Below are 114,256 nucleotides of genomic sequence, written 5' to 3' on the forward strand. Positions count from 1 at the left end.
CCATCGCCCCGACCCGGGCCATCGTGCGGGCCCTGAAGGACAGGCATCCGGGGGTTCCCGTCATCGGCTTTCCGCGCGGGGCGGGGATCGGTATCCAGGCGTATGTGGAGCAGACGGGGGTGGACGCCGTCAGCCTGGACACGTCCGTCCCGCTGGACTGGGCCGCCAGCGCCCTGCAGAGCCGCGTGCCCGTCCAGGGCAACCTGGATCCCCTGGCCCTGGTGGCGGGGGGGCGGCGCTGCGCCGCGCCGCCACGGACATCCTGTCGACGCTGGGCAAGGGGCCCTTCATTTTCAACCTGGGCCACGGCATCGTGCAGCAGACCCCGCCCGAGCATGTCGCGGAGCTGGCCCGCTTGATCCAGGAATGGCCGTCCTCAAGTCAGGGGTAAGCTGACCCGCCCGTATGATCCATGGCGCGCGGGTGACCGTATCCGCCCGCGCCGACACGTCCCGCCGACCGCTACCGAGCCCCCATGAGCCCGCTGCCCCTTCCCGAGATCACGTCCGACACCCAGGCGGCGCCCAAGGCCGCCCGCGCCCGCCGCATCGCCGTCGTCCTGTTCAATCTCGGCGGACCGGACCGGTTGGAGGCCGTGCGGCCCTTCCTCTACAACCTGTTCCGGGATCCGGCCATCATTGGCCTGCCCGCCCCCTTCCGCCAGTTGGTGGCCCACCTGATATCCAGCCGGCGCGACAAGGTCGCCCAGGGCATCTACCAGACCCTGGGCGGCGGCTCCCCCTGCTGCCCAACACCCAGGCCCAGGCCCAGGCGCTGGAGCAGCAGCTGTGGGACGCGGGCACGGTGCGGGTGTTCGTCAGCATGCGCTATTGGCATCCCTTCAGCGACGCCGTGGCGCATGATGTGAAGGATTGGGAACCGGACGAGGTGGTGCTGCTGCCCCTCTACCCGCAGTTCTCCACCACCACCACCGCCTCCAGCCTCAAGGATTGGCAGCGGGCCGCCAGGGCGGCGGGCCTGACGGCGCCCTCGCGCTCCATCTGCTGCTATCCGGATGAGCCGGGTTTCGTCGCCGCCACGGCCAAGCTGATCCGCGCCGGCCTGGAAGAGGCCGCCCCCCACGGCAAGCCGCGCGTCCTGTTCTCCGCCCATGGCCTGCCGGAGAAGGTGGTGAAGGGCGGAGATCCCTATCAGTTCCAGTGCGAGCGTACGGCCCAGGCGGTGGTGAAATCCCTGCGCATCGAGAACCTCGACTGGGTGTCCTGCTATCAGAGCCGGGTCGGCCCCATGAAGTGGATCGGCCCCTCCACGGATGAGGAGATCCGCCGCGCCGGGCAGGACCGGGTGCCGGTGGTGGTGGTGCCCATCGCCTTCGTCTCCGAACACTCCGAAACCCTGGTGGAGATCGAGCACGAGTACCGCCACCTGGCCAAGGAGGTGGGCGTGCCCCACTTCGTGCGTGTGCCGGCGGTGGGCGTGGAACCGTCCTTCATCCTGGGCCTGGCCGGCCTGGTGCGCCAGGCGCTGATCCGCACCGCCGGCGGGCCGGTGATGTGCGGCACCGGCCTGCGCCTGTGCCCCGCCGGCAAAGCCGGTTGCCCGCAGCCCGTCTCGGGGGCATAAGGGGCGCCAAGACCTCAAAGCTAGGGCAGGGCGCATCCCCATGTACCTCTGGATCAAGGCCATCCACGTCATCGCCGTCATCTCCTGGATGGCGGGGCTGTTCTACCTGCCGCGGCTGTTCGTCTATCACTGCGACGCGCCCGCCGGATCCGCCCAATCCGAGACCTTCAAGGTCATGGAGCGGCGTCTGCTGCGCGTCATCATGAACCCGGCCATGATCCTGACCTGGGCCTGCGGCCTGGCCATGATCACCCTGGATCCGGGCCTGCTGAAGGGGGCCGGCTGGCTGCACGCCAAGCTGTCGCTGGTGGTGCTGATGACCGTCATGCACATGGCCATGGCCCGCTGGCGCCGCGCCTTCGCGGAGGACCGCAACACCAAGTCCCCGCGTTTCTTCCGCATGGCCAACGAGGTGCCGACCCTGCTGATGATCCTGATCGTCATCCTGGTCATCGTCCGGCCGTTCTGACCGTCCGTGACGGTCACGGGCCTGTTAGCGCCCCGTTCAAGTTCCAGCCCGGACATAGGATATTTAGTCCTAGATCGAATGAGCCCTGGGATCCGGGTCTTTTTGCTTTGACTTGGGCTCAGGTCCTGTACTAATCGTGGAACAGGTCAAGGCCCGTAACGTCGGGATGATTTCGAGTCGCCCCGTCATCCGGGCGCCTGACTCGTGAGGCATCCCCGCCCCCCTCCCCGGGATGGGCGCAGCGAGGCCAATTTCCCCGAACTTCCCCTCCCGGTGTCGCCGTCCTTTTTCCCCGGTGATGCCATCCTTCCACCCTATACACCCTATTCCATGAGTCCGGGCCGGCGGCCAAGCCGTCGTCATCGTTCCCGGGGCTCTCGACAGGACGAAGATGAATCTCCAAGAGTTAAAGGCCAAGTCGCCCGCCGAGCTGCTGGCGTTCGCGGAAGAGCTGCAGATCGAGAACGCGGGCACCCTGCGCAAGCAGGACATGATGTTCGCCATCCTGAAGCAGCTGGCCGAAAACGACGTCCCCATCTTCGGCGAAGGCGTGCTGGAGGTTCTGCAGGACGGCTTCGGCTTCCTGCGCTCGCCCGAGAGCAACTACCTGCCGGGTCCCGACGACATTTACGTCAGCCCCAGCCAGGTGCGCCGCTTCGGCCTGCGCACCGGTGACACGGTGGAAGGCCAGATCCGCTCGCCCAAGGATGGTGAGCGCTATTTCGCCTTGCTGAAGGTCGGCTCGATCAACTTCGACCATCCGGACAAGGTGCGTCACCGCATCAACTTCGACAACCTGACCCCGCTTTATCCGGAAGAGCGGCTGAAGCTGGAAATCGAGGATCCGGTCCGCAACAAGAAGGACATGACCACCCGGGTCATCGACCTGGTGGCCCCGCTGGGCAAAGGCCAGCGCGCCCTGATCGTGGCGCCGCCCCGCACCGGCAAGACGGTGATGTTGCAGAACATCGCCCACTCCATCGCCACCAACCACCCCGAGGTCTACCTCATCGTCCTGCTGATCGATGAGCGTCCGGAAGAAGTGACCGACATGGCCCGCTCCGTCCGGGGCGAGGTCATCAGCTCCACCTTCGACGAGCCGGCCACCCGCCATGTGCAGGTGACGGAGATGGTGCTGGAAAAGGCCAAGCGCCTGGTCGAGCACAAGCGCGATGTCGTCATCCTGCTGGACAGCATCACCCGTCTGGCGCGCGCCTACAACACGGTGGTGCCGTCCTCGGGCAAGGTGCTGACCGGCGGTGTGGACGCCAACGCCCTGCAGCGACCCAAGCGCTTTTTCGGTGCCGCCCGCAACATCGAGGAAGGCGGCAGCCTGACCATCATCGCCACCGCGCTGATCGACACCGGCTCGCGCATGGACGAGGTGATCTTCGAAGAGTTCAAGGGCACCGGTAACTCGGAAATCGTCCTGGACCGCAAACTGTCGGACAAGCGCGTCTTCCCGGCCATCGACATCCAGAAGTCGGGCACCCGCAAGGAAGAGCTGTTGGTGGAAAAGGGCACCATGGCCAAGATGTGGATCCTGACGCCGCATTTTGAACCCGATGGGTGCCACCGACGCGGTGGAATTCCTGATCGACAAGCTCAAGCAGAGCAAGCAGAACTCCGAATTCTTCGAGAGCATGAACCAGTAAGAAGAATTCGAGTATCGATATCAAGGGCGCCATTGCTATGCGGTGGCGCCCTTTTTATTGTCAGTAAAAACACTGTTTTGGAAATGAACCAGGCATTAACCAAGATCCACGGTTTTCCGTGGTTTCATCGGCTTAATTGAGAACTGGTCACATTCAATTACGTCACACCAGAAATTTCTGCTTGCGCAACCCTTGCCGACGCTGAAAAAAGGTTCAAATATCACGGGTTATTGGTCTATCCTTTTGGATAGAGCAACCGCCGGGGGTCGTCTCACATGCGCTTACTGATTGCCGATGACCATGGTCTGGTGCGCGACGCGTTGTCTTCCCACATCGAAAGACAGGCGCCGGGCGCGGTCGTCGTGGGGGCCGCCAGCGTGGATGAGGCCGTCGTCGCCCTGCGCCAGGACAAGGCCATCGACCTGCTGATCCTGGATCTGCGCATGCCGGGGATGAACGGGTTGGACGGGCTGCAGCGCGTGCGCACCGAATTCCCCCTGCTGAAGGTGGCGCTGATGTCGGGCTTGGCCCGGCCGGATGAGATCCGGGGCGCCTTCACCCGGGGTGCCGTCGGTTTCCTGCCCAAGACCCTGAGCGCCACGGAACTCCTGTCCGCCATCCAGACCATGCTGGCGGGTGAACGGTTCATCCCGGCCGACGTCAACACCGCCGACACCGCCGATGGCGCCAGCTTCACCCGGCGTGAGCGCGAGGTGCTGGACTATCTGCTGCAGGGCCGCTCCAACAAGGAGATCGCGCGCTCGCTGGAACTGGAAGAAGTGACGGTGAAGCTGCACGTCCGGGGCATCTGCCGCAAGCTGGGCGCCAAGAACCGCACCCAGGCGGTGATGCGCGCGGTGGAGATGGGTATTGCCAGCTGACGGCAAAGGGGATGCCGAGGGCCGGGTGGTTCCCGCCACCTTCCTGCATGACCTCAACAACCTGCTGACTGCCATCCACGGCTATTCCAGCCTGCTGGCGGCGGATCTGCCGGCTGGCGGGCAGGAACAAGACTTCGCCGCCCGCATCCTGGCCGCAGCGGAAGAGGCGCGGCAACTGGTGGCCAAGGTGCCCCGCACGCGCCCCGTCTCCACCCTCCGGGTTCTGCTGGTCGGCGGCGCGCTGGCCCGCCTGGCGGGCGCGCTGGAGACCCTGGGACTGGAGGTGACGCTCGCCGCCTCGGCACGCGAGGCGCAGGGCGCGCTGAAGGCCAGCACCAGCGACTGGGACGTGGTGGCCGGCTCGGCTGAATCCCTGTCCGGCCTGGGCGTCCTTGGCTTGCCCCTGGCGGCCGTGCCCGCCGGCGCCGACGCCGTGACGGTGGACGCCCTGATTCGCGCGGCGCGCGGCTGAAAGCCCAAAAGAAAACCGCCCGGGCATGGGCGCCGGGCGGCTTTTCCTGATCAAGGCTCGACCTTGGGATCAGGCCTGGGCCATGTCTTCCGGCTTCTCCGACGCCAGCACCTGGCGGCGATAGAGGTCCACGAAATCCAGGGGCTGCAGCATCAGCGGCGGGAAGCCGCCATCGCGCACGGCGTCCGACACGATGGACCGGGCGAAGGGGAACAGCAGGCGCGGCGCCTCGATCAGCAGCACGGCGCGGGTCTGGTCCAGCGGCATGGGCGGCATGGAGAAGATGCCGGCGTAGGACAGCTCGACGATGAAGGCGGTGCGGCCCTCGTGGCTGGCCTCGGCACGGATGTTCAGCGCCACCTCGTGCACGTTCTCCGCCACGTTGCGGGCCTGCACGTCGACCTGCAGGTCGACCTTCGGCTGCTGGGCGTTCATCAGGCTGGCCGGGGCGTTGGGGTTCTCGAACGACAGATCCCGAACGTACTGGGCATTGACCACCAGCGGCAGCATGCCGGCGCCCTCAGTGGCGGTGGCGCCATTGCCGCCATTAGCGGCGCCGTTCAGGCTGGTCTCATCGGACATAGGTCTGGGACTCCCGGTAAAAGCAAATCAGCTATTCCGCAGAAGCGGACTGACGCGCGCGGGACTAGCACGGAAGCGTCCGGCCGGCAACCAGCCATTACGGCCGCCGGCGTCGGGTGGGCGGCGGCCCTCGGTAAAACCAGCAGACCTTCCCACCGTTCCCCATCCCATCCCGCGTATTGTCGCGATGACAAGGTGACCGTTGACGCTGCCCGCCGGCCCGGCCTACAACCAAAGCCCGTGGTGATTTGCTGACCGGCTTGCAGACCACGTTAAACAAGCTGCTAAAAGGTCGGGCCGTACATAAGGTACACCGACCACATTGCACCGTGCCGGTCGCGGTTGCCTTATGATCGGAGTGACGGCCATGGGCCAGACGCCTGACAATTCCAATCCCCCGGCCACCCTGCGCCCCCGCACCCAACTGGTGCATGGCGGCACCCGCCGCAGCGGTTTCGAGGAAACCTCCGAAGCCTTGTTCCTGACCTCGGGCTTCATCTACGCCAGTGCCGAGGAGGCCGAGGCCGCGTTCGTCAACGACGGCTCGCGCTTCGTCTATTCCCGCTTCCGCAATCCCACCGTGGCCATGCTGGAGGAACGGCTGGCCGGCTACGAGGGGTTCGCCCGCTGTATCGCCACGGCCAGCGGCATGGCCGCCGTCAACCTGGCGGTCATGGGCCTGCTGAAGGCCGGCGACCGGGTGGTGGCGCCGCACGCGCTGTTCGGCTCCTGCCTCTACATCATCAAGGATTTGGCGCCGCGCTACGGCATCCAGTGCACCCTGGTTGAGGGGACTGACCTGAAGCAGTGGGAAGAGGCGCTGTCCACCCCGGCCACCGTCGTCTTCCTGGAAAGCCCCAGCAACCCCACCATGCAGGTGGTGGACGTGGCCGCCGTGGCCGACCTGGCCCACAAGGCCGGCGCCCGCGTGGTGGTCGACAACGTCTTCGCCACCCCGGTGCTGCAGCGGCCCAAGGACATGGGCGCCGACGTGGTCGTCTATTCGGCCACCAAGCATATCGATGGCCAGGGCCGCTGCCTGGGCGGCGCCGTGCTGTGCGATGACGAGGTGGCGGCCCTGATCTCCCCCGTCCTGCGCCATACCGGCCCGTCCATGAGCCCCTTCAACGCCTGGGTGCTGCTGAAGGGGCTGGAGACGCTGGAGCTGCGCGTGAATGCCCAGGCGGCCTCCGCCTTGGCGCTGGCCCAATTCCTGGAAAGCCACCCGGCGGTGGAGACGGTGCTGTACCCCGGCCTCCCCAGCCATCCGCAGCATGACCTGGCCATGCGGCAGATGAAGGCCGGCGGCACCCTGGTCACCTTCGACGTCAAGGGCGGGAAGGAGGCGGCGTTCCGCCTGCTGAACGCATTGAAGATCATCAAGATCTCCAACAACCTGGGCGACGCCAAGAGCCTGATCACGCACAACGCCACCACCACCCACCAGCGCCTGACCGATGAGGAAAAGGCCAAGGTGGGCATCAGCCCCGGCACCCTGCGCTTTTCCGTGGGGCTGGAGGACGCGGACGATCTGCGCGACGATTTGGCCGCCGGTCTGGCCGCCGCTGCCGGCTAAATCACCATCACTACAGGTGTGGGCGGCGGCGCGGACTTGACCCCGCGCCGCCGCGACATCGGCCGGGCTGTCCTCTACCCCGGTAGCGCCTTAGACTTTGGATCGAGGGCTGGCGCCCACTTCCTTTATGGACGCGACGAAGCGTTTCCCATAATGTTGCAGCGCACTATCGCGGCGCAACATAAGGGAGCGCTCACCATGCCGGATCGGCATATCCCTTACCCCACCGCCCCGCGTCCGGCCAAAAGGGCGGGCAAGGGGCGCATCGGCATGGTCATTCCCGGCACGCCGGAGGCCATGCACCTGAAGCGGGCCCAGGTGGAACTGGACCGGGTGGCGACCCGGGTGCACGAGACCGCCTTCGCCTCCGCCCATACCATCACCGCGCGCCTGGGCCTGCTGGCCCAGACCGGTGGCGATCCGGTGGCGCTGGGCACCAATCCCGAATTCGAACGCATGGGCCGCGAAAAGGTGGAGGCCTTCACGGACTCGGCCCTGGCCCTGGTGGGGGGCATGCGCGCTTTCCACGATGCTTGGTGGCGTTGGCGCGACCATCAGGTCGACGCGCTGGGCGAATTCGCCCGCGCCGCCTGGTCGTCCTGGCATCCCGGGGATTGGGTGACGGCGGAGCGCCGCCTGGTCACCTCCACCCTGCGCGCCGCCACAGGGGCCTTCACCCGCTTCAGCCACGCCACCAGCCGCCTGGGCGGCCTGGGCCTGGCGCCCATCCACCGTGCCGCCTCAGCCAACGCCCGCCGTTTGTCGCTGGTGCCGCGCCTGCTGCCGCGCCGGGGCATGGAGGGGGCGGGATAAACCGGCGTGAAGCGCGGGCCCGATGACAGGGAGGGGCGCGCGTCAGGATCAAGTCAGCGTGAAGCCTGAAAACGGAACAACAAAATCCGGAAGGCGGCCATGGGACATATGGGCAGGGATGGGTCCGCCGGCGCATCGGGAGCCGATGACGCCGCGGTGATGGACGACAAAGCGGGTACGCCGGGAAAAGAGTCCCCAGGAAAAGAGTCAGGGGGTAAACGGTTAGCGAGGGCGTCGGGCCGCGCATGGGGTGATGCGTGGGAAAAAGTTTGTGCCATACTCCCGGTCCGTCCCGGGACCCGCGGTGCTGGTGCCCCGACCCTGGATGGTGCCCGCCCGGCCGGCTCGAAACGCCGGGCCTTGCCAGAGATCCGCCGCGCCATGTCCCCTGCCGCCAAAACCACCCCGACCCCGCTGGATGAAACCGCCTTGCCGGAGGCGCTGCCCACGGCCGAGGTGCTGACCACCCGCATGGCCAACCTGGCGGATGGCGACCTGCGGCCGGACGCCCTGCGCGCCGGCATCCTGGCCCTGATGCGGCAGACCCTGGACCAGGGCCGCGCCCTCATCCGCCGCCGGCTGGAGAATGGCGGCCGGGGAGAGGTCTGCCTGCGCGAGGCCACGGCCTTGACCGACGCCATCGTCGTGTCGCTGGCCGACTTCGCCCTGCACCGCGTCTTCCCCACCGCCGGTCCGACGCGCGGTGAACACTTCGCCGTGGTGGCCACTGGCGGCTATGGCCGCAAGGAGATGGCGCCCTTCTCGGACGTCGACCTGCTGTTCCTGCTGCCCTACAAGCGCACGCCGCGTATCGAGCAGGTGGTGGAATACGTCCTCTACCTGCTGTGGGACATGGGGCTGAAGGTCGGCCACGCCGTGCGGTCGGTGGATGAATGCGTGCGCCAGGCCCTGGGCGACATCACCATCCGCACCAGCCTGCTGGAGGCCCGCTTCCTCTATGGCGACGACAAGCTGTTCGCGGAATTCCGTAAGCGCTTCACCAAGGAGGTGGTGGCCAACACCGGCCCCGCCTTCATCGAGGCCAAGCTGGCCGAGCGCGACAGTCGCCACCTGAAGTTCTGCGACAGCCGCTATGTGCTGGAGCCCAACGTGAAGGAGGGCAAGGGCGGCCTGCGCGACCTGCAGACCCTGTTCTGGATCGCCAAGTACGTCTATCAGGTCGACAAGGTGAAGGACCTGGTGGCCAACGGCGTGCTGCTGGCCGAGGAGGCGCAGCGCTTCGCCAAGGCGCAGAACTTCCTGTGGACCTGCCGCTGCCACCTGCACTACCTGACCGGCCGGGGCGAGGACCGCCTGACCTTCGACGTGCAGGGCGAGATGGCGCGGCGCCTGGGTTACACCGACCACGCCGGCACCAGCGACGTCGAACGCTTCATGAAGCACTACTTCCTGATGGCCAAGGACGTGGGCGACCTGACCCGCATCCTCTGCGCCACCCTGGAACAGGAAAGCCAGCGGCCGCCCCGCTTCGCCTTCCTGCGGCGCGTGAAGCCCAGCGAGCTGGAAGGCTTCGTCATCGACAACGGCCGCCTCAGCATCCGGGACGAGCGGCATTTCCGCGACAAGCCGGTGGACATGGTGCGCCTGTTCCGCGTGGCGCAGTGGCATAACCTGGACATACATCCCAAGGCGCTGCGCGCGCTGGCGCGCTCCATTTCCGCCCTGGGGCCCAAGGTGCGCAACGACCCGGAGGCCAACCGGCTGTTCCTGGAAATCCTGGGCTCGCGCAAGGATCCCGAGGTCACGCTGCGCCGCATGAACGAGGCCGGGGTGCTGGGCCGTTTCCTGCCGGATTTCGGCCGGGTGGTGGCGCAAATGCAGTACGACATGTACCACATGTTCACGGTGGACGAGCACACGCTGTTCGCCATGGGCATCCTGCACGATATCGAAAAGGGCAACCTGAAGGACGAGGTGCCGCTGGCCTGCGAGGTCATCCACACCCTCAGTTCCAAGCGCGCCCTCTCGGTGGCCCTGCTGCTGCACGACGTTGCCAAGGGCCGGGGCGGCGACCATTCCATCCTGGGCGCCAAGGTGGCGGAAAAGCTGTGCCCCCGCCTGGGCATGACGGAAGAGGAGACGGAAACGGTGGCCTGGCTGGTGCGCCAGCACCTGACCATGTCCATCGTCGCCTTCAAGCGCGACCTGGATGATGAGAAAACCATCCGGGACTTCGTCGACATCGTGAAATCGCCGGAACGGCTGAAGCTACTGCTGGTCCTGACCGTGGCCGACATCCGCGCCGTGGGTCCCGGCCGCTGGAACAACTGGAAGGCCACGCTGCTGCGCCAGCTGTACTGGCGGGCGGAGGAAATGATGTCCGGCGGCGTCGTGGGCTCCGACGGGCGCGAGGCGCGCATCGCCAACGCGCAGGCCGCCCTGCGCGCGCAGTTGCCCGACTGGGCCCCGGCCGACATCGACCATCACTTGGCCCTGGGCTATCCCAACTATTGGCTGGCCTTCGACCCGCCCACCTTGGCCCAGCACGCCCGCTTAATCCATGAGGCAGAGGCCAAGCAAGCGCCGCTTACCATCGAGACCCGGTATGATCCCGGCCGCTCGGTGACCGAGGTGACGATCTACACCGCCGACCATGCCGGCTTGTTCTCCCGCCTGGCGGGGGCCATGGCGCTGGCCGGCGGCGACATCGTCGACGCCCGCATCACCACCATGACCAACGGCATGGCGCTGGACGTGTTCTCCCTGCAGGGGGCGGGGCCCAGCGGCGCGCGCTTCGACAGCGGGGAAAAGCGCACGCGCCTGAAGTCCTCGGTGGAAAAGGCGCTGGCCGGCGACATCAAGCTGGCGCCGGAACTGGCCAAGCGCGCCTCGCCCCTGCCGTCGCGCACCCGCGTGTTCCGCGTGCCGCCGCGCGTGCTGGTCGATAACAAGGCCAGCGCCGGCTACACCGTCATCGAGGTTAACGGCCGCGACCGGCCGGGCCTGCTGTATGACCTGACCCGGGCGCTGACGGCGCTGAACCTGCAGATCGCCTCGGCCAAGATCTCGACCTACGGCAACGCGGCGGTCGACGTGTTCTATGTGAAGGACATCTTCGGCCTGAAGGTGGCGCACGAAGCCAAGCTGACCCAGATCCGCAAGGAGCTGCTGGCCGTGCTGGACGAGCCGGATCCGGCGGCGGAGCAGCCCAAGGCCAAGCCGGCGCGGCGTCGATCCACCGCGGCCGCGGCGGAGTGACGCCGCGTTGACACTTCTGGCCCTTTACCTGGGACGCGACTGCGCCCGGCGCCTGAGGACACCTGAAAACTGGCATCCCCGCCGGTTTTCATATACTCCGCGACCATGAGCTTCGCGCGCGCTACCGCCACCGTCGGCGGCCTCACCCTCATCTCCCGCGTCGGCGGGTTCATCCGTGACCTGCTGACCGCCTGGGTGCTGGGGGCGGGGGTGTCGGCCGACATCTTCATCGTGGCGCAGCGGCTGCCCAACTACTTCCGCTCCATGTTCGCGGAAGGGGCCTTCACCGTCAGCTTCGTGCCCATGTATTCGGCCGACCTGAAGGCGCGCGGGCGGGGGCCGGCGGACCAGTTCGCCGACCAGGCCCTGTCCTTCATGGTGCTGGTGCTGCTGCCCATCACCGCCCTGGTGATGATGGCCATGCCCTGGGTGATGCTGGGCTTGGCCAGCGGCTACGCCGACCAGCCGCAGCACTTTTCCCGCCTGGTGGAATTGGGGCGCATCACCTTCCCCTATCTCATGTTCATCTCCATCACCGCCCTGCAGACCGGCGTGCTGAACGCCCTGGGCCGGTTCGCGCCGGGCGCGGCGGCGCCCATCGCCTTCAACATCTGCATGATCGCCGCCCTGGGCTGCACCGTCTGGCTGCATCTTGAGGCCAATTTGGGCCAGGCCTGGGGCCTGACCATCTCGGGCATGGTGCAGTTGATCTGGCTGGCGGTGTCCTGCCATCGGGCGGGGGTGGCGTTGCGCCTGACCTGGCCGCGCCTGACGCCGGATTTACGGCGCCTGTTCCGCCAGATGGTGCCGGGCGCCATCAGCGCCAGCGTCATCCAGATCAACCTGATCATCGGCACCCACGTGGCGTCGCTGCTGCCCTCGGGGTCCATCTCCTATCTCTATTATGCCGACCGCCTGAACCAGTTGCCGCTGGGCGTCATCGGCATCGCCATCGGCACCGCCCTGCTGCCCACCCTGTCCCGCCATGTCCAGGGCGGGGAGCGGGAGGCCATCGACCACCACGTCAGCCGGGGCATCGAGTTCGGCCTGCTGCTGGCCCTGCCGGCCGCCTTCGCCCTGGGGCTGGTGCCCGAACCCATCTACAAGGCGCTGTTCCACGGCGGCCGTTTCGGCCTGGCGGAGGCGCACCAGACCGCCCTGGCCCTGGCCGTCTACGCCCCCGGCATCCCGGCCTATGTCGCGTCCAAGGTGCTGACCGCCATTTATTTCGCCCACCAGGACACGCGCACCCCCATGCGCATCGCCATCGCCACCCTGGTGGGCAACATGGTCCTGGCCACGGTGCTGGCGCTCTACACGCCGCTGGCCCATGTCGGCATCGCGCTCGCCAGCACCATCACCGCCTGGGGCAACATCAGCCTGCTGGCCCTGTCCCTGGCCCGTCGCGGGTGGCTGCGGCTGGACCGCCAGCTGCTGACCCGGGCGCCGCGCATCCTGGCGGCCAGCCTGATAATGGCGGGCTGCCTGATCCCCCTGGCGACGGTGCTGGATCCATATTTCGTGGACAGCGTCTGGGTGCGCGTGCCGGCGCTGGCGGCGTTGGTGACGGCGGGGCTGCTGACCTACGGCGTCGCGGTGGTGGCCTTGCGGGGCGTGGTGGTGACCGACTTCCTGGCGCGCCTGCGCCGTAGGCGGAAGTGATGGGGCGGACGTGAGGGAAACACCCGGCCCGGCTTGACCGCCAGGGGGCCGGGGCCCTACTTTCGCCATCCGGTTTTATCTTCCTGCCAAGGCCATATCCATGAACCGCATCTTCTCCGGCATGCAGCCGACCCGCCTGCTCCATCTCGGCAATTACCTGGGCGCGCTGCGGAACTGGGTTGCCTTGCAGGACCAATACGAGTGCATCTTCTGCGTCGTGGATCTGCACGCCCTGACGCTGCCGCAGGATGCGCCGACGCTGACCAAGAACATCCGCGCCGTGGCCGCGGCCTACATCGCCGCCGGCATCGATCCCGACCGCAACCTGATCTACAACCAGTCGGCCGTGTCGGGTCATTCGGAACTGGCCTGGATCTTCTCCTGCCACACCCCCATGGGCTGGCTGAACCGCATGACCCAGTTCAAGGAGAAGGCGGGCAAGCAGAAGGACATGGCGGCCCTGGGGCTCTACGCCTATCCCGTGCTGATGGCCGCCGACATCCTGCTGTACAAGGCGACCCACGTGCCGGTGGGCGAGGACCAGAAGCAGCACCTGGAACTGGCCCGCGACATCGCCGGCGCCTTCAACCGGTTCTATGAGAAGGACGTCTTCCCCCTGCCGGAACCCCAGATCCTGGGCGAGGCGACCCGGGTGATGAGCCTGCGCGACGGCACCAAGAAGATGAGCAAGTCGGACGAGTCCGATTACAGCCGCATCAACCTGACGGACGACGCCGACGCCATCGCGCTGAAGATCCGCAAGGCCAAGACCGATCCGGAGCCGCTGCCGGCCACGCTGGAGGAATTGGCCAAGCGGGCCGAGGCCGACAACCTGGTCACCATCTACGCGGCGCTGGAGAACATCTCCAAGCAGGACGCCCTGTCCCGCCACGCCGGCGCCACCTTCTCCGCCTTCAAGGCCGATTTGTGCGACCTGGCGGTGGCCAAGCTGTCGCCCATCACCGCCAAGATGAACCAGCTGTTGGCCGACCCGGCGGAACTGGACCGGATCCTGCGCAAGGGCGCCGACAAGGCCAATGAGATCGCGGCCCAGACCATGGCCGAGGTGAAGGACATCGTGGGTCTGCTGCGGCCCTGAGCCGCGCAGAGGTTTCGGTGCTTTGAGATCAACGGCATGGGGCCCGTCCCCCGTGCCGTTTTTCTTTGGGCGCGGCGGCAAGGGCCATGGCCCGCGTGCCGCCGCTCGGGTAGAGTTGAACCCATGGCCGGCACGCCTTAAGGGTCCCATGCAAATCTACCTGCCGATCGCCGAGATGTCGGTCAACGTCTTCTGGGTCCTGGGCCTGGGGGCCATGGTCGGCTTCCTGTCGGGCCTGTTCGGCGTGGGCGGCGGCTTCCTCATGACGCCGCTCTTGATCTTCATCGGCGTGCCGCCGGCGGTGGCGGTGGGCACCCAGGCCAACCAGCTGGTGGGGGCCGGCGTCTCCGGCGTCATGTACCATTGGCGCAAGCGCAACGTGGATGTGAAGCTGGGCCTGGTGATGCAGGCCGGCGGCATCGTCGGCACCGTGCTGGGCGTCCTGCTCTTCGGCATGCTGCAGCGCTTGGGCCATATCGACCTGGTCATCTCCCTGTCCTACGTCATCTTCCTGGGTGGCATCAGCGGCCTGATGCTGATGGAAAGCGTGCGCGCCCTGTTCCGCGGCCGGCGCAAGGGGGTGACGCGGGGCAAGCTGCACCACCACACCTGGCTGCACGGCCTGCCGTTCAAGATGCGCTTCCCCCGCTCGCGCCTGTACATCAGCGTGCTGCTGCCGGTGGGCATCGGCTTCATCGGCGGCGTGCTGGTGGCCATCATGGGCATTGGCGGCGGCTTCCTGCTGGTGCCGGCCATGATCTACATCCTGGGCATGCCCACCACCCTGGTGGCCGGCACCTCGCTGCTGCAGATCATCCTGACCACCGGCGTGGCCGCCGTCCTGCAGGCCGCCACCAACCACACGGTCGACATCCTGCTGGCCATGATGCTGCTGATCGGCGGGGTGCTGGGGGCCCAGCTGGGCTCACGCGCCAGCGGCTATCTCAAGGGCGAACAGGCCCGCGCCCTGCTGGCCCTGACCGTGCTGGGGGTGGCCGTGAAGCTGGCGGTTGACCTGGTGCTGACGCCCGACGACCTCTATTCCATCACCACCACGGCGGGCCCGAAATGAGGGCGTGGCGCTGGGGTGGGACGATGGCCATGCTGGCGTTGCTGGCAATTTTGACCCCTGCGCCGTGGATGCCGGCACGGGCCCAGACCCTGGTGGCCGACCTGTCCAGCCATTTGATCGCCATCACCACCGGCTTCACCGGCACCGACGTGGTGCTGTTCGGCGCCATCGACCAGCCGGGGGACGTCGCGGTGGTGATCGAGGGACCGGAAACCTCGCAAACCGTGCGGCGCAAGGACCGCATGGCCGGCATCTGGATCAACAATGAGACCCTGAAATTCTCCCACGTTCCCGGTTTCTATGGCGTCGCCAGCAACAAGCCGCTGGACGCGCTGCTGCCGCCGGCGGTTGCCCAGCGCCACGAGATCGGGCTTGATCATGTGCGCATGCTGCCGCGCGCCGATGTCGACGCCGCCACGGTGGCGGAATTCCGCGCGGCCCTGATCCGCAACAAGCAGCGCGAGGGACTGTACGGCACCGAGGTGGGGGAGGTGGTCTTCCTGGGGCAGCGCCTGTTCCGGACCTCCATCAGCTTTCCGGCCAACGTGCCCATTGGCCTGTACACCGTCAGCGTCTACCTCATCCGCGACCAGGACGTGGTGGGCGCGCAGACCACGCCGCTGGCCGTCAGCAAGATCGGCTTCTCCGCCGACATCTTCGACTTCGCCCAGCACAACGGCCTGGTCTATGGCCTGATGGGCGTGCTGCTGGCGGTGGGTGCCGGCTGGTTGGCCGGCAGCGTCTTCCGCAAGGGCTGAGGCCTGTTCGTTGCAACCGTTGAGCAGAGGGGTGCCGCGTCCCATGTCCACCGAAGATCCCACATCCACGCCGGGTGCCGCTCCCGCCGCCTGCCAGACCCGCATCTTCCTGGTGGTGGTGGATGAGACGGAAGAGATGACCGTTGCCCTGCACTACGCCGCCCGGCGCGCCCGCAGCACCGGCGGCCGCGTGGCCCTGATGCACTGCATCGAACCGGGCGACTTCCAGCACTGGGCGGCGGTGGAGGACCTGATGCGCCAGGAACGGCGGGAGGAGGCGGAGCAGTTGCTGCAGCGCCTGGCCCGCGACGTGGTGGACATCTGCGGCTCCCCCCGGCCATCTATCTGCGCGAGGGCGACACCCGCGACGAGCTGCTGGCCCTGATCGCGGAGGAACCCAGCATCTCCATCCTGGTGCTGGCCGCCGGCACCGGCACCGCCGGGCCCGGCCCCCTCATCACCTATATCGTCGGCAAGATGTCGGGCACGTTGCGCATCCCCATCACCATCGTTCCCGGTTCGCTGAACGACCTGCAGCTGGACTTGATAACTTAAGCGTGCCTCAGACGCCGGCGGGGCATCCGCCCCTGGGCTTGTCCTCGCTCCACCCTTCGGTGCTCGCTCTGGCGGCTCCGGTCGGGGCCTGCCGAGGCCGGCATAGGCGGTGGGGAAAGGATCGTTTTGCAGGCTGTTTTAAAACTGTGGCCGTGATTTTTAAAAGCGGTGACGGCGGTCATTCCGCTTTTGAAAACACGACTTTTTAAAATCTGCCGGCGCTCACAATCGCGGGCGCGGCATAGCGTCGCCAGGGGCACTAATTCCGGCCGTTTTCGAGGGTTTTCGCGGCTTGTTTTGCGGCCGTGCCAGTCGCGGCGCGGGGCCGCGCAGACCGGGTCTGTGACGGGACGCCTTGATATTGGCGGACAGTCGCCCCATTTTGGCTAAAATGCTGGTGCACATACGGCGCGCTGCCGTATTTTAAATCCGCATTTCCGTGTTGTCTTTCAAGGTTTTCCGAATGTTCATCCAGACCGAGGACACCCCCAATCCGGCCACCCTGAAGTTCATTCCGGGCCGGGAGGTGTTGGCGCGGGGAACGGCCGACTTCGCCGACCGGACGGCCGCCGACCGCTCTCCCCTGGCGCAGGCGCTGTTCGATGTCGACGGCGTGGAACGGGTCTTCCTGGGCGGTGATTTCGTCACCGTTACCAAGGGCGGGAGCCAGGATTGGTTCACGCTGAAGCCCCAGATCCTGGGCCGGATCATGGAGCATTTCGCCGCCGAACGTCCCGTCCTGTTGGACGAGGCGGAAGATGGCCACAGCGACGGTGAAGAAGAAGATTCCGAGATCATCACCCAGATCAAGGAATTGCTGGATACCCGCGTGCGTCCGGCCGTGGCGCAGGATGGTGGCGACATCACTTTCCACGGTTTCGACAAGGGCGTGGTCTACCTGACCATGAAGGGTTCGTGCGCCGGCTGCCCCAGCTCGACCGCGACATTGAAGGCCGGCATCGAAAACATGCTGCGTTACTACATTCCTGAGGTTGTCGAAGTGCGCGCTGCCCGCTAGTATGCGCGCCGCCCACCCCCCATCGGAACGGGGAGGATGTTTTGGTGGGCGGCACCTGATGGGGATTTGGGACCGACAGAGACGCGTCCCCCCGAGGGTGTAAGTTCCCGTGCAGCCGTGCCGGCCTGGAGAATGGCCCACATAGTGGCGGGCCCATTGGGCATGGCTGAACGGATTATCCCGGATTTGATTTCCGGCAGCAAAAACGTCCCATGGACGCGTACCCCGATCGCCCTATGTCCCTGAGCTGTGGACGCGATCGATGGGGCGGGCGTCTGGACGTTCCTCGGTAACTGTTCGGAGCATTCATTAATGGCGAAGGTCGACACTGCGGGGATTCCCGCGCAGCGCTGGCTGGCTATTGGTTCCGTGCTCGTGATGGTTTTCGCGGTATTCCCGTTGACCCTCGCTGAGCTGGCGTCCGGAAGCGGTCCGCTTCTGGCACCCACCGGTTTTATCATTCCCGTGACGCGCCCGGCCGCCCCGGCCGTGGCCCAGGTGCAACAGCCCGTGACCGTCCAGCCCAAGCTGGACGCGCAGAATCTGCTGGCCCTGTTCAAGGAAAAGAATTTCACGCTGGACGAGGTGCGCACCGGCGAGCGTCCCGTGCCCCGCATCGTGCTGGCGGGCCTGCCCCGCGACCTGGGCAAGATGGACAGCGTGGACGACCGCAAGCAGATCTTCGTGAACACCATGCTGCCCCTGGTGCTGCTGGTGAATGAGGAGATCGAGCGTGACCGCGCCCGCCTGATGGCGCTGCGCGACAGCATGAAGGGCGTGCCGGCCGATGCCGCCACCAGGGCCGCCCCGGCCCCGGCCACGCCCTCCAATGCCACTGGTTCCAATTCCGCGGGTTCCAATTCCAATACCCCCACCGGCGGCACGGTGGTCACCGCCGCCCTGCGCCCGGCGGCACCGGGCGTGGCGCCGCATGGCGCCACCGATCCCGTCCCGGCCACTGCCGCGCCGACCCCCGGTGCGGCCATGTCGCCGCTGGATCAGGTGTGGGTGGCGCGGCTGGCGGCCCGCTATGGCATGGACCCCACCCGCAAGATCGACCTGGACGCCCTGCTGCGCCGGGTGGACGTGGTGCCGGTGTCCATGGCGCTGGCCCAGGCGGCCGAGGAAAGCGGCTGGGGCACCTCCCGCTTCGCCCAGCACGGCAACGCCCTGTTCGGCCAACTGACCTGGTCGGAAGAGGAGAAGGAGGGCATCACCCCCCGCAACCGCCATCCGGGCGACACCTCGCGCTTCCGCAAGTTCGAGGATTTGCTGGAATGCGTGCGCGTCTACATGCAGAACCTGAACACGCACGACGCCTATGCCCAGTTCCGCGCCACCCGTGCCAGCCTGCGCCGACAGGGCAAGCCGCTGGACACCATGCTGCTGCTGAACACGCTGGATAAGTATTCCGAGCTGGGCCCGGTCTATGTGAAGGCGGTGCGCTCCCTCATCCGCACCAACAACCTGCGCGATTTCGACCAGGCGGTGCTGCACGACGAACCGCAACAGATCGTGGTGCAGGTGAAGCGGGCCAGCTGACGGGCCGCTTGCCCAGGGCCCACTTGCCCAGGGTCCACTTGCACGGACCCGCCCGCTCTCTTGACGGTTTCTTGATTTTCCGGGCGCCGCAACCCCGGCAGTCTTGCGGCGCCCCGGACCCCCCGGCATGCTCCGGGGTGCCCACCCGGACAATCACAGGCAGGAAACCGGATCCCATGAGCGAACCCTTGACCGAGGCAGGCAAGGACCTGCTGTTCCGCACCGCGCGCACCCAGAACGGCTGGATCGACAAGCCGGTGCCCGAGGCGCTGCTGCGCGAACTCTATGACCTGTTCAAGTTCGGCCCCACCAGCGCCAACTGCAGCCCGGCCCGCGTCGTCTTCGTGACCTCGGCCGAGGGCAAGGAACGGCTGAAGCCCGCCCTGTCCGGCAACAACACCGAAAAGACCATGAAGGCGCCGGTCACCGCCATCATCGGCCATGACCTGAAATTCTACGACGAGTTGCCCCGGCTGTTCCCCCATGCTGACGCCCGGTCCTGGTTCACCAGCAGCGAGGAGCTGGCCCGCACCACGGCCTTCCGCAACGGCACGCTGCAGGGCGCCTACCTCATGCTGGCCGCCCGCTCCCTGGGTCTGGACTGCGGCCCCATGTCCGGCTTCGACAACGCCAAGGTCGACGCCGCCTTCTTCCCCGACAGCACGGTGAAGTCCAACTTCCTGTGCAACCTGGGCTACGGCGACCCGTCCAAGGTGTTCCCCCGCCTGCCGCGGCTGGAGTTCGAGGAAGCGTGCAGGATCGTTTGAGTGTCGGCCGGCCTGGACCCACGGGGTTCAGGCCGTCAGCCGGGGCCCCAGCGCGCCATCGTCCACCAGCGGGTAGCGGTGGGCGTCGGGCAGCTGGTAGTGCCACCACTCCGACACGTAGTGCGTCCACCCCGCCACGGCCATGACGCCCAGCAGCAGGGCGCGGTTGCGCTGAACCTCCGCCGGCACCGTGTCGTCGGTGTGGTAGGCGCGGGGGCTCATGTCGTCGAAGCCGGTGCCCATGTCCAGCGGCGTGCCGTCGCCCTGGAGCAGGGTCAAATCCACCGCCACGCCGCGCGTATGGTTTGAGCCCTCGCGGGGGTCGGCGATGAACACCGGATCAGGCAAGGCGCGCCACAGCGCCCACTGCGCTTGCGGCGGGCGATAGGCGTCAAAGACGCGCAGCCGCAGGCCCAAAGCACCCGCGCGGGTGACAGCCCGGGCCAGGCAAGCGGCCGCGGCCGGATGCAGCAGGCAGATCGGACGGCCATACAGGGGGCTTCCCGTCAGGTTGTCGGCCGTGGCATAGCGAATGTCGAGGTCGACGTCGAACCCGGTTCCCGGGGCGATGGTCATGAAATGCGGCTGGCCGGTGGGCGCCATGGTCGCGTGCTGCCTTGTCGGGAATGTTTTAGGTTCGGGTACGTTCTAAGGAAACCGCCATATGGGCCAGACCAGCGCCAGCTCACCGGCCAATGCCATCCTGCCGGGGCCCACGATAGCACTGGGCGTCGACACCGCCACCAGCGTCTGCGCCGTGGCCCTGTGGCGGGTGGATCCGGCCACGGGCCAGTCAGGCCCCTTGGCGGCCAAGGCGGAGGCGCTGGCCCGGGGCCAGGCCGAGCGTCTGTTGCCCCTGGTGGAAGAGGTGCTGGCCGAGGCCGGGCTGGATTACGCCGCCATCGACCGCTATGGCGTCACCATCGGCCCCGGCGCCTTCACCGGCCTGCGCGTGGGCTTGGCGGCGGCGCGCGGCCTGGCGCTGGCCGCCGGCCGGCCGCTGATGGGCATCACCGGCCTGCAGGCCTTCGCCCACGCCGCCGTTCATGGCTTGGGGGGCACGGTGCCGGCCGGCCGGCCCTTGCTGGTCGCCATCGACAGCCGGCGCGACGACTTCTACCTGCAGGCGTTCGATGCCGCCGGCATGGCGCTGTCCGAGCCGGAGGCGGTGCTGCCCGCTGATGTGCCGGCCTTCGCCGCCCGCCTGCCCGGCATGCCGCTGCTGCTGGGCGACGCGGCGCTGGCGGTGGCGACGGTGTTGAGCGTCGCCGGCTGTGACCATTCCGTGGCCGCCCTGTCCGCCGAGGCGCCGGCGCTGGCGGTGGCGCGCATGACGGCGCTGGCCATACCGGCCGTGCTGGCCGCCCATCCGGCCAACCCCCTTTATATCCGGGTGCCGGATGTCACGATGGCGCCGGGGAAGCCGGCCTGATGGTGGCCGCCTGGCGGATCCGCCCCGCGCTGGCGGTCGAGGCCGAGGTGCTGGCGGCGGTGCACGCCCTGTGCTTCGCCGATCCCGACGTGGCCGGATCCGCCTGGTCGGCACAGGCCATCGCCGATCTCATGGGCCTGCCCGGCGTGGCTGCCCTGATCGCCCAAGATGAACAGGAACCCCTGGGCATGGCCCTGATCCGCACCGTGGTGGATGAGGCGGAAATCCTGACCATCGGGGTTACCCCTACCGCCCGGGGCCGGGGCCTCGGCACTGCCCTGACCCGGGCCTGCGCCGACATGGCCGCCGCCGCCGGCGCCGCCGCGCTATATTTGGAGGTGGCGGAGACCAATGCGCCGGCCCGCCGTCTTTACGCCGCCACGGGCTTTGAACCTGTGGGCCGCCGGGCGAATTACTACCACCTCGGCGGCCAGCCGGTGGCGGCCCTGCTGCTGCGCCGTGCGCTGGGTGCCAATGCCGCCGGGTAAAGCCGAGCGCCCCACGACGGAAACAAAATAAGCGGGTGGATTTTACTTTGTTACACGTATGCGGTGTATGCCTTCCGGCTGATCAATCCGCTCCGGCCCCCGCATCTCCACTGTATAACCATGCTCGGTCAATGACCTTGGGACGTTTTGAAGCGGCTCACCGCTGTTGAGCCGAATTTCCAGCGTTTCACCCGGCTTCAGCTTTTCCACCGCAAGCTTGGCTCTCACAAAGGTAATAGGGCAAACCTGCGTCGTTATATCCAAAAGACTGGGTATAGGCGTCTTGGTTATCAATCTGTCCTCACGCGATGGACTTGAACGTTATTGCCATGCCTATGGTTTAGACTTATACAAGTCAGGTACTGAATCCTTGGAGTAAGGAAAATGACCGGTCCGTCCGCGGCGAGTGAGTTGTTATCCCTGACCACGGAAATTGTTTCCGCCCACGTCTCCAATAATACAGTGCCCCCGGCCGACCTGACGGCGCTGATCGAACAGGTCTACAAGACCCTGACCAACATTGGCCAGGAACAGCCGGCGGCGGTGGAGAAGCCCCAGCCCGCCGTTCCGATCAAGCGGTCGGTCACGCCTGAATACATTGTGTGCCTTGAGGATGGAAAAAAGCTGAAAATGCTGAAGCGCCATCTGAAGACGGCCTACAACATGACGCCCGAGGAATACCGCGAGAAGTGGTCCCTACCGACGGATTACCCCATGGTGGCCCCGAACTACGCCAAGCAGCGCTCGCGCCTGGCCAAGGAAATCGGCCTGGGTACCCGGGCCCGCGGCGACGCCTGACCGGTCCCGCTCCGGGGATAGGCCCCGCCGGTGGGGGTGCCGCGCCCCGATTTGCCGGTCGCATGGGTGGGCTGCGTCCCCTCCGCCGACCCTGCGCGGCCGCTCCCGCAATGTCGCCCCGGCCGCTTGGCGGCTGGGCCCGGGTGGGGTGGGGCGCTTCCGCCCGGTCCGGCCGTCACGGGCGCTCTATTTCCCGAACGATTGCTGCCACTTGCCGCCGTCTCCGCAGCGGGCGGGGTGGGCATGGTTCCACCCCGCCCGCGCGGCTTTCCACAGCTTAGGCGAAACCACGCCGATTGTTTCTTCGCGCTAACAGACGCGTGAATGTTTCGTGACCCGGTGGGGCTCCCCCGCATGAGTCGGTTGACCGCCCCGCGTCGCTTTGTGGTATGCCAATGTCGGAAGCGTCCTCCCGGGGGGTCGTAAGCCCGGCTTCGAACAGGCCAGGACTTCGAACGGGAGCGCGTCACGCAAATCGCGACCGCCTCTGGCGCCGCTCAAGGACCGCGAACGAGAGCATGGCTGACATCACGATCGACGCTCTGACCTCTGGCGATCTTCGCATGGGGACCCTGGAGGTCCGCCTCGCCGAGACCAAGGCTGAGGTTGAGGCCGCCCAGGCCATCCGCTACCAGGTCTTCTACGAAGAAATGGAAGCGCGCCCCACGCCGGAAATGCTGCGCCTGCGCCGCGACTTCGACGATTTCGACCCGCTGTGCGACCATCTGCTGGTCATCGACCACGCCCGGGGCGCCGGCCCCGCCGGGGTGGTGGGGACCTACCGCCTGATCCGCCGCGCCGCCGCCGCCCGCGCCGGTTCCTTCTACTCCAGCGACGAATACGACATCTCGCGGCTGGAGGAATACCGGGGCGAGATCCTGGAGCTGGGCCGGTCGTGCGTGGACGCCGCCTATCGCAGCCGGCACGCCATGCAGCTGCTGTGGCGCGGCATCGCGGCCTATGTCGCCCTGCATGACATCCACCTGCTGTTCGGTTGCGCCAGCCTGCCCGGCACCGACCCCAAGGCGTTGGCCCTGCCGCTGTCCTACCTGCACTATCATCACTTGGCCCCGCCGGCGCTGCGCCCTGTGGCCCTGCCGCACCGCTACGTCGACATGCGCCTGATGGAAGAGCATGACGTGGATCCGCGACGCGGCCTGGCCATGGTGCCGCCGCTGATCAAGGGCTACCTGCGTCTGGGCGGTTTCGTGGGCGATGGCGCCGTGGTCGACCATCAGTTCAACACCACCGACGTCTCCATCGTGGTGAAGACCGACATGATCACCGACAAGTACCTGCGCCATTATGAGCGGCGCGGGTCGTCCATGATCTGATCCTGTCCGCTTCCCCAGCATCCATAACCGCGTCCGGAGGAGGGCATACCATGGCGATCGGCTCCACCCGTGCCGGTTTCCTGCGCCTAGCCCTTTACCTGGCGTGGACCTTCCTGTGCATTCCGGTACAGGCGACGCTGGTGTCGCTGAACCTGCCGGGGCAGGCGCGCTTCCCCCGGTTCTACCATCGGGTCTGCTGCCGGCTGATGCTGGCGCTGGACGTCGATGTGGTGGGTGAGCCGTCGGTGGGCCGGCCGACGCTGTTCGTCTCCAACCATTCCTCCTACCTGGACATCCCCGTCCTGGGTTCCCTCATCGACTGCTCCTTCGTGGCGAAGTCCGAGGTGGGCTTGTGGCCCCTGTTCGGCCTGCTGGCCAAGCTGCAGCGCACCGTCTTCGTCAACCGTGCCAACAAGCGCGAGGCGGGCAAGCAGCGCGACGACATGGCGGGCCGCCTGATCGGCGGGGACAGCCTGGTGCTGTTTCCCGAGGGCACCAGCAGCGACGGCAACCGCGTCCTGCCGTTCAAGACCGCCCTGTTCGCCGTGGCCAACACCCAGGTGGACGGCCATCCGGTGGCGGTGCAGCCGGTCAGCGTGACCTGCACCCATCTGGACGATCTGCCGCTGGGTCACGAGCTGCGCCCCTTGTACGCCTGGTATGGCGACATGGAGCTGCCGCCCCACCTGTGGCAGATGATCGGCGCCGGCCGCCTGCGCATCCGTGTGGAATTCCACCCCGTGGTGTCGCTGGAGGACTTCTCCTCCCGCAAGGCCTTGGCCGACCATTGCTGGCAGGTGGTGGCCGCCGGGGTGGACCGCGCCGTGTCCGGCCGCTGGTCGCGGGCCTTGGCGCCCACCCGCCCCACATCGTCCGCCCCGGCGGGCATAAAGCCGGAAGCGGCGGCCGGGGCGGCCTGACCCCCGTCATGACGCGCCCCGCCCCGCTTGCCGCCCGGACCAGCCCAGGCCGAACCCCACCTTGACTACGATCCCCGGCCGCCTAATGTTACGGCCAGCGCGCCAGCCCCGAGCCGGCGCGCTTTTTCCCGTTCGTGCGGTGCCCGCGCCCTGTGATCCGGCGTGGCAAGGAGTTCGGTGTGGCGACGTCGCGTAAGAAGCTGTTCATCAAGACCTACGGCTGCCAGATGAACGTCTATGACAGCGGCCGCATGGCCGACGTCCTGGCGCCGCTGGGCTATGAACCGGCGGAGGAGGCGGAGGGGGCCGACATGGTCATCCTCAACACCTGCCACATCCGCGAGAAGGCGTCGGAGAAGGTTTATTCCGAACTGGGCCGCCTGCGCCTGCAGCAGCAGGAAAAGGCGGCGTCGGGCGAGCGCATGATCATCGCCGTGGCCGGCTGCGTCGCCCAGGCCGAGGGTGCGGAGATCATGGCGCGCGCGCCCCATGTCGACATGGTGTTCGGTCCGCAGACCTATCACCAGCTGCCGGAGATGGTGACCCGCGCCGTGCGCGGCGCCGGCGGCGTCATCAACACCGATTTCCCGGTGGAGAGCAAATTCGACCTGCTGCCGGGCGAGGGCGCCACGCCCCAGGGCCCGTCGGCCTTCGTCTCCGTCCAGGAAGGCTGCGACAAGTTCTGTACCTTCTGCGTCGTGCCCTATACGCGGGGTGCGGAATATTCCCGCTCCGCCACGCAGATCCTGGAAGAGACGCGTCGCATGGTGGCCAGCGGCACGGTGGAGATCACCCTGCTGGGCCAGAACGTCAACGCCTACCACGGCGAAGGGCCGGACGGCCGCACCTGGGGCCTGGGCCGGCTGATCCGTGAGCTGGCGGAGATCGATGGGCTGCGGCGCATCCGCTACACCACCTCCCACCCCCGCGACATGGACGACGACCTGATCAGCGCCCACGGCCAGGTGCCGCAGCTGATGCCCTTCGTCCACCTGCCGGTGCAGAGCGGGTCGGATCGCATCCTGGCGGCCATGAACCGCAAGCACACGGCCGACGACTACCGCCGCATCGTCGACAAGCTGCGCGACGCCCGGCCCGGCCTGGCGCTCAGCAGCGACTTCATCGTCGGCTTCCCCGGCGAGACGGCGGAGGATTTCGCCGCCACCCTGCGCCTGATCACCGACGTGACCTACGCCAGCGCCTATTCCTTCAAGTACAGCGCCCGCCCCGGCACCCCCGCCGCCGCCATGGCGGAGGGCCGCTTGACCGAGGACGACAAGTCCGCGCGGCTGGAGGCGGTGCAGAACCTGCTGGCCGAACAGCAGCGCGCCTTCAACGCTGGCCTGCTGGGCACGGTGCAGGAGGTGCTGTTCGACCGCCGGGGCAAGCATGCTGGCCAGCTGCTGGGCCGCAGCCCCTACATGCAGGCCGTCCACGCCGCCGCCCCCGACCGCCTGCTGGGCCAGGTGGTGCCGGTGCGCGTCACGGCGGTGTCGGCCAGCAGCCTGGGCGGCGAGGTCGTCACCAGCGAAAGCGTTCACGGCGAGGCCAACCAGGGGGCGGGCGGCGCCCCGTCCTTCATCAGCCCCGATATCAAGGCCAATCATCAGGAGATGACGGCGTGACCCAAGCGTCCGGAACGGACCAGCGTATCGATCTGCAGTTCGATGACAATCGCCTGCTGCCCCTGCTGTTCGGGGAACATGAGCAGTATCTGAGCCGTGTCGAGCGCCAGCTGGGCGTCAACCTCATCAGCCGCGGCAACTGCCTGACGATCACCGGGCCGGAAGACGCCACGGGCGCCGCCCGTGCCGCCCTGGACGCCCTATGGGAACGGCTGAAGCGCGGCATGCCCGTGGGGCCGGCCGAGGTCGACGCCGCCATGCGCATCGCCACCGGCGTGGACGCCGAAAGCCGGGGCAGGGCTCTGGCGTCCATCACCCGGCCGGAAGCGGTGCTGAAGACCCGCCGCCGCGACATCACCCCCCGCTCCCCCACCCAGGCGGCCTATCTGAAGGCGTTGGCGGAGAACGAGCTGGTGTTCGGCCTGGGCCCCGCCGGCACGGGCAAGACCTATCTCGCCATGGCGCAGGCCGTGTCGCTGCTGATCACCGGCCGGGTCGACCGCATCGTCCTGTCACGCCCGGCGGTCGAGGCGGGGGAGAAGCTGGGCTTCCTGCCCGGCGACATGCGCGAGAAGGTCGACCCCTACCTGCGGCCCCTCTACGACGCGCTGCACGACATGCTGCCGGCGGAGCAGGTGGCCAAACGCCTGGTGTCGGGCGAGATCGAGGTGGCCCCCCTGGCCTTCATGCGCGGCCGCACCCTGGCCAACGCCTTCGTCGTGTTGGACGAGGCGCAGAACACCACGCCCATGCAGATGAAGATGTTCCTGACCCGCCTGGGTGAGGGTAGCCGTATGGCCATCACCGGCGACCTCAGCCAGGTGGATCTGCCCAGCGGCGTGAAGTCCGGCCTGCGCGAGGCGGTGGAGGTGCTGGAGGGTGTCGAGGGGGCGGCCTTCGTCCACTTCTCCGCCGCCGACGTGGTGCGCCACCCCCTGGTGGGCCGCATTGTAGACGCCTATGACCGCGCCGACGCCCGCAGGAAGCGCCTGGCGGACAAGGCCAAGGCGCCGGTGGAAACCGGGGAATGACCATGGACACGGCCCGGGCCGACGCCCTGGAGATCATCGTCGAGGTCGAGGCCGGCGACTGGCAGGCCACCATCCCCGGCGTGGAGGATCTCGGTGACCGCCGCCGCGCGCAAGGCCCTGCGCCAGGCGCTGGCGGTGGACGCCGGCGCCCTGCCGGACGGCGAGGGCGAGGTTTCCATCCTGCTGTCCGACAACGCCGCCGTGCGGGTGCTGAACCACCAGTACCGCGGCAAGGACAAGCCCACCAACGTCCTGTCCTTCCCCATGTTGGACCAGGACGAGGAGGAGGATGGATTTGAGCTCCCGGATGGCGTGGACCGCCCGCCCTACCTGCTGGGCGACATCATCCTGGCGTATGAAACCTTGATGACGGAGGCGGCGGAACAGAACAAACCCGTCGCCAACCACTTGACCCACCTTGTGATCCATGGCGTGCTTCATTTATTGGGCTATGATCACATTGAGGACGCCGAGGCCGAGACCATGGAACGGCTGGAGACGGCGATCCTTGCGGACATGGGCATTGCCGATCCCTACCGGGACGGTGCCGGCCCCACCCGCGAAGACCCCCAGAGCGAAGAGACCACGCGCTAACCGATGGCCGATCTTTCCGACAGTCGAACGCCCCGTGAAGACGGGGCCGAAGATCACGGGTCCCTGACCCAGCAATTCCGGGGCTGGCTGCGCGCCGCCCTGGGCGGGCGCGTGGATCCCACGCTGCGCGACACCATCGAGGAATTGATCGAGGACAGCAGCGCGGACGAAACGTCCGTGGGCGGCAATGAGCGCACGCTGCTGGCCAACATCCTGAAGCTCAGGGGCCGCACCGTGGTCGACATCATGGTGCCGAGGGCCGACATCCTGGGTATCGAGGCCTCGATCAGCCTGCCCGACCTGATCCGCCGCTTCTCCGAAGACGCGCACTCGCGCATGCCGGTCTATCGCGAGACCTTGGACGACGTCATCGGCATGGTCCACATCAAGGACATCCTGGCGGTGGTGGCGGACCAGCGGCCTTTCGACCTGGCGTCCATCGTGCGCGAGGTGCAGATCGTGGCGCCCAGCATGCCCGTCCTGGACCTGCTGCTGCACATGCGCCAGGCGCACCAGCACATGGCCCTGGTGGTGGATGAGTTCGGCGGCATCGACGGCCTGGTCACCATCGAGGACCTGGTGGAGGAGATCGTCGGCGAGATCGAGGACGAACATGACGACGCGGTGCAGCCGCGCATCATGGAACGGCCCGACGGCACCCTGATCGCCGACGCCCGCCTGCCGCTGGAGGATTTCGAGGCCCGCGTCGGCCCGGTCCTGGATGACGAGGACCGGGAAGAGGTCGACACCCTGGGCGGCCTGGTGTTCTCGCTGGCCGGCCGCATCCCCCGCCGGGGCGAGACGCTGGTCCACCCCTCGGGCATCGAGTTCGAGGTGGTGGACGCCGACCCCCGCCGCATCAAGCGGCTGCGCGTCCGTAACCTGCCCGTGGCCCCCGGCCAGGACCTGCCCGCCACGGGTTCCTGAGACCGCCAGCATCATCCCCGTGACCGGAGACCATCCCCATCGTGAGCCTGCCTGACCGTCTGGCCCGCCTCGCCACCCGTATGCGCGACGGCGGGCGCTGGCGCCGCCTGGGCTTGGCCGCCCTCCTGGGTGGCCTCGCCACTCTGGCCATGCCACCCGTCAACGCCGTGCCGGTGCTGTGGCTGGCCTTTCCCGGGCTGATTTGGCTGCTTGATGGGGTGGAGCGCCCGGCCGCCGCCTTTTGGACGGGCCTCGCCTTCGCCTTCGGCCATTTCGTGCTGAGCCTCTACTGGGTGGGCGAGGCGCTGCTGGTGTTTCCCCGTTTCTGGCCCATGCTGCCCTTCGCCGTGGCGGGCCTGCCCTTCCTGCTGGGCTTGTTCGTGGGCACAGGCACGCTGCTGTGGTGGGGCTTGGTGCGGCGTTTCCGTTTGGCGGGTGTCGCCCGCTGCCTGCTGTTCGCGGTGCTGTGGACGGTGGTGGAGTATGTGCGCGGCCATGCCTTCACCGGCTTTCCCTGGAACCTCATGGGTTATGTCTGGGTGGGGCTGCCGGGGCCGGCGCAGGTGGGCTCCCTCATCGGGGTCTACGGCCTGTCGCTGCTGACGGTGCTGCCCGCCAGCCTGCCGGCGGTCCTGGCCGACGGCGGGCGGCGGCCCTGGATGGCGCCGGTGGCGGGCCTGGGCCTGGTCATCCTCATGGCCATCTACGGCGTCGCGCGCGTGCCGGCGGGTGAGGCGCCCCTGGTGCCGGGCGTCATGCTGCGCCTGGTGCAGCCCAACATCGCCCAGACCGACAAGTGGAACGCGGATGCGGAGCTGGACCACGTCCGGCTGCTGCTGGCCCTGTCACGCCAGCCGCAGCCGCCGGGCCAGGCGCCCATCACCACCCTGGTCTGGCCGGAGACGGCCGTGCCCTACCTGCTGGAGGACGAGCCGGAGCTGCTGAAGGCCGTGGGCCAGGTGACGCCGCGTGGCGGCCTGACCCTGACGGGCAGCCTGCGCCTGACGCCCGCCGGCGCCCCCGGTGCGCAGGACGGCACCGACACCTACTGGAACAGCCTGGTGGTGGTGAACGACCAGGGCCAGGCACTGGGCCATTACGACAAGGCCCACCTGGTGCCGTTCGGCGAGTACACCCCCTTACGCCGCTGGCTGCCCCTGCGCGCGGTGGCGCTGGTGTCGCCGGGCAACTCCATCCTGGGGTCGGGGCCGGGGCCCAGCACCCTGGACCTGCCCGGCCTGCCGCCGGCCAGCCCGCTGATCTGCTACGAGGTCATCTTCCCCGGCATGGTGACGGCGCAAGAGGCGGGCACGGCGGATGCGGCGAAGGGTCGCTCCCGCTGGCTGCTGAACGTGACCAACGACGCCTGGTTCGGCCGGACGGCGGGGCCGCATCAGCACCTGGCCATCGCCACCATGCGCGCCATCGAGGAGGGGCTGCCCCTGGTGCGCGCCGCCAATACCGGTATTTCCGCGGTGGTAGATCCCTATGGACGCGAACTGGGTCATTTGGCATTGGGCTCCCGGGGAGTCCTGGACCTCCCACTACCGCAGTCTACGCCCCGGCCTACACCTTATGCCCGATGGGGCGATGGCCCCTTGGCCGCTTTACTCTTGGCTGTATTGGGCGTTATCTATTTTTTCACGCTTCGGATGTATCAGGGTAGGCAGTGCCCTTGAGATGTCCATGACCGGATGTCCGTGATCGGGCGCCGAAGGGACCCGTGGCGGAGCCGTCGGGGTCAATGACCCCGCGATTGTCACCAGGACCAGGCGCCGGCTTGTGGTGGTATGGATCACGTCCCCATATGAGGTTGGCGGACCGAACAAGGGCCGGGAAGCGGGACGGTGGGATGCAGGCGGCGTGCCTTGACCACCCCTGAACGCTTGGCTTAGGGTCGTAATCGATCCGTAACGTGAGGATTTGGATCATGGAGAGTGCAATTGGGGCCCGCCGTTCCACCGGTGGGCGGCCTCGGATCGGAAAGCCCAACCCGATCGACGTTCACGTCGGCAGCCGCGTGCGCCTGCGCCGCACCCTGCTGGGCATGAGCCAGGAAAAGCTGGGTGAGGCCATCGGCCTGACCTTCCAGCAGGTGCAGAAGTACGAGCGCGGGGCCAACCGCATCGGCGCCTCGCGCCTGTTCGACCTGTCGCGCGTGCTGGACGTGCCGGTGTCCTTCTTCTTCGACGACATGGCCGGCGACACGCCGAACGACGTCGTGGATGAGGCCCTGTCGCCCGACATGGGCTTCGACGCCGACCCGATGGCCAAGCGCGAGACCCTGGAACTGGTCCGCGCCTATTACCGCATCTCCGATCCCGCCGTGCGCAAGCGCCTGTTCGAACTGACCAAGGCCGTCGCCAATTCCGGTGTGGAATCTGTGTCCGACGTCGCGTGATAGGGCCTGCCCCTTGACCGTTCTGTAGAAGCCTGCGAAAAAACGCCGCCTGGCTGCGAAAGCCCGGGCGGCGTTTTTTGTCGATATCACACACACTCCGCCGTAAATAGCCGTCGTTACTTTAGCCGAGGCGTCCCGTGGCCCAATCCAATTACGTCTTCACCAGCGAGTCCGTTTCCGAAGGTCATCCGGATAAGGTCTGCGATCAAATCTCCGATGGCGTGGTCGACCTTTTCCTGGCCCAGGATCCCTACGCCCGCGTGGCGTGCGAGACCTTGGCCACGACCAACCGCATCGTCATCGCCGGTGAGGTGCGCGGGCCGGAAGGCCTGCTGAAGGAGATCGAGGGCGTCGCCCGCGACACGGTGAAGGCCATCGGCTATGAGCAGGACGGCTTCCATTGGAAGACGGCCGAGGTGCAGTGCTACCTGCACGCCCAGTCCGCCGACATCGCGGTCGGCGTCGACGCCGCCGGCAACAAGGACGAGGGGGCCGGCGACCAGGGCATCATGTTCGGTTACGCCTGCCGCGAGACCGATGACCTAATGCCGGCGCCTATCCACTATGCCCACCGCATCCTGAAGTCGCTGGCCGACGCGCGCCACGGCGGCGTCAAGGAACTGGGGCCCGACGCCAAGAGCCAGGTCAGCCTGCAGTACGTCGATGGCAAGCCCGTCCGCGCCACCTCGGTGGTCGTTTCCACCCAGCATGCCGAAGGCCTGGACCAGGACGCCGTGCGCGAGATCGTGCGTCCGCACGTGCTGAAGGTCCTGCCCGAGGGCTGGATGTGCGATGAAGCCCACTTCTACGTCAACCCGACCGGCCGTTTCGTCATCGGCGGCCCGGACGGCGATGCCGGCCTGACCGGCCGCAAGATCATCGTCGACACCTACGGCGGTGCCGCCCCGCACGGTGGCGGCGCCTTCTCCGGCAAGGACCCGACCAAGGTGGACCGTTCGGCCGCCTACGCCGCGCGCTACCTGGCCAAGAACGTGGTGGGCGCCGGCCTGGCCGACCGCTGCACCATCCAGCTCAGCTACGCCATCGGCGTCTCCCATCCGCTGTCGGTCTACATCGACACCGCCGGCACCGGCCGGGTGGATGAGGAAAAGCTGTCCGACGTGCTGCGCCAGCTCATGAACCTCAGCCCGCGCGGCATCCGCGAGCATCTGAAGCTGAACCGTCCCATCTATGCCCGCACGGCGGCCTACGGCCACTTCGGCCGCACGCCGGACGCCGACGGCGGCTTCTCGTGGGAAAAGCTGGACCTGGTGGACGAGCTGAAGCGCGCGTTCTAAGGTTCCCCCGTCCTGATGCCCGGGGCCTTGGCCGATCGATGGATCAGCCAGGGCCCTTGGCTTTTCTGACCCTTGCCTTGTTTTCGATCGCATCATGACGGACGACACCCCCGCCCAGCATCGCGCCCTGCTTTACGGCCGTCGTCGCGGCCGGCCGCTGCGCCAGCATCGCACCAGCCTGATCGAAGAGCTGCTGCCGCGCCTGCGATTGGATCCGCCGGCGGCGGGCGGGATCATCGATCCGGCGACCCTGTTCCCCACCCCCAAGCGCGACCTGTGGTTCGAGGTTGGCTTCGGCGGGGGCGAGCATCTGGCCGAACAGGCGGCGGCCAACCCCGACATCGGCTTCATCGGGTGCGAGCCCTTCATCAACGGCGTCGCCAACCTGCTGCAGCACGTCGAGGCCAAGGACCTGGGCGGCAACATCCGCATCTGCCCGGACGACGCCCGCCCCATCCTGGACGCCCTGCCCGAGGCCAGCGTGGGCCGCGTCTTCGTGCTGTTCGCCGATCCTTGGCCCAAGCTGCGCCATGCCGAGCGCCGCTTCATCGGCCCCGCCAACCTGCCGCGCCTGGCCCGGGTGCTGCGCGACGGTGCCGAGCTGCGCCTGGCCACCGACGACCAGCAGCTGTGCCGCTGGATGCTGGAACACACCTGGCGGTATCCGGACTTCGAATGGCTGGCGGACAAGGCGGACGACTGGCGCGTGCCGCCGGCCGACTGGGTCCAGACCCGCTACGAGCAGAAGGCCCTGGAGGCCGGCCGTGTGCCGGTGTACCTGCGGTTTCGCCGACGCCTTCGGTAGCCTCAAGCGCCGGCGTGGCCATTCGGCCACTTGGCTTGTCCTCAGTTTCCAGTCCGCTGACGCTCCCCGAAAACTTCCGGCGACCGCGGTCGCGGTCTACGGCGTGAGTTCCTCACGCCGCTGGATCTCTCCTCGATCAGGCGCGGGGTTCCGCCCCCAGCAGCGCGTCGGCGAACTGGTCCATGGTCTTCTGGGACAGGGCGGTGTTGTTCATCAGCACCACCGTGCGCCTGCCGTCCAGCCGGTGGCCCAGCACCAGGCGGTAGCCCGCCGTCCGCCCCGTTTCCCAGCCCGCCGGCACGGTACGCCCCTGGATGGTCAGGCGGCGCACCCGGCCGCCCAGGGCGTAGTCCTCGGTGGGCACCTCGACATGGGTCAGCTGGCGGCGGGAGTCCGCCGTCAGGAAATCGGTGTCGAACACCAGATGGGCGGCGCGCATCAGGTCGGGCGCCGTGCTGGCATAGCCGCCCGAGGCCGCCAGATAGGGGCGCCGGTCATTGCGCCAGCGTTCGGGCGGGGTGGCGGTGCGGTATGAGGGCGCCGCCCCCTCCAGCATGGCGTCCGTGGCACCGGTGGCGCGCAGGTCCAGCGGGTCCAGGGTGATGGACCGCACCGCCGCCTGGAAGGGCAGGCCGGTGACCCTCTCCACGGCGGCGATGATCACGATCCAGTTCACCGGGTGGTAGTCGAAGCGGGCGCCCGGCTCGAACACCAGGTCGCCCTGGCCGAAGCGGGCCTGGGCCTGGGCCGTGGTCAGGTCGGTCTGCAGCAGGGTGGGGTCGGCCTTGGCCTCGGCGATGAACAGGTTGGGCAGGCCGCTGGCGTTGCACAGCAGGCGGCGCAGGGTCAGCTTGGCGCCGGTATCGGCGCGATAGTCGGGCAGGGCCTGGGTCAGCGGCGCGTCCAAATCCAGCAGCCCGCGCTCCACCAGCTTCAACACCGTCACCGTCGTCAGCCACTTGCTGATTGAGGCGATGGCGTACGGGGTGTCGGCCTTGGCCGGCGCCTTGGCCTCGATATCGGCGTAGCCCACGGTGCGGACGTAATCGGCCTTGCCGGCCCGGCCCAACATGACCACGCCCTGGAATCCGGTGTCACGGACGAAGGCGTCCACCACCGCGTCGGGATGATCCGCGCCCGAAGCGGACGCGGGAAGGACGGAGAGCAAGGGCAAGGCCGCCCCCGCCCCCAACAGCAGGCGACGGTTCAGCATCTTGGGTCCCATTATTCCAGAAACTCCGCCACCGCGCGGGTAATCAGGTCCAGGTTTGGGGGGGTGGACAGGCGATGGTCGCCATCCTTCACCAGCGTGACGCGCACGTCGTCATGGGTGATGGCCCCGGCCAAATCCAGGCTGGTCCGCCACGGCACGTCGGGGTCGCGCTGGCCGTGGATCAGGCGCACGGGCACGGGCGGCAGCGCCAGGGGCCGGTCCAGCAGCAGGTGGCGCCGGCCATCCTCGATCAAGGCCCGGGTGATGGGATAGCCCGCGTCGTCATAGAGCGAGGGCTGGCGCCATTCGCCGTCACGCTCCAGCGTGGCGCGGGCCTTCGCGTCCATCCGGGCCCACATCAGCCGCTCGGTGAAGTCCGGCGCGGGGGCGATGCCCACCAGGGCGCGCACCCGGCCCGGCCTGGCCAGGGCCGTCAGCAGCATGATCCAGCCGCCCATGCTGGACCCCACCAGGATTTGCGGGCCTTCGGTCACCTGGTCCAGCACGGCGATGGCGTCGTCGGTCCAGGTGCCGATGGTGCCGTCGCGGAAATCGCCGCTGGACACCCCGTGACCTTGGTAGTCGAAACGGACGAAGGCGTGGCCGCGCTCTTGCGCGTAGGCTTCCAGCGCCGTGGCCTTGGCCCCCGTCATGTCGGACTTCAAACCGCCCAGGAAGACAATTCCGGGGCCACGGCCGGGGCTCCGTCGATAGGCTATGGTGGCGGCCCCCCGCTGTACGCTATGTATCGACGTCTCCGCCATGCTTGCCTTCCCCAGATGACCCTGACCCACACCCCTGGCACCGTAACGGCCTCGACAGACACCGGCAATCCCGCGCCGGCCCCCGATGGGGCCAGTTGGGATGGGACCGCCGATGGGACCAATACCGTCGCCGGTTGGTTCGGGGGCGGCCGTCCCGTGGTTTTGCAGGTGATCCCCAACCTGGTGACGGGCGGGGCGGAGCGCGGCTGCGTCGACATGGCGGCGGCCCTGATGCGCGCCGGCGGCACCGCCCTGGTGGCCTCCGCCGGCGGGCCCATGGCGCGCGAGCTGGAACGCTACAAGGCCGAGCACATCGCCCTGCCGCTGGCCTCCAAGAACCCCTTCACCATCTGGCGCAACGCCAGCCGGCTGGAAGCCCTCATCCGCGAGCGCGGGGTGGACATCATCCACGCCCGCTCCCGCGCCCCGGCGTGGAGCGCCTGGATCGCGGCGCGGCGCACCGGCATCCCCTTCGTCACCACCTTCCACGCCCCTTATAATTTCAAGGGCGAGATGAAGCGGCGCTACAACAGCGTCATGGCCAAGGGCGACCGGGTCATCGCCGTCTCCCGCTTCGTGGCGGAGCATGCGGCCGGCCAATACGGCGTGCCCGCCGAACGGCTGCGCACCATCCCGCGCGGCGTCGACACCTTCATCCTGGATCCCGAGCGGGTCAGCCAGGAACGGCTGATCAAACTGGCGCGCGACTGGCGTCTGCCGGAGGACCAGCGCATCGTCCTGATGCCCGGCCGCCTGACGCGCTGGAAGGGCCAGCTGGACCTGATCGAGGCCATCGCCCGGCTGGGGCGCGACGACGTGCGCGCCGTGCTGGTGGGATCCGACCAGGGGCGGACGGAGTACCGGGCTGAACTGGTGGCGCGCATCCGCGATCTGGGCCTGGAAGGGCAGGTCACCATCGCCGACCATTGCAGCGACATGGCGGCCGCCTACCTGCTGTCCGACGTGGTGGTCAGCGCCTCGTCCCGGCCGGAGGCTTTCGGCCGCGTGATCGTGGAGGCCCAGGCCATGGGCAAGCCCGTCATCGTCACCAACCATGGTGCCGTGGCGGAAACGGTGATCGATGGCGAGACGGGGCTGGTGGTGCCGCCGGAGGATCCGGCCACCATGGCCGCCGCCATCGCCGAGGCCCTGGCCCTGGATAGCCTGCAGCGCCGGGCGCTGGCGGCCGACGCCCGCCGCTTCGTGCTGCAGAACTACACCCGCGAACGCATGTGCGACGCCACGCTGGCCGTCTATGCCGAGCTGTTGCAGCTGCGGGCCACCGTCGGCATGGCCGCCTACCGCAAGGCGGGTTCGTGACCGTCGCGCCAGCCCCCGACGCCCAGCGGATCCTGGTCATCCGCCTGGGCGCCCTGGGTGACCTGGTGCAATGCTTCGATGCCTTCCAGGCCATCCGCCGCCATCACCCTGGGGCCCATGTCACCCTGCTGACCGGGCCGGCCTTCGTCGGGTTCGGCCGGGCCATGCCCTGGTTCGACGACGTGTGGGCCGATCCGCGCGGCCGCAGCCCGCTGGCCTATTGGCGCTTGCGCGCCCAGTTGCGCGCCGGCCGCTTCGACACCATCTATGATCTTCAGAACAAGCCGCGCACCGCCCGCTACTTCTGGCTGATGGGGCCGGGGCGCCGGCCGCTGTGGTCGGGCGCCGCTCGAGGGGCCGCTTTCCCGCTGCCCAGCCTCACCGGGCTGCACAACCACGACCGGTACCGCGTCCAGCTGCAGGCCGCCGGCGTGCCCGACACCGGACCCGCCGACCTCGGCTGGCTGGCGGGCGACGTGGACGGCTTGGCGCCAGAGGGGCCCTTCGTCCTGCTGGTGCCGGGCTGCTCGCCCCACCTGCCGCACAAGCGCTGGCCGGCCGAGCGCTATGCCATGCTGGGCCGGCGCCTGGCCGACCGGGGCCTGACCCCGGTGGTGGTGGGCACCGAGGCCGACCGTGACGCGGCCGGGGCCATCGTGCGCGGCTGCCCCTGGGCGGTCGACTTGGTGGGCCGCACCAGCCTGGGCCAGCTGGCCAGCCTGGCGCGGCGGGCCGAGGGCGCGGTGGGCAACGACACGGGACCGATCTTCCTGACGGCGGCCCTGGGCTGCTCGACGCTGATGATCATGTCGCACCACACCGATCCCGCCCGCTCCGCCCCGTGGGGGTCGGACGCGGCCTGGATCAAGGTGCTGGACCTGACCGACCTGGGCGTGGACGCGGTGGAAACGGCGCTGCGCCTGCGGCCCAAGCCGGATGTGGCCCCCGATGGTGACGCGGACGGGGAAATGGACGGTGAAAACGCCCCGGTTTAGGCCGGTTTTTGCACTTGTTGCCCGCGCCTGTGCCCTGGGGGACACAGCCATGCGGCGCTTATGCCCCGCCAGCCGGCTTACCCCCGGGCCCGACGCTTGACAGTTCCGCCCCCGCTACCCAAAGTCGCCTTTCTTCAATTTGGACAAACCCTGAACGCCATGACGACCGCTGAAAACCTTGACCAGCCCCAGATCGCGATCACGTTGCCCGACGGCAACGTGCGAACTTACGCGGTGGGCGTCACGGGCCTGGAGATCGCGCAGTCGATCTCCAAGAGCCTGGCCAAGGCGGCGCTGGCCGTCACGGTGGACGGGGAGGAGCGCGACCTGTCGCGCCCCATCGAGCATGACGCCAAGGTCGCCATCCTGACGCGCGACGCGCCCTACGCGCTGGAGCTGATCCGCCACGACTGCGCCCACATCCTGGCGGAGGCGGTGCAGCAGCTGTATCCCGGCACGCAGGTCACCATCGGCCCGGCCATCGCCACGGGCTTCTACTATGACTTCGCCCGGGCTGAGCCATTCACGCCCGACGACCTGGTGAAGATCGAGAAGCGCATGCACGAGATCGTGGATGCGGACAGCCCCTTCACGCGCGAGGTCTGGGACCGGGACGAGGCCATCGCCCACTTCAAGTCCATCGGCGAGCATTACAAGGCCGAGATCATCGGCGACATCCCGGCGGGCGAGAAGATCACCATCTACCGCCAGGGCGGCTGGTACGACCTCTGCCGCGGCCCGCACCTGCCCTCCACGTCCAAGGTCGGACACGCCTTCAAGCTGATGAAGGTGGCGGGCGCCTATTGGCGCGGCGACAGCCGCAACCCCATGCTCCAGCGCATCTACGGCACCGCCTGGCGCACGGAGAAGGAGCTGGCGGAGCACCTGCACCAGATCGAGGAAGCGGAGAAGCGCGACCATCGCAAGCTGGGCCGTGAGATGGACCTGTTCCATCTGCAGGAAGAGGCGGCGGGCAGCGTCTTCTGGCACCCCAAGGGCTGGACCCTGTGGCAGGCGCTGGAACGCTACATTCGCGCCAAGCTGAAGGACGCCGGCTATCTGGAGGTGCGCACGCCGCAGCTCTACGACAGCAGCCTGTTCAAGGCCTCGGGCCACTGGGACATGTATGGCGACAACATGTTCAAGATCCGGGAGTCGGTGGACGACCAGGGCCGCGAGAAGTTCTTGGGCCTGAAGCCCATGAACTGCCCGGCCCACGTCCAGATCTTCCGCCAGGGGCTGAAGAGCTACCGCGACCTGCCCATGCGCCTGGCGGAGTTCGGCGCCTGCCATCGCAACGAGCCCTCGGGCGCGCTGCACGGCATCCTGCGCGTCCGCGCTTTCACCCAGGACGACGCCCACATCTTCTGCACCGAGGACCAGGTGCCCGGCGAGGCGGCGGATTACTTCAAGCTGCAGCTGGGCGTGTACAAGGACCTGGGCTTCGACAAGATCGCCGTGAAACTGGCGCTGCGTCCCGACGTGCGCGCCGGCAGCGACGAGGTGTGGGACAAGGCTGAACAGGGCCTGCGCGACGCCCTGACCGCCAACGGCCTGGAGTTCGAGGAGCTGCCCGGCGAGGGCGCCTTCTACGGCCCCAAGGTGGAATTCCATCTGACCGACGCCATCGGCCGCACCTGGCAGTGCGGCACCCTGCAGCTGGACTTCGTGCTGCCGGAACGCCTGGACGCCAGCTACATCGGCGCCGACGGCGCCCGCCATCGGCCGGTGATGCTGCACCGGGCCATCCTGGGCTCGTTCGAACGCTTCATCGGCATGATGATCGAGCATTACGCCGGCAAGTTCCCGCTGTGGCTGTCGCCCGTCCAGGCCACGGTCTGCACCATCACGTCCGAGGCCGACGCCTATGCCGAGGACGTGGCCAAGGTGATGGCCAAGGCCGGCCTGCGGGTCGAGGTCGATACCCGCAACGAGAAGATCAACTTCAAGGTCCGCGAGCATTCGTTGGCCAAGGTGCCGGTCCTGGTGGTGGTCGGCGGCCGCGAGGCGGAGAACCGCACCGTGGCCCTGCGCCGCCTGGGCGGCAAGGACCAGGAGCTGCTGTCGCTTGACGAAGCGGTGGCGGCGCTTAAGCTTGAGGCACGTGCCCCTGTCCCTTCGGAGGGAGTGACGGAGGCCGCGTTCTGAGGATAATTATGGTCTGACCAGCGCCCAACGGGGCTGTGGAGAGAAATCCGCAGTTGCGCGGCGCTGGCTTTTCTTACAAGTACACATCCACGTCTTTTTATCCGGTGTCGCCGCCCGCCCCGTCCCGGGGCATCCACCCACCTCGCGGCCACCGTAAACCAGGGAGAAGGTTCCATAGCCAGGCCCAGCCAAGAGTCGGCCCCCACCCGTGAGGGGCCGCGCGTTAACCGGGAGATCAACGCTCGTTCCGTCCGCCTCATCGACGCCGCTGGCGAGATGGTTGGCGTCGTTAGTCTGCGCGATGCACTGATCGCCGCCGAAGAGGCCGGCCTCGACCTGGTCGAGGTCTCGCCCAACGCCGAGCCCCCCGTCTGCAAGATCCTCGACTACGGCAAGTTCAAGTACGAGGCGCAGAAGAAGGCCGCGGAAGCGCGCAAGAAGCAGAAGATCATCGAGGTCAAAGAGATCAAGCTGCGTCCCAACATCGACGACAACGACTACGACGTGAAGATGCGCAGCGCGCGCCGCTTCCTGGAGGAAGGCGACAAGGTGAAGGTCACCATGCGCTTCCGCGGTCGTGAAATGGCCCACCAGGATCTGGGCATGAACGTGCTGGTGCGCGTGAAGGACTTGCTGGAAGACCTGGCCAAGGTCGAACAGATGCCGAAGCTGGAAGGCAAGCAGATGATCATGATCCTCGCGCCCCGCTGAGCGCAGGACCGATCCTCTGATTGCGGCGACCGCAACGGACACCAAAGGCCCTCGGAATCATTGGTTCCGGGGGCTTTGGTTTTTGTTCTTCCCTCAAGCGCCGGGCGCCGGCATCCGCTGGCTTGGCTCGTCCTCGCTTTCCAGTCCACTGCGTTCCCCGGAAAGCTTCGGCGGGCGCGGTCGTGTCCTATAGAGGCACGAGGCAAAATCTAGTGCCGCTGGTATAACCGACGAAGCGAATAAGGCCGAAGCACGAGGGAACTCCATGAAGGTGGCGGGCGAGGCGATGCGGACCATCTGGGTGGAACCCGACGGCCGCACCGTCGGCATCATTGACCAGACGCGGCTGCCCTTCCGGTTCGAGACCGTGGTGCTGACCGACGTGGCGGCCATGGCCACGGCCATCACCACCATGCAGGTGCGGGGCGCCCCCCTGATCGGCGCGGCCGCCGCTTACGGCATGGCGCTGGCGATGAGGGTGGGGGTGGAGGATGGCGATGTGGAACGGGCGCATGCCCGCCTCATGGCCACGCGGCCCACGGCGGTGAACCTGCGCTGGGCCCTGGACCGCATACGCGAGGTGCTGTTGCTGACCCCGCCGGGGGACAGGCAGGACCGGGCCTATGCCGAGGCCGCCGCCATCGCGGACGAGGATGTGGAGATCTGCCGCGCCATCGGGCGCCACGGCCTGCACCTGATCCGCGCCGCCCACCAGCGCAATCCCGACCGGCCGGTGCGCATCCTGACCCACTGCAACGCCGGCTGGCTGGCCACGGTGGACTGGGGCACGGCCACCGCCCCGATCTACCTGGCGCACGAGGCCGGCATTCCCCTGCACGTCTGGGTGGATGAGACGCGGCCGCGCAACCAGGGCGCTTTCCTCACCGCATGGGAACTGGGCCAGCACGGGGTGCCCCACGCCGTCATCCCCGACAACACCGGCGGCCACCTGATGCAGCACGGCCTGGTGGACCTGGCCATCGTCGGCACCGACCGCACCACCGCCAAGGGCGACGTGGCCAACAAGATCGGCACCTACCTGAAGGCCCTGGCGGCCAAGGACAACGACGTGCCCTTCTATGTCGCCCTGCCGTCCAGCACCATAGACTGGACGCTGGACGACGGCGTCGCCGGCATCCCCATCGAGGAACGCCCGGGCGACGAGGTGGCGCGCATCACCGGCTTGGCCGGCCATGGCGATCTTGAAACCGTGCGCCTGGTGCCCGAGGGCAGCCCGGTGGTGAATTACGCCTTCGACGTCACCCCCGCCCGCCTCATCACCGGCCTCATCACCGAACGCGGCGTCTGCAGCCCCCCGGATCTGGCCCACCTGTTCCCCGACCACCAGCCGCCGGAGCGCATGGGCCAGGTGGCGGTGAATGATGAGTAGGGGGTCAGGCCGCCGTCCCATGACGGCCTGACCGTATGCACCGCGTCCGTTCTACAGCGCGTCCAGCCCCAGCCCGCGCTTGTCGACGGGCCCCACCGCGTTCACCGTCCGCCGCACATGTCGGGCGGCTTCGGTCACGGACTTGATGGTGGGATAGCGGCCCGTTTCCACCATCAGCGACCGGGCGAGCGCCAGACAGCGGGTCTCGCACAGGGCGCGCATGTCGGGGTCGGCGATTTTTTCCAGGTCGATGTTGTGGGCCAGGCCCAGGATGCGCCGGGTGATCTTGGCGCCGGCGTAGCCCAGCGCGTCCACGAACAGCCGGTCGAGATAGACGCGGCGCTCCGTCTCCAGGCAGGCGGTGCCGTCGGGGCCGGAGAACAGGGCGGCGGGATAGGCGTCGCCCTCGCCGCTGGTGCGCCACAGGTGCAGGAACTTGGCGCGGAACAGGGTCCACAGGTCCTCCACCGTTTCCAGCACCCAGTCCTGGTAGGCGTCGCGGGGATGGTCCTCCGTGGCGTGCCCATCCTGGGACAGGTAGTTCAGCAGCAGGTTGCCGATGATGGCGCCGACGTCGAAGCCCATGGGGCCGAAGAAGGCGAACTCCGGATCGATGACCCGCGTGTCCGTCTCCGTCACCATGATGGACCCGGTATGCAGGTCGCCGTGGATCAAGGCCTCGGGGCTGGCCATGAATTTCAGCTTCAGCCGGCTGGCGGCCAGCTTCCACGCCGTGTCCGACTGCACCGCCTTGGCCGTCGCGTCCAGTTGTGGGCTGGTCCAGCGGTTGTGCGGATGGGTCATGTAGGGCTGGGTGAAGATCACGTCCTCCGTCAGGCGGCAGAGGGCGTCGTTGGCGGTGAAGGCCGCCACCAGGGGCCGCTTCTTGGAGGCGGGCAGGGCCAGGTCGCTGGTGGCGTAGAGCGTGCCTGCTAGGTAGTCGCTGACATGCTCCGCCAACCGGGGATAGCGGATGCCTTGCACCAGGCCGCGGCGCAAGATGACGTGGGGGACAGCCGCTCCATCACGATGGCGTACAGCGCGGGGTCGTAATGCAGCAGGGCGGGCGCCCGGCCGGCGGCGCCGGCGGCGTGCAGGGCCATGGCGCGCTGCTCGAACCAGGCGCGGTTGAGATCCAGGGGCCAGCCTTCGCCCACCAGGCGCAGATAGGGCAGGGACTGCTTGACGCACAGGCCGGTGGCCTTGCCGTCTTGACCCGGCCCCTCCACCAGGAAGACCAGGTTGAGATTGCCGTCGCCCACCTCGGTCACCCGCCAGTCGGCGGCGGCACCGCCCAGGCGCGTGGCCAGGGCCGGCACGGCGGCCAGGAAATCGGGCAAGGTCGCATCGCTCAACGGGGCATAGCCCGGCGGCGTCTCCAGGGTCATGAGTGGCGCACTCCCAGCTGTTTCGTCGCCGCCTCACCGGGCGGCGCTGGGGGCTAGTGTGGGCCCGAACGGGCGCGCCCGTCCAGGCGCGCATCAGGCGAGCTTTTCGGGAAACTCCAGCGCCTGCGGCGTGCCGGGCGGCAGGTCCTTGGGCTGGCGGCCGTAGGTGGCGAAGCGGCGCAGCACTTCCGCCATCTCCTCCTCGCCCAGGATGACGGGCGCGCCCATCATGCGCGCATGCCAGTACTGGCGGGCCAGGCTTTCCACCTCCACCGCCAGATCCAGGGCGCGGCGCAGGTCGGCGCCGAAGGCGATCATGCCGTGGTTGGCCAGCAGGCAGGCGCGGCGGGGCCCCAGCGCCGCCATCATGGCGTCGGACAGCGCGGCCGTGCCGAAGGTGGCGTAGTCGGCCACCTCGATGCGGGTGCCGCCGGCCACGGCCACCATGTAATGGAAGGCTGGGATGGGTTCGCGCAGGCAGGCCAGGGCCGTGCAGAAGGTGGAATGGGTGTGCACCACCGCCCCGGCCAGGGGCCGTTCCTGATATATGGCCAGGTGCATGCGCCATTCGCTGGACGGTACCATGGTACCGCGATAGCGACCGGCCAAGTCCATGAAGACGATGTCCTGGGGCGTCAGCGCCTCATAGGGTACACCCGAGGGCGTGACCAGGAAGCCGCCGGCGCAGCGGGTGCTGACGTTACCGCTCTTGCCCTGGTTGATGCCCAGCGTGTTCATGGCCCGGGCGGTGTCGATCACCGCCTGGCGCAGCGCCTGGTCGTCCTCCGGCGGCAGGGGCGTGCCCATCACTCACCCACCTCTTCCTTGGGGTAGACGCCCCAGACCTCGTCGCGCTGCAGCCAGCCGCGGAAGCCGCCCACGTCCACTTGGCACCATGGGCCCTTGCACTTGCGCAGCTTGGCGATGACGCCGGGGTCCAGCTGGGCCACCGCTTCCGAGGCGGACGCGGCGTCGCGCCGCAGGGTGCGCGACTGTTGTCCGGTGACGATGATGCCGCGCCGGCCGGACAGGGTGCTCTGGTGCACCCAGCCTTGCGTGCCTTCCACATCGCGGATGCGGCGCCAGGTGTCGAACTCCGCCGTGATCTCCACCGGCATGCCGGCCTTCACGAACACCCACTCCACCGGATAGCGCACGCCGGGGCCGGTGCGGACATTGACCTCGTTGGACCGCAGGGTGACGAAGCGCGGCACGGGCAACCCGCTGCGCACCACCGCGTCGGGGTGGGCGGCGTCGCTTTGCGGCTCCCCCTCCTGCTGGTCGCTGGCGGCACCGGTGCCATCGGTGCCGGTATGGGTGGGCGGGGCGGCCGGGGCGGACGCGGCGGCGAAAGCCAGGACCATCGCGGCGAGGGGCGCGGCGAGGGGCAACGCGTGCCGGAAGAACCTGACCATGGGCGACCGTTTCAAGGCTGTCCCCGTTCCTGGGAAAAAGGCGGGTGGAAAAAACGCGGGCGGGGCGCGGCCCCGACGTTTCGGCCCCCAATAGAAATCGGCCGTCCGCCGGGGTCAAGCGTCGCCCCTGTTACGGGTATCATCGGACCACGGACCCGGCATGCGTCCCGGGGCCGCTGGACAGCGGCGGCCCTCGCTGCTATGGCAAGAACGCTATCTCGGGAGGAACCATGTCCGAGCGGAAAAAGCCCCTCGTCATCGTGACGCGCAAGCTGCCCGATGTCATCGAGACGCGGATGATGGAGCTGTTCGATACGCGGCTCTCCACCGACGACCATGCCATGACCCCCGCCGAACTGGCGGAGGCGGTCAAGGTCGCCACCGTCGTCGTCCCCACCGTGACCGACCGCCTGGACGCCACCGTCCTGGCCCACGCCGGCCCGCAGCTGAAGCTGATCGCCAACTTCGGCAACGGCGTCGACCACATCGACCTCAAGGCGGCGCGTGAGCGCGGCATCATGGTCACCAACACGCCCGGCGTCCTGACCGAGGACACGGCCGACATGACCATGGCCCTGATCCTGGCGACCGCCCGGCGCGTGGGCGAGGGCGAGCGGCTGATCCGCGCCGGCCAGTGGACGGGCTGGGGCCCCACCCTCATGCTGGGCACGCGCATCTGGGGCAAGCGCCTGGGCATCGTCGGCATGGGGCGCATCGGCCAGGCGCTGGCCCGCCGCGCGCGGGGCTTCGGCCTGTCGGTGCATTACCACAACCGGCACCGCGTCCATCCCGAGATCGAGCAGGAGCTGGAGGCGACCTACTGGGAAAGCCTGGACCAGATGCTGGCGCGGATGGACATCATCTCCATCAACTGCCCGCACACGCCGGCGACCTATCACCTGCTGTCCGCCCGCCGCCTGAACCTGCTGCGTCCCAACAGCATCATCGTCAACACCGCGCGCGGCGAGGTGATCGACGAGAACGAACTGACGCGCAAGCTGGCCAAGGGCGAGATCGGCGCCGCTGGCCTGGACGTGTTCGAGCAGGAACCGGCCATCAACCCCAAGCTGTTGGCGCTCAGCAACGTGGTGCTGCTGCCGCACATGGGCTCCGCCACCATCGAGGGGCGCCAGGACATGGGCGAGAAGGTCATCGTCAACATCAAGACCTTCGTCGACGGCCACAAGCCGCCCGACCGCGTCATCGAATCCATGTTCTAAACGCCTTGAAAAAAGATGTTCCGGCGGCCTCGACTGGGGCCGCCGGCGTCTTGACGAGCCCTCTTCTCCACACCATATGGGGCTCGCTGTTGCTTCACGGCACCAGGACTGGTTGGGGGCGCGACAACCGGCGGCGACGCTGGCCTGCATCCCTTCCGGCACATGGCGGATGGCGCATGAAAACCCTTTGCGCAAAACGCCGTGGCGACTATGATCCGCCGCAGCAATCCTCATAACGATCCGGCCATCGACAATCTGGTGGCTGGCTGGAACGCTTTGCGGGTGGGCCATTGGCCCACTTTTTTATTATCTGGGGTCGGCGATGTCAGGCGGGCAGGTTTCGCCCCATAACCGTCCCCAAGCGAAGGCGGGGACGGCCCGATCGGCCGTTCCCTGGATAGAGATCGATGGACGTACACGAACGCATCGCCGGTATCATCGCCCCCTCGGTCGAGGCCATGGGCTACGACCTGGTGCGCGTGTCGCTGACGGGCAACGCCCGTCCGACGCTGCAGATCATGGCCGAGCGCGTGGACGGCGCCGCCATGACGGTGGATGACTGCGCGGAGATCAGCCGCGCCGTGTCGGCCCTGCTGGACGTGGAAGACCCCATCGACGTCGCCTACACGCTGGAGGTCAGCAGCCCCGGCATCGACCGACCGCTGACCCGGCCCAAGGATTTCGAGCGCTTCGCGGGTTTCGAGGTGCGGGTGGAGACGTCGCAGCCGGTGGATGACCGGCGCCGCTTCATCGGCATGCTGAAGGGGATCGAGGACGGCAAGGTGCTGGTGGAGATGCCCACGGGTCCCGCCGCCGTGCCTTTCGACCTGATCCTGCGGGCCAAGCTGGTGATGAACGACGCGCTGCTGAAGGCGGCCGCCGAGGGCAAGCACCAGCACTGACCCTGTTTCCCCAAGTCTCTACGCATCATACCAACAGTCGTTCTTACTGACGTAACAGAAGGCAAGGTTCGCTTCGATGGAACTTCTTCAAGTCGCTGACGCCGTCGCCCGCGAAAAGAACATCGAGAAAGAGCATGTGCTCGAGGCGATGGAAGAGGCCATCAAGAAGGCTGGCCGGTCGAAGTACGGCCACGAGCACGACATCCGCGCCCGCATCGACCGCAAGACCGGCGACATCCACCTGATGCGCTATCTGGAAGTGGTCGAGACGGTCGAGGACGAGGCGACCCAGGTTTCCGTGGCCCAGGCCAAGCGCAAGCGCCCGGACGCCAAGGTCGGCGACTTCCTGATCGACCCGCTGCCGCCCATCGACTTCGGCCGCATCGCCGCGCAGACCGCCAAGCAGGTCATCGTGCAGAAGGTGCGCGAGGCCGAGCGCGACCGTCAGTACGACGAGTACAAGGACCGCATGGGCGACATCGTCAACGGCCTGGTCAAGCGCGTGGAATACGGCAACGTGACCGTGGACCTGGGCCGTGCCGAGGCGGTTCTGCGCCGCGACGAATGCCTGCCGCGCGAGCACTTCAAGAACGGCGACCGCGTGCGCGCCTACATCTACGACGTGCGGCGCGAGCCGCGCGGCCCGCAGATTTTCCTGTCGCGCACCCATCCCGCCTTCATGGCCGGCCTGTTCAAGCAGGAAGTGCCGGAAATCTACGACGGCATCATCGAGATCAAGGCCGTGGCCCGCGACCCGGGCAGCCGCGCCAAGATTGCCGTCATCAGCAATGACAGCGCCATCGATCCCGTGGGCGCCTGCGTCGGCATGCGCGGCAGCCGCGTCCAGGCCGTGGTCGGCGAGCTGCAGGGTGAGAAGATCGACATCATCCCCTGGAACCGCGACGCCGCCACCTTCGTGGTGAACGCGCTGGCCCCGGCCGAGGTCGCCAAGGTGGTGCTGGACGAGGAGACCAAGCGCATCGAGGTGGTGGTGCCCGACGACCAGCTGTCGCTGGCCATCGGCCGCCGCGGCCAGAACGTCCGCCTGGCGTCCATGCTGACCGGCTGGGACATCGACATCATGACGGAGCAGGAGGAATCCGACCGTCGCACCGAGGAATTCAAGACCCGGTCGCAGATGTTCATCGAAGCCCTGGACGTTGACGACGTGATCGCCCATCTGCTGGTGGCCGAAGGCTTCACCTCGGTGGAGGAGATCGCCTACGTCGATACCGAGGAACTGACCTCCATCGACGCCTTCGACGAGGACGTGGCCGAGGAACTGCGGGAACGCGCCCGCAATTTCCTGGAAGAGCAGAACAGCCGCCTGGAGAACCGCCGCAAGGAACTGGGTGTCACCGACGAGGTGGCGGCCATCGAGGCGCTGACCGCCCCCATGCTGGTCAAGCTGGGTGAGAAGGGCGTCAAGACGCTGGACGACTTCGCCGACCTGGCGGGCGACGAGCTGATCGAAATCCTGGGCAAGGACTCGATGAGCGAGGATGAGGCCAATGAGCTGATCATGGCCGCGCGCGCCCACTGGTTCGCGGACGAAGAGTCCGGCGCGGACGCCTGAGGGGGGCCTGGTTCATGGTCGCCCCGCAGGTCTCGGGACCGACGATGACACCGGACCCCGACGCGCCGCTGCTGCCGGAAGGCGAGGCGGAGGCGGTCGGGGGGGCCAAAAGCCCACTGCGCCGGTGCATCGCCAGCGGGGTGGTCGCGGAGAAGGACGGGATGATCCGTTTTGTCGTCGGACCCGACGGCGCGGTCGTCCCCGATGTGGAGGAAACCCTGCCCGGACGCGGGCTGTGGTTGACGGCGGACCCCGCCTTGGTTGAAAAGGCGGTCGCCAAAGGTTTGTTCGCCAAGGCGGCGCGCCGGTCGGTGCGCACCCCGGCGGACTTGGGGGCCCAAGTGTCGGGCCTTCTGCGTCGCCGTTGTCTGGACCTGGTCGGGCTCGCCCGGCGGGGCGGCCAGGCGGTGGCGGGGTTTGAGAAGGTGGCCGCGGCGCTACGCGCCAAGGCCATCGGTACGCGGTCGGGCATAGGGCTCAGGCTGGAGGCGTCCGATGGGGCTGCCGACGGCCGGTCCAAGCTGGACGCGCTGTCCCCCGGCATCCCGGTGGTCGATATCTTCGACCGGGGGGAGCTGGGCATGGCGCTGGGCCGCGATGACGCGGTGCATGCCGTGGTGGGTGCCGGACCCCTGGTCCAGCGCCTGCAGCGGGAGGCGGACAGGCTGCGCGCCCTCTCCAAGGGGCGCTAGGCCCAGCGCTGGGTAAGGGATGGCCCTGGGGCATCGGCCCCGGGGCGACAACGATGAAACAGTCGGAAAACGTATGACTGACACGAGCGACCAGGACCGCAAGAAGTTGAGCCTTACCGGTCGAGGCAAGCTGGAGCTGAAGAAGACGGTGGACGCGGGATCCGTGCGCCAGAGCTTCTCGCACGGCCGCACCAAGACCGTTGCGGTTGAGGTCAAGCGCAAGCGAACCTTTGAACAGGGCGCCCGTCCGGGCGTGGCCGATGGCGGTGCCGCCGCCCGCGCGGCCGCCGAGGGCCGTCCCGCGCAGGGCGGTGGCCGTGGCCAGCCGCCGCGTGGCGGCGCCCCCCGCCAGCTGACCGACAGCGAGCGTGAAGCCCGTCTGCGCGCCCTGCGCGCCATGGGCGAGAACCCCGCCCAGGAGGACGTGGCCGACGAGCTGCTGGACGAGGTGGCCGCCGACGACCTGCCGATGGCCGACGAGGCCCCGGCCGAGGCCGCGCCCGCGCCCGTGGCCGAGGAGCCGGTCAACGACGGTCCCCTGGACGACGAGACCCTGCGTCGCCGCGAGCTGGAAGAGCTGCGGATGATCCAGGAGGAGGAAAAGCGCGTCGCCGCCGAGGCGGAGAAGCGCCGCCAGGAGGAAGAGGCCAAGCGCAAGGAGGCCGAGGCCGCCCGCAAGGCCGAGGAAGCCCCGCGCGCCGCCCGTCCCGCCGCTGGCAACACCGCGTCGACCACGACCGCCGTCACGGACGCCGCGGCCCCGCGTGGCCCCCTGGCCCCGCGCGCCGCCGATGACGAGGATGACGAGGGTGGGCGCCGCCGCGCCGGCCCCGGCGGCCCCGCGAAGACCGCCAGCAAGGTCGCGGCCCCGGCCCCGGCCAAGGCCGCCAAGGGTGGCGAGCGTCGTCGCAACGCCGGCAAGCTTACCATTTCGCAGGCGTTGAGCGATGAGGGCGGCGCCCCGCGTGGCCGCAGCATGGCCGCGCTGCGCCGCGCCCGTGAACGTGAAAAGCAGCGCCTGACCGGGCGTCAGGATACGCAAAAAGTGACCCGTGACGTCATCATCCCCGAAGTCATCACCGTGCAGGAACTGGCCAACCGTATGGCCGAGCGCGGTGCCGACGTGATCAAGGCGTTGATGCGCATGGGCGTGATGGCCACCATCACCCAGAACATCGACACCGACACCGCCGAGCTGATCGTGACGGAATTCGGCCACCGCGCGCACCGCGTGTCGGAGGCCGACGTCGAGGTGGGCGTGAAGGGCGACCTGGACCGCAGCGAGGATCTGCAGGCGCGTCCGCCGGTCGTCACCGTCATGGGCCACGTCGACCACGGCAAGACCTCGCTGCTGGACGCCCTGCGCCACACCGACGTCGCCAGTCGCGAAGCCGGCGGCATCACCCAGCACATCGGCGCCTACCAGGTGCAGCTGGCGTCGGGTTCGCGCATCACCTTCATCGACACCCCGGGCCACGCCGCCTTCACCGAGATGCGCGCCCGTGGCGCCAACGTCACGGATGTGGTGGTGCTGGTGGTGGCCGCCGATGACGGCGTCATGCCGCAGACGGTCGAGGCCATCCAGCACGCCAAGGCGGCCGAGGTTCCGATCATCATCGCCATCAACAAGTGCGACCTGCCCGGCGCCAAGCCGGACCGGGTGCGGCAGGAACTGCTGCAGCACGGCCTGGTGGTCGAGGCCATGGGCGGCGACGTCCTGGACGTGGAAGTGTCGGCCAAGACGGGCAAGGGCCTGGACAAGCTGGAGGAGAACATCCTCCTGCAGGCTGAAATCCTGGAGCTGAAGGCCAACCCCAACCGCACCGCCGAAGGCGTGGTGGTGGAAGCCAAGCTGGAACGCGGCCGCGGCTCCGTGGCCACCATGCTGGTGCAGCGCGGCACGCTGAAGGTGGGCGACATCGTCGTCGCCGGCAGCGAATGGGGCCGTGTCCGCGCCCTGGTCAACGACCGTGGCCAGAACGTCGATAACGCCGGTCCCGCCACCCCGGTGGAGGTGCTGGGCCTGAACGCCACGCCGCTGGCCGGTGACGAGTTCTCGGTGGTCGAGAGCGAGGGCCGCGCCCGTGAGATCACCGAGTTCCGTCAGCGCAAGAAGCGGGAGGCCCAGGTCGCCCAGTCGGCGCGTGGTTCGCTGGAACAGATGTTCAAGCAGATCCAGGCGGGCGAGGTGAAGGAACTGCCCCTGGTCATCAAGGGCGACGTGCAGGGCTCCATCGAGGCGATCTCCGGCACGCTGGAAAAGCTGGCCGGCGACAATGCCGAGGTCAAGGTGCGCGTGCTGCACTCCGGTGTGGGCGCCATCAACGAGAGCGACGTCACGCTGGCCAACGCCTCGCGCGGCATCATCATCGGCTTCAACGTCCGCGCCAATCCGCAGGCCCGTGAAATGGCCAAGCGGGACAACGCGGAGATCCGCTACTACTCGGTCATCTACGACATCATCGACGATGTCCGGGCCCTGCTGACGGGCATGCTGAAGCCCGTGCTGCGCGAACGCTTCCTGGGCAACGCGCAGATCCTGGAGGTGTTCAACATCACCAAGGTCGGCAAGGTCGGCGGCTGCCGCGTGACGGAAGGTATCGTGAAGCGCGGCGCCGGCGTGCGCCTGCTGCGCGACAACGTCGTCATCCACGAGGGCACGCTCAAGACGCTCAAGCGCTTCAAGGACGAAGTCAAGGAAGTGCGCGAAGGGTACGAGTGCGGCATGGCCTTCGAGAACTACGACAACATCCAGGCGGGCGACGTCATCGAAGCCTACGAGATGGAAGAGGTGGCCCGCGCCCTGTAAGCGCGGCCCGCTTTCATCGCCTGGATCAGAGTGTTTGCGTGACAACCCGGCCGTCCGGTCCAATCCCGGACGGCCGTTTTGGCTCTTACCCGAGCCGTTTGGACCCGGCACCGTTCCCCTGATGGGACGGGCGGGCCGGCCCTCCCCCTAAATGAAATGGGGCGGGGCCCTTACTAGGATAGTGACCCATGAGCCGACATGGTGACGCCGGCCTGCGCGCCGGCAAGGCCCCCTCTCAACGTCAGCTGCGCGTGGGCGAGGAATTGCGCCACGCCCTGGCCGACATCCTGCGCCGGGCTGATTTCCGCGATCCCGACCTGCATGACCTCAACGTGACGGTCAGCGAGGTGCGCATCAGCCCCGACCTGAAGAACGCCACCGCCTTCGTCATGCCCCTGGGCGGCGGCCATGTCGAGCAGATCAAGGCGCTGAACCGCGTCGCCCCCTATCTGCGCAGCCAGGTGGCCAAGGCCATGAGGCTGCAGCACGTGCCGCGCCTCAGCTTCCAGGTCGACGTGTCCTTCGACTACGCCCAGCGCATCGACCAACTGCTGCACCGTCCCGACGTGCAGCGCGACCTGGATCACGAGGCCGACGCCGAGGGTGCCCCCGATGCCGAGGGCACGGAGCCTCACGATGGCCCGTAAGCGCAAGGGCCGGCCGTTGCACGGCTGGCTGGTGCTGGACAAGCCGCCGGGCATGACCAGCACCCAGGCCATGGCCAAGGTGCGCTGGCTGATGCAGGCGGAAAAGGCCGGCCACGCCGGCACGTTGGACCCCATCGCCACCGGCATCCTGCCCATCGCCTTCGGCGAAGCCACCAAGACGGTGTCCTACGCCATGGACTGCGGCAAGACCTACCGCTTCACCCTGCGCTTCGGTGAGTCCCGCACCACCGACGATTTGGCGGGGGAGGTGACGGCCACGCACGACCACCGTCCCAGCGACGAGGCCATCGAGGCGGCGCTGGAGGCCTTCCAGGGTGAGATCAGCCAGGTGCCGCCGCAGTTTTCCGCCATCAAGGTGGCGGGCGAGCGCGCCTACGACCTGGCGCGCGAGGGCGAACGGGTGGATCTGGCGCCCCGCATCGTGCGCGTGGACAGCTTCCTGCTGACCGGGCGCCCCGATGCCGACCACGCCGAGTTCGAGGTGGAGTGCGGCAAGGGCACCTACATGCGCTCGCTGGCGCGCGACCTGGCCCTGGCTTTGGGCACGGTGGGCCACGTGTCCGTCCTGCGCCGGCTGCGGGTCGGTCGTTTCACCATGGATCAGGCGATTTCGCTTGACGAATTGGAACGGGTGGCGCAGACACCCACGGTCGAAGGACTTCTGCAACCGATCGAGACCGCGCTGGACGACATCCCGGCGCTGGCCCTGGCGGAAGCGGAAGCGCACCGACTGAGACACGGACAAACGGTGGCGCTGCTGCGCCGTCATGATCTGGAACGGCTGGACGCCATCCACGATCAGTTGGCGGACAGGGAGCCCATCGCGCTTGCCATTTCAGGTGGCAAGCCGGTGGCGTTGGTCCATGTCGAGGGGGCGGAGGTCCGTCCGGTGCGCGTTTTGAACCTCTAAGTTACGGAGACGACGATGTCGATCACTGCCGAGCGCAAGCAGGCGCTCATTGCCGAGTACAAGACCGCCGAAGGCGACACCGGTTCGCCCGAGGTGCAGGTCGCGATCCTGACGGAACGCATCACCAACCTGACCGATCACATGAAGTCCCACAACAAGGACTTCCACTCCCGCCGTGGCCTGCTGGTCATGGTCAGCCAGCGCCGCAGCCTGCTGGACTACCTGAAGCGCAAGGACGCCGCCCGCTACACGTCGCTGATCCAGCGTCTGGGCCTGCGTCGCTAAGGGTATGGTCCGGACGACGCCCCTGGCGCAACCGACCGCAGTCACCGGTGGCACCGGCCGCCCGCCGTCCGGCGGGCCTGGCGCCCCGGCGCGGTCGCGCGGTGCCGGGGCCCGCGTCCGGATGCTCCGCAAGCGCATCGGTTCTGGGTATTGAGTAGTAAGGATGGCCAGCCGGGTGGACCCGGCTGGCCATCTGTCATTTAAAGGTTTCTAACGCGGGTGCTGCCGATAGGGCCCCGGCTCGGCCGTCCAATCCGGGACGTGATCCGAGTATCGGATGGAAGGAAGAAAGATATGTTCAAGGTTTTCCGTAAAGAGATGGAATGGGGCGGCCGCAAGCTGGTCCTCGAGACGGGCAAGGTCGCCCGTCAGGCTGATGGCGCTGTCATCGCCACCTACGGCGACACGGTCGTGCTCTGCACCGCCGTCGGCGCCAAGTCCGTGAAGCCGGGCCAGGACTTTTTCCCCTGACCGTCAACTACCAGGAAAAGGCGTTCGCCGCCGGCAAGATCCCGGGCGGCTTCTTCAAGCGCGAGGGCCGTCCGACCGAGAAGGAGGTGCTGACCTCCCGCCTCATCGACCGCCCCATCCGCCCGCTGTTCGTCGACGGCTTCCGCAACGAAGTGCAGGTCGTCTGCACCGTGCTGAGCCACGACCTGGAAAACGATCCTGACATCGTCGCGATGATCGGCGCCTCCGCCGCGCTGACGCTGTCCGGCCTGCCCTTCCTGGGCCCCATCGGCGGCGCCCGCGTCGGCTACAAGGATGGCGAGTTCATCCTGAACCCGACGCTGGAGCAGGTCGAGACCACCGACCTGGACCTGGTGGTCGCCGGCACCCAGGAAGGCGTGCTGATGGTCGAATCGGAAGCCAAGGAGCTGTCCGAGGAGATCATGCTGAAGGCCGTCATGTTCGGCCACACCGCCTTCCAGTCGGTGATCAACCTGATCATCGACCTGGCCGAACAGGCCGCCAAGGACCCGTGGGACCTGCCGCCGCCGGCCTATGACAAGGCCGCGCTGAAGGCCAAGCTGAACGAGCTGGTGGGCGCCGACATCCGCGCCGCCTACACCCTGACCGTGAAGCAGGAACGCTATGAGGCCATCTCCACCGCCAAGAAGAAGGCGGTCGAGGCCCTGACGGCGGACGCCGCCTACACGGTGGAAGCCGTCGGCAGCACCTTCAAGGACCTGGAGGCCGACGTGCTGCGCGGCACGGTCCTGGAGACCGGCAAGCGCATCGATGGCCGCAGCACCGTCGACATCCGTCCCATCGTGGCGGAAGTGGGCGTGCTGCCCCGGGCCCACGGCTCGTCCCTGTTCACCCGCGGCGAGACCCAGGCCCTGGTGGTCGCCACCCTGGGCACCGCCCAGGATGAACAGATCGTGGACGCGCTGGAAGGCGAGTACCGCGAAAACTTCATGCTGCACTACAACTTCCCCCCGTACTCCGTGGGTGAAGCCGGCCGCATGGGCAGCCCGGGCCGTCGCGAGATCGGCCACGGCAAGCTGGCGTGGCGCGCCGTGCACCCGCTGCTGCCGTCCAAGGAGACCTTCCCCTACACCCTGCGCCTGGTTTCCGAGATCACCGAGTCCAACGGCTCGTCCTCCATGGCCACCGTCTGCGGCACCTCGCTGGCGCTGATGGACGCCGGCGTGCCGCTGCCGCGCCCCGTCGCCGGCATCGCCATGGGCCTGATCAAGGAAGACACCGGCGTCGCCGTGCTGTCCGACATCCTGGGTGACGAGGATCACCTGGGCGACATGGACTTCAAGGTGGCCGGCACCGAGGCGGGCGTCACCGCCCTGCAGATGGACATCAAGATCACCTCGATCACCGAGGACATCATGAAGGTCGCCCTGGCGCAGGCCAAGGACGGCCGTCTGCACATCCTGGGCGAGATGGCCAAGGCCATCGGCGGCGCCCGCGACGCGGTGAACCAGAACGCCCCGCGCATCACCGTGATCAATATTCCGAAGGAGAAGATCCGCGACGTGATCGGCTCCGGCGGCAAGGTGATCCGCGAGATCGTGGAGCAGACCGGCGCCAAGATCGATATCGAGGACGACGGTACCGTGAAGGTGGCGGCCGTGGACAGCAAGGCGTCCGACGCCGCCATCAAGTGGATCAAGGGCATCGTCGCCGAACCCGAGGTGGGCGAGATCTACGTCGGCAAGGTCGTGAAGGTCATGGACTTCGGCGCCTTCGTGAACTTCCTGGGCGCCCGTGACGGTCTGGTCCACATCTCCGAACTGTCGCCGCAGCGCGTGGCCAAGGTGACCGACGTGGTCAACCAGGGCGACGAGGTGAAGGTGAAGGTCCTGGGCTTCGACGATCGCGGCAAGGTGAAGCTGTCGATGAAGGTCGTCGACCAGGCCACCGGCGAGGACCTGAGCAAGAAGGACAAGGCCGAGGAGGCCTGATCCACTTTAAGGCATAGGCATTCGGCCACGGCCAGTGCCTTTGGTCGAGGAACGAGCCGCCTGGGGTATCCCAGGCGGCTTTTTCTATGCCCTCAGCGCGTTGACAACGTTTCGTTTGTGGCAAAGTCGGGGCAGTAATCCGGTTTGGCCATGAATTAAGGTCTGAGTATTGATTTCCAGCCGTGCGCTCATGGCATGGAAAGTGTGACGTTCCTCACAGGTTATGACCGTCTCGAGGGCGTAATGAATCGGTCATCCATCAGTAGTTACTCGCAATAGTAGCGCGATGGACTTGAAGGTGGTGACGAAACATCGCCGAAACACGCCCAAGATTTATTGCTACCGGCAATGGAATTGTGGCGGATTAGGGACCTTAAAGGAGAGTTACCATGTCGCGTTTACGGACTATTGTCTTGGCTGCTTCGGCTCTGGTCGCGGTTGCCGCGACGCCGGCCCTGGCGCAGAGCACGTTCGATGGCGGCTATGTTGGTGCCAACGCCGGCTATGACTGGTTCAACGCGCGTCAGCGGGCCACCGTCGGCGGCCAGCAGAGCACGCCCGCTCGTGAGACCCAGGGTTTCAACGGCGGCCTCTTCGCCGGCTACGGCCAGACCGTTTACGACAACATCTATGTCGGCGCCGAAGGCGAAGCCAACTTCTACACCGGTGACCGGACCTACGGCGACGCCCTGGGCAGCTATCGCGTGCAGCCCAACTATAGCGCCGGCGTCAGCGCCCGCCTGGGCTACGTGGTCCAGCCCGACCTGCTGCTGTTCGGCCGCGTCGGTTATCAGCACACCTCCATCGACACGACCAACGCCCTGACCGGTGGCGCCTCCCGCCAGTACGCCCAGGACTATGACGGCGTGAAGTACGGCGTCGGCGCCGATTACGCCATCGATGAGCACCTGTTCACCCGCATCGAGTACGACTACACCGACTACTCGCACTCCTCGCGGGATCTGGCCGGCGGCCAGCTGCGCACGACCCCGGACGAAAGCCAGGTCCGTGTCGGCGTCGGCATCCGCTTCTGATAAAAGCGTGCCTTCCTGAGGAAAAGGCCCGGGCTCACCCCGGGCCTTTTTCATTTTCGCGACCGCCCCGCCAGCGCTTTGGGTGAGTTTTCCTAGGACGCGACCGCGTCCGCCGGAGCGTTTTGGGGAGCCGAAAGCGAACTGAAACGCGAGGATAGCCAAGGGGCGGATGCCCCGCCGGCGCTTGAGGAGAATTGAGACTCCGGCGAACCAGGGCTCCGGCGCCTGAGGCGAACGGCTCACCTCGTCGAATACGTCGCCCAGGTGCGCACCGGGCCCGTGTCCACGTGGGTGTGGCCGCTGCCGTCGTAGAAAGCGGCGCCGCCGCGCTGCATGGTCTTGGCGATCTCGGTGATGGCGTCGCCCTTCAGCGCCGGGATGCGGATGTCGGCGGCGCGGCCCTGCATGTGGAAGCTTTCGCGGGCGGCGTTGCGGTTGACCTTGACCAGCGCGGCGTTCGTCTCGGGTGAGCGGTAGCCCGACAGGATGTCCACCTGCGTGGTCGGCGGCAGGCTGGACCGCAGGATGACGCCGCTGATGAAGTCCATCAGCGCCGGGTCGATATCGTGGGTCTCGCCGGTATGGCGGTCGCGCATGATGTGCGCCACCTCGGCCATGGCATGGCCGTCGTAGGCGCCGTCATGCCAGTAGATGACGTCCACCTTCTCCTTGCTGGGTGGATGCACCAGCACGACCCGGCGGATGGCGGCGGTGTTCGCAGGCGGCAGGTCGGCCTCCGCCGGGGGCACGGGGAAGGGCTTGGGCGCGCCGCCGCCGCACGCCGCGACCATGGCCAGCATCAGGGAAAGGGATGCCGCCCGGGTGAACCGGGCCCGGGCGAACCGGAAAGGGGGTTTTATCATGGGGCCAGCCGATATCCGCCGGGTTCGGTCACCAGCAGGACGGCATTGGCCGGGTCCCGCTCCATCTTCTGCCGTAGGCGGTAGATATGGGTTTCCAGGGTGTGGGTCGTGACGCCTTCGTTATAGTTCCACACCTGGTCCAGCAATTGCTCCCGGCTGATGACCGCGCCCTTGGCGCGGTGCAGATAGGCCAGGATTTGCGCTTCCTTGTCGGTCAGGCGGGTCTCGGTGCCGGTGCCGTCCTCCCGCAAGGTGCGGGCGACCGCGCGGAACTCATAGGGACCGATGCGCAGGGCGGGGTCGTCGCCCGTGGGCCGGGCATGCTGGCGTAGCTTGGCCAGCAGGGTGCCGATGCGGAACGGCTTCACCAGCCGGTCGCTGCAGCCCGCGACGTCGGGTTCCCCCTCCACCGCCATCAGCAGGATGGGGCAGTCCACGCCAGCTTGGCGCAAGGCGGCGCAGACGGCGGCCCCATCCATGTCGGGCAGGCGGCTGGCCAGCAGAATGGCCTCGAACGATACCGCCTCAGCGGCGGCCAGGGCGGTGGCGCCATCGGCGGCCTGCCGCACGTCGAATTCCTCCAGGGCTGTCAGCTGCTCGGCCAACAGGTGGCGCAGGGTTTCGTCATCCTCAACCAGCAACAGCTTTTTGGCGCCTGGGGTCGTCATAGGCCTGGACTAGGGAAACGGGGATGAAGGCGGGCAGCCTTGTCGTCTTCTTACCATGGGTGCGGGTCGTTCGCACGGGGTCCATGGGCGCATGCCGCATGGGATGGCTTTCGCCCTACCGCCTGGCCAGGATGTCGGCGTGGCCCACGATCAGCTCCACCCGCATGACGGCGGCGCGGCGGCGCTCACGCCAGGCGCCGATACGGTCGGCCATGGCGGGGTCGCGCGCTTCCGCCTGGGCGGCCAGCATGTCCACCAGGTCCAGGTGCGCCTGACGGGCGCGCAGGCCTGACAGCCGCCAGTCCGAGCGGGCGCCGTCCAAACGATAGCCCGCCGCCTCCAACCTTTCCACCAGGACGGTGGCCGCCTGGTCGCCCAACGGGGGGCCAAAGCCGTAGTCGCGCCGGGCCGCGGCCGTCGCCAGTTCCACCACCATGCCGTCGTCCGGATCCTCCGGCCGCCAGAGCAGCCGGCCGTCCTGCACCCCGGTGGCCAGCACCGGCGGCAGGCCGCTAGCCGTCAGTTCGATAACGAAATGATCGAGCCATTCCGCCGATGCACGATCGAAGAAGGCGTTGCCGGTGACGCCATCATGGCGCTGGATGCCCAGATCGTGCAGGTCGGACGACATGTCCTGCTGGATCAGCGTCAGGCGGCTGCGCATATCGTCGCCGAACAGGATCAGCTCCCCCACCGCGCCCGGTGTCGCGGTATCCGGCGGATTGCGGGCCACGCCCCAGCCCAGTTCATGCGCCCAGCGCTGCATGCGCTCCGCCACGCCCCCCAGGACCGTCGCGTCGGTGTCCATCAGGGTCCAATCCTGGATCATGCGTCCCAGGCGGGGCAGCAGATGGCGGACGTTGGCGCCCAGCCCCGCACCCAGATCCAGGACATGCGGACGCGACGGCACCATGCGGGCGAATTCCCAAGCCAGCTCGATGGCCCGCGCCTTGTCATCCAACGGTTCGCGCAGGGCCTGCCAGGCGCTGTCGATGATCTGCGGCTGGATCATGCGCGGCCTCCGCGACCGCCGCCGGTGGGCGGGCCGAAAGGGGGGGCTGGGGCCGGAGCGTAGGCACGGAACATTCCCGTTCGGGTCCTGACGTGACGGGGCCGGCACGGTGGCCGGAAACAAACGGAAAGGGGCTGGGAAACACCGTTGCATCAGGGGGTTGCTGCGGTGTCGATCACACCGCCGGGCAACCGCTCAATGCCTGGATGCGCCACTTACTCTGGTGTTTCCCGCCGGGAAAAGCCATGGCGCGATCGGTCATATCGGCTGGCCGTCCGGCGCGGGGCTGGCGCCGTGGTCGTCGCCAGCGCGGGATTTATTCCCGCGCGGCGTCCCCCGGCGGGCTGGGGACCCATGCAACGCTAGCGCTTCGCCCGTCCCCCGGGGACCGATACCGTGTTAAATGGCTGTGGATGGTTGTGCCGGGCGGGCTAAATGACCATCTGCTGCCCATGCGCCGGCGCCGCTGTTTCGCGCCTTTTCACAGTTTGTCACCCTTTCCCGTGTCGCCTGGATATACCCGCATGTCGCTCGCCGCCGAACCGATCTCGCCCCTGCTGCGGACCGCCAGCCGCTCCGTCCAGCGCGCGGTGTCCGAGCTGCGCCGCGGCGACCTGGTGATGCTGCAGGGCGGTGACGGCCGTGCCCTGCTGCTGCGCGCGGCGGAGATGGCGGACGCCCCGGCCCTGGCCCTGGTGCGGCAGGCGGCGGCCCAGGGCGGTGCGGGCGAGCCCACCCTGGTGGTGACCGACAAGCGCGCCATCGCCGCCGGCCTGCTGGCCCAGGCGGTGGAACCGGCGCAGGCCGACCCCACGGGAGCGGGCACCGTGGTCATCGCCCCGGCGCCGGGCCTGACACCCGACCTGGTGCGCCTGCTGGCCGACCCAACCCGCCCGGGCCACGCCACCCTGGACATCACGCCCACCGTCCGTCCCTTCCCCTCGGCCGAGGGCGAGGCCCTGCTGCTGGTCAAGCTGGCGCGTCTGCTTCCGGCCGTCGTGGTGGCCGAGGTTCCGGCCACCCGCGCCGCCGAGGTGGCGGCGCGCAACGATCTGCTGACCGTGCGCGGTGCCGACGTCCAGGCCTACCAGGCCGCCGGTGAGTCCACCCTGCGCCAGGTGGTGGAGGCGTCCGTTCCCCTGCTGGATGCGGAGGACACGCGCCTGATCGCCTTCCGCGCGCCGGACGGCGGCGTGGAGCATCTGGCCATCCTGATCGGCAATCCCGACCCGGCGCAGCCCGTGCTGGCCCGCCTGCATTCCGAATGCTTCACCGGCGACCTGCTGGGCTCCCTGCGTTGCGACTGCGGCGCCCAGCTGCGGGGCGCCATCCGCGAGATCGCGGCCCAGGGCAGCGGCGTGGTGCTGTACCTGGCGCAGGAGGGTCGCAACATCGGCCTGATGAACAAGCTGCGCGCCTATCGCCTGCAGGATGCCGGCGTCGACACGGTGGACGCCAACCTGATGGTGGGCTTCGAGGCCGACGAGCGCACCTACCTGCCGGCCGCCACCATGCTGAAGGCCCTGGGCTTCCACGCCGTGCGCCTGATGACCAACAACCCGGACAAGCTGTCCCAGTTGGCCCGCTGGGGCGTGCAGGTGGTGGACCGCGTCCCCCACATCTTCCCCGCCAACGGCCACAACATCGCCTACCTGCGCACCAAGGCGGAAAAGGCCGGCCACCTGCTGTGACGGGCTGCTGGGACGGCCTGCTGGGACGGGCGGCCCGGCAAGTCCGGCTGTTGCCGCCCGGTTGAATTTGCCGATGGACGGTTCCGCAGGGTCGGTGTCGTTAGCTAGTACGTTGAAAACAATCAATATTTAGACTGGCATATCGTTTGCTTCGGGATGTGGGTGCAGGAGAAAGCCCCATGACCCCCAGCGTCCAGTCTGCCCTGTCGCCGTCCTACCCCGATCCCGCGCTGGCGGGTGGCAACGCCACGGCCGCGACCACCGGCCAGGCGGGGTTGACGGGCGATTTCCAGGACCAGCTGGGCCAGCAGGTGGCGCAGGACGCGACGCAGCAGGCCGGCGCCGTGCCTGGCCAGGTGGGCGCCGTCCCGGTGGGCACCGCGGCCGCGGTCCAGGCCCAGATGGACGCCCAGGCCGCCGCCCACAAGGACAACCACATGTCCTTCTGGGACGTGGTCGACATCATCAACCCCCTGCAGCACATCCCCGTCATCAGCACGATCTATCGTGAGATCACGGGCGACACCATCAAGGCCCCGGCCAAGATCCTGGGCGGCCTGCTCTATGGCGGCCCCATCGGCATGGCGCTGGCCACCGGCGACGCCATCATCGAGGAGGAAACGGGCGAGGACGTGGGCGCCCACGTCATGGACGCCCTGGGCCTGGGGCACCACAAGACCGGCACCGTCACGCTGGACCCCGATGAGGACCAGGGCGGTGGCAAGGGGCGCAAAGGCGGCCAAGGCGGTGGCCAGGGCGGGCAGGAGCAGCCGGACCACGCCCCCACCGCTGGCCGCGCGCCCGTGGCCAAGGTCGACTCCCTGGTGCTGGCGCCCCAGACGGACGGTGCGGCCCTGGCCGTGGCGCCGGCGGCGCCGGCTCAGCCCGTTCCGGGTCAAATGGTGCGCACCAGCTCGGTCCCCGCCGGCGCCGTGCCCGGCCTGGCCACGCCGGCCACCACGGTGAGGTCCCAGGGCCAGGCCTTTCCCAACCTGGCGGCCGTGCCCGCCATGGCCGTGAACGCGCCGGCCATGACCTCCTCGGGGGTCGTGCCCGGCGCCAACCCGTCCCAGGCCCTGGCGCAGCAGGCCAGCCAGATCACCAACGCCACCCAGTCGATGGCTCAGGCCGCCAATGCCGCCGCCAATATCGGTGTCGGCACTCAGTCCATGCCCATGGCGGCCGGCCCGCAGCTGATGCCGGCCCAGGCCGCCGCCATGGCCAATGCCGCCAATCCGGCCGCCGCCGCGTCCGAGGCGGGGTCCCACCTGGGGCAGAAGCAGGCCCACGGCCTGACCCTGGCCAACTACCGCGCCATGGCGGGCGCCGGCGCCGGCACCCCCACCGGCCGCACCCTGGTCGCCCCCAGCTATGTCCAGAACATCAAGTCGGCCACCGCCGGCCCCACGGTGCTGCAGACCGGCGCGGTACAGGCCAACGCCGCCCAATCCCAGGCGGTACAGTCGCAGGCCGCCCAGTCCCAGGCGGCCATGGCCGCCGCCTCCCACCCCGCCATGATCCAGGTGATGGACGGCGGCACGGCCGGCAACGCGCAGCCGCAGCGCACCCCGGTGCCCCAGGCCATCCAGGCCTACAACAACGCCATGGGCCAGGACACGGCCACCCTGCTGGCCCAGGCCACCGCCGCGTCGGCCAGCATCAACGGCACCGGCGCCCCATCGGGCGCGCAGCCGGCCCTGCCGCCGCGGCCGGTGCCCGGCGGCACCCTGTCCGCCAGCGCCATGCCCCCTGCCGGCGCCTCTCCCGCCATTGCCATGGACGGGCAGGGGGCACCCCAGGCCGGTGCCGCCCAGACGGGCGCCGCCGTCATCAGCAACGCCACCGGCGGCCCGCCGCCGCTGCCCAAGCAGTTCATCGCCGACATCATGATGGCCAACCTGGCCAAGTATCAGGCCATGAAGGACGCCCAAGGCGCCCCCCACTAAGTCCGGACGCATTGAGCCGGCCCAATTGATCAGGGCGCCCGTTGAGGTATAGAGGGGGGATGGACATCCATCTGATCCCCGATGCCGCCATTCCCGGCCCCCCTGGTTCCGGCGCCGGTTACCGGCTGCGCTGGCGCGACGGCCAGGGACGGCCGCAGGAGGCCGCCTGCGTCGTCGGCCGGGGTGGCGTCATCCAGGACAAGCGGGAAGGGGACGGGGGAACACCCGTGGGCTGTTTCCCGCTGCGCCGCGTGCTCTACCGCCCGGACCGCGTCCCCGCGCCCGTGACAGCCCTGCCGGTGGCGACGGTCGCGCCGGTGGACGGCTGGTGCGACGATCCCGGCCACCCCGACTACAACCGCCCGGTGACCCTGCCGTTTTCCGCCAGCCATGAGGTGATGTGGCGGGACGACCACGTCTACGACATCATCGTGGTGCTGGGGCATAACGACGACCCGCCCGTGCCGGGCCTGGGCAGCGCCATCTTCATGCACCTGACGCGGCCCGACCGCGCCGCCACGGCGGGCTGCACCGCCCTGGACCTGGACGATTTGCGCCGGCTGCTGTCTCACTGCCAGCCGGGGGACCGGCTGTGCGTGCCGGCCCCATCAAAGGACTGATCCCCATGAGCGATATCCTGCCGTTGGGGCCCTTGCCCCGCCTGATCGGCCACCGGGGTGCCGCCCGCCACGCGCCGGAGAACACGCTGTCCGGCATCCGCATGGCGGCGGCGCAGGGCGCCAAGTGGGTGGAGGTGGACGTCAAGCTGACGGCCGACCTGGTGCCGGTGCTGATGCACGACGACACGCTGGACCGCACCACCGACGGCACGGGCCCGGCCAAGGACATGACGCTGGACGCCCTGCGCCAGCTGGACGCCGGGTCCTGGTTCTCCCCCGCCTTCCGGGGGAGAAGGTGCCGACCCTGGTGGAGGTCATCCAGCTGGCGCTGGCCCTGAACCTGGGGCTGAACCTGGAGATCAAGCCCTGCCCGGGGCGGGAGGAGGAAACGGCCGGCGTCGCGCTGACCCTGGCCTATTCCCTGTGGCCGGACGACCGGCCGCCGCCCCTGGTCTCCTCCTTCGCCGACGCGTCGCTGGACATGGCGCGCCAGGTGGTGCCGCGCTGGCCCCTGGGCTATCTCATCGACCGGCGGCCGGCCAACTGGCGCCAGCGGGTGGAGCAGTTGGACGTCAGCACCATCAACGTCAACGCCCGCAGGGAGGACGCGGCCAGCATTCGGGAGTATAAGTCCTCCGGGCGGCCGGTCCTGGCCTACACGGTCAACACGGTGCCCATGGCGCGGGAGGTGCTGGGCTGGGGCGTTTCATCGGTATTCACCGATACACCCAGCGGGCTTATGGAAATCGCGGGCTGAAACGGCGGGGTGGGCGGGCAAAAACATCAGGCGCAGTCCACGTCAAGCGGATGAGGGGCCTTTCGCCCGCCCTGGTTTTCCTATATCCAGCCTGCGATATGTTAGCGGCCGCCCGCCGCCACCCTATATGTATTGGGGACCGAACCATTCCGGTGATCCCTCCGCATGGGGCACGGGTTGGCACGAGGTCCGGTTTTCGGGAGACGTGAGTTGAAGGCGCTGCGGCCATTGGTGATGTCCGGTAAGGAAGTGCTGCCCGTTGTCGAGGGCGGCAAAGGCATCTCCGTTTCCAACGGCGAAAGCTCCGGCGCATGGGCGTCGGCCGGCGGCGTTGGCACCTTCTCCGGCGTCAACGCCGACGCCTACGATGACAATGGCCAGCTGATCCCGCAGCTCTACCACGGCAAGACCCGCCGGGAACGGCATGAGGAACTGATCAAGCATTCCATCCGCGGCGGCATCTACCAGGCCCGCGTGGCGCATGAGACGGCCGGCGGCGAAGGCCGCGTGCACATGAACGTGCTGTGGGAAATGGCGGCGGCCGAGCAGATCCTGCACGGTGTGCTGGAAGGGGCCCAGGGCCTGATCCACGGCATCACCTGCGGCGCCGGCATGCCCTACCGCGTGGCCGAGATCGCCGTGAAGCACGGCGTATACTACTACCCCATCGTCTCCTCCGCCCGCGCCTTCCGCGCCCTGTGGCTGCGCGCCTACAACAAGTTCCGGGATTTCCTGGGCGGCGTCGTCTATGAGGATCCTTGGCTTGCCGGCGGCCACAACGGCCTGTCCAACAGCGAAGACCCGCTGAAGCCCGAGGATCCCTATCCGCGCGTGAAGGCCCTGCGCGAGATGATGAACAGCTTCGGCCTGAACGAGACGCCCATCATCATGGCGGGCGGCGTTTGGTGGCTGTCGGAATGGGACCACTGGCTGGACAATCCGGAGATCGGGCCCGTCGGCTTCCAGTTCGGCACCCGTCCGCTGCTGACCAAGGAAAGCCCCATTTCCGACGCGTGGAAGCAGCGGTTGCTGACCCTGAAGCAGGGCGACGTCTACCTGAACCACTTCTCCCCCACCGGCTTCTATTCCTCCGCCGTCAGCAACCCCTTCCTGGAAGAGCTGAAGGGTCGGGCCGAGCGCCAGGTGGCTTATTCGGTGGAGCCGGTCGGCGACCTGACCGCCGAGTTCATGGTGGGCCCGCGCGGCCGCCCGGTGTACCTCACCGAGCATGATCGCGAGCGGGCGCAGGGCTGGGTGGCCGGCGGCGACAGCGTGGCCCTGAAGACCCCGGACACCACGCTGATCTTCGTCGATCCCGCCCAGGCGGAGGTCATCCGCCAGGACCAGATCGACTGCATGGGCTGCCTGTCGGCCTGCAACTTCTCCAATTGGGCGCAGAACGAGGAAGGGACCACGGGCCGCAAGGCGGATCCGCGTTCCTTCTGCATCCAGAAGACCCTGCAGAACATCAGCCACTCCGAGGATGTGGAGCACCAGCTGATGTTCGCCGGCCACAACGCCTACCGCTTCGCCAGCGACCCCTGGTACCAGAACGGCTTCGTGCCGACGGTGAAGCAGTTGGTGGAGCGGATCGCGACCGGGTACTAAGCGCGGATCATCGCGGGGGAAGGGGGCCGGTTTCGGCCCTCTTTTCGTTTGTCCGGCCGAACCATGGCTGCCGCCAACCTTTTCCCCGGGCGCAGTCCAGGCCAGCGCCTTTAAATCTGGATTCATTCCAAATTTCATGGCTGAATAGCGGAAATCCTTGAGGATCGGGTCTTTTCCGGTCCGCGTTCTTGCCCATATGCAGATCATGACCGACCTCACACCCGCCCCCCTCACCGCTGAAGATTTCAGCAGCGAAGCGACAGCCATCCAGGCGATGGCCATCCAGGCCACGGATCGCCTGGCGCGCGCGGGCCTGCGTCCCACCCGCCAGCGCGTGGCCCTGGCCAAGCTGCTGTTCGACGGCCATGACCGCCACGTGACGGCGGAACAGCTGCATGGCGAGGCGTCGACCGCCGACATGCGGGTGTCCCTGGCCACCGTCTACAACACCCTGCACCAGTTCACCGAGGCGGGCCTGCTGCGCGAGGTGGTGGTGGAGGCCGGTCGGTCCTACTTCGACACCAACGTGTCGGACCATCACCACTTCTTCTTCGAGGGCAATGGCCACCTGATCGACATCCCGGGCGACGCCCTGGCCGTCAGTGGCCTGCCCGACGCGCCCGCCGGCACCCGGGTCGCCCGCGTGGACGTCATCATCCGCCTCAGCGATGGCGCCTGAACGGCGGACGTCATCCGTCCCCATCCGTCAACCCTCCCCTGGCGGGCGCGGCGATCGTTTAGAATTTGTCTAGACGAATTGCCCCGCCGGCGTGGGCGTGGCATGATCTTCGCCCGCATGAAAGGCCACCGCAGATGGCCGCTGAAGGTTGGCGTGAACCCTGTCGTGGAGGACTGTTGCCATGTCGCTCAAGGGTACCAAGACCGAAAGCAACCTGAAGGAAGCGTTCGCGGGCGAAAGCCAGGCCAATCGCCGCTATCTCTATTTCGCCCAGAAGGCCGACGTCGAAGGCTACAACGATGTCGCGGCCGTGTTCCGCTCCACCGCCGAAGGCGAAACCGGCCACGCCCATGGCCACCTGGAATTCCTGGAAGAGGTCGGCGACCCCGCGACGGGTGAGCCCATCGGCTCCACCGACCTGAACCTGAAGGCCGCCATCGCCGGCGAGACGCACGAATACACCGACATGTATCCCGGCATGGCCCGCACCGCCCGCGATGAAGGCTTTGACGAGATCGCCGACTGGTTCGAGACGCTGGCCAAGGCGGAGAAAAGCCATGCCGGCCGTTTCCAGAAGGCGCTGGACCAGCTGAACAGCTGACATCGCCTGGTACCGCCTGATCTTCCCAGCCCTATCCCGACGCCGTCTCTGGACTGGGGGCCCTGGACCGGGGGTCGGCGTCGGCGGAGGTGCGCCCATGCGCGAAGGCAGCCTGGAGGCCCCCGTCCGCCATCCGGTGGATTGGCGGAGCCCGGATTTCTATGACGAGGCGCTGCTGGACGCGGAGATGCGGCGCGTCTTCGACGTCTGCCACGGCTGCCGCCGCTGCTTCAACCTGTGTGACAGCTTCCCCCGCCTGTTCGACCTGATCGACCAGTCCCCGTCGGAAGAATTGGATTCGGTGGACAGCGGGGACTTCGCCAAGGTCGTGGACGCCTGCACGCTGTGCGACATGTGCTTCCTGACCAAGTGCCCCTATGTGCCGCCGCATCCCTTCAACCTGGATTTCCCCCACCTGATGCTGCGCTATCGCGCGGTGCGGGTGCGCAAATCAGGCGTGCCCGTCGCGGTGGACCAGATGACCCGCACCGACCGCAATGGCCGTGTCGCGGGCAAGGTGGCGTCCCTGGTGAATTGGGCCACATCCACCGGTAACCGGCTGACCCGCCGCGTGATGGAAAAGGTGGCGGACATCGATGCCGCCGCCAGCCTGCCCAGGTTCCACGGCCGCAGCTTCGTCGCGCGCGCGGCCGACGACCCGCCGGCGGTCAACCCGATGGGGCCGGCCGCGGGGCGCAAGGCCGTGTTCTACGCCACCTGCTTCGTCAACTTCAACAACCCCGGCATCGGCCAGGCGGCGCAGTCCATCCTGGCGCACAACGGGGTCGCGACCGACGTGGCCTATCCCGCCTGCTGCGGCATGCCCCAGTTGGAACAGGGGTGTATCGAACAGGTGGTGGAAAACGCCGGCCTGGTCGCGCGCCAGTTGGCATCCTGGATCGACCAGGGCTATGACGTCATCGCCCTGGTGCCGTCCTGCGCCCTGATGCTGAAATTCGAATGGCTGCACCTGGTGCCGGCGGACCATCCCGACCGCGCGGCGGTGGAGCGCTTGTCCAAGGCCACATTCGACATCGCGGAATACATCGTCGACATCGCCCAGAAGGAAGGATTGGCCCCCGGCCTGCGTCCGCTGGACGGCGGGGTGACCCTGCACATCGCCTGCCACGCCCGGGCGCAGAACATGGGGCAGAAGGCGGCGGAGATGCTGCGCCTGATCCCCAAGGACGCGGAGGGCGGACGGTTGGGACCGGCCGAGCTGAAGGTGGTGGAACGCTGCTCCGGCCATGGCGGCAGCTGGGGCATCATGAAGGGCAATTTCGAGACGGCGCTGAAGGTGGGCAAGCCGGTGGCCAGCCAGGCCGTGAAGAACGCCAAGCATTACCTGGCATCCGAATGCCCCCTGGCGGGGGAACATGTCCGCCAGGGGGTGGAGCGGCTGGATCCGGCGCAGGCCGCATCGATGGAGCAGCTGCATCCCGTCGAAATCTTCGCCCGGGCCTATGGGCTGTAAAGCCTTTGGGGCATAGTCCGGGCGCCTTCAGGAGACCCCGCCATGACCCAGGCCCCTTCTCCCATTTCCAGCCGGCGGCACGCCATCGGCCGCGACGACATCATGTCCATGGAAGAGTACGGCCAGGTACGGGCGGAGCGCCGCCGCGCCCTGGTGGCGGTGAAGCGTAACCGCCGCCTGGCGGTGGGCCCCTACGCCACCTTCTATTTCGAAAGCTATGAGACCATGTGGTCCCAGGTGCACGAGATGCTGTTCATCGAGCGCGGTGGCGAGGCCCAGGTCGAGGATGAGCTGCGCGCCTACAACCCGCTGATCCCCAAGGGGCGGGAACTGGTTGCCACCATCATGTTCGAGATCGACGACCCCCTGCGGCGCAAGGCCCTGCTGGGGCGGCTGGGCGGGGTGGAGAACACCCTGTGGCTGGAGTTCGCTGGCGAAAAGGTGCACGGCCTGCCCGAGGCCGACCTGGACCGCACCTCATCCGCCGGCAAGGCCTCCAGCGTGCAGTTCGTCCACTTCCCCTTCACCGACGGCCAGGTGGCCCTGTTCCGCCAGCCGAACACGCGGGTGGTGGTGGGCTTCGACCACGACCAGTATCCGCATATGACGGTGATGCCGGAGGCCGTGCGCGCCGCCCTGGCGGACGACTTAGATTGATCGGCATTAAAAAGGCCGGCGCCTGGCGGGCGTCCGGCCTTTTGTCCTGACGGGCCGCGGTCCTTACCGGACGATTTCCAGCGGCCTCGCCGGTGACACCTTGCCGCCCACGTGGGGATAGGGGCTTTCCGTATCGAACATGTCGATGCTGTCGGGATCGTAGGGGAACCAGTTGGTGGGCTTGTCGTCCGATCCCGGCGTGCCCGGTGGCACGGGCGCCAGGCTGTGACCGGAGGGTTTGCCCGGGCCACTCTTCGCCACCACCTGGTGCAGTCCGTAGATGGCGGCCAGGCCCAGGGTCGGCCCCAGGATCATCAGGCTGGCCCCCCAGGCCAGGATGGCGATGTCCATCTTCAGGCCCAGACCGGGCAGCAAGAGCTGGGCGGCGCCGTACACGGCCAGTTCGGACACGCCGAAAACCAAGCCAAGGCCGATCGCGTTGAAAGCAGGCACATCCTGAAGGATCTGAGCGTCCTTTTTCATAGCAGCCTCCCTATTTATTACAGGAATGATGCGCTCACTTTTTCGATTCCGCCACTACCCATTTGGACGTCTGGAAAAGACGGTCCCAGTCTTTCGCAATTGCGAAATAAACCCGGCCCAAACCGGCACCTCTTTCCTTAACGCCCAGGTCCCGTGTTAAGGTCCCGCGCTTTCACGGTTTTGGGTCATTCGGCTTTCAAGGGTAGGCGGGCATGGATCAGGCGGGTGGTTTACGGGTTTTGCTGGTGGGGGGCACGGGCCTGGTGGGGGCCCATGCCCTGACCATGCTGCTGGAGTCGCCCAAGGTGGCCCAGGTGGTCAGTCTGGTGCGCAAGCCCACTGGCCTCACGCCCACCGGCCAGCAGCATGCCAAGCTGCGTGAACTTGTGGTGGACTTCGCCACCCTGACCGACCTGCCGCCGGACGTGCGGGTGGACGCGGTGCTGTGCGCCCTGGGCACCACCCGCAAGGACGCCGGCAGCGACGCCGCCTTCCAGGATGTGGACCTGAAGTACGTGGTGACGGTGGCCAAGGCCGCGCGCCGCGCCGGCGCCACCTTCTTCGGCGGCGTTTCCTCCGTCGATGCCGACTCGACCTCCCACCGCCTGTATTTGAAGACCAAGGGCATGATGGAGGACTACGTGGCCACCCTGGGCTTCACCTCCCGCCATTTCCTGCGCCCCTCGCTGCTGCTGGGCCGGCGTAGGCAGGACCGGCCGCTGGAACGGTTCTTCCAGCTGCTGGCGCCCGTCATCGGCCCCTTCCTCAGCGGCCGCCTGGAAAAGTACCGCCCCATCCCGGCCAAAGTGGTGGCCGCCGCCCTGGTCACCACCGCCAGCCAGCCGGCCATCGGCGGCGTGCGCACGCACGAATACAGCGCCATCCGCTCGCTGGCGGGAATGTGACACGCGCGCCTGGCGGTACAGGCCCCTCGGCGCGGGGCGCGGGCCTGGATGTCACCCGGATGTCGTGAGATCCGCCGCGTTCAGCCAGTGGATGCGGCCGAAGCCCGCCACCAGGTGGGCCTGGGTGATCTCCATCCGCCAGAAGCGGAAATCGGGAAAATCGGCGTAAAGCGCGGCGGAGGGGTGGCGGTCAAGGTAGACGGCGCGCGCCGCCTCCGCCTCCTCGCCGGCCAGGGCTTCCGCCCGGCCCATGACAGACAGGCGCGGCCCGGTCAGGGGGTTTTCCCGGCCGGCGGTATCCTCGAACAGCAGGGCGGCGCGGCCGTCCTGCCGCAGGTTGCGGGTGTGCAGCGCCAGTTCCGACAGCAACAGCAGCGGGCGGCCCGCCCCGTTCCCCGTCCAGTCCATCGCCACCAGCACCAGCGACGGATAGGGCCAGCCGGCCACCGCCGCCGCGTCCTCCGCCGAAGGGGTGACCAGAGTGGTCAGCGTGGCCTGGGACCGGCCGCCCAGCAGGGCGCGCGCGGTGCCCACCGCTTCCGGCGGCGTGTTGGCGGGAGGTATATCGGGAGGCATTGTCACCGGCGTCACTCCACCCATTTCTTTGGAACCGTCCAGCCCCTTGCGGACTATTCCTCAAGTGGCAGGGGCGGCTGCATACTTCGCCGTAATCATGCCATAGTGCCGGGCAATCTGGTGAACTGGGGCTGCCCCCCGACAGTTGGTCGGACGGGCGGCCGGGGCAAGTGGGAAGAGGGGAAAACTCCGTGGTTCAGACCATCGCGCTGGTTGACGATGACCGTAACATCCTGACCTCCGTCTCCATCGCGTTGGAGGCAGAGGGGTACGAGGTGCGCACCTACACCGACGGGGATGAGGCCCATCGCGCGCTCAGCTCGCGGCCGGTGGACCTGGCCGTGCTGGACATCAAGATGCCGCGCATGGATGGGATGGAGCTGTTGCAGCGCATCCGCCAGAACTCGGCCATGCCCGTCATCTTCCTCACCTCCAAGGATGATGAGATCGATGAGTTGCAGGGCCTGCGCATGGGCGCCGACGACTACATCAAGAAGCCCTTCTCCCAGCGCCTGCTGATCGAGCGCATCAAGGCCCTGCTGCGGCGCGAGGTGCTGAACGCCGGCGGCGGCAAAGGAACGGTGGAGCCCGGCTCCGTCATGGTGCGCGGTGAGCTGGTGCTGGACAACGCCCGCCATTCCTGCACCTGGAAGGGGCAGGAGATCGACCTGACGGTGACGGAATTCCTGCTGGTGAAGGCGCTGGCCCAGCGCCCCGGCCACGTGAAAAGCCGCGACCAGCTGATGGACGCCGCCTATGGCGAGCACATCTATGTCGACGACCGCACCATCGACAGCCACGTGAAGCGCCTGCGCAAGAAGTTCAAGGTGGCCGACTCGGACTTCGCCCAGATCGAGACCCTGTACGGCGTCGGCTACAAATACCGCGACGCTTGAGCGGCTAGGGGCGCCCCCCGGGAAAAATGCCGGAAAGTCCTAGGACGCGACCGCGTCGCCGGAGCGTTCCGGGGAGCGCGGCGGACTGAAAGCGAGGATAGCCAAGGGGCGCATGCCCCGGCGGCGCCTGAGGAACCTGATATGCTCAAGGACATGCTGGCACGGCGCGCGGCCCCCGCCGGGGGGACCGCGGCAGCGCAGGGAATGGCGGCGGCCCCTCTGCGGCGCGGCCCCCAGGCGGAGGCTGATGGCGACGCCAAACCGGTGGTGCGTGCCCGCCGGCGCCGCTCCTATGGCGTCATCTCCCCGCTGACGCGCCACATCCTGACCGTCAACCTGCTGGCGCTGGCCTTGCTGTTGTCGGGCCTGCTGTATCTGGAGCGCTATCAGGACTGGCTGGTGCAACGCCAGCTGGACATCCTGACGACCGAGGCGCGCATCTTCTCCGGCGCCCTGGGCGAAGGCGCCATGGAGCCCAGCAGCGATGAATTCAACGAGCCCGCGGGCACGCTGTCCTGGACGCTGGCGGCCCAGATGGTGCGCCGCCTGGGCGACACCACCGACACCCGCTTCCGCCTGTACGATCCCAAAGGCAAGCTGCAGGCCGACAGCCGGGTGCTGAGCCTGGCCAAGGGGACGCGCGTGCAGATCGAGGAGCTGCCGCCGCTGCCCGACGGCAACCAGCTGACCCAGCTGGGCATCGATCTCTACAATGCCATCGTGCGGGCGCTGCCCACCCGTGACCATCTGCCGGTCTATGCGGAGAACCGGGCCGCCGACGGCAGCCATTTCCCCGACGTGCAGAAGGCCCTGAACGGCGAGGCGGCCACCCACGTCTGGCGCGTGGCTGGCGATGCCGGCAAGCAGGACATGGTGCTGACCGTGGCCGTGCCCATCCAGCGCTACAAGCAGGTGCTGGGCGCCGTGCTGATCAGCCGCAGCGGGTCGGAGATCGATACCGAGGTGCGCGAGTTCCGCGTGAACATCCTGAAGGTGTTCGGTGGCGTCATCGTGCTGACGGTCCTGATGTCCATCTATCTCGCCAGCACCATCGTGCGCCCCATCCGCCGGCTGGCGGCGGCGGCCGACGATGTGCGCTACGGCCACGGCCGCCAGGCGGTGCTGCCCGACTTCTCCGGCCGGCATGACGAGATCGGCGACCTGTCGCAATCGCTGCGCGCCATGACGTCGGCCCTGTGGGACCGCATGGACGCCATCGAGCGCTTCGCCGCCGACGTGGCGCATGAGATCAAGAACCCCCTGACCTCCATGCGCAGCGCGGTGGAGACGGTGCAGCTGGTGAAGGATGAGACGCGGCTGCGCAAGCTGCTGGCCATCATTGCCGACGACGTGGGCCGCCTGGACCGCCTGATCAGCGACATCTCCAACGCCAGCCGCCTGGATGCGGAGCTGAGCCGCGCGGAAGCCAATTCCGTCGACCTGCGCCGCATGCTGACCATGTTCAAGGACATCCATGAGAACACGCTGGGCGCCACCCCCGACGAGGGGGAGGAGGGTGGACCGCCGCCGGTGACGGTGGAGGTGGAACTGCCGCCGGCCAGCCGCAACCTGGTGGTCCCGGGCATCGAAGGCCGCCTGACCCAGGTTTTCCAGAACCTGATCTCCAACGCCCTGTCCTTCTCCCCACCCGGGGGCAAGGTGGTGCTGGCGGCCAAGGTGGTGGGCGACAGGGTGGAGATCACCTGCACCGACGACGGCCCCGGCATCCCGGCCGGCAAGACCGAGGCCATTTTCGACCGCTTCTATACCGAGCGGCCGGCGGGCGAGAAGTTCGGCACCCACTCCGGCCTGGGCCTCTCCATCTCCAAACAGATCGTGGAGGCCCACAACGGCCGCATCTTCGCCACCAATCGCACCGACGCGACCGGCAAGGTGCTGGGGGCGGTGTTCACGGTGCAGCTGCCCCGGACCTGAATTTTTTAATGCGCGCAATTAAATTGCTGGATCACGGGCCGCGGCGCATGGCGGACATTAAGGCGCGGCGGCGCGGGCGGTCTTGAAATCGCCGTCAGGGCCGGTATCGTCGGCGGCCTACCCGTCCCCTAGAGTTCGTATTGGGGGTCCAACCGGGACAGGCCCAGCCGACATGAGAGCGCCGCCCCATGAGCTTGAACACCTACCGCGCCGGTCCAGACGAGCACGGCCATTTCGGTATCTACGGGGGGCGCTTCGTCGCCGAAACCCTGATGCCCCTGATCCTCGACCTGGAAAAGGCGTACACCGCCGCCAAGGACGACCCGGCCTTCAAGGCCGAGATGGGCTATTACCTGAACCAGTATGTCGGCCGCCCCAGCAAGCTGTACTTCGCCGAGCGGCTGACCAATGAGCTGGGCGGCGCCAAGATTTATCTGAAGCGCGAGGAGCTGAACCACACCGGCGCGCACAAGATCAACAACTGCATCGGCCAGATCCTGCTGGCCAAGCGCATGGGCAAGACCCGCATCATCGCCGAGACCGGCGCCGGCCAGCACGGCGTGGCCACCGCCACCGTCTGCGCCCTGTTCGGCCTGCCCTGCACCATCTACATGGGCGAGGTCGACATCGCCCGCCAGCAACCCAACGTCTTCCGCATGAAGCTGCTGGGGGCGGAGGTGAAGCCCGTCACCTCCGGCTCGCGCACGCTGAAGGACGCGATGAACGAGGCGCTGCGCGATTGGGTCACCAACGTCGGCGACACCTTCTACATCATCGGCACCACCGCCGGCCCGCACCCCTATCCCGCCCTGGTGCGCGACTTCCAGTCCATCATCGGCCATGAGGTGCGCGAGCAGATGGTGGCCATGGAAGGCCGCCTGCCCGACACGCTGGTCGCCTGCATCGGCGGCGGGTCCAACGCCCTGGGCCTGTTCCATCCCTTCCTGGACGATGCCGAGGTGGCCATGGTGGCGGTCGAGGCCGCCGGCCATGGCATCGAGACGGGGGCGCACGCCGCCTCGCTCACCGGCGGGCGGCCCGGCGTGCTGCACGGCAACCGCACCTATCTGCTGCAGGACGGGGATGGGCAGATCCTGGAAGGCCACTCCATCTCCGCCGGCCTGGACTATCCCGGCATCGGGCCGGAGCATTCCTGGCTGCACGACGTCGGCCGCGTCACCTATGTCAGCGCCACCGACAAGGAGGCGCTGGACGCCTTCCAGCGCCTGTCGAAGGTGGAAGGCATCATCCCGGCGCTGGAATCCTCCCACGCGCTGGCCGAGGTCATCCGCCGCGCGCCGACCCTGCCCAAGGATCACCTGATGGTCGTGAACCTCAGCGGCCGGGGCGACAAGGACATCTTCACCGTCGCCCGCGAACTGGGGGTCAGCCTGTGAGCACCGCATCTTCCCGTATTGATCGCCGCTTCGCCGCGCTGAAGGCGGAGGGCCGTGCCGGCCTGGTCGCCTTCATCACCGCCGGCGATCCCGATCACGATACCTGCCTGGACCTGCTGAAGGGCCTGCCGGGCGCTGGCGCCGACCTGATCGAGCTGGGCATGCCCTTCACCGATCCCATGGCGGACGGCCCGGCCATCCAGGCCTCCACCCTGCGGGCGCTGGCCGCCGGCGCCCGCATGACGCGCACGCTGGATCTGGTGAAGGCCTTCCGCGAGGGCGACGCCGACACGCCCATCATCCTCATGGGCTATTACAACCCTGTCTACGCCTATGGCGTGGACCGCTTCTTGGCCGACGCCAAGGCGGCTGGGGTGGACGGCCTGATCGTCGTCGACCTGCCGCCGGAAGAGGATGAGGAGCTGTGCCTGCCGGCCCAGGCCGCAGGCGTCAACTTCATCCGCCTGGCGACGCCGACGACGGACAAGGCCCGCCTGCCGGCCGTGTTGGCCAACACCTCGGGCTTCATCTACTACGTCTCCATCGCTGGCATCACCGGCGCCGGCTCGGCCACCAGCGACGCCATCGCCGCCGCCGTGGCCCACCTGCGGACGGGGACCGACCTGCCCGTGGCGGTGGGGTTCGGCATCACCACGCCGGAGGGGGTGGCCGACGTGGCCCGGGTGGCGGATGCCGCCGTGGTGGGCAGCGCCATCGTCCGCCGGCTGGAGGCCAACCTGGACGCCGAGGGCAAGGCCAAGCCCGGCCTGGTGCCCGACGTGCTCGGTTTCGTGGCCGAGTTGGCGGCCGGGGTGCGCGGCGCGCGGAAATAGGCTACAAGATCGGCTTTCACCTGTCCGGGGGCGCGCCATCAGGCGCCGCCCCCGCTGGTGTTTGTCAGCGCCGGCCCCGGCCAGGCGAATGTCTTTAAGGTTAAGCACATGAACTGGCTCACTAATTTCGTCCGCCCCAAGCTTCAGGCCCTGGTGTCCAAGAAAGAGGTGCCGGACAACCTCTGGCACAAGTGCCCGTCCTGCGGCGCGATGATCTTCCACCGCGACCTGGAAGAGAACCTGCACGTCTGCCAGCACTGCGGTTTCCACATGCGCCTGGATCCCATGCAGCGCCTGAAGATGACGCTGGACGCCGGTTTCCAGACCATCGAGCTGCCCAAGCCGGTGGTGGACCCGCTGAAGTTCCGTGACCAGAAGCGCTATACCGACCGCCTGAAGGACGCGCAGTCCAAGACCGGCCGTCCCGACGCCATCGTCGTGGCCCATGGCCGCATCGACGGACGCCCGGCCGTGGTCGCCGCCTTCGACTTCACCTTCATGGGCGGTTCCATGGGCATGGCGGTGGGCGAGGGCCTGCTGGCCGCGGCCAAGCTGGCCGTGCTGCAGCAGGCGCCGCTGATCGTGGTCCCGGCCTCCGGTGGCGCCCGCATGCAGGAAGGCATCCTGTCGCTGATGCAGATGCCGCGCACCATCATCGCCGCCGAGATGGTGAAGGAGGCGGGCCTGCCCTACCTGGTCATCCTGACCGACCCGACCACCGGCGGTGTCACGGCCAGCTTCGCCATGCTGGGCGACATCCACATCGCCGAGCCGGGCGCGCAGATCGGCTTCGCCGGCGCCCGCGTCATCGAAAGCACCATCCGCGAGACCCTGCCGGAAGGCTTCCAGCGGTCGGAATACCTGCTGGAACACGGCATGGTGGACATGGTGGTGCACCGGCGCGAGATGAAGGGCATGCTGTCCCGCCTGATCGATCTGCTGCGCAGCCCCGGCCCCAGCGCCGACGTGGTGCGCATCCCCACCGAGCCGTCGCGCCCGCGCCCAGTGCCGGTGAACGGCCGCTAAAGCCAGGGTTTGAACGGAGGGGGGCATCCCGTGTCGGATCTGGACCAGGTGCTGGCCCGGCTGGGCCAGCTGCATCCCAAGGTCATCGACCTGTCGCTGGATCGGGTGACGCGCCTGCTGGACCGGCTGGGCCGGCCGCAGGATCACTTGCCCCCCGTCGTCCACGTCGCCGGCACCAACGGCAAGGGCAGCACCATCGCCTTCCTGCGCGCCATGCTGGAGGCGGCGGGCCACCGGGTGCACGTCTACACCAGTCCCCACCTGGTCCGCTTCAACGAGCGGGTGCGCCTGGCCGGCCGCCTGGTGGATGACGCCGCCCTGGTGACCCTGCTGGAACGGTGCGAGGCCGCCAACCAGGGCGACCCCATCACCATCTTCGAAATCATTACCTGCGCCGCCTTCCTGGCCTATTCCGAGGTGCCGGCCGACGTGCTGCTGCTGGAGACGGGCCTGGGCGGGCGGCTGGACGCCACCAACGTGGTGGACCGGCCGGCGGCCACCGTCGTCACCCGCATCTCCTTCGACCACACCCAGTTCCTGGGCGACACGCTGGACGCCATCGCGGGCGAGAAGGCCGGCATCTTCAAGGCCGGCTGCCCCGCCGTGGTGGGCCCGCAGGCGCCGGACGTGCCCCTGGCCGTCTTCCGTGACCGCGCCGCCGCGCTGGGCGCGCCGCTGGCCGTCGCCGGGGCGGACTGGTCGGCCCTGCCCACCACCGTCGGTTTTCGCTTCGAAGGCTACGGCCGGACGCTGGACCTGCCCATGCCGGGCCTGCTGGGCGCCCACCAGATCGGCAACGCCGGCACCGCCATCGCCGCCTTGCAGCACCTGCCCCTGACGGTGCAGGACGCCGACATCGTCACGGGCCTGGCGACCGTGGAATGGCCTGGCCGCCTGCAGCGCCTGACGCGGGGGCCCCTGGCCCAGTTGCTGCCCGGCAGCCAGCTGTGGCTGGACGGCGGTCACAACGACTCGGCGGGTGAGGTGCTGGGCGCCCAGGCTGAACGCTGGACCGGCACCGGTGAGGTGCTGGACCTGGTGGTGGGCATGATCACCAGCAAGGTGCCGGCGGACTTCCTGCGGCCCATCGCCCCCCACGTCCGCCGACTGGTGGCGATATCCATCCCGGGCGAGGACGCGACCCGCCCCGCCGCCGACATCGCCGCCGCCGCCCGCGCGGTCGGCATCGCCGACGTGACCGAGGCCGGCAGTGCCGCCGAGGCCGTCGCCGGGCTGGCGGCCCGGGGGGCGGCCCCGCGCACCCTGATCTGCGGGTCGCTTTACCTCGCGGGTTCCATCCTGGCCGACAACGGCTGAAAAAAGGTGGGCTGATGGGGAGCTGACGGGGGGCCCCGCCCTCACCAATGCACATCCAGCGTGCCGCCGATGGTGCGCGGCGCGCCCAGGATGGCGCGGTTCTGGGAGGTCAGGACGTACTGGGCGTAATGCTCATCCGTGAGGTTGCTCACGAACAGGTAGGCCCCCCACAGGCCCGTCTCATAGCCCACGCGGCTGTTGACGATGGTGCGGGCGCCCACGCGGTACTGGCCCTGCGTGGTGCCGATCGCGGTGAACACGGCGTCGCGCCAATTGGCGTTTAGGTTGGCGACGAAGCCATCGCCGAAATGCAGGTTCACCCCACCCGCCACCGTCCACTGGGGGGCATAGGGGAACTGCGACCCCGTCAGGTCCACGGTGGCGCTGCCGCCGTTGGGGATGCTCAGCTCATCGAACTTGGTGCGCAGATAGCCGACGGAGGCGTACCAGTCCACCACCGGGCTGATCTTATGCGTGGTTTCCAGCTCAACGCCGTAGAGGTGGGATTTGCCGGCGTTGACGGTGTTGTAGTCGTAGACGTTGTCACTGAAGCGGGCGGTGACCTGCTGGTCGCTCCAATCCGTGTAGAAGGCGTTGGCGTTCACGGCCAGCGACCCGTCCAGCCAGGTGGAGCGGACGGAGCCCTCATAGTTCCAGCTGTACTCCGGATCATAGGGCACCAGGGCGGCGTGCGCGGCGTTCTGGCTGGATCCGCCGGAACGATACCCGCGCTGCACCGTGAAGGCCGTCACCAGGTCCGGCGTCCAATCCATGGAAACGCCCGCCTTGGGCAGGAAGGCGTCGAAGGTGCGCTGGTTCGACGCGGTGGCCGAGGCCGCCTGGGCCACGATGCCGGCCACCCCCCGGTTGATGGTCTGCACCGCCAGGTTCAGCGGCGTGCCCGCGGCGCCGAAGGCGGCGGGGTCGGGATAGGTGCCGGTGAACTGCGTGGCGGTGCCGGCGCCATAGCGGTTCTGCTCATGGTCGTAGCGGAAGCCGGCCAGCAGCGACAGCCGGTCGGTCAGGCGATAGCGACCGTCGCCGAACAGGGCCGCCGTTTCCACCTGCTGCGGCTGGTGGGCCTGGTAGGACACCGGGATCACAGGCAGAACCTTGCCATAGGCGGCGCTGATGGCGCTGGCCGTGGCGGCGGGGAAGCCGCCGCTGCGCAACAGGTTGGTGATGGTCGTCAGCGGCGTGGTGACGGTGACGTGGCTGTCGGCGTCGATGGCCAGGTCGCGGTTGTAGTACCAGCCGCCCAGCAGGCCGCTGAACCGGTCGCCCTGGTAGTTCAGGCGCAGTTCCTCGGTGTAGGTGGTGGCCTTGGTCTTGTTGTCGACCACCTCGATGTCCGCCGGCGTGCCATCGCTGTCCTGGCTGGCATCCTGGCGCAGCCGGTTCCACGAGGCGACGTTGGTCAGGGTCAGCGTGTCGCTCAGCTTGTAGGACAGGTTCAGGGTGGCGATGTCGGTATCGACCTTGCCGATGTTGGGCCGGTTGGAGAACGAGGTGCGGTGGTCGTAATAGTCCGGCACGTCGGTGCGGACATATTGGTAGAGATAGCCGCCATCGCGCCGCGTGCGGTCATAGCTCAGCACCGCCGTCAGGTCGGGCAGGGCCTTGGGCGTCCATTTCAGCTTGCCGCGCAGGTTCAGGCTGCGCAGGGCGTCATCGCGGTCGCCCAGCACCTTGTTCTCGATGATGCCGTCGTTGACGCGCCGCTCCGCCGCCACCCGCAGGCCCAGCTCATCCGCCACCAGTGGGCCGCCGGCGGCGGCGGAGAAGGTGCGCTCCTGCTGGTCGGTCCATTGCACGCGGGCGTCGCCGGCCCAATGATCGGTGGCGGGATCGCGCGTGGTGATGACCACGGCGCCGGCCATGGCGTTCAGCCCCTGGATGGTGGACTGGGGGCCGCGCAGGATTTCCACCTGCGCCACGTCCCACATGTCCGTCGGCCCCCCGAACAGGGCGGCGCCGGGAATGGGCGCCCCGTCGATGTAGACGGTGGCGGCGTCGGCGTTGCCGGCGTTGGACACGCCAGTGTTGCCGATGCCGCGGATGGTGAAGCCGGCGGCGCCATAGGTCTGCGCGACGTTGGCCGTGCGGTCGTAGATGTCCTGGATGGTCTGGATGTTTTCCTGGGCGATGCGCGCCGGCGTGGTGACGGCCACGCTGGTCGTCGTCTCCTTCAGCGTGCGGTTGGCCTTCTCACCCGTGATGATGATGTCGTCCAGCGCCTCGCCCCCCGCCGGGGTGTCGCCCATGGCGTCCCCGGACGCGGCGGGCGGGGCATCGGCGGCCAGCGCCGGCGCCAGGGGCGGCCAGGACAACGCGGTCATGGCCAACAGCAGGAAGGAATAGTTTGTTTTCGCTCGCATTTTCGTCCCCGTCTTTTGTCGGGACCGTAAATGCTATGAAACTAAGAATCAATATCATTATTAACAAGATTTTTAGGTGCTGGCTGGGGCGGCTGCCGGAAGGCGGTCCCCCACCGCGGGTGCCCATGTTGCTGGTCCCGTGATGCGCGCAAAGAAGAAGGCGGGCGCCCCGGGGACGCCCGCCTCTCTCTACCCGCCACATCCCGGCCCCGGTGGGCCGGTTCAGATCACAGGTTGGACTTGACCCAGTCGGTCAGGGCCTGCTTGGGCAGGGCGCCGACCTTGGTGGCGACCACTTCGCCGTCCTTGAACAGCATCAGGGTCGGCACGCCGCGCACGCCGTACTTGCCCGGGACGTTGGGGTTGTCGTCGATGTCCAGCTTGGCCACCGTCAGCTGGCCGTTCAGCTCTTCGGCGATGGACTCCAGGGACGGGGCGATCATCTTGCAGGGGCCGCACCAGGTGGCCCAGAAGTCGACCAGCACCGGGCCGCCGGCCTTCAGCACATCGGTCTCGAAGCTGCTGTCCGTCACCTTCACCGTATTCTCGCTCATAACGCTATCCTTGGCTGCTAGGGCCCCAGGGCTTGGGGGTTCCTATGGTGGCCCTACCTAGTGCGGGTAGGTGCGCGGGGATTCCGCGCCCAGTTTCACCGGTAAATGTAGGGGCCCTGGGCGGGTATGGTCAAGGCGGGCCCGGATGGGGGGCAGGGCGGTGGCGGGGCCCTCTTGAAAAGCGGCAAAACTTTCCCTGTCAGGCTCTGAAACGCGGGAAATGTCCAGTGCAAGACGATGCGGCCGCACCGTCATGGTGCCCAGGGCCGCCGGCGACAGGGTGCCGAGGGCGGCGGGCCGCCCATGAAGACAGGGACGTTTAACCCTGGCCGCTTTACCAAATCACCCTTGCCCGCCCTCTTTGCCGAGTCGTTTGAAATATTTTAACACGGTATCTGTAAGCTTCTTTCCTTAGCGGCACCCGGTAAAATTCCCGGCGTGTGCAGGCTTACAGGCACGCTAGCGGTGGCCCGGGATTTGCTTACAGTATTGTCCAAGGTCGGTCGGTGACCAGACTGGGTGGAATTGGGTTTCATCACGTCCCGTCACAATTAATCATTTGTCTGGCATATTTCCTTTGGATAGGAGAGGCTGGGTTCGCTTCCCCAAAATGGGGGGCGGGCGGGGCCCGAGGGACAGCGGGGGGCGGCGGTTTCTGGGATGAGCCAAGCGAAAAGTCTGGATATTTCGCCGGGTACGTTTGGTGAGCGGGGAATTTCCATTCCCTTCACCACCCCGATGCTGAGTCAGGCCCGCATGCGGCCCACCCGCCAGGGCGAACCGGAATTCCTGCTGCCCAGCTTCAACGGTGGCAAGGGCATGTACATCATGCCCTGGCGCTCCCTGCCGGCGGTCATGACCGTCACCCTGCATGACAGGCTGCTGTACGACGCCCTGCTGGAGCTGAAGCAATATTCGCCCGACACCGTGCGGCAGGCGGTATTGGCCGTGCAGGCGACGGGTGTCGCGGGCGGCGACGCCTCGCTGGCGGCGGAAAAGACCCTGGCGCTGGATGTGGGCTATCAGGCGCTGACCCAGTTCACCCTGGTCATCGAGTTGCTGAAGCTGGCGCGCATGGACCCGGGCGAGCTGCTGGCCACCGGCATGACCGGCTCGGAAAGCCGGCGCCTGATGCGCGCCGCCCTGGGGCAGCTGGGCCAGCGGGCCAACCTGCCCGCCGAGGAGATGGTGTCGCGGGTGGAGACCCTGGCCACGCTGATCGCCCCCGTGGGCCTGCCGCAGTGCCAGCAGCTGGGCCGCCTGCGCATGACGGTGGGCGAATTGGAACGCACCCGCGCCAGCCTGCAGCGCTGGGGCGCCACCGATTTCTCTGAAGTCTCGCAGCTGGCCGATTTCGTGGCCGAGACGGCCAAGGCGGCGCTGGACATGGCGCGCGACCGGCTGGCGCGGCTGGATGCCCGCTGCCGCGACCTGGGCGCCATCGCCGGTGATTTCCGCGGCCTGCGCGCCGCGGTGGCGGAGGATGTGACGCGGCTGGGCTGGCTCATGGACGGCTGGCCCTTCCTCATCCGGCTGTGGGACAGCGTGTCAGACAGCCCGCTGGAGACGCAGCAATCCACCATGGGTGAGCTGTTCCGCCTGGCCCCCCTGATCCCGGTCGGCGAAGGCGGCAAGGAGCCGTCAGCCTATGACCTTGAAGTGCTGGGGAAGATACAGACGCGCTGGCTGCGCATGGGGGAGGACTGGCGCACCGGCGCCCTCGACATGACGGCGGTGATGCGGATCGAAGCCTTGAAGGCGACGCTGTCATGACCGATCCCGCCATCGCCCAGTGGCAAACCCTAGCGCGCGACGCCACCCGGCTCAGCGACGCCAAGTTCCTGCAGATCTACGCGCTGCTGGAACAGCTGGGGGAAAAGCCCGGCATCACCGGCGCGTTCGACGCCATGCGCCCGCGCCTGACCCAGCTGCGCCCGCCCCGCCGGCCCACCGTCTCGCGCCTATTCTTCCGCCCGGCGGAGGATCTGTTCGACGACCCCGGCGTCTACACCCGCCGGCTGCAGCGCGTGTCGCGCGGCACGCTGCCCACCGCGTGGAAGCTGGTGCGGGCGCGGTTGGACGGCGGCATGGTGGATGGCGTCGCCCAGGGCATCCTGAAGGCCGACCCGCGCGATCCGCGCGTCATGGCCCGCGTGGCGGCCCCCCTGTGGGAAGCCGGCGCCCAGGCGCTGGCCGCCATCGCCGACGAGGCGGAAAACAACCTGCGCTTCATGGTCGATAATTTCGGCCGTGACGACGACGTGCTGCGGCAGATCCAGACGCTGCGCGACGTGCTGCTGCTGGGCGGCGTCATCGAGGATTTGAAGCAGCGCCTGCCGGAACGCCCCATCGGCGACCTGGCGGAAAGCCATGTCGAGGCCATCAAGAGCGTCATGGCGCAGCTGGGCGGGGCGGAAAGCCCGCAGGCCTCCGCCCCGGTGCTGCTGGTGCTGACCGCCCGCATGCTGCGCCCCGGCGTGATCCTGAAGATGCTGACCGACATGCGCGTGACCGGCAACAGCCAGGCGCAGCGGGACGCCCTCACCCGCGACCTGTCGGGCGTGGTCGTGGGCAACCTGCTGCGCCAGACCGGCACCATGGCCAAGCCGCCGGCGCCGGCCGCCGGCGCCGCCCCAGGCACGCCACCGCCTCCCAGGGATCCGGTGCAGCAGCTGGGCTCCCTGGCCGCGGTGGCGGAGCGGCTGACCGATGGCCTCACCTCGGTCAACGACAGTGTCGCCATCCTGCGCGACAAGAAGATCGTCGACCGCGTGGCCGCCGCCCGCAGCGAGATCGGCGAATTCGTGCTGACCACCGTGCTGGGCGACGTGGAAAAGACCCTGGCCAGCCTGATGTATTCCGCCGGTGGCGTGTCCACCCCGCCGGACGAGATGAAGAAGGCCGAGGCCACGGTGCTGGCGCTCAAGCGCTCCGCCAAGCTGGCGGGGCACCTGGGCATCCAGCGCGAGGTGACCGCCAAGATCACCGAGATCCGGCGGGAGATCGACCGCCAAGCCGACCGGATGATGGCGGCCCCCGGGGCCCGGGGCGACCCCGAGGTCCGCCGCCAGATGTTCAACAACCTGCGCCTGGTGGAAATCCTCGCCGGCTCCGACGAGGCGGAGCGGATGTACCGCGAGTGGAACCGCCGGTTGACCTGACGCCCGTCGACCTGCCACGGGGCGGCGGGCCGTCTCAACCGTTGACCGCCCGTTTCAGCGATTTCTCGATCTGGCCACCGCAATAGCTGTCGCCGTAGCGCCTGACCGATTCCCTGTCCCAAGCGGCCAGGGCCGGCGTCCGCCAGACCCGGCGGCTCAGGGCCGCGATGCCCGGGGCCGTCTCATCCAGCATCGTGCCGATGCCGGGGAAGACGCGGCGCAGAGTGGACCACAGGGTGGCGGTGACGATGTCGGCCACGCCGACGGTGTCCCCGCCCAGCATCAGGCCATGGTCGCGCCGCAGGCCGTGGCGCTGGCCGGAGGCTTCGAAAATGGACATCCAGCGCCGCAGCCGGGGGACGAAGTCCCCCACGTCGCGGGAGTCCACATCTCCCGCCCGCCGTTCAGGGTGATCTCATCGATCACGTCGTTGGCATCGGCCACGATCTTCAGGGTCATGGCCCGGCCCTGCGGCGAAAATGGCAACAGGCCCAGGGTGTCGCCCAGATACAGGGCGATGGCCGGCATCTGCGACACGGTGAAATCCGCCGTCGGGTCCACCAGCACGGGCGGGCCCATGAAGGGCGCAGGCTGCTCGCCCGGGGCTTGCTCCATCACCTCAACCAGGGTGCTTACCTCGGGTTCGTCCCAGGCCTTGCCGGCATGGGCGAGGATGGCGCGGATGAACTCCCCCCGAAAGGGGACAGGCCAGTAGTACAGGGTATAGTCGGACATCGTCAGGGTCCTCCGTTAGGCTGGTGGGCCCACCACCCAATCATCCCCCCGATTAGCCCCCTCTTGGGTAACACCCGGCGCGCGATAAGGTTCAGCCCAAAACGACCGCGTCCATGCGGGCGGGGTCGACCTCGGTGATGAAGGGACCGTCGGTCCACAGCAGCAGGCAGCAGATGGCCAGGTCCGGATAGATGCGCCTCAGGGCGTCCCGGTAGGCGGCCATCTGCGAAACGTACAGGCCGGGAATCTCCTCCGCCGTGCGGGGCGGCGGGCGGTTGGTCTTGAAGTCGACGATCTTGACCTCGGTCGCCGTCACCACCAGCCGGTCGATCTGCGCCGCCAGGGGGCGCGTGCCCACCGTGCCCACCAGGGGCACTTCCGACCGGCTGTCGGGGCCGAACAGGTCGGCGAATTCCGGATGCTCCAGCACGCGCAGGGTTTCCGCCCAGATCTCCTCCCGCGCGGCCTCGTCCAGGCCATGGGCCGGACGGTCCAGCCAGCGGCGGGCGGCCCCGGCCCGGGCCGCCACCGGCATTTCCGGCAGCAGTTGCAACAGCTTGTGGATCAGGGTGCCGCGCTTGAAGCGGCGGGCCTCTTTCGCCTCGCCCTCGCCCAGGGGTGACCGCACCGCCGGCTCCTCCCCATCCGGGCGTGAGGGCGCCAGGGGGCGCGACGGCGCGGGCTCGGCCGCCGGCGGGGCCAGCAGCCAGGCGGGAGGCGGCGGAACCGCCTCGGCCCCTTCGCGCTCGGCGCGCTGGGCGGGCGGGGGCCGGGTCTGCGGTTCCGACAGCACACGGCCGTCGCCGGCCCAGCCCTGGCGCGACACGGCGGTCAGGTCGAAGGCCCGGCTGGGTGCCACGGCGGCCAATGCCCGTTCCGTCAACCGGAACCAGGTGTCGTCGCTGGTGGCCGTCTTGCCCTCATAGCCGCAGATATGCAGCCGGTCCTCCGCCCGGGTCAGGGCCACGTACAGCAGGCGGCGGTATTCCTGCTCGCGGCGCCGCGCCGCGGCAGCACGAACAGCACGGGCTTTCACATCCTCCTGCTCCCGCCGGGGGGCGAAGAGGGGCACGCCGGGCAGGTCGCCGGTATCATCCCCCGCAAACGGCCAGAGGACACGGAGCTTGTCCACGGGCTTGCTCGTGGTGTCGGGCAGGATGACCACCGGCGCCTGCAGGCCCTTGGAGCCGTGCACGGTCATGATGCGCACCTGCCCGCCCTCCGGCCCGCGATCCTTGGCGCCGGTGTCCAGCTCGCGCTTCACCTCCGTCTTTCCGGCGGCCAGCCAGTGCAGGAAGGTTTGCAGGGACGGCGGATGGGCGCGGTCGAACCCCAGGCACAGGCTCAGGAACTCGTCCACCGGGTCGATGGCTTCCGCCCCCAGGCGTCCCAGCAGGGCGCGCCGGCCGCTGACCGGATCGGCCGGGCAAGGGCGGGTCAGCAGGCCCGCGAACAGCTCATAAGGCGCGGTGTAGTCCACCTCGCCCAGCAGGCGGCGCAGCCAGGCGTAGGCGGGCTGGAAGCGGGGGTCCGTCTCCGCCCGTTTCACCAGGGCCGGCCACAGGCGGCCGCCACGCCCATGCGCCAGGGTGAACAGCGCCTCCTCATCCAGGCCGATGAAGGGGCTTTTCAGCACGGTGGCCAGGGTCAAATCGTCTTCCGGCATCAGCAGGAACTGGCCCACGGCCATCAGGTCCATGACAGCCAACTGCTCGGTCAGCACCATGCGGTCCACGCCCGCCACCGGCACGCGCCGTTCCTTCAGCGCGCGCACCAGCTGCTGGACGAAGGCGTTGCGGCGGCGGACCAGCACCAGGATGTCGCCGGCGGTCAGGGGCCGGCCGCGCGCCTCCAGCATTTCGCCCGTGTTGATCCAGTGGGCGATCTGATCGGCGATAACGGTGGCCAGGCGGGCCTGGGGCCTGTCCTCCGGCTCATGGTGCAGGGGCGGCGACCAGGCCGGGGTGTCCGCCCCGTCGCCCGGCCGCACCAGGGGCCACAGCTCCACCGTCCCCGCCATGCCCTGGCGGAAGGGGCGGTGGCGGATGGCCTGGGCCGAGACGCCGTCCCGGGCCTCCGGCTGCGCGAACACCGTGTCCACCGCCTGCAGCACAGCGCCGACGGAGCGGAAGCTGGTTTCAAGGTCGACGATGGCCCAGGGGCGTTCCGCCTGTTGCACGCGCGCCTGGAAGGTGCGGCGCATGCGGGCGAACTCCGCCGGGTCGGCGCCCTGGAAACTGAAGATGGACTGCTTCTCGTCGCCCACCACGAACAGGGTGCGCCGGGCCTGCGACTGGCCCTCGCCGGCGAAGAATTCCTCCGCCAGGGCGCTCACCACCCGCCATTGCTCCGGGTTGGTGTCCTGCGCCTCGTCGATCAGGATGTGGTCCAGGCCGCCGTCCAGCTTGTACAGCACCCAGGCGCAGGCCTGGGCGTCGCCGGTCAGCAGGGCGCTGGCCGCCAGGATCAAATCATCGAAGTCCAGCTGCGCCCGGCTATCCTTCCAGCGCTGATAGCCCTCCAGCATGCTGCCGGCCAACGTCAGCAGGCTGGCGGTGGAATGGGCGACCGTCACGGCCCGCAGGCGTTCCTGCAGGTCCAGCAGGCGCTGGCCTTCCTGGGCCAGGATGTCGGCGGTGCGCGGGTTGGCGGCCAGGGCGCCCTTGGTCGCCAGCCGGGATCGCACCGTGCCGTCGGCGGTCAGGAACAGCTGGCGATAGGCCGCGATGTCGGTCAGGCGGCGGTCGATCTGGTCCAGCCACCGCTGGATGCCCAGGCCGCGCTCCACGTCCGTGGCCGTGCCCTCGGCCAGGGCGGCGCAGGCCGCCCGCAGGCCGGTGACGTCCAGCACCTCGTCCCGGCAGCCGGCCGCCAGCACGCCGGCCTCCGTCTCCTCCGGGCCCACGCCCAGGTGGCGGAACAGGGCGGCGATGGTGACGTCCAGTCCACGTTCCCCGGGGCCGCCATGCGCCTCCAGGATGCGGCGGATGCGGCCGCGCTGGGCCACCAGGTCGGCCAGCAGCTCGGCGAAGCTTTCCTCGTTCAGGGCGCCGGCCAGGCGCTTCAGGGCCCGGCCCAGGGGCGTGTCCGGCCGGTCCTGGGCCGACGCCAGCATGTGCGCCTGCGCCTCGGCCAGGGCTTCCGCCGCCGTGCGGTCATCCATGACCTGGAAATTGGGCGGCAGCCGCGCCTCCAGCGGAAAACGGCGCAGCAAGGACTGGCAGAAGGCGTGGATAGTCTGGATCTTCATGCCGCCGGCCGTGTCCAGCACGCGGGCGAACAGGCGGCGGGCGGTCAGCACCTCATCCCGCTTGGGCGGACGGCCGTTCAGGTCGGCCAGGGCCTGCGTCAGGTCGCCATCCGCCATGACCGCCCAACTTGCAAGGCGTTCTGCAATGCGGTTGGCCATTTCCGCCGCCGCCGCCTTGGTGAAGGTCAGGCACAGGATGCGGCCGGGCTCGGTGCCGGCCAGCATCAGGCGCACCACCCGGTCGGTCAGCACCTTGGTCTTGCCCGTGCCCGCCGACGCCCCCACCCAGACGGACGTCTCCGGGTCCGAGGCCTGGCGCTGCTTGACCGTGGGGTCTATCGGCCGATCCAGGGGGGCCGGGCGATCCGGGGGGGCGCCGCGCTCATGCCTCACCCCCATCGCCCACCGACCATTCCGCCACGCGCGCCAGGTGCAAATAGTCGGAATAGCGCGGCGCCATGCCCGGCCGGGGCTGCGAGCGGTAGGGGGTGGATTCCTGGTCGAACAGGTCGATCAGCTGGCGCAGGCCCTCCACCGCCTCCGTCGCCAGGCGGGCGGGGTCCAGCTTCAGGGCCACCACCTGGCCGGCGGGTTCACCCCCCGTCAGGCGCCAGAAGGCCAGCTGCTCCACCACCGGCGCCCGCACGCCGAAGCCGCCGGACAGGGCGATGGCGGCCTCCAGCGGCAGCTGCGGGGCGAAGCCCAGTTCCACGTCCCGGGATCGGGGCGGGGTGCCGGTCTTGTAGTCGATGATGGCGACGGACCCGTCGGGGTGGCGGTCGATGCGGTCGGCCTTGGCGATGATCTCGAACGGCTTGTACGCCGTCTCCAGGGTCAGGGTGCCCTTGGCCTCGGTCGCCAGGGGCTGGACGCCGCCGGCCCGCCGCTCCCGCTCCAGCGCCAGGAACCAGTCGGCGATGCGCTCGAACCGCGGCCACCAGAAGGTTTCCAGGCTGGGCTGGCCGCTGTAGGGGGCGAAGGCCAGCCGGCCGAAGCGCAGCAGCTGCTCGCGCGCGTCCTCGGGCAGCAGGGTGCCGGGGTTGGCCTTGATGAAGTCGTCCAGCGCCTCGTGGATCATGGTGCCGCGGTCGGCCGCCCCGGGGTCGGCGTCCAGCGGGTCCAGCGCCTCCAGGCGCAGCACATGGCGGGCGTACAGGGCATAGGGGTCGCGCATCCAGGTCTCCACCTGGGTGACCGACAGGCGGCGCGGCCGGGCGGCCACGGGCGGGCGCGGCTCCGGCGGGGGGCAGGGGCGCACGGCCGCCGGCGTGTCCATGGCCTCGGCCCAGGCGGTCCAGCGGTCCATGCCGGTGCCCAGCGCCAGTGGGCGCCCATTGGGACGGCCCAGCGCCTTCAGCACTGTGTCCAGCCGCAGCAGCCAGCGCGACGGCACGGTGGGCGTGCCCTCCACCCGTTCCGACCGGGTCAGCACCACGGTGGCGGCGCCGCAGGCCTGGGCGAAGTCATGCGCCGTCTGGCCCAGGTGGCGCTCCGGCGTCGGCAGGCCGAAGCGCTGGCGCATGGGGCGGGACAGCCAGGGGTCGGCCTTGGGCTGCGGCGGCCAGGTGCCCTCGTTCAGGCCGCCCAGGATCATGACGTCGAACTGCTGCAGCCGCGCCTCCAGCAGGCCCAGGATGTACAGGCGCGGGTGCAGGCCATAGCGGGGACGCACGGCGCGACCCACCATCAGGGCGCTGATGACGGCGGCATAGTCCGGTCCGCCCAGCTCGGGGAAATCGTGGCCGGCGTCCTGCAGATCATCCACGAAGGTGGCGGCGGCCTCGCCGTCGTCCAGGCGCCACAGCCGCTCGGCGCCCGGTTGCGTGTCGCTGGCGGCCAGGGCCTCCGCCGTGCGGGCGTGCAGTTCCAGCCAGCCGGCCAAAGTCTTCCCCGTGCCGCTCATGGCCGCCAGCAAGGGCCGCAGAATCTCCTCCAGCCCGTCGACGAAGGTGCCGAGGCGGGCGCGGTGGCCCTCCCAACTGTTATGGGCGGGGTCGCCATGGCTGTCGAAGCGCCGGGGCTCCGCCTGGGCCAGCGCCAGGCGCAGGCCCTCGAAACCGTCGGCCGGCCGGGGGCCGCGCAGCACCGCCCGTTCCAGGTCGCGCACCTGGGCGCGGAAGAAGGACGGGTTCTGCCCACCCGCCGCCAGGGGGTGCTTCAGCAGGGACAACAGCGCCAAGGGGGCCGGTTCCGCCGCCCAGTCGGCCAGCAGGCGCAGATAGCTGCCCACGGCACTTTGCGTCAGTGGCAGGCCGGCGCTGTCGTTGACGGCGATGTCCCAACGTTTCAGCGCCAGGGCCACGCGGCGGGCCAGGTCGCGGTCGGGCGTCACCAGGGCGGCGGTGCGGCCCGGCGTCTCCAGCACCTCACGCATCATCAGGGCGATGGCGCCCGCCTCCTCCTGCGGGGTGGCGGCGTCCAGGCGGGACAAGCCGGCCAGGGCCTGGTCGGCCTCCACCGCCAGGGGGCTGGCGGACAGGTCCTGCCAGGCCTCCGTCGTGCCGGCGGGGCGCAGGGCTTCCGCCACCAGGCGGGCACGGGCGGGGGCGCTGCGGCGGTGGGCCATAACCTCGGGCAGCGGGTCGGGCAGGGGCCAGGGCCGCACCGCGCCCCGGCGGATCTCCAGCCGTTCCAGCAGGCGCTTCAGGCCGTACTGCGGGTGCGCCTCGTCCAAATCCCGCCAGGTGGCCTCATCGCAATCGAGGTCCAGGCCGGGCAGGACGACGGCACCCTGGGGCATCCCGGCCACCACCGCCAGCAGGTCGGCGGTGGCCGGGATGCTGCCGGTGGATCCGGCGGCGATGACGGGACCGGGCGGCGGCTGGGCGCGCCAGGTGTCGGCCAGGGCCTTCAGCCGCAGCTCGCGCTCCCTGGCCGGATCCACGCCACCCTCGTCTTCCAGCAGGGCCGGCCAATGCTGGGTGATGATTTCCAGGAAGCGCAGGGTCACCTGCCAGTGCTGGGCGTAATCGTCCGGCACCAGGCGGGCCAGATCCCCGAACGCGCAGCCCTCGGTCTGCACCTCGTCCAGCAGGCGCGCCAGCTCGCCCGCCAGGCTCACGGCCTGCGCGGGCGTGGCGGCCAGGTCGGGGGCGCGCATGACCAGGCGGGCCAGCAGCAACTGCCGGCGCAGGGCGGGCACGGCCTGGGGCAACTCGGTGCCGCCCTGGGTGAACACCACCTCGTCCGTGTCCACGTCGCCCAGGGGCGACAGGCGGGGCAGCAGGATGGGCTTGCCGCCCGACAGGCGCAGGAAGGCTTCCCGCAAGGACCGCACGGCGCGCACCGTGGGCAGCAGGACGGTCAGCCGCGACAGGGCCAGCGGATCATCGCCCACCCGCGCCAGGATGCCGGCCGCCAGCGCGTCCACGAACGGCAGCCCGGGCGCGATGGTGAACAAGGATGCGCCGGTCTCCTCCCCCGATGCGGCAGGCCAGGTCATGGGCTCAGGGCTCTGCCTTGCGCGGCTGGCTCAGCTTGGCGTCGTGCAGGATGGGGTGGCCCAGCAGGGTGTTCACCTCCTCCACCGCCTCGGGCGTGCCGACATGGAACCAGACGCCGTCGTGGCGCATGCCATAGAGGCGTCCCGCCTCCTCCGCCTGCCGCCAGAGCGTGAGGTTGGAGAAACGGTTCTCGGTGATGGCCTGGTACAGCTGGGGCTTCACGATGTGCACGCCGGCGAAGACGAAGGGCGCCAGTTCCCCCTCGGCGCGATAGCGCAGGCGGCCATCGGCCTCCATGTGGTAATCGCCCGGTCCCTCATAGCCGACGGCGGCCACGGTGGGCATCATCAGCAGCAGCACGTCCATGACCGCCGGGTCCCAGGTGGCGGCCAGCCGCTTCAGCGCCGGGATGGGCCCGTCTAGCCACAGGATGTCGGCGTTGACGACGAAGATGGGGTCGGCGCCCAGGTGGGGCAGGGCGTGGCGCACGCCGCCGCCCGTCTCCAACAGGTCCGCCTCGGGTGACAGGGTGATGGCGGGGCTGGACCGGCCGGCCAGGTGGCTTTCGATCATGGCGCCCAGGTGATGGGTGTTCACCACCGCGCGCTCCACCCCGCTTTCGGCCAGCCGGTCCAGGGCGTGGTCCAGCAGGGGGGCGCCGCCAACCTCCACCAGCGGCTTGGGCCGCGTCAGGGTCAGCGGGCGCATGCGCAGGCCCAGGCCGGCGGCCAGCACCATGGCGGTATGGGGGACGGAAGCGGCGGGGGCGGGGGTGGCAACGGCGGCGACAGAGGCGGACATCGCGTCAGAAACTCCGGACGATGGTATCGGCATCAAGGTTAGCGGGCAGGTGACGTTCCACCCAATGGGCAATCGGCGACAAGGCGGGATGGCGGATGGCGCCGGTGAACTGGCCCCACACCCGGGGCAGGAAGGACAGCTGCGGCGCGCTGGCCGTGGCCTGTATCAGTTGCGCCACCCGCCCCAGGATGCGGGCGTGGCGCACCGCGCCCAGGATGGCGGCGGACGCCCTGAAGGTCCCCTGGTCGATGCCGGGGAAGGCTGCCAGGTAGCGCAGGGTCATGGCCTGGCGCAAGTCCTCCGGCACGTCGCGCCGGGCATCCTCCAGCAACGACACCAGGTCGTAGGCGCGGGGGCCGATGCCGCCGTCCTGGAAATCCAGCAGGCCGCAGGCCGCCACGCCGGCGCGATCCTTCAGGCGCATGAGATTGCCGGGATGATAGTCGCGCAGCAGCAGGGTGGGCGGCAATGACAGGGCGGCGGGCAGCACCCCCTCCCACGCCTCCGCCAGCGCGTCCCAGGCGCCGGCGGGCAGGGCCCGGCCGCGCACCACGGGCGCGAAGGCGTCGGCGAACAGCATGACCTGGTCGCGGAACAGGCCGACGTCATAGCGCGACAGGTCGGGGGCCGAGGCCGGCACGAAGCGCTGGTGCAGGGTGACCAGCACGTCGGTCGCCACCTCGTACAGCGGTTGCCACGGCTCTTCCCCGCCGTCCAGCAGGCGGGCGTAGTCGTCGCCGCCGAAATCCTCGATCAGCAGCAGGCCCTGCGGCTCGTCGCCGGCCAGGATGACGGGGGCCGACAGGGCGCAGTCGCGCAGCAGGCCGGCGATCTGGACGAAGGGCGGCACCTGGCTGGCGGCTACCTCGTCCCGGCAATCCATCAGGATGGCGGTGGCGCCGCCCCCGCCTGTTCCCGGCAGTGTCAGGCGCTCATATCGCCGGGCCGACCAGTCGGCGCCCATGGGCTGGCGCCGGGCCGCACCCCAGCCGGCCTGGTCCAGGAAGCGACGGATGACGGTCTCACGGGGCGGGGTGTCGCGTCTCATGGCTCGGAAGCTTTCCCAGTCTCGGGGGCCCAATCGGGGGCATCCAGGCGGTGGGCCCAGGCGCCGTGACCCGTCAGGGTGGCGCGCCGGCTGTCGGGCCCGGTGATGGCAAGGTGCAGGTCCAGCCGGTCGGCCGGCAGCAGCGCGCCCAGGCGCACCGGCCATTCCACCAGCGCCACGCCCTCATGAATAACCTCCTCCCACCCCAGTTCCAGCACCTCATCCGGTTCCGTCAGGCGGTAGAGGTCGAAATGCCACAGGGGGAAGCCAGGCAGGTCATAGGTCTGCACCAGGGTGAAGGTGGGGCTGGGCACCTCTTCCTCGGCATCGCCCAGGCTGCGGATCAGGTGGCGGGCGAAGGCGGACTTGCCCGCCCCCAGATCGCCGGACAGGGCCACCACGTCGCCGGGGGCCAGCAGGCGGCCCACCCGCGCCGCGAGATCGGCCGTCGCCCGCTCATCAGCCAGATCCAATGTCAGCGCGTGGGGCATGGGGCTCCTGAGGGTGGGATGGCACGGGCCGTCGGCGGATACTGCGGCGGCGTAGGTTACCGGAGCAAGCGTCCCGGCGGGGCGCACCCCGCAAACTGGGCAGTTGATTAGCGCATCAATTCGCGTGATGAAAGCAACCCGAACCGCCGACCGGCCGTGCGTACCCCTTTGGACACGCCCTTCGCCGCCGGTCCCCGCGTGCCGTGCCAGGAGTAAACCAGACCCATGTCCAGCCAGCTTCAGACCATCGCCCCCGGCGGCGTCCACCGCACCGACGTCTGCATCATCGGCGCCGGCCCCGTGGGCCTGTTCGCCATTTTCGAATGCGGCATGCTGAAGCTGGACTGCCACGTGGTCGACGCGCTGGACATGGTGGGCGGCCAGTGCACCGCCCTTTACCCGGAAAAGCCCATCTACGACATCCCGGGCTATCCGCAGGTGGAGGCGGCCACCCTGATCGACCGGCTGGCCGAACAGGCCGCCCCCTTCAAGCCCAACTACCACCTGGGCCAGCAGGTCACGACCCTGACGCCGGGTCAGGACGGCCGCTGGCTGGTGGGCACGGACAAGGGCACCACCATCGACTGTCGCGCCGTGCTGGTCGCCGCCGGCTGCGGCGCCTTCGGCCCCAACAAGCCGCCGCTGGATGGCCTCGACGACTATGAGGGCAAGTCGGTGCACTACCTGGTGCGCCGCCGCCAGGATTTCGCGGGCAAGCGCGTGGTCATCGCCGGTGGCGGCGACAGCGCCGTGGACTGGGCCATCTCCCTGTCCGAGGTGGCGGAGCGGGTGATGGTGGTGCACCGCCGCGCCAAGTTCCGCGCGGCACCGGAAAGCGCCGCCCGTCTGGACCAGCTGGCCAAGGACGGCGTCATCGACATGGTCGTGCCCTACCAGCTGGCCGGCCTTGAGGGTGAGAACGGCCAGCTGAGCGGCGTGAAGGTCGCGACGCTGGAGGGGGAGGAGAAAACCCTGCCCGCCGACGCCCTGTTGGCCTTCTTCGGCTTGGCCATGGACCTGGGGCCCATCGCCAGTTGGGGTCTGAACGTGGAACACCACCACGTTGCGGTGAACCCGGCCACCATGGCCACCAACGTGCCGGGCGTCTACGCCATCGGCGACATCGCCACGTATCCGGGCAAGGTGAAGCTGATCCTGTGCGGTTTCGCCGAGGCCGCCATGGCCGTGCACGCCATCCACCCCCTGGTCCACCCGGGCGAGGCGCTGCACTTCGAATACTCCACCAGCCGCGGCGTGCCTGGAGCTTAAGCGTGCCTCAATCGCCGGCGGGGCATCCGCTCCTCGGCGGGGGTCAGCGGCCTTCTTCCCGCACGATCAGGCGGTCGATGGCGTCCGACAGCGGGGGCAGGTGCTCCAGCACGCTGTTCCACAGCACGCGGGTGGCCACCCGGCGGTCGGGGGGATGCAGCAGCTGGCCCATGGCCGCGATCTGGCGCCAGGGGATGTCCGGCTCCGCCGCCGTCACGTCGGGCGGCAATTGCCGGACGGTGGCCGACACCATCTCCAGCGATCGCTCCACCGCGCGCTGCAGGCCCCAGCTTTCGGCGAACTCCGGGTAGGCGATTCCGGCGGTGATGCCGCTGATCCCGTCCAGGATCTCGCGCAGGTCGCCCAGGCGCAGGATGACGCTCCGCCGCATCGTCAGAACACGCGCAAGGCGTCGGCCTCGATCCCCGGGCGCAATTGGGGATGCAGGCCGTCACGGGTGGTGACCTCGGATTGCCGGCCCAGGATGGCGCGCACCTTGTCCTGGATGTCCGCCAGTTCGATCAGGCTGAAGCGCGGGTTGTCGCTGTCCAGGAACAGGTCCACCCCGCCCTCCCGCTCCGGCGCCGCCGGGCCGCCCACCAGGAACAGATGCGCCACGCCGGCCCGGTGCAGTTCGGCCTCATGGGCCCGCAGCTTGCTGACCGCCTGTTCCTGATTCATGACCGCCCCGCTTCCTCAGCCGTTCTTGAGCGACGCTAACATCTCCCGCCGCAGAATGGCATTGATACGGGATTGGTAGCCCTTGCCCTGGGATCGCAGCCAGGCCAGCACGTCGGAATCGATCCGTACGGTCGTCGATGTCTTGGTCGGCTTGTAGAAGCGGCCACGCACGGCGTTCTGCCAGGCCTCCTCCGTCGTTTCGGGAATGTCGCTGAAGTCGATCTCGCTGTCCGGCCGTTCGGCCAGAGCCCTCAATTGCGCCTTTTGCTCCTCGGTCAGAGGAGGAACGTCGGCCCTACGCATCCTAACGATCTTCGTGCTCATATTGGCGCCTTTCGGTCCGCGTGGCCCTTCGTGCTGAAATGATCCGTATAACCTCGACCGCGTGCCCCTGATCGTCCTCTTCCCATAGGGTATGGGCGACCAGCAGCAGCAAATGTCCCGTAACCACACCCAGGGTTTGCCACCGGAGCTCGCCGCCTTCGATACGGTCTTGCCGGGTCAGGACGAACGGGTCATCGAAGGCGAGCACGGCCATTTCAAAGGTGATGCCGTGCTTGCGGTAATTGCTTACCGCTTTCGCCTCATCCCATTCGAAGAGCCTTTCCATACGGAAATGTTACTACAAATCCGTAGGTACGGAAAGGCGCGTCATTCCTCCCGCAGCAGCGGCGCCGCCGGTTGGCTGAGCGCCCGCCAGGTGGCGACCAGGCCCAGGGCCAGGGTGATGGCGGTGCTCAGCAGGGCGGTCAGCACCAGGGTCTGGGGCAGGAACACCCACTTCATGTTCATGACCTTGGTCAGCACCGCCCAGGCGGTCAGGGTACCCACCGCGCCGGAGATGACGGCCGTCACCAGGCCCAGGGCGCCGTATTCGATGAGGAAGGTGCGCAGGATGGTGGCGCGCACGGCGCCCAGCACCTTCAGCACCACGGCGTCATAGACGCGGCGGCGGTGGCCGGCGGCGATGGCGCCGGCCAGCACCAGGGTGCCGGCCACCAGGGTCACAGCGGCCACCACCCGCACCGCCATGCCGATGTTGACGATGATGGTGGACACGGTGGCCAGCGCCTCCTTCACCCGGATGGCGGTGATGTTGGGAAAGGCCTGGATGACGGCGCGCTGGATGGCGGCTTCGGCCTCCGCCGGGGCCCGCACGGTGGCCAGGTGCGTCTGCGGCGCGTGCTCCAGCACGCCGGGGCTCATCACCAGGGTGAAGTTGATGCCCAGGGTGGTGAAGTCCAGGTCGCGCACGACGGCCACCTCCGCCTCGATCTCGCGGCCCAGGACGGACAGGGTCATGTGCGCGCCGGGGCCGATGCCGAAGGCCTGCGCCACATCCTTGGAGATGGCCAGCTTAGGATCGCCGCTGTAGTCGGCCGGCCACCAGGCGCCGGCCACCACCTTGTCGCCGGCGGGGGCGGCGGCCTGATAGGTCACGCCGCGGTCGCCGTTCACCACCCACTTCTTGTCCGGGTCGTGCACCTGCTCCTGCGCCGGCTTGCCGTCCACCCGCACGATGGTGCCGCGCAAGCTGGGCGTGGTTTCCAGGTCGTGCGCGCCGGGCACGGCCATGACCGTCTGGCGGAACTGGTCCAGCTGGTCGGGCTGGATGTCGACGAAGAAGAAGCTGGGGGCGTTCGCCGGCAGGCTCTCCCCCACCTCGCGGCGGAAGTTGCCCTCGATCAGGGCCACGGCCACCAGCACGGTCAGGCCCAGGCCCAGCGACAGCACCACCATGCCCGACAGGTTGCCCGGCCGGTGCAGGTTGGTCAGCGCCAGGCGCAGGGCCGGCCGCCGGGGACGGGGCAGCAGCCGGGCCAGGCGGGTGATGCCGGTGCCCGCCCCCAGGAACAGCAGCAGGGTGGCCGCCGCCCCGATGACGAAGAAGGCCGCCAGCTTCTGGTCGACGGAGGTCAGAACGGCCAGGCTGCCCAGGGCTGCCGCCAGCCAGGCCAGCGCCGCCAGCACCAGGGCCGGCGGCCGGCCCCGGCGCCCGGCCGATCCCTCGCGGAACAGCCGCGCCGCCGGCACCCCCTGCGCCTGGCCCAGCGGCCACAGGGAGAAGACCAGCGCGGTGGTCAGGCCGAACAGCGCGGCCAGCGCCAGGCGGCCGGGATAGACCCCGATCTCCGCCGTGATGGGCAGCAGGCCCGCCAGGGCGCGGCCCGCCGCCAGCGGCAGCACGGCGCCCAGCACCAGGCCGGCTGCGATGCCCAGCCCGGCCAGCGCCAGGATCTGCATCAGGTAGACCTGGAAGATCAGGCGGGCGGGCGCGCCCAGGCATTTTAGGGTGGCAATGGAATGTACGCTGGCGTCCATGTGGCTGCGCACGGCGTTGCCCACGCCCACCCCGCCCACCAGCAGGGCCGTCAGGCCGACCAGGGTCAGGAACTGGGCCAGGCGGTCGATGAAGCGGGTCAGCTGCGGGGCGGCGTTGTGGAAGTCGCGCACCCGCCAGCCGGCGTCGGGGAAGGTCTGCTCCACGGTCTTGGCCCAGGCGGCGGCGTCCGTGCCCTCGGGCAGGCGCAGCTGGTAGGACCAATTGACCAGGCTGCCGGGGCGCACCAGGCCGGTGGTGGGCAGGGCGTCCGTGGAGATCATCAGGCGGGGGCCCAGCGCGATGCCACCCGATCCCGCCTTGTCCGGCTCATGGTCGATGATGCCGCGCACCTGCATCGTCGTGTCGCCGATGACGAGGGTGTCGCCTGTCTTGAGCGACAGGCGGGCGGCCAGCGTGTCGTCGACGAAGGCGCCATAGACGCCGTCGCGCGCCGCCAGGCGGGCCTGCACGTCGGTGCCGCCGTCCGTCAGGGTCAGTCGCCCGTAAAGGGGATAGCGCCCGTCCACCGCCTTCAGCTCCACCAGGCCGCTGGCGCCCAGGTCCGCTTCGGCGCCTGGGGGGGCCGGCTTGCGCGCCATGGCCCGCATGTCGGCGGTGACGGCCACGGTGCCCTGGCCCTCCAGCCACTGGCGTTGCTCCGCCGTCGCCTCGCGGTACAGCACGCGGACGGAGGCGTCGCCGCCCAGGATGGCGCGGCCGTCCTGGGTCAGGGACCGCTGGATGCCGCCCGCCACCGACTGCACGGCGGCGATGGCGCCCACGCCCAGGGCCAGGCACAAGAGGAAGATGCGGAAGCCCCGGATGCCGCCGCGCAGTTCGCGTCGCGCCAGCCGGGCCGCCAGCTTGAGTTCGGTGAGGCTGGTCATGGCGGCCTCAGTCAGCGAGTGCCGCGCGCGCCACGGCGGTATCCTCCACCACCCGGCCGTCGGCCAGGCGGATGGTGCGGTCGCAGCGGGCGGCCAGACCGGGATCGTGGGTCACCAGGATCAGGGTGGTGCCGTGGCGGCGCGCCTGGTCGAACATCAGGCGGATGATCTGCTCCCCCGTTTCCTGGTCCAGGTTGCCGGTGGGCTCATCCGCCAGGATCAGGCGGGGCCGGGGGGCGAAGGCGCGGGCCAGCGCCACGCGCTGCTGCTCGCCGCCCGACAGCTGGCCGGGATAGTGGTCCAGCCGATGGGACAGGCCCACGGCGGCCAGCCCGTCGCGGGCGCGGTCGAAGGCGTCGGCTTCGCCCGCCAGTTCCATGGGCAGGGCCACGTTTTCCAGCGCCGTCATCGCCGCCATGAGGTGGAAGGATTGGAAGACGATCCCCACATGATCGCGGCGGAAGCGGGCCAGGGCGTCCTCCGACAGCGTGTTCACCGTCTGGCCCGCCACGGTGACCGTGCCGCCGGTGGGCCGTTCCAGCCCGCCGATGACCATCATCAATGACGATTTTCCCGACCCGCTGGGCCCAACGATGCTGATCCGCTCCCCCGCCTGGATCGAAAGGTCGATGCCTTTCAGGATGTTGACGCGCCCGGCGGCGCTTTCCAATGTCAGGGTCAGGCCGTTCAGTTCCAGGGCGGGCTCCAGGGCGGGCTGGACAGGGGGCATGGGTGCTGGGCTTTCGGGCTGAAGGTCTCCAGCCGATATGGCCCGGGCCCTTTTTATTTCAACAGGAATACCGGCAATGCGACTTTCCTTTCCACTCACCGCGCTGTTGCTCGCCCCGCTGCTGGCCCTGGGCCTGGTGACGGGTGCCGCGGCGCGGCCCCTGAAGGTGGCGGTGCTGGGCGACAGCCTGTCGGCCGGCTACAACCTGCCGCCGGGCCAGGGCCTGACCCGCCAGCTGGAGGCGGCGCTGCGCCAGGACGGCTTCGACGTCACGGTGGGCGACACCGCCGTGTCCGGCCAGACCTCGGCGGGCGGCCTGGCCGGCCTGGACTGGATGCTGGGCGACAAGCCGGACCTGGTGGTGGTTGAACTGGGCGCCAACGACATGCTGCGCGGCATCGATCCCAAATCCACCCGCGCCAACCTGGACAAGATCCTGTCCACGCTGAAGGACCGGCACGTCCCCGCCATCCTGGCCGGCATGAGGGCCCAGCCCAACCTGGGCGCCGACTACGTCGCCGCCTTCGACAAGATCTACCCGGACCTGGCCCGGCAGTACGCGCTGCCCTTCTACCCCTTCATCCTGGAAGGGGTGGCGCTGGATCCGAAGCTGACCATCGCCGACCGCATGCATCCCAACGGCGACGGCGTGGCCATCATGGTCCGGGGGCTGAAGCCCCTGGTGGCCAAGGCGCTGACGACGCTGAACGGTAACGCCGCGGCCGGCAAATAACGGTTACACAGGCCCCCGGGCCTGGCGTATGACAGGCGTCAACCTCTCCCGCTTAGAAGGACCGTGCCCCCATGGAATACCGCCGTCTCGGCCGCACCGACGTCACCGTCAGCGCCCTCTGCCTGGGCACCATGACCTGGGGCCGCCAGAATACCGAGGCGGAAGGCCATGCGCAGATGGACTACGCCTTCGACCGGGGCGTCACCTTCTTCGATACGGCGGAGATGTATGCCGTGCCGCCCACGGCCGACACCTACGGCAAGACCGAGGAGATCATCGGCACCTGGTTCCAGGCCACCGGCCGGCGCGCCCAGGTCTTCCTGGCCAGCAAGGTCAGCGGGCCCGGGCCCATGCCCTGGGTGCGCGGCGGCCAGCACCGGCTGGACCGCGCCAACATCCACGCCGCCGTGGACGCCAGCCTGCGCCGCCTGCGCACCGACTACATCGACCTCTACCAGGTGCACTGGCCGCAGCGGCCCCTGGCCCTGTTCGGCCGGGGCACGCCGGACGAGCTGTACAGCGACGGCGGGGTGCCCATCGAGGAAACGCTGGCGGCGCTGGGTGAGCTGGTGACGGCCGGCAAAGTCCGGCACGTCGGCGTGTCGAACGAGACGGCGTGGGGCGTCATGGCCTATCTGCGCGCGGCGGAACAGCGGGGGTTGCCCCGCATCGCCAGCATCCAGAACGTCTACAACCTGCTGTCCCGCGTCTTCGACACCGACCTGGCGGAGGTGGCGGTGCGCGAGCAGGTGGGCCTGCTGGGCTATTCCCCCCTGGCCGGCGGCACCCTGAGCGGCAAGTACCTGAACGGCGCCATGCCGGCGGGCAGCCGCCGCGCCATCGACACCCGGGGCTCCCGCTACGGCGGGCCGGTGGTTGACCCCATCGTGGAGCGCTACCTGGACATCGCGCGCCGCCACGGCCTGGACCCGACGCAGATGGCGATCGCCTTCGCCCTGCGCCAGCCCTTCATGACCGCCGTCATCATCGGCGCCACCAGCATGGCCAACCTTGAAAGCAACATCGCCGCGGCCGACCTTACATTGAGCGACGCGGTGGTCGACGAGATCGAGGCCGTGCACCAGTCCAACCCGTCCCCCTGCCCCTGAGGGCCGGGGACGGCGTCTCAAGGTAAAGCGTCATGATCCGCCTGTTCGTGGGCCTGGAAATGCCGGAAGCGGTTCGGGACGCCCTGTCCCGCCTCACCGGCGGCCTGCCGGGCGCCCGCTGGGTGCCGCCGGAAAACTATCACCTCACCCTGCGCTTCATCGGCGAGGTGGATGAGGGCGTGGCCCAGGACATCGATGAGGCGCTGGATCTGGTGGTGGCGCCCGCCTTCACCCTGGCGCTGGATGGCCTGGGCCAGTTCGGCAAGGGTGAGAAGTCGCGCGTGCTGTGGGCCGGCGTGCGGGCGGAGCCGGCGCTGGACCACCTGCAGGCCAAGGTGGAGAGCGCCGTGGTGCGGGCGGGCCTGGCGGCCGAGACGCGCAAGTTCAGCCCCCATGTCACCTTGGCCACCCTGGGCCGCGAGACGCCGGCGTCCCGCGTCGGGCGGCTGATGGAGGAACACGGCCTGTTCCAGGCGGGGCCGTTCCCGGTCGACCGCTTCGTCCTTTATGAAAGCGTGCTGGGCCGGCAGGGCAGCACCTACCATGCGGTGCGGCACTATCCGCTGGGCGGCTGGCGGCCGGCGGAAGAGGCGCCCTGACGCGCAGGCCCCCTCGCGCAAAATTGCGCATGCGCGGCGGCCGCGGATCCCGTATTTCCTCTAAAATCCTGTCCATAGCCGGAGTCGCGCCCCGCCATGATCCCGCCCGCCCGCCGCACCTTCGTCGCCCTGGACACGCCCGAGCCCAAGGCGGCCCGCGCCCTGGCCCAGCGGCTGGTCGGCCATGTCGGCGGCATCAAGCTGGGGCTGGAATTCTTCTGCGCCGCGGGCCCCGACGGCATCCGCACGGTGACCGAGGGCCTGGACATGCCGCTGTTCCTGGACCTGAAGCTGCACGACATCCCCAACACGGTGGCGGGCGCCATCCGGTCCGTCATGCCCCTGGCCCCGGCCTTCATCACCCTGCACACCCTGGGCGGGGCCGCCATGATGCGGGCGGCGGCGGACGCGGCGGCGGACGCCGCGGCCCAGATGGGCGTGCCCCGGCCCCGGCTGCTGGGCGTCACGGTGCTGACCAGCATGAGCCTGCTGGATCTCGCCTCGGTGGGCGTGGACCGGCCGGTGGCCGACCAGGTGGCGCTGCTGGCGGATCTGGCCCATGTCGCCGGCATGGACGGCGTCGTCTGCTCCCCCAACGAATGCGCCGTGCTGCGCCGGCAGCTGGGCCCCGACTTCACCCTCATGGTGCCGGGCATCCGCCCCGTCTGGGCCGTGGCCAACGACCAGAAGCGCATCATGACCCCGTCCGCCGCCGTGACGGCCGGCGCCACATACCTGGTCATCGGCCGCCCCATCACCGACGCGCAGGATCCCGTCCAGGCCGCCCAGCGCATCGTCACCGAACTGGCCGCGTGATTTTTATCAGGCCTGCGACTGCGGGCCCGGAGATTTCCGGGGAGCATAGCGGACCGGAAATCGAGGATAGCCAAGCGGCCGGATGGCCGCGCCGGCGCTTGAGGAGCAGGCAAATGCCCGCCAAAGCGAAGATCTGCGGCATCAATCATCCGGACGCCCTGAAGGCCGCCGTGGACGGGGGCGCCCGCTATATCGGCCTGGTGTTCTTCGCCAAGTCGCCGCGCAACGTCTCGCTGCCCCTGGCGGCGGAGCTGGCGCGCATGGTGCCCACGGGCGTGCGCACGGTGGGCCTGTTCGTCGACCCCACCGACGATTTCCTGGATCAGGCCCTGGCCCAGATGCCGCTGGATCTGATCCAGCTGCACGGGGAAGAGACGCCGGACCGGGCGGCCGCCATCCGCACCGCCCATCGCCTGCCCGTCATGAAGGCGCTGAAGGTGGAAACGGCCGCCGACCTGGACGTGGCCTCGGCTTATGAGCCGGTGGCCGACCTTCTGCTGTTCGACGCCAAGCCGCCGAAGGACTCTACCCTCCCGGGCGGCAACGGCGTCGCCTTCGACTGGACCCTGCTGACCGGGCGCCGCTGGTCCAAGCCCTGGATGCTGTCCGGCGGCCTGACGTGCGACACGGTGGCCGAGGCCATCCGCGTCAGCGGGGCCGAGGCCGTGGACGTCTCCTCCGGCGTGGAGGACAGACCGGGCCACAAGGACCCGGCCCTCATCCGCGCCTTCCTGGATGCCGTGCGCGGCGCCTGAATAAGAAAAGGGGAGCCAGGCGCGGTGCCTGGCCCCCCGGTGTGTTGTCTTGGCGCGGCCGGCCTGTAGCCTCAGAACCGGTCCAGTTCCATGGTCTTGCTCCAGGCCGCCACGAAGTCCTTCACGAACTTCTCCTTCGCGTCGTCGCTGGCGTAGACCTCGGCCACCGCGCGCAGCTCCGCGTTCGATCCGAAGATCAGGTCGACGGGGCTGGCGGTCCACTTCAGGGCGCCGCTGGCCCGGTCATAGCCTTCGTAGACGCCCTGGGTCTTGGCGGACGGCGTCCACTTGGTGCCCATGTCCAGCAGGTTCACGAAGAACTCGTTGTTCAGCGTGCCCGGATGGGTGGTCAGCACACCGGTCTTGGACGCCCCCTCGTTGGCGTTCAGGGCGCGCAGGCCGCCCACCAGCACCGTCATCTCCGGCACCGTCAGGGTCAGGGTGTTGGCCTTGTCCACCAGCGCCTCGGCCGGGGACAGGCGGTTGTGGGGGCCGTAGTAGTTGCGGAAGCCGTCGGCCGTCGGCTCCAGGTAGGCGAAGGAGGCGACGTCGGTCTGCGCCTGGGTGGCGTCGGTGCGGCCGGGTTTGAACGGCACCTCGACGGTGTAGCCCGCCTGCTTGGCCGCCTGCTCGATGCCCACGCCGCCGCCCAGCACGATCAGGTCGGCCAGCGACACCTTCTTGCCCGTCTTCTGGGCGCGGTTGAAGTCGGCCTGGATGCCTTCCAGCTTGGCCAGCACCTTCTTCAGTTCCGCCGGGTCGTTGACGGCCCAGTCCTTCTCCGGGGCCAGGCGGACGCGGGCGCCGTTGGCGCCGCCGCGCATGTCGGTGCCGCGGAAGCTGGCGGCCGAGGCCCAGGCGGTGCGCACCAGGTCTGGCACGGTCAGGCCCGACGCCAGGATCTTGGCCTTCAGCTGCGCCACGTCCTGGGCGTCGATCATGACGTAGTCGGCGGCCGGGATGGGGTCCTGCCAGCTGAACACCTCCTTCGGCACCTCGTTGCCCAGGTAGCGGGCGCGCGGCCCCATGTCGCGGTGGGTCAGCTTGAACCAGGCGCGGGCGAAGGCGGCGGCGAACTCGTCTGGGTTCTTCTGGAAGCGCAGGGCGATGGCGCGGAAGCCCGGGTCCATCTTCAGCGACAGGTCGGTCGTGAACATCATGGGCGGGTGGCGCTTGTTCGGGTCATGCGCGTCCGGCACCAGCTCACCGGCACCCTTGTCCTTGGGTTCCCACTGGATGGCGCCCGCCGGGCTCTTGGTCTGCACCCAGTCGAAGCCGAACAGGTTGTCCAGGTACTGGGTGGTGAAGGCGATGGGGTTGGCGGACCAGGCGCCCTCCAGCCCGCTGCTGACGGTGTCGGCGCCGTTGCCGGTGCCGCACTTGTTCTCCCAGCCCAGGCCCTGCTTCTCGATGGCTGCACCCGCCGGGTCGCTGCCCAGGCACTTGGCCTCATGCGCGCCGTGGGCCTTGCCGAAGGTGTGGCCGCCGGCGATCAGGGCCACCGTCTCCTCGTCATCCATGGCCATGCGGCCGAAGGCCTGGCGGATGTCCTTGGCGGCGGCGATGGGGTCGGGGTTGCCGTTGGGCCCCTCCGGGTTCACGTAGATCAGGCCCATCTGGGTGGCGGCCAGGGGGCCCTTCAGCTGGTGCTGGCCGTCGAAGCGCTGGTCGTCCAGCCACTTTTTCTCCGGTCCCCAGAACACCAGGTCGGGCTCCCACTCGTCGATGCGGCCGCCGGCGAAGCCCAGGGTCTTGAAGCCCATGTTCTCCAGCGCCACGTTGCCGGCCAGCACCATCAGGTCGCCCCAGGACAGCTTGCGCCCGTACTTCTGCTTGATGGGCCACAGCAGTCGGCGCGCCTTGTCCAGGTTGACGTTGTCCGGCCAGCTGTTCAGCGGCTCGAACCGCTGCTCCCCGCCGCCGGAGCCGCCGCGCCCGTCCCCCACGCGATAGGTGCCGGCGCTGTGCCAGGCCATGCGGATGAAGAAGGGGCCGTAGTTGCCGTAGTCCGCCGGCCACCAGGCCTGGGGCGTGGTCAGGACCTTGTCGATGTCCTTCTTCACCGCCTGCAGGTCCAGGGTCTTGAACTCGGCCGCGTAATCGAACTTCTCGCCGTAGGGGTTGGACGCGGCCTCGTTCTGGCGCAGCGGGCTGAGGTCCAGCCGATTGGGCCACCAGTCCTGGTTGGACATTGGTTTTTCCAGCTGGGGCTTGTCCTGGGCGTGGGCGGCGCCGGCCAGGGACAGCGGCGAAATGGCCGCCGACAGCAGCAGGGCGAAGGAAAGGGCACGCGTGTGCATCGAAGTCTCCCTTGTGGGAAAGTCAGAACTCGGATGCATCTGCAGCTAACATGCTGAAAAACGCGGAACAAACTAATTGATTCTATAATACTTATAGGGAAAATCTATAACAGCAGTAAAAATGGAAGTTTCTTTAATGAATAAGAAGCGTAATTATTAATACGAAACGGATTGGCGGAGTCAATAATTTGTGCGTTGCGGCAATATGGTGAGGTCTGGCCCGTTTTCCTAGTGCCGCGCCTCGCGAATCGCCTGCGCCAGGCGCTGGTAGGTGGTGCTGAGCGCGGCCCCGCTGCGCCAGGCCAGCACGATGCGGCGCTTCGCCTCCGGGTCCGGCAGGGTCCGGGTGGTCACGTGCAGGCCATGCAGCAGGCCGGCCTGCACCGCCATTTCCGGCAGCAAGGTGATGCCCAGCCGGTTATCGACCAGATGCACCAGGGTCTGCAGCGTGGCGGCGGACATGGCCTGGCGCTGCAGGTCGGCGCGGCCGCACAGCGCCAGGGCATGGTCGCGCAGGCAGTGCCCGTCCGGCAGCAGCAGCAGGCGTTCCGTCCAGTCGGCCTCCCGCAGCGTGGCGTGGCCGCCCACGGGGTCCTCCATATGGAAGGCCAGCATCAGCGGGTCGTCGAACAGCGCGTCATAGTCCAGCGCCGTGCACGGGTAGGGCAGGGCCAGGATGGCGCAGTCCAGCTCCCCATGGCTGATCGCCGCGCACAGGTTGGCGCTGAACTCCTCCCGCACATGCAATTCCAGCAGGGGGTAGCTGTTGGCGAACTTGGGCAGCAGGCGGGGCAGCAGGTAGGGGCCCACCGTGGGGATGATGCCCAGCCGCAGCACACCGGCCAGCGGCCCCTCGGCATGACCGATATTGCCCAGGTCCTGCGCCACGCGCAGCAGCTCGCGCGCCTTTTCCACCACCTGCTCACCCACGGCGGTGAAGGCCACCATGCGCCGCGTGCGCTCCACCAGGCGCAGGCGCAGCAGCGCCTCCAGTTCCTGGATGCCGGACGACAGGGCGGCCTGGGTGACGTTGCACGCCTCGGCCGCGCGGCTGAAATTCCGGTGCTCATGCAGGTGCACGAGATAACGGAGTTGTTTGAGGCTGGGCAGGGTCATCGGGGCGGCGTCTTCAGGGGGACGGTGACCGCGCCATCTTAGCCCCTATGCGCCAAGATTGGAATTATTCTAATTAAAAAAGAAACAGACTGGGCAGTGGACGTGCGACCTCAGGCCACGATCGTGACCATCAGGACGCTTCAGGCGGCGGGATGGCGGACAGGCCTAAATCAGCACGTCCAGGAACATGCCCCGGCGATAGCGCGCGGGCAGGGTCAGGATGCCATTGACCATCAGGCCAGCCAGTTCACGGGCCGAGGGCCAGCGGTTGCCGGGCTTGGCCTTCTGCACGGCGCGCGTGGGCGCCGGCGGCGGCACCAGGATGGAGCGCCGGTCCGAACCGTCGGGGATCAGCCCGCCGGGGCGGGAGGTGGTGGGGCGGGTCTCGACCATTGGACGATCATATAGCCGGCCGGGGCCGAAGGCCAAGGGGCCTTGTGGACGCCCCCCGAAAGGAGACCAGCGGCTTGAGCTCCGCATGCCCTCATGGGACGGGACGTCCGCCAGCGCGTGAGGCTAGGAAGGGGGAAGCCCAAACCTCACAAATAGTCCTGCACGATGTCGACGCTGGTCTCCACGCCCACCTTGTCGAAGTTGGCGGCCAGCCAGCAGTCGGCCGTCTCCCGCCCCTTGGTGAACAGGTACTGCAGGAATTCCGGCTCGGCGTTCAGCTTGCTGCTGGCGTGCATGTCGGCCAGGGCCTCGTCATTCTCGATGACGTGCATGCGCAGGGCCTTGTACTGGTCCGACGTCAGGTCGCCGGAGTCGATGAGGCGGGAGACGAAGCGGATGGACCGCATCTCGCGCATCAGCGAGGCGTTGAAGGTGATCTCGTTCACCCGGTCGGCGATCTCGAACGGCGTCTTGGGCACGCCCTTGCGCACCAGCGGGTTGATCTGCACGACAATGATGTCGTGGCTCTCGTTCTCATACGCGATGGGCCACAGCGACGGGTTGCCCATGAAGCCGCCGTCCCAATAGTACTCCCCCTTGATCTCCACGGCCTGGAACATCTGGGGCAGGCAGGCGGAGGCCAGCACGGCGTCCACGGTGATGTCGCGGTTGCGGAAGATCTTGACCTTGCCCGTCTCCACATTGGTGGCGGACAGGTAGAGGTCGATGCCGGCGGCGAAGCGCACCTGGTCGAAATCGATCAGGTCCTCCAGGATGCGGCGCAGCGGGTTGATGCCCAGCGGATTGCTCTGATAGGGGGAGACCAGCATGTTCATGAGGTTGAACCAGGCGTAGCCCGGGCTGTCGTCCACCCGCCAGCTGCCGCGCAGGCGCGACAGCAGGCTGCGCTGCAGGGGCGATCCGCGCCCGGCCTCCCCCACCTTGGTCCAGAAGGCGCGCAGCGCCTTGCGGGCGCCCTCGCGCCCGTCCTTGCCGTAGCCGTCGGCCATGACCACGGCGTTCATGGCGCCGGCGCTGGTGCCCGAGATGGCCTCCACCTCCAGCCGGCCATCCTCCAGCAGGCGGTCCAGCACGCCCCAGGTGAAGGCGCCGTGCGACCCGCCGCCCTGCAGGCCCAGGTTGACGCGCTTGTGCGGCTGGCCGTTGCGGTGGGGGCGGGCGGTGGCGTCGGTGGGGCCGGGCGGGGTCTGGGGAGGCGTGCTGTCGGGCATCGGGGGACCTTGTCGCTGGGTTGATCCATGATGCGGCGCAACCGAACGGCGGCCGGAACGCGGGGGCGGGCCCGTATGGCGCGCCTTGCGGCGCCCCCGGGGCGTCAAAGATATGGGGCCGCACCTCGTCGGTCCAAGAGGGGCATTTCGCGCCGCACCCGGCCGTTCGCGCGGGTGGGCGACCCGACATCGGCACTCTATCGCGGTCCGGCGCCGCGCGTCGTTACAAATCTCCCCGCCGAATGTTGCGCCGCCAAACCAAAACGCCGCCCCGGCTTTGCGCCCGCCGGCCGCTTCTGCTAAAACCGGCGGCGCGAACGGTATCCCGTATCCGTCTTCGGGGGTTGGCGGAGGGCCGCGACAGCCGGGATCGCAGCAGGGTCGGGGCGGCTGAGTCGGGAAGGAAGGCGGGGGCGATGGTACGGGCAGGCGGCTCCGGGGGGACCGCGCATACGCGTCATGCCATTGACAGGGGGGGCCATCGGTCGCACCTTCCCTCGACCATGATCCGCGTCCATGCCACTTGCGTCAGTATTGGCGGTGCCGGCGTCCTCCTGCGGGGGCCGTCGGGGTCGGGCAAATCCGATTTGGCCCTGCGCCTGGTGGATTCGGGCGCCCTGCTGGTGGCTGACGACCAGGTGGCGCTGGCCGCCGATCCCACGCGAACCCTGCTGACCGCCACCGCGCCGGAGCGTCTGGCTGGCCTGATCGAGGTGCGGGGCCTGGGCATCCTGCCCGCGCCCGCCGCCCCGTCGGCCTTCGTCCGCCTGGTGGTCGATCTGGTGGACCGCGACGCCGTTCCCCGCCTGCCCGAACCCGCCACCGAGACCCTGGCCGGCGTGACCGTGCCGCGCGTGGCGCTGTGGCCCTTCGCGGCGTCCGCCCCCGCCGCCCTGCGCCTAGCCTTGGCGGCCGTCGCCGCCGGCGCGCCCCTGGTGCCCGCCGCGTTCGATGGGGTGGTGGCCCAGGCAGTGGCTGCCGAGGGAGAGGCGGCATGAGCGGGCAATCCGGCGTTTCCCTGTCCCAGCCGCCCGTAGTTGTGGTCACCGGCCTGTCCGGCGCCGGTCTCTCCACCGCGCTGAAGGCGCTGGAGGATCTGGGCTACGAGGCGGTGGACAACCTGCGCCTGTCGCTGCTGACCCATCTGGTGGAACAGGCCACCGACCGGCCGCTGGCCATCGGCATCGACAGCCGCACCCGCGATTTCTCCGCCGACGCCGTGGGCGCGGAACTGGACCGGTTGCGCAAGGCCACCGGCCGGACCGTCAGCCTGCTGTTCATGGAGGCGTCGGACGAGGCGCTGCAGCGGCGCTACACCGAAACCCGGCGGCCCCATCCGCTGGCCAGCGACCGGCCCGTGCCCGACGGCATCGCCCGGGAACGCGGCCTGCTGTGGTCCTTGCGTGACAATGCCGACGTGGTGGTCGACACGACCCAGCTTTCCATCCACGATGTCCGCCGTTTGCTGGGCGGGCATTTCCGGTTGGACACGGCGCCGTCGTTGCATGTCTTCGTGACCAGCTTCTCGTTCCGCCATGGCGTCCCGCGTGAGGCCGACCTGGTGTTCGACGTCCGTTTCCTCGACAACCCCCACTGGGTTCCCGATCTCCGGCCCCTGACCGGCAACGATCCGCCCGTGGGCGCCTTCATCGAGAAGGATGGCGACTTCCCCGCCTTCTTCGACAACCTCACCCGCTTGCTGGCCCCCCTGCTGCCCCGCTACATGAACGAGGGCAAGCGCTACCTCACCATCGCCGTGGGGTGCACCGGGGGCCGCCATCGTTCCGTCTTTGTCGCCAACCGGCTGGCGGCATGGTTGCAAACCCAGGGCTCCCGGGTGGGCGTCGCCCACCGGGAATTGGACCGGTCCGGCGTGTCCCCGGAGCCCGCGCATGTCGTCAATAGGGAGACCCGATGATCGGTATGGTCCTCGTGACCCACGGCCGCCTGGCCGAGGAGTTCATACTGGCCCTCCAACACGTGGTGGGGGAACAGCCACAGGTGCGCGCGGTCTGCATCGGGCCGGAAGATGACATGGAGCAGCGGCGGGAGGACATCCTGGCCAAGGTCGCGGAGTGCGACACCGGCGACGGTGTGGTGGTCCTGACCGACATGTTCGGCGGCACGCCGTCCAACCTGGCCATCAGCACCATGGACCGCGCCAAGGTCGAGGTCATCGCCGGCGTTAACCTGCCCCTGCTGATCAAGCTGGCCTCGGTGCGCAAGACCGAGTCGCTGGAAAGCGCGGTCCAGGCCGCGCGCGAGGCGGGCCGCAAGTACATCAACGTCGCCTCCTCCCTGCTGGCGGATAACTGAGCCATGACGGGCGGGGGGAAGGAAACGCGGGCGACTTCGGCCCGTCGCGCACGGCGCTGATCCAGAACCGGCGCGGCCTGCACGCCCGGGCGGCGGCCAAGTTCGTGAAGCTGGCGGCGGAGTTCGATGCCGAGGTGGAGGTGGAACGGGGCGACACCCAGGTCAACGGGCAGTCCATCATGGGCCTGATGATGCTGGCGGCCGCCATCGGCACCTCCATCACGTTGCGGGCGCGGGGGCCGCAGGGGGAACAGGCGCTGGACGCCCTGGTCGCCCTGGTCGACCGCAAGTTCGATGAGGACTGAACGGCAAATGGCCGATCGCGCATCTGGCCGGGGCCGCACGATGAAGGCGGTGGCCGATCGTCTGCTGCGGGGCGTGGGGGTTTCCTCCGGTATCGCCATCGGGCCGGCGCATGTGGTGGACGCCAGCGCCCTGCTGGCGCCGGAATACGCCATTCCCGAGGCTGAGCTGGAGGCGGAGGTTCAACGCTTCGCCACCGCCGCCGACAAGGCGCGCCGCCAGGTGCGCAAGCTGAAGACCAAGGCCTCCGGCTTGCCGGACAGCGCCGCGGAGGAGATCGGCTTCCTGCTGGACGCCCATTTCGCCATGCTGTCGGGCTCCCGCCTCATGCGCGGCGTGGAAAAGCGCATCCGCCAGGACAAGGTGAACGCCGAGGCCGCGGTGCAGGCGGAAATAACCAGCATCGCGCAGAGCTTCGCTGATATGGAGGACGCCTATCTGGCGGCCCGCGTCGCCGATGTGCGCGAGGTGGGCCAGCGGCTGCTGCGCAACCTGATGCAGCACAAGTACCAGGCCTTCTCCTTCCTGCCGGAGGGCTGCATTGTCCTGGCGGAGGATTTGAGCCCCGCCGACACCGCCCTGATGGATCCGCGCCGCATCGCCGGCTTCGCCACCATGCTGGGCGGGCCGGAGGGCCACACCGCCATCATGGCGCGGTCCCTCAGCCTGCCGGCCGTGCTGGGCACCCTGGGCCTGCTGCAGGGCGTGCAGAACGGCGACACGGTGGTGGTGGACGGCATCGCCGGCCAGGTCTGCGTCAACCCCAGCCCCGAGGTGCTGGACGGGTACCGCCGCCGCCGGGCCGAGCTGCTGGCCGAACGGGCGCAGCTGAAAAGCCTGCGCAAGCTGCCGGCCATCACCCGCGACGGCACCGCCGTCACCCTGAACGCCAACCTGGAATTGCCGCGCGAACTGGACGGCGCCATCGAGGTGGGGGCGTCGGGCGTCGGCCTGCTGCGAACCGAGTTCCTGTTCATGAACCGCGAGGACCTGCCGGACGAGGATGAGCAGACGGAGATCCTGACCCGCATCGTCACCAGCATGGACGGCAAGCCGGTGACGGCGCGCACCCTGGACATCGGTGGGGAGAAGATAGCCACCGCCTTGCGGGGGTATTTCAGCGAGCCCACGAACCCCGCCCTAGGCCTGCGCGCCATCCGCCTGTCGCTGAAGGAGCCCAAGCTGCTGGAAACCCAGCTGGCCGCCATGCTGCGCGCCGGGGCCCACGGCAACCTGCGCATCCTGCTGCCCATGATCAGCTCGGTGGCGGAGGTGCGGCGCGTGCGTGAGATCATGGCCACGGTGGTGCGCCGCCTGCGGCGCCGGGGGGTGAAGATCGCCCACCCCCTGCCCAAGCTGGGCATCATGATCGAGATACCGGGTGCCGCGCTGTCGGCCGACGGCCTGGCGCCCTTCTGCGATTTCTTCGCCATCGGCACCAACGACCTGATCCAGTACACCCTGGCCATCGACCGGGGGGACGAGCAGGTGGCCGACCTCTACGATCCACTGCACCCGGCCGTGCTGCGCCTGGTGCAGTTCACCACCGAGGCGGCGCTGCGCGCCCGCATCCCCGTGTCCATCTGCGGCGAGATGGCGGGTGATCCCCGCTATACCGCCCTGCTGCTGGGCCTGGGCATCCGCGAGCT

At 68.7% G+C, this 114,256-nt stretch carries 101 protein-coding genes, 6 pseudogenes and 1 riboswitch (2 of these 108 running past the window's edge); of the genes and pseudogenes, 75 read left to right on the top strand and 32 right to left on the bottom strand.

Going from position 1 to position 114,256, the window contains the following annotated elements; genetic code table 11:
• The 6 genes and pseudogenes from hemE to UAJ10_RS11530 all read left to right on the top strand — a co-directional run.
• Positions 1–391, top strand: a pseudogene (gene hemE / locus UAJ10_RS11505) (uroporphyrinogen decarboxylase); it begins 670 nt to the left of the window's first position.
• Between the two features lie 84 nt (positions 392–475).
• A pseudogene (gene hemH / locus UAJ10_RS11510) lies at positions 476–1,584 on the top strand (ferrochelatase).
• A gap of 40 nt (positions 1,585–1,624) precedes the next feature.
• Positions 1,625–2,053: a protoporphyrinogen oxidase HemJ gene (gene hemJ / locus UAJ10_RS11515; protein WP_004271483.1), complete on the top strand. Its 429-nt coding sequence runs from the start codon at positions 1,625–1,627 to the stop codon at positions 2,051–2,053.
• A gap of 391 nt (positions 2,054–2,444) precedes the next feature.
• Positions 2,445–3,708, top strand: a pseudogene (gene rho / locus UAJ10_RS11520) (transcription termination factor Rho).
• Between the two features lie 275 nt (positions 3,709–3,983).
• Positions 3,984–4,589, top strand: a complete 606-nt coding sequence (locus UAJ10_RS11525; protein ID WP_088870425.1) for a response regulator — start codon at positions 3,984–3,986, stop codon at positions 4,587–4,589.
• Positions 4,579–5,061, top strand: coding sequence for a hypothetical protein (locus UAJ10_RS11530; RefSeq protein WP_322915487.1), 483 nt, complete (start codon positions 4,579–4,581; stop codon positions 5,059–5,061). The genes UAJ10_RS11525 and UAJ10_RS11530 overlap by 11 nt, the downstream gene beginning before the upstream one ends.
• A 69-nt stretch (positions 5,062–5,130) precedes the next feature.
• On the opposite strand, the gene secB is transcribed toward UAJ10_RS11530, so the two are convergent.
• On the bottom strand, positions 5,131–5,643 hold the full coding sequence (gene secB / locus UAJ10_RS11535; RefSeq protein WP_322915488.1) for a protein-export chaperone SecB: 513 nt from the start codon (positions 5,641–5,643) through the stop codon (positions 5,131–5,133).
• Positions 5,644–5,873: 230 nt separating this feature from the next.
• Positions 5,874–5,951: riboswitch (SAM riboswitch) on the top strand.
• Between the two features lie 59 nt (positions 5,952–6,010).
• On the opposite strand from secB, the gene metZ reads away from it, so the two are divergent.
• The 12 genes from metZ (at position 6,011) to UAJ10_RS11595 (ending at position 19,724) form a co-directional block, all read left to right on the top strand.
• On the top strand, positions 6,011–7,219 hold the full coding sequence (gene metZ / locus UAJ10_RS11540) for an O-succinylhomoserine sulfhydrylase (RefSeq protein ID WP_322915489.1): 1,209 nt from the start codon (positions 6,011–6,013) through the stop codon (positions 7,217–7,219).
• A gap of 198 nt (positions 7,220–7,417) precedes the next feature.
• Complete coding sequence (locus UAJ10_RS11545) at positions 7,418–8,032, top strand: hypothetical protein (RefSeq protein WP_050897889.1); 615 nt, start codon at positions 7,418–7,420, stop codon at positions 8,030–8,032.
• 381 nt (positions 8,033–8,413) lie between these two features.
• The gene (locus UAJ10_RS11550; RefSeq protein WP_322915490.1) at positions 8,414–11,251 is read left to right on the top strand and encodes a [protein-PII] uridylyltransferase; all 2,838 of its coding nucleotides are present in this window, start codon (positions 8,414–8,416) and stop codon (positions 11,249–11,251) included.
• Positions 11,252–11,356: 105 nt separating this feature from the next.
• Entirely contained in the window at positions 11,357–12,913 is a 1,557-nt protein-coding gene (gene murJ / locus UAJ10_RS11555; protein ID WP_322915491.1) for a murein biosynthesis integral membrane protein MurJ, read from the top strand.
• A 100-nt stretch (positions 12,914–13,013) separates the two neighbouring features.
• Positions 13,014–14,012, top strand: coding sequence for a tryptophan--tRNA ligase (gene trpS, locus UAJ10_RS11560; protein WP_322915492.1), 999 nt, complete (start codon positions 13,014–13,016; stop codon positions 14,010–14,012).
• 148 nt (positions 14,013–14,160) lie between these two features.
• On the top strand, positions 14,161–15,084 hold the full coding sequence (locus UAJ10_RS11565) for a sulfite exporter TauE/SafE family protein (RefSeq protein WP_322915493.1): 924 nt from the start codon (positions 14,161–14,163) through the stop codon (positions 15,082–15,084).
• A 29-nt stretch (positions 15,085–15,113) separates the two neighbouring features.
• Complete coding sequence (locus UAJ10_RS11570) at positions 15,114–15,842, top strand: TIGR02186 family protein (RefSeq protein WP_322915494.1); 729 nt, start codon at positions 15,114–15,116, stop codon at positions 15,840–15,842.
• A 43-nt stretch (positions 15,843–15,885) separates the two neighbouring features.
• The gene (locus tag UAJ10_RS11575; RefSeq protein WP_322915495.1) at positions 15,886–16,227 is read left to right on the top strand and encodes a universal stress protein; all 342 of its coding nucleotides are present in this window, start codon (positions 15,886–15,888) and stop codon (positions 16,225–16,227) included.
• A gap of 29 nt (positions 16,228–16,256) precedes the next feature.
• A complete protein-coding gene (locus UAJ10_RS11580) occupies positions 16,257–16,397 on the top strand; it encodes a hypothetical protein (protein WP_322915496.1) in 141 nt (46 codons plus the stop codon).
• A gap of 463 nt (positions 16,398–16,860) precedes the next feature.
• Positions 16,861–17,415 (top strand): NifU family protein, encoded by a 555-nt coding sequence (locus UAJ10_RS11585; protein WP_322915497.1) that lies wholly within the window; start codon positions 16,861–16,863, stop codon positions 17,413–17,415.
• Between the two features lie 465 nt (positions 17,416–17,880).
• Positions 17,881–18,957, top strand: coding sequence for a glucosaminidase domain-containing protein (locus UAJ10_RS11590; protein ID WP_322915498.1), 1,077 nt, complete (start codon positions 17,881–17,883; stop codon positions 18,955–18,957).
• A gap of 176 nt (positions 18,958–19,133) precedes the next feature.
• Complete coding sequence (locus tag UAJ10_RS11595; RefSeq protein WP_322915499.1) at positions 19,134–19,724, top strand: malonic semialdehyde reductase; 591 nt, start codon at positions 19,134–19,136, stop codon at positions 19,722–19,724.
• A 27-nt stretch (positions 19,725–19,751) separates the two neighbouring features.
• Here UAJ10_RS11595 and ddpX read toward each other — a convergent pair whose 3' ends face one another.
• Positions 19,752–20,327 carry a D-alanyl-D-alanine dipeptidase gene (gene ddpX / locus UAJ10_RS11600; protein WP_322915500.1) on the bottom strand — a complete coding sequence of 192 codons (576 nt, stop codon included), beginning with the start codon at positions 20,325–20,327 and terminating at the stop codon, positions 19,752–19,754.
• Between the two features lie 61 nt (positions 20,328–20,388).
• Here ddpX and tsaB point away from each other — a divergent pair, with 61 nt between their 5' ends.
• Both tsaB and UAJ10_RS11610 read left to right on the top strand, forming a co-directional pair.
• Positions 20,389–21,156, top strand: a complete 768-nt coding sequence (tsaB, locus tag UAJ10_RS11605) for a tRNA (adenosine(37)-N6)-threonylcarbamoyltransferase complex dimerization subunit type 1 TsaB (RefSeq protein ID WP_322915501.1) — start codon at positions 20,389–20,391, stop codon at positions 21,154–21,156.
• On the top strand, positions 21,156–21,644 hold the full coding sequence (locus tag UAJ10_RS11610) for a GNAT family N-acetyltransferase (protein ID WP_322915502.1): 489 nt from the start codon (positions 21,156–21,158) through the stop codon (positions 21,642–21,644). The genes tsaB and UAJ10_RS11610 overlap by 1 nt, the downstream gene beginning before the upstream one ends.
• Positions 21,645–21,686: 42 nt before the next feature.
• Here the strand turns inward: UAJ10_RS11610 and UAJ10_RS11615 are convergent, their stop codons facing one another.
• A complete protein-coding gene (locus UAJ10_RS11615) occupies positions 21,687–21,938 on the bottom strand; it encodes a sulfurtransferase TusA family protein (protein WP_322915503.1) in 252 nt (83 codons plus the stop codon).
• 90 nt (positions 21,939–22,028) lie between these two features.
• Here UAJ10_RS11615 and UAJ10_RS11620 point away from each other — a divergent pair, with 90 nt between their 5' ends.
• From UAJ10_RS11620 to trmB, 11 genes are all read left to right on the top strand, one after another.
• On the top strand, positions 22,029–22,442 hold the full coding sequence (locus UAJ10_RS11620) for a Ros/MucR family transcriptional regulator (RefSeq protein ID WP_322915504.1): 414 nt from the start codon (positions 22,029–22,031) through the stop codon (positions 22,440–22,442).
• Positions 22,443–22,960: 518 nt separating this feature from the next.
• Positions 22,961–23,776, top strand: coding sequence for a GNAT family N-acetyltransferase (locus UAJ10_RS11625; protein WP_322915505.1), 816 nt, complete (start codon positions 22,961–22,963; stop codon positions 23,774–23,776).
• Between the two features lie 50 nt (positions 23,777–23,826).
• Positions 23,827–24,696 carry a lysophospholipid acyltransferase family protein gene (locus UAJ10_RS11630; RefSeq protein ID WP_322915506.1) on the top strand — a complete coding sequence of 290 codons (870 nt, stop codon included), beginning with the start codon at positions 23,827–23,829 and terminating at the stop codon, positions 24,694–24,696.
• Positions 24,697–24,875: 179 nt separating this feature from the next.
• Positions 24,876–26,321, top strand: coding sequence for a tRNA (N6-isopentenyl adenosine(37)-C2)-methylthiotransferase MiaB (gene miaB, locus UAJ10_RS11635; protein ID WP_322915507.1), 1,446 nt, complete (start codon positions 24,876–24,878; stop codon positions 26,319–26,321).
• On the top strand, positions 26,318–27,352 hold the full coding sequence (locus UAJ10_RS11640; protein ID WP_322915508.1) for a PhoH family protein: 1,035 nt from the start codon (positions 26,318–26,320) through the stop codon (positions 27,350–27,352). The genes miaB and UAJ10_RS11640 overlap by 4 nt, the downstream gene beginning before the upstream one ends.
• Positions 27,353–27,439: 87 nt before the next feature.
• Positions 27,440–27,946: an rRNA maturation RNase YbeY gene (ybeY, locus tag UAJ10_RS11645; RefSeq protein ID WP_322917312.1), complete on the top strand. Its 507-nt coding sequence runs from the start codon at positions 27,440–27,442 to the stop codon at positions 27,944–27,946.
• Between the two features lie 3 nt (positions 27,947–27,949).
• On the top strand, positions 27,950–28,873 hold the full coding sequence (locus tag UAJ10_RS11650) for a hemolysin family protein (protein ID WP_322915509.1): 924 nt from the start codon (positions 27,950–27,952) through the stop codon (positions 28,871–28,873).
• 41 nt (positions 28,874–28,914) lie between these two features.
• The gene (gene lnt, locus UAJ10_RS11655) at positions 28,915–30,552 is read left to right on the top strand and encodes an apolipoprotein N-acyltransferase (protein WP_322915510.1); all 1,638 of its coding nucleotides are present in this window, start codon (positions 28,915–28,917) and stop codon (positions 30,550–30,552) included.
• Positions 30,553–30,803: 251 nt separating this feature from the next.
• On the top strand, positions 30,804–31,274 hold the full coding sequence (locus UAJ10_RS11660) for a helix-turn-helix domain-containing protein (protein WP_322915511.1): 471 nt from the start codon (positions 30,804–30,806) through the stop codon (positions 31,272–31,274).
• A 137-nt stretch (positions 31,275–31,411) separates the two neighbouring features.
• Complete coding sequence (gene metK, locus UAJ10_RS11665; protein WP_322915512.1) at positions 31,412–32,572, top strand: methionine adenosyltransferase; 1,161 nt, start codon at positions 31,412–31,414, stop codon at positions 32,570–32,572.
• 94 nt (positions 32,573–32,666) lie between these two features.
• Complete coding sequence (trmB, locus tag UAJ10_RS11670) at positions 32,667–33,377, top strand: tRNA (guanine(46)-N(7))-methyltransferase TrmB (protein ID WP_322915513.1); 711 nt, start codon at positions 32,667–32,669, stop codon at positions 33,375–33,377.
• Positions 33,378–33,513: 136 nt separating this feature from the next.
• Here the strand turns inward: trmB and UAJ10_RS11675 are convergent, their stop codons facing one another.
• A complete protein-coding gene (locus UAJ10_RS11675; protein WP_322915514.1) occupies positions 33,514–34,590 on the bottom strand; it encodes a serine hydrolase domain-containing protein in 1,077 nt (358 codons plus the stop codon).
• An 11-nt stretch (positions 34,591–34,601) separates the two neighbouring features.
• Positions 34,602–35,243: an alpha/beta hydrolase gene (locus tag UAJ10_RS11680; protein ID WP_322915515.1), complete on the bottom strand. Its 642-nt coding sequence runs from the start codon at positions 35,241–35,243 to the stop codon at positions 34,602–34,604.
• Between the two features lie 267 nt (positions 35,244–35,510).
• Between UAJ10_RS11680 and UAJ10_RS11685 the strand changes: the two genes are divergently transcribed.
• The 5 genes from UAJ10_RS11685 (at position 35,511) to mtnA (ending at position 41,918) form a co-directional block, all read left to right on the top strand.
• Positions 35,511–36,674, top strand: a complete 1,164-nt coding sequence (locus tag UAJ10_RS11685) for a glycosyltransferase family 4 protein (protein WP_322915516.1) — start codon at positions 35,511–35,513, stop codon at positions 36,672–36,674.
• Positions 36,671–37,669 carry a glycosyltransferase family 9 protein gene (locus UAJ10_RS11690; protein WP_322915517.1) on the top strand — a complete coding sequence of 333 codons (999 nt, stop codon included), beginning with the start codon at positions 36,671–36,673 and terminating at the stop codon, positions 37,667–37,669. Before UAJ10_RS11685 ends, UAJ10_RS11690 begins: the two co-directional genes overlap by 4 nt.
• Before the next feature lie 159 nt (positions 37,670–37,828).
• Positions 37,829–39,817, top strand: coding sequence for a threonine--tRNA ligase (gene thrS / locus UAJ10_RS11695; protein WP_322915518.1), 1,989 nt, complete (start codon positions 37,829–37,831; stop codon positions 39,815–39,817).
• A 174-nt stretch (positions 39,818–39,991) separates the two neighbouring features.
• Complete coding sequence (gene infC, locus UAJ10_RS11700) at positions 39,992–40,528, top strand: translation initiation factor IF-3 (RefSeq protein ID WP_322917313.1); 537 nt, start codon at positions 39,992–39,994, stop codon at positions 40,526–40,528.
• 265 nt (positions 40,529–40,793) lie between these two features.
• Entirely contained in the window at positions 40,794–41,918 is a 1,125-nt protein-coding gene (gene mtnA, locus UAJ10_RS11705; RefSeq protein WP_322915519.1) for an S-methyl-5-thioribose-1-phosphate isomerase, read from the top strand.
• Between the two features lie 51 nt (positions 41,919–41,969).
• On the opposite strand, the gene mtnK is transcribed toward mtnA, so the two are convergent.
• The 4 genes from mtnK to UAJ10_RS11725 form a co-directional block, all read right to left on the bottom strand.
• Positions 41,970–42,917, bottom strand: a complete 948-nt coding sequence (mtnK, locus tag UAJ10_RS11710) for an S-methyl-5-thioribose kinase (protein WP_322915520.1) — start codon at positions 42,915–42,917, stop codon at positions 41,970–41,972.
• Positions 42,851–43,306: a hypothetical protein gene (locus UAJ10_RS11715; RefSeq protein WP_322915521.1), complete on the bottom strand. Its 456-nt coding sequence runs from the start codon at positions 43,304–43,306 to the stop codon at positions 42,851–42,853. Before UAJ10_RS11715 ends, mtnK begins: the two co-directional genes overlap by 67 nt.
• A 93-nt stretch (positions 43,307–43,399) precedes the next feature.
• Complete coding sequence (locus tag UAJ10_RS11720; protein ID WP_322915522.1) at positions 43,400–44,113, bottom strand: class II aldolase/adducin family protein; 714 nt, start codon at positions 44,111–44,113, stop codon at positions 43,400–43,402.
• Positions 44,113–44,721: an SH3 domain-containing protein gene (locus UAJ10_RS11725; RefSeq protein ID WP_145749059.1), complete on the bottom strand. Its 609-nt coding sequence runs from the start codon at positions 44,719–44,721 to the stop codon at positions 44,113–44,115. Before UAJ10_RS11725 ends, UAJ10_RS11720 begins: the two co-directional genes overlap by 1 nt.
• 230 nt (positions 44,722–44,951) lie before the next feature.
• On the opposite strand from UAJ10_RS11725, the gene UAJ10_RS11730 reads away from it, so the two are divergent.
• The 10 genes and pseudogenes from UAJ10_RS11730 (at position 44,952) to UAJ10_RS11775 (ending at position 57,240) form a co-directional block, all read left to right on the top strand.
• Entirely contained in the window at positions 44,952–45,941 is a 990-nt protein-coding gene (locus UAJ10_RS11730) for a 2-hydroxyacid dehydrogenase (protein WP_040846616.1), read from the top strand.
• Between the two features lie 407 nt (positions 45,942–46,348).
• On the top strand, positions 46,349–46,843 hold the full coding sequence (rimP, locus tag UAJ10_RS11735; RefSeq protein ID WP_322915523.1) for a ribosome maturation factor RimP: 495 nt from the start codon (positions 46,349–46,351) through the stop codon (positions 46,841–46,843).
• A gap of 76 nt (positions 46,844–46,919) precedes the next feature.
• Complete coding sequence (nusA, locus tag UAJ10_RS11740; protein ID WP_322915524.1) at positions 46,920–48,419, top strand: transcription termination factor NusA; 1,500 nt, start codon at positions 46,920–46,922, stop codon at positions 48,417–48,419.
• A gap of 14 nt (positions 48,420–48,433) precedes the next feature.
• Positions 48,434–49,111, top strand: a complete 678-nt coding sequence (locus UAJ10_RS11745) for an RNA-binding protein (protein ID WP_322915525.1) — start codon at positions 48,434–48,436, stop codon at positions 49,109–49,111.
• A 73-nt stretch (positions 49,112–49,184) separates the two neighbouring features.
• Positions 49,185–51,920, top strand: a complete 2,736-nt coding sequence (gene infB, locus UAJ10_RS11750) for a translation initiation factor IF-2 (RefSeq protein WP_322915526.1) — start codon at positions 49,185–49,187, stop codon at positions 51,918–51,920.
• 188 nt (positions 51,921–52,108) lie between these two features.
• Positions 52,109–52,567 (top strand): 30S ribosome-binding factor RbfA, encoded by a 459-nt coding sequence (rbfA, locus tag UAJ10_RS11755; protein ID WP_322915527.1) that lies wholly within the window; start codon positions 52,109–52,111, stop codon positions 52,565–52,567.
• On the top strand, positions 52,557–53,498 hold the full coding sequence (truB, locus tag UAJ10_RS11760; RefSeq protein WP_322915528.1) for a tRNA pseudouridine(55) synthase TruB: 942 nt from the start codon (positions 52,557–52,559) through the stop codon (positions 53,496–53,498). Before rbfA ends, truB begins: the two co-directional genes overlap by 11 nt.
• 15 nt (positions 53,499–53,513) lie before the next feature.
• On the top strand, positions 53,514–53,783 hold the full coding sequence (gene rpsO, locus UAJ10_RS11765) for a 30S ribosomal protein S15 (RefSeq protein ID WP_145610851.1): 270 nt from the start codon (positions 53,514–53,516) through the stop codon (positions 53,781–53,783).
• Positions 53,784–54,077: 294 nt separating this feature from the next.
• Positions 54,078–56,206: pseudogene (gene pnp / locus UAJ10_RS11770) on the top strand (polyribonucleotide nucleotidyltransferase).
• Positions 56,207–56,619: 413 nt separating this feature from the next.
• On the top strand, positions 56,620–57,240 hold the full coding sequence (locus UAJ10_RS11775) for an outer membrane protein (protein ID WP_322915529.1): 621 nt from the start codon (positions 56,620–56,622) through the stop codon (positions 57,238–57,240).
• 239 nt (positions 57,241–57,479) lie between these two features.
• Here the strand turns inward: UAJ10_RS11775 and UAJ10_RS11780 are convergent, their stop codons facing one another.
• The 3 genes from UAJ10_RS11780 to UAJ10_RS11790 form a co-directional block, all read right to left on the bottom strand.
• A complete protein-coding gene (locus UAJ10_RS11780; protein WP_322915530.1) occupies positions 57,480–58,103 on the bottom strand; it encodes a YcbK family protein in 624 nt (207 codons plus the stop codon).
• Positions 58,100–58,771: a response regulator transcription factor gene (locus tag UAJ10_RS11785; protein ID WP_322915531.1), complete on the bottom strand. Its 672-nt coding sequence runs from the start codon at positions 58,769–58,771 to the stop codon at positions 58,100–58,102. Before UAJ10_RS11785 ends, UAJ10_RS11780 begins: the two co-directional genes overlap by 4 nt.
• A gap of 115 nt (positions 58,772–58,886) precedes the next feature.
• Positions 58,887–59,783, bottom strand: coding sequence for a hypothetical protein (locus UAJ10_RS11790; protein ID WP_322915532.1), 897 nt, complete (start codon positions 59,781–59,783; stop codon positions 58,887–58,889).
• Between the two features lie 524 nt (positions 59,784–60,307).
• Here UAJ10_RS11790 and ribA point away from each other — a divergent pair.
• The 9 genes and pseudogenes from ribA (at position 60,308) to UAJ10_RS11835 (ending at position 69,816) form a co-directional block, all read left to right on the top strand.
• Positions 60,308–61,474, top strand: coding sequence for a GTP cyclohydrolase II (gene ribA, locus UAJ10_RS11795; protein ID WP_322915533.1), 1,167 nt, complete (start codon positions 60,308–60,310; stop codon positions 61,472–61,474).
• 179 nt (positions 61,475–61,653) lie between these two features.
• Positions 61,654–63,420 (top strand): hypothetical protein, encoded by a 1,767-nt coding sequence (locus tag UAJ10_RS11800; RefSeq protein WP_322915534.1) that lies wholly within the window; start codon positions 61,654–61,656, stop codon positions 63,418–63,420.
• Positions 63,421–63,479: 59 nt separating this feature from the next.
• A complete protein-coding gene (locus UAJ10_RS11805) occupies positions 63,480–64,040 on the top strand; it encodes a L,D-transpeptidase family protein (RefSeq protein WP_322915535.1) in 561 nt (186 codons plus the stop codon).
• A gap of 101 nt (positions 64,041–64,141) precedes the next feature.
• A pseudogene (locus UAJ10_RS11810) lies at positions 64,142–64,797 on the top strand (glycerophosphodiester phosphodiesterase family protein).
• Positions 64,798–65,031: 234 nt separating this feature from the next.
• A complete protein-coding gene (locus UAJ10_RS11815; protein WP_322915536.1) occupies positions 65,032–66,405 on the top strand; it encodes an NAD(P)H-dependent flavin oxidoreductase in 1,374 nt (457 codons plus the stop codon).
• 274 nt (positions 66,406–66,679) lie between these two features.
• On the top strand, positions 66,680–67,084 hold the full coding sequence (irrA, locus tag UAJ10_RS11820) for an iron response transcriptional regulator IrrA (RefSeq protein WP_322917314.1): 405 nt from the start codon (positions 66,680–66,682) through the stop codon (positions 67,082–67,084).
• A 181-nt stretch (positions 67,085–67,265) separates the two neighbouring features.
• A complete protein-coding gene (locus UAJ10_RS11825) occupies positions 67,266–67,685 on the top strand; it encodes a rubrerythrin family protein (protein WP_322915537.1) in 420 nt (139 codons plus the stop codon).
• A gap of 97 nt (positions 67,686–67,782) precedes the next feature.
• The gene (locus tag UAJ10_RS11830) at positions 67,783–69,159 is read left to right on the top strand and encodes a (Fe-S)-binding protein (RefSeq protein ID WP_322915538.1); all 1,377 of its coding nucleotides are present in this window, start codon (positions 67,783–67,785) and stop codon (positions 69,157–69,159) included.
• Positions 69,160–69,201: 42 nt separating this feature from the next.
• Positions 69,202–69,816 (top strand): DUF3501 family protein, encoded by a 615-nt coding sequence (locus UAJ10_RS11835; RefSeq protein WP_322915539.1) that lies wholly within the window; start codon positions 69,202–69,204, stop codon positions 69,814–69,816.
• 63 nt (positions 69,817–69,879) lie between these two features.
• Here the strand turns inward: UAJ10_RS11835 and UAJ10_RS11840 are convergent, their stop codons facing one another.
• Complete coding sequence (locus UAJ10_RS11840; RefSeq protein WP_322915540.1) at positions 69,880–70,299, bottom strand: hypothetical protein; 420 nt, start codon at positions 70,297–70,299, stop codon at positions 69,880–69,882.
• Positions 70,300–70,511: 212 nt separating this feature from the next.
• Between UAJ10_RS11840 and UAJ10_RS11845 the strand changes: the two genes are divergently transcribed.
• Positions 70,512–71,204, top strand: coding sequence for an NAD(P)H-binding protein (locus UAJ10_RS11845; RefSeq protein WP_322915541.1), 693 nt, complete (start codon positions 70,512–70,514; stop codon positions 71,202–71,204).
• 51 nt (positions 71,205–71,255) lie between these two features.
• Here UAJ10_RS11845 and UAJ10_RS11850 read toward each other — a convergent pair whose 3' ends face one another.
• Entirely contained in the window at positions 71,256–71,780 is a 525-nt protein-coding gene (locus UAJ10_RS11850) for a pyridoxamine 5'-phosphate oxidase family protein (RefSeq protein ID WP_322915542.1), read from the bottom strand.
• Positions 71,781–71,971: 191 nt separating this feature from the next.
• Between UAJ10_RS11850 and UAJ10_RS11855 the strand changes: the two genes are divergently transcribed.
• From UAJ10_RS11855 to UAJ10_RS11880, 6 genes are all read left to right on the top strand, one after another.
• A complete protein-coding gene (locus UAJ10_RS11855; RefSeq protein WP_322915543.1) occupies positions 71,972–72,676 on the top strand; it encodes a response regulator transcription factor in 705 nt (234 codons plus the stop codon).
• A gap of 204 nt (positions 72,677–72,880) precedes the next feature.
• Positions 72,881–74,611 carry a stimulus-sensing domain-containing protein gene (locus UAJ10_RS11860; protein ID WP_322915544.1) on the top strand — a complete coding sequence of 577 codons (1,731 nt, stop codon included), beginning with the start codon at positions 72,881–72,883 and terminating at the stop codon, positions 74,609–74,611.
• A 188-nt stretch (positions 74,612–74,799) separates the two neighbouring features.
• Positions 74,800–76,008, top strand: a complete 1,209-nt coding sequence (gene trpB, locus UAJ10_RS11865) for a tryptophan synthase subunit beta (RefSeq protein WP_145749037.1) — start codon at positions 74,800–74,802, stop codon at positions 76,006–76,008.
• The gene (gene trpA / locus UAJ10_RS11870; RefSeq protein WP_322915545.1) at positions 76,005–76,841 is read left to right on the top strand and encodes a tryptophan synthase subunit alpha; all 837 of its coding nucleotides are present in this window, start codon (positions 76,005–76,007) and stop codon (positions 76,839–76,841) included. The genes trpB and trpA overlap by 4 nt, the downstream gene beginning before the upstream one ends.
• A 108-nt stretch (positions 76,842–76,949) precedes the next feature.
• Complete coding sequence (gene accD / locus UAJ10_RS11875; protein ID WP_322915546.1) at positions 76,950–77,867, top strand: acetyl-CoA carboxylase, carboxyltransferase subunit beta; 918 nt, start codon at positions 76,950–76,952, stop codon at positions 77,865–77,867.
• A gap of 30 nt (positions 77,868–77,897) precedes the next feature.
• Positions 77,898–79,184: a bifunctional folylpolyglutamate synthase/dihydrofolate synthase gene (locus tag UAJ10_RS11880; protein WP_322915547.1), complete on the top strand. Its 1,287-nt coding sequence runs from the start codon at positions 77,898–77,900 to the stop codon at positions 79,182–79,184.
• A gap of 41 nt (positions 79,185–79,225) precedes the next feature.
• On the opposite strand, the gene UAJ10_RS11885 is transcribed toward UAJ10_RS11880, so the two are convergent.
• Both UAJ10_RS11885 and trxA read right to left on the bottom strand, forming a co-directional pair.
• Positions 79,226–81,562, bottom strand: coding sequence for a TonB-dependent receptor (locus UAJ10_RS11885; RefSeq protein WP_322915548.1), 2,337 nt, complete (start codon positions 81,560–81,562; stop codon positions 79,226–79,228).
• 227 nt (positions 81,563–81,789) lie between these two features.
• Positions 81,790–82,116, bottom strand: coding sequence for a thioredoxin TrxA (trxA, locus tag UAJ10_RS11890; RefSeq protein WP_088872363.1), 327 nt, complete (start codon positions 82,114–82,116; stop codon positions 81,790–81,792).
• 756 nt (positions 82,117–82,872) lie between these two features.
• Between trxA and UAJ10_RS11895 the strand changes: the two genes are divergently transcribed.
• Both UAJ10_RS11895 and UAJ10_RS11900 read left to right on the top strand, forming a co-directional pair.
• The gene (locus tag UAJ10_RS11895) at positions 82,873–83,889 is read left to right on the top strand and encodes a hypothetical protein (protein ID WP_322915549.1); all 1,017 of its coding nucleotides are present in this window, start codon (positions 82,873–82,875) and stop codon (positions 83,887–83,889) included.
• Positions 83,886–85,277: a hypothetical protein gene (locus UAJ10_RS11900; protein ID WP_322915550.1), complete on the top strand. Its 1,392-nt coding sequence runs from the start codon at positions 83,886–83,888 to the stop codon at positions 85,275–85,277. The genes UAJ10_RS11895 and UAJ10_RS11900 overlap by 4 nt, the downstream gene beginning before the upstream one ends.
• 34 nt (positions 85,278–85,311) lie before the next feature.
• Here UAJ10_RS11900 and UAJ10_RS29875 read toward each other — a convergent pair.
• The 6 genes and pseudogenes from UAJ10_RS29875 to tsaE all read right to left on the bottom strand — a co-directional run bounded on the left by UAJ10_RS29875 (position 85,312) and on the right by tsaE (position 95,045).
• Positions 85,312–86,012, bottom strand: a pseudogene (locus UAJ10_RS29875) (glutathione S-transferase).
• A gap of 91 nt (positions 86,013–86,103) precedes the next feature.
• Positions 86,104–89,655, bottom strand: coding sequence for a double-strand break repair helicase AddA (gene addA / locus UAJ10_RS11915; protein WP_322915553.1), 3,552 nt, complete (start codon positions 89,653–89,655; stop codon positions 86,104–86,106).
• Complete coding sequence (gene addB, locus UAJ10_RS11920) at positions 89,645–92,662, bottom strand: double-strand break repair protein AddB (protein WP_322915554.1); 3,018 nt, start codon at positions 92,660–92,662, stop codon at positions 89,645–89,647. The genes addA and addB overlap by 11 nt, the downstream gene beginning before the upstream one ends.
• Positions 92,663–92,708: 46 nt before the next feature.
• A complete protein-coding gene (locus tag UAJ10_RS11925; protein WP_322915555.1) occupies positions 92,709–93,506 on the bottom strand; it encodes a nucleotidyltransferase family protein in 798 nt (265 codons plus the stop codon).
• Between the two features lie 4 nt (positions 93,507–93,510).
• Entirely contained in the window at positions 93,511–94,554 is a 1,044-nt protein-coding gene (locus UAJ10_RS11930; protein ID WP_322915556.1) for an aminoglycoside phosphotransferase family protein, read from the bottom strand.
• Positions 94,551–95,045 carry a tRNA (adenosine(37)-N6)-threonylcarbamoyltransferase complex ATPase subunit type 1 TsaE gene (gene tsaE / locus UAJ10_RS11935; protein WP_322915557.1) on the bottom strand — a complete coding sequence of 165 codons (495 nt, stop codon included), beginning with the start codon at positions 95,043–95,045 and terminating at the stop codon, positions 94,551–94,553. Before tsaE ends, UAJ10_RS11930 begins: the two co-directional genes overlap by 4 nt.
• Positions 95,046–95,270: 225 nt before the next feature.
• Here tsaE and UAJ10_RS11940 point away from each other — a divergent pair, with 225 nt between their 5' ends.
• Positions 95,271–96,314, top strand: a complete 1,044-nt coding sequence (locus UAJ10_RS11940) for an NAD(P)/FAD-dependent oxidoreductase (protein ID WP_322915558.1) — start codon at positions 95,271–95,273, stop codon at positions 96,312–96,314.
• Between the two features lie 43 nt (positions 96,315–96,357).
• Here the strand turns inward: UAJ10_RS11940 and UAJ10_RS11945 are convergent, their stop codons facing one another.
• Genes UAJ10_RS11945 through UAJ10_RS11970 form a run of 6 tightly spaced genes read right to left on the bottom strand, consistent with a single transcriptional unit; the run spans position 96,358 to position 100,935 of the window.
• A complete protein-coding gene (locus UAJ10_RS11945) occupies positions 96,358–96,705 on the bottom strand; it encodes a HepT-like ribonuclease domain-containing protein (RefSeq protein WP_322915559.1) in 348 nt (115 codons plus the stop codon).
• 2 nt (positions 96,706–96,707) lie between these two features.
• Positions 96,708–96,995 (bottom strand): nucleotidyltransferase family protein, encoded by a 288-nt coding sequence (locus UAJ10_RS11950; RefSeq protein ID WP_040850312.1) that lies wholly within the window; start codon positions 96,993–96,995, stop codon positions 96,708–96,710.
• Between the two features lie 15 nt (positions 96,996–97,010).
• Positions 97,011–97,319: a BrnA antitoxin family protein gene (locus UAJ10_RS11955; RefSeq protein ID WP_322915560.1), complete on the bottom strand. Its 309-nt coding sequence runs from the start codon at positions 97,317–97,319 to the stop codon at positions 97,011–97,013.
• A complete protein-coding gene (locus UAJ10_RS11960) occupies positions 97,300–97,605 on the bottom strand; it encodes a BrnT family toxin (protein WP_322915561.1) in 306 nt (101 codons plus the stop codon). Before UAJ10_RS11960 ends, UAJ10_RS11955 begins: the two co-directional genes overlap by 20 nt.
• 41 nt (positions 97,606–97,646) lie before the next feature.
• Positions 97,647–100,205 (bottom strand): ABC transporter permease, encoded by a 2,559-nt coding sequence (locus tag UAJ10_RS11965; RefSeq protein ID WP_322915562.1) that lies wholly within the window; start codon positions 100,203–100,205, stop codon positions 97,647–97,649.
• Between the two features lie 7 nt (positions 100,206–100,212).
• Entirely contained in the window at positions 100,213–100,935 is a 723-nt protein-coding gene (locus tag UAJ10_RS11970) for an ABC transporter ATP-binding protein (RefSeq protein WP_322915563.1), read from the bottom strand.
• 76 nt (positions 100,936–101,011) lie between these two features.
• On the opposite strand from UAJ10_RS11970, the gene UAJ10_RS11975 reads away from it, so the two are divergent.
• The 5 genes from UAJ10_RS11975 (at position 101,012) to UAJ10_RS11995 (ending at position 104,947) form a co-directional block, all read left to right on the top strand.
• Complete coding sequence (locus tag UAJ10_RS11975; protein WP_322915564.1) at positions 101,012–101,668, top strand: arylesterase; 657 nt, start codon at positions 101,012–101,014, stop codon at positions 101,666–101,668.
• A 71-nt stretch (positions 101,669–101,739) separates the two neighbouring features.
• Positions 101,740–102,777: an aldo/keto reductase gene (locus tag UAJ10_RS11980; RefSeq protein ID WP_322915565.1), complete on the top strand. Its 1,038-nt coding sequence runs from the start codon at positions 101,740–101,742 to the stop codon at positions 102,775–102,777.
• 32 nt (positions 102,778–102,809) lie between these two features.
• A complete protein-coding gene (gene thpR, locus UAJ10_RS11985; RefSeq protein ID WP_322915566.1) occupies positions 102,810–103,376 on the top strand; it encodes an RNA 2',3'-cyclic phosphodiesterase in 567 nt (188 codons plus the stop codon).
• A gap of 96 nt (positions 103,377–103,472) precedes the next feature.
• Complete coding sequence (gene pyrF, locus UAJ10_RS11990; protein ID WP_322915567.1) at positions 103,473–104,192, top strand: orotidine-5'-phosphate decarboxylase; 720 nt, start codon at positions 103,473–103,475, stop codon at positions 104,190–104,192.
• 113 nt (positions 104,193–104,305) lie between these two features.
• Positions 104,306–104,947 (top strand): phosphoribosylanthranilate isomerase, encoded by a 642-nt coding sequence (locus UAJ10_RS11995; RefSeq protein ID WP_322915568.1) that lies wholly within the window; start codon positions 104,306–104,308, stop codon positions 104,945–104,947.
• Between the two features lie 71 nt (positions 104,948–105,018).
• Here the strand turns inward: UAJ10_RS11995 and katG are convergent, their stop codons facing one another.
• The 4 genes from katG to UAJ10_RS12015 form a co-directional block, all read right to left on the bottom strand.
• Entirely contained in the window at positions 105,019–107,247 is a 2,229-nt protein-coding gene (gene katG / locus UAJ10_RS12000) for a catalase/peroxidase HPI (RefSeq protein ID WP_322915569.1), read from the bottom strand.
• A 228-nt stretch (positions 107,248–107,475) separates the two neighbouring features.
• Entirely contained in the window at positions 107,476–108,363 is an 888-nt protein-coding gene (locus UAJ10_RS12005) for a hydrogen peroxide-inducible genes activator (RefSeq protein ID WP_322915570.1), read from the bottom strand.
• Positions 108,364–108,528: 165 nt separating this feature from the next.
• Positions 108,529–108,756: a hypothetical protein gene (locus UAJ10_RS12010; protein ID WP_322915571.1), complete on the bottom strand. Its 228-nt coding sequence runs from the start codon at positions 108,754–108,756 to the stop codon at positions 108,529–108,531.
• Positions 108,757–108,902: 146 nt separating this feature from the next.
• Positions 108,903–109,988: a patatin-like phospholipase family protein gene (locus UAJ10_RS12015; protein ID WP_322915572.1), complete on the bottom strand. Its 1,086-nt coding sequence runs from the start codon at positions 109,986–109,988 to the stop codon at positions 108,903–108,905.
• Between the two features lie 503 nt (positions 109,989–110,491).
• Between UAJ10_RS12015 and UAJ10_RS12020 the strand changes: the two genes are divergently transcribed.
• The 5 genes in view from UAJ10_RS12020 to ptsP are tightly spaced (at most 7 nt apart) and all read left to right on the top strand, a layout consistent with a single transcriptional unit that may run on beyond the window.
• Positions 110,492–110,986, top strand: coding sequence for an HPr kinase/phosphorylase (locus tag UAJ10_RS12020; RefSeq protein ID WP_322915573.1), 495 nt, complete (start codon positions 110,492–110,494; stop codon positions 110,984–110,986).
• Positions 110,983–111,906, top strand: a complete 924-nt coding sequence (rapZ, locus tag UAJ10_RS12025) for an RNase adapter RapZ (protein WP_322915574.1) — start codon at positions 110,983–110,985, stop codon at positions 111,904–111,906. Before UAJ10_RS12020 ends, rapZ begins: the two co-directional genes overlap by 4 nt.
• Entirely contained in the window at positions 111,903–112,304 is a 402-nt protein-coding gene (locus UAJ10_RS12030) for a PTS sugar transporter subunit IIA (RefSeq protein WP_040843498.1), read from the top strand. Before rapZ ends, UAJ10_RS12030 begins: the two co-directional genes overlap by 4 nt.
• Positions 112,301–112,609, top strand: a complete 309-nt coding sequence (locus UAJ10_RS12035) for an HPr family phosphocarrier protein (RefSeq protein WP_416235392.1) — start codon at positions 112,301–112,303, stop codon at positions 112,607–112,609. The genes UAJ10_RS12030 and UAJ10_RS12035 overlap by 4 nt, the downstream gene beginning before the upstream one ends.
• Before the next feature lie 7 nt (positions 112,610–112,616).
• A protein-coding gene (gene ptsP / locus UAJ10_RS12040) for a phosphoenolpyruvate--protein phosphotransferase (protein WP_322915575.1) crosses the window boundary here: on the top strand, positions 112,617–114,256 show its 5' portion. It continues 154 nt past the right edge of the window; the window shows 1,640 of its 1,794 coding nt (coding positions 1–1,640); the start codon lies at positions 112,617–112,619; its stop codon lies off the right edge, out of view.

The organism is Nitrospirillum guaranorum, from assembly GCF_034653275.1.
In the GTDB taxonomy this organism is placed as follows: domain Bacteria; phylum Pseudomonadota; class Alphaproteobacteria; order Azospirillales; family Azospirillaceae; genus Nitrospirillum.

Coding starts and splice junctions, on each gene's coding strand:
- UAJ10_RS11850 (WP_322915542.1), bottom strand. CDS start 71,780: ATGCCTCCCGATATACCTCCCGCCAACACGCCGCCGGAAGCGGTGGGC.
- UAJ10_RS11860 (WP_322915544.1), top strand. CDS start 72,881: ATGGCGGCGGCCCCTCTGCGGCGCGGCCCCCAGGCGGAGGCTGATGGC.
- UAJ10_RS11585 (WP_322915497.1), top strand. CDS start 16,861: ATGTTCATCCAGACCGAGGACACCCCCAATCCGGCCACCCTGAAGTTC.
- UAJ10_RS11660 (WP_322915511.1), top strand. CDS start 30,804: ATGGAGAGTGCAATTGGGGCCCGCCGTTCCACCGGTGGGCGGCCTCGG.
- UAJ10_RS12020 (WP_322915573.1), top strand. CDS start 110,492: ATGATCCGCGTCCATGCCACTTGCGTCAGTATTGGCGGTGCCGGCGTC.
- UAJ10_RS11545 (WP_050897889.1), top strand. CDS start 7,418: ATGCCGGATCGGCATATCCCTTACCCCACCGCCCCGCGTCCGGCCAAA.
- infB (WP_322915526.1), top strand. CDS start 49,185: ATGACTGACACGAGCGACCAGGACCGCAAGAAGTTGAGCCTTACCGGT.
- UAJ10_RS11745 (WP_322915525.1), top strand. CDS start 48,434: ATGGTCGCCCCGCAGGTCTCGGGACCGACGATGACACCGGACCCCGAC.
- UAJ10_RS11995 (WP_322915568.1), top strand. CDS start 104,306: ATGCCCGCCAAAGCGAAGATCTGCGGCATCAATCATCCGGACGCCCTG.
- UAJ10_RS12015 (WP_322915572.1), bottom strand. CDS start 109,988: ATGCCCGACAGCACGCCTCCCCAGACCCCGCCCGGCCCCACCGACGCC.
- trpS (WP_322915492.1), top strand. CDS start 13,014: ATGAACCGCATCTTCTCCGGCATGCAGCCGACCCGCCTGCTCCATCTC.
- UAJ10_RS11630 (WP_322915506.1), top strand. CDS start 23,827: ATGGCGATCGGCTCCACCCGTGCCGGTTTCCTGCGCCTAGCCCTTTAC.
- UAJ10_RS11790 (WP_322915532.1), bottom strand. CDS start 59,783: ATGATCCAGCCGCAGATCATCGACAGCGCCTGGCAGGCCCTGCGCGAA.
- UAJ10_RS11570 (WP_322915494.1), top strand. CDS start 15,114: ATGCTGGCGTTGCTGGCAATTTTGACCCCTGCGCCGTGGATGCCGGCA.
- pyrF (WP_322915567.1), top strand. CDS start 103,473: ATGATCCCGCCCGCCCGCCGCACCTTCGTCGCCCTGGACACGCCCGAG.
- katG (WP_322915569.1), bottom strand. CDS start 107,247: ATGCACACGCGTGCCCTTTCCTTCGCCCTGCTGCTGTCGGCGGCCATT.
- UAJ10_RS11730 (WP_040846616.1), top strand. CDS start 44,952: ATGTCCGAGCGGAAAAAGCCCCTCGTCATCGTGACGCGCAAGCTGCCC.
- UAJ10_RS11715 (WP_322915521.1), bottom strand. CDS start 43,306: ATGACCCTGGAGACGCCGCCGGGCTATGCCCCGTTGAGCGATGCGACC.
- UAJ10_RS11960 (WP_322915561.1), bottom strand. CDS start 97,605: ATGGAAAGGCTCTTCGAATGGGATGAGGCGAAAGCGGTAAGCAATTAC.
- UAJ10_RS11625 (WP_322915505.1), top strand. CDS start 22,961: ATGGCTGACATCACGATCGACGCTCTGACCTCTGGCGATCTTCGCATG.
- UAJ10_RS12010 (WP_322915571.1), bottom strand. CDS start 108,756: ATGGTCGAGACCCGCCCCACCACCTCCCGCCCCGGCGGGCTGATCCCC.
- UAJ10_RS11970 (WP_322915563.1), bottom strand. CDS start 100,935: ATGCCCCCTGTCCAGCCCGCCCTGGAGCCCGCCCTGGAACTGAACGGC.
- rbfA (WP_322915527.1), top strand. CDS start 52,109: ATGAGCCGACATGGTGACGCCGGCCTGCGCGCCGGCAAGGCCCCCTCT.
- mtnA (WP_322915519.1), top strand. CDS start 40,794: ATGAAGGTGGCGGGCGAGGCGATGCGGACCATCTGGGTGGAACCCGAC.
- UAJ10_RS11940 (WP_322915558.1), top strand. CDS start 95,271: ATGTCCAGCCAGCTTCAGACCATCGCCCCCGGCGGCGTCCACCGCACC.
- UAJ10_RS11785 (WP_322915531.1), bottom strand. CDS start 58,771: ATGACGACCCCAGGCGCCAAAAAGCTGTTGCTGGTTGAGGATGACGAA.
- UAJ10_RS11930 (WP_322915556.1), bottom strand. CDS start 94,554: ATGAGACGCGACACCCCGCCCCGTGAGACCGTCATCCGTCGCTTCCTG.
- thrS (WP_322915518.1), top strand. CDS start 37,829: ATGACGACCGCTGAAAACCTTGACCAGCCCCAGATCGCGATCACGTTG.
- irrA (WP_322917314.1), top strand. CDS start 66,680: ATGGCCATCCAGGCCACGGATCGCCTGGCGCGCGCGGGCCTGCGTCCC.
- rpsO (WP_145610851.1), top strand. CDS start 53,514: ATGTCGATCACTGCCGAGCGCAAGCAGGCGCTCATTGCCGAGTACAAG.
- UAJ10_RS11610 (WP_322915502.1), top strand. CDS start 21,156: ATGGTGGCCGCCTGGCGGATCCGCCCCGCGCTGGCGGTCGAGGCCGAG.
- UAJ10_RS11950 (WP_040850312.1), bottom strand. CDS start 96,995: ATGAATCAGGAACAGGCGGTCAGCAAGCTGCGGGCCCATGAGGCCGAA.
- UAJ10_RS11780 (WP_322915530.1), bottom strand. CDS start 58,103: ATGATAAAACCCCCTTTCCGGTTCGCCCGGGCCCGGTTCACCCGGGCG.
- UAJ10_RS11845 (WP_322915541.1), top strand. CDS start 70,512: ATGGATCAGGCGGGTGGTTTACGGGTTTTGCTGGTGGGGGGCACGGGC.
- UAJ10_RS11835 (WP_322915539.1), top strand. CDS start 69,202: ATGACCCAGGCCCCTTCTCCCATTTCCAGCCGGCGGCACGCCATCGGC.
- UAJ10_RS11720 (WP_322915522.1), bottom strand. CDS start 44,113: ATGGGCACGCCCCTGCCGCCGGAGGACGACCAGGCGCTGCGCCAGGCG.
- ddpX (WP_322915500.1), bottom strand. CDS start 20,327: ATGGCGCCCACCGGCCAGCCGCATTTCATGACCATCGCCCCGGGAACC.
- UAJ10_RS11680 (WP_322915515.1), bottom strand. CDS start 35,243: ATGACGGGGGCCAAGGCCACGGCGCTGGAAGCCTACGCGCAAGAGCGC.
- hemJ (WP_004271483.1), top strand. CDS start 1,625: ATGTACCTCTGGATCAAGGCCATCCACGTCATCGCCGTCATCTCCTGG.
- nusA (WP_322915524.1), top strand. CDS start 46,920: ATGGAACTTCTTCAAGTCGCTGACGCCGTCGCCCGCGAAAAGAACATC.
- UAJ10_RS11830 (WP_322915538.1), top strand. CDS start 67,783: ATGCGCGAAGGCAGCCTGGAGGCCCCCGTCCGCCATCCGGTGGATTGG.
- UAJ10_RS11725 (WP_145749059.1), bottom strand. CDS start 44,721: ATGGTCAGGTTCTTCCGGCACGCGTTGCCCCTCGCCGCGCCCCTCGCC.
- UAJ10_RS11675 (WP_322915514.1), bottom strand. CDS start 34,590: ATGCTGAACCGTCGCCTGCTGTTGGGGGCGGGGGCGGCCTTGCCCTTG.
- ribA (WP_322915533.1), top strand. CDS start 60,308: ATGTCGCTCGCCGCCGAACCGATCTCGCCCCTGCTGCGGACCGCCAGC.
- trxA (WP_088872363.1), bottom strand. CDS start 82,116: ATGAGCGAGAATACGGTGAAGGTGACGGACAGCAGCTTCGAGACCGAT.
- UAJ10_RS11965 (WP_322915562.1), bottom strand. CDS start 100,205: ATGACCAGCCTCACCGAACTCAAGCTGGCGGCCCGGCTGGCGCGACGC.
- UAJ10_RS11575 (WP_322915495.1), top strand. CDS start 15,886: ATGTCCACCGAAGATCCCACATCCACGCCGGGTGCCGCTCCCGCCGCC.
- tsaE (WP_322915557.1), bottom strand. CDS start 95,045: ATGCCCCACGCGCTGACATTGGATCTGGCTGATGAGCGGGCGACGGCC.
- UAJ10_RS11550 (WP_322915490.1), top strand. CDS start 8,414: ATGTCCCCTGCCGCCAAAACCACCCCGACCCCGCTGGATGAAACCGCC.
- trmB (WP_322915513.1), top strand. CDS start 32,667: ATGACGGACGACACCCCCGCCCAGCATCGCGCCCTGCTTTACGGCCGT.
- rapZ (WP_322915574.1), top strand. CDS start 110,983: ATGAGCGGGCAATCCGGCGTTTCCCTGTCCCAGCCGCCCGTAGTTGTG.
- murJ (WP_322915491.1), top strand. CDS start 11,357: ATGAGCTTCGCGCGCGCTACCGCCACCGTCGGCGGCCTCACCCTCATC.
- UAJ10_RS11885 (WP_322915548.1), bottom strand. CDS start 81,562: ATGCGAGCGAAAACAAACTATTCCTTCCTGCTGTTGGCCATGACCGCG.
- UAJ10_RS11620 (WP_322915504.1), top strand. CDS start 22,029: ATGACCGGTCCGTCCGCGGCGAGTGAGTTGTTATCCCTGACCACGGAA.
- thpR (WP_322915566.1), top strand. CDS start 102,810: ATGATCCGCCTGTTCGTGGGCCTGGAAATGCCGGAAGCGGTTCGGGAC.
- trpB (WP_145749037.1), top strand. CDS start 74,800: ATGAGCTTGAACACCTACCGCGCCGGTCCAGACGAGCACGGCCATTTC.
- UAJ10_RS12005 (WP_322915570.1), bottom strand. CDS start 108,363: ATGACCCTGCCCAGCCTCAAACAACTCCGTTATCTCGTGCACCTGCAT.
- UAJ10_RS11800 (WP_322915534.1), top strand. CDS start 61,654: ATGACCCCCAGCGTCCAGTCTGCCCTGTCGCCGTCCTACCCCGATCCC.
- UAJ10_RS11650 (WP_322915509.1), top strand. CDS start 27,950: ATGGCCGATCTTTCCGACAGTCGAACGCCCCGTGAAGACGGGGCCGAA.
- UAJ10_RS11980 (WP_322915565.1), top strand. CDS start 101,740: ATGGAATACCGCCGTCTCGGCCGCACCGACGTCACCGTCAGCGCCCTC.
- UAJ10_RS12030 (WP_040843498.1), top strand. CDS start 111,903: ATGATCGGTATGGTCCTCGTGACCCACGGCCGCCTGGCCGAGGAGTTC.
- metZ (WP_322915489.1), top strand. CDS start 6,011: ATGGGCCAGACGCCTGACAATTCCAATCCCCCGGCCACCCTGCGCCCC.
- UAJ10_RS11825 (WP_322915537.1), top strand. CDS start 67,266: ATGTCGCTCAAGGGTACCAAGACCGAAAGCAACCTGAAGGAAGCGTTC.
- UAJ10_RS11565 (WP_322915493.1), top strand. CDS start 14,161: ATGCAAATCTACCTGCCGATCGCCGAGATGTCGGTCAACGTCTTCTGG.
- UAJ10_RS11815 (WP_322915536.1), top strand. CDS start 65,032: ATGTCCGGTAAGGAAGTGCTGCCCGTTGTCGAGGGCGGCAAAGGCATC.
- UAJ10_RS11945 (WP_322915559.1), bottom strand. CDS start 96,705: ATGCGGCGGAGCGTCATCCTGCGCCTGGGCGACCTGCGCGAGATCCTG.
- UAJ10_RS11925 (WP_322915555.1), bottom strand. CDS start 93,506: ATGTCCGCCTCTGTCGCCGCCGTTGCCACCCCCGCCCCCGCCGCTTCC.
- UAJ10_RS11595 (WP_322915499.1), top strand. CDS start 19,134: ATGAGCGAACCCTTGACCGAGGCAGGCAAGGACCTGCTGTTCCGCACC.
- UAJ10_RS11805 (WP_322915535.1), top strand. CDS start 63,480: ATGGACATCCATCTGATCCCCGATGCCGCCATTCCCGGCCCCCCTGGT.
- UAJ10_RS11900 (WP_322915550.1), top strand. CDS start 83,886: ATGACCGATCCCGCCATCGCCCAGTGGCAAACCCTAGCGCGCGACGCC.
- UAJ10_RS11840 (WP_322915540.1), bottom strand. CDS start 70,299: ATGAAAAAGGACGCTCAGATCCTTCAGGATGTGCCTGCTTTCAACGCG.
- UAJ10_RS11895 (WP_322915549.1), top strand. CDS start 82,873: ATGCGGCCCACCCGCCAGGGCGAACCGGAATTCCTGCTGCCCAGCTTC.
- truB (WP_322915528.1), top strand. CDS start 52,557: ATGGCCCGTAAGCGCAAGGGCCGGCCGTTGCACGGCTGGCTGGTGCTG.
- UAJ10_RS11975 (WP_322915564.1), top strand. CDS start 101,012: ATGCGACTTTCCTTTCCACTCACCGCGCTGTTGCTCGCCCCGCTGCTG.
- tsaB (WP_322915501.1), top strand. CDS start 20,389: ATGGGCCAGACCAGCGCCAGCTCACCGGCCAATGCCATCCTGCCGGGG.
- rimP (WP_322915523.1), top strand. CDS start 46,349: ATGGACGTACACGAACGCATCGCCGGTATCATCGCCCCCTCGGTCGAG.
- secB (WP_322915488.1), bottom strand. CDS start 5,643: ATGTCCGATGAGACCAGCCTGAACGGCGCCGCTAATGGCGGCAATGGC.
- UAJ10_RS11955 (WP_322915560.1), bottom strand. CDS start 97,319: ATGAGCACGAAGATCGTTAGGATGCGTAGGGCCGACGTTCCTCCTCTG.
- accD (WP_322915546.1), top strand. CDS start 76,950: ATGAACTGGCTCACTAATTTCGTCCGCCCCAAGCTTCAGGCCCTGGTG.
- UAJ10_RS11525 (WP_088870425.1), top strand. CDS start 3,984: ATGCGCTTACTGATTGCCGATGACCATGGTCTGGTGCGCGACGCGTTG.